This is a genomic window from Alterotamlana spongicola (genome assembly GCF_035818475.1).
In the GTDB taxonomy this organism is placed as follows: domain Bacteria; phylum Bacteroidota; class Bacteroidia; order Flavobacteriales; family Flavobacteriaceae; genus Cognatitamlana.
Window position 1 is genome coordinate 998896 of sequence record NZ_JAYMGV010000001.1, and the last position, 115343, is coordinate 1114238.

The 115343-nt window shown below is 33.5% G+C and carries 101 protein-coding genes and 1 tRNA gene (2 of these 102 only partly in view); 87 read left to right on the forward strand and 15 right to left on the reverse strand.

Annotated elements, in window-relative coordinates; all coding sequences use genetic code 11:
* From VOI54_RS04410 to VOI54_RS04470, 13 genes are all read left to right on the forward strand, one after another.
* Positions 1-702: the end of a helix-turn-helix and ligand-binding sensor domain-containing protein gene (locus VOI54_RS04410; protein ID WP_326281506.1), read on the forward strand. The gene continues 2106 nt to the left of window position 1, outside the view; 702 of the gene's 2808 nt are visible here — the last part of the coding sequence; the start codon falls outside the window, past its left edge; it ends in the stop codon at positions 700-702.
* 229 nt (positions 703-931) lie between these two features.
* Entirely contained in the window at positions 932-3934 is a 3003-nt protein-coding gene (locus VOI54_RS04415; RefSeq protein ID WP_326281507.1) for a SusC/RagA family TonB-linked outer membrane protein, read from the forward strand.
* A gap of 13 nt (positions 3935-3947) precedes the next feature.
* Positions 3948-5432 carry a RagB/SusD family nutrient uptake outer membrane protein gene (locus VOI54_RS04420; RefSeq protein ID WP_326281508.1) on the forward strand — a complete coding sequence of 495 codons (1485 nt, stop codon included), beginning with the start codon at positions 3948-3950 and terminating at the stop codon, positions 5430-5432.
* Between the two features lie 11 nt (positions 5433-5443).
* Complete coding sequence (locus VOI54_RS04425) at positions 5444-7510, forward strand: hypothetical protein (protein WP_326281509.1); 2067 nt, start codon at positions 5444-5446, stop codon at positions 7508-7510.
* Positions 7511-7522: 12 nt separating this feature from the next.
* The gene (locus tag VOI54_RS04430; RefSeq protein WP_326281510.1) at positions 7523-9163 is read left to right on the forward strand and encodes a family 16 glycosylhydrolase; all 1641 of its coding nucleotides are present in this window, start codon (positions 7523-7525) and stop codon (positions 9161-9163) included.
* 310 nt (positions 9164-9473) lie between these two features.
* Positions 9474-12932 (forward strand): 1,3-beta-D-glucan phosphorylase, GH149 family, encoded by a 3459-nt coding sequence (locus VOI54_RS04435; protein WP_326281511.1) that lies wholly within the window; start codon positions 9474-9476, stop codon positions 12930-12932.
* A gap of 9 nt (positions 12933-12941) precedes the next feature.
* Entirely contained in the window at positions 12942-14204 is a 1263-nt protein-coding gene (locus tag VOI54_RS04440; protein ID WP_442809355.1) for a glycoside hydrolase family 17 protein, read from the forward strand.
* Positions 14205-14217: 13 nt separating this feature from the next.
* Entirely contained in the window at positions 14218-15228 is a 1011-nt protein-coding gene (locus VOI54_RS04445; RefSeq protein WP_326281512.1) for a glycoside hydrolase family 2 TIM barrel-domain containing protein, read from the forward strand.
* Positions 15229-15265: 37 nt separating this feature from the next.
* Positions 15266-16726 (forward strand): glycoside hydrolase family 30 protein, encoded by a 1461-nt coding sequence (locus tag VOI54_RS04450; protein ID WP_326283137.1) that lies wholly within the window; start codon positions 15266-15268, stop codon positions 16724-16726.
* Between the two features lie 27 nt (positions 16727-16753).
* Positions 16754-18316: an MFS transporter gene (locus tag VOI54_RS04455; protein ID WP_326281513.1), complete on the forward strand. Its 1563-nt coding sequence runs from the start codon at positions 16754-16756 to the stop codon at positions 18314-18316.
* 24 nt (positions 18317-18340) lie between these two features.
* The gene (locus VOI54_RS04460) at positions 18341-19273 is read left to right on the forward strand and encodes a glycoside hydrolase family 17 protein (protein ID WP_326281514.1); all 933 of its coding nucleotides are present in this window, start codon (positions 18341-18343) and stop codon (positions 19271-19273) included.
* A gap of 576 nt (positions 19274-19849) precedes the next feature.
* The gene (locus VOI54_RS04465) at positions 19850-21430 is read left to right on the forward strand and encodes a T9SS type A sorting domain-containing protein (protein WP_326281515.1); all 1581 of its coding nucleotides are present in this window, start codon (positions 19850-19852) and stop codon (positions 21428-21430) included.
* Between the two features lie 132 nt (positions 21431-21562).
* Complete coding sequence (locus VOI54_RS04470) at positions 21563-22243, forward strand: LysE family translocator (protein WP_326281516.1); 681 nt, start codon at positions 21563-21565, stop codon at positions 22241-22243.
* Between the two features lie 33 nt (positions 22244-22276).
* On the opposite strand, the gene VOI54_RS04475 is transcribed toward VOI54_RS04470, so the two are convergent.
* From VOI54_RS04475 to VOI54_RS04485, 3 genes are all read right to left on the reverse strand, one after another.
* A tRNA-Cys gene (locus VOI54_RS04475) sits at positions 22277-22347 on the reverse strand.
* Positions 22348-22395: 48 nt separating this feature from the next.
* Positions 22396-22758, reverse strand: coding sequence for a dihydroneopterin aldolase (folB, locus tag VOI54_RS04480; protein ID WP_326281517.1), 363 nt, complete (start codon positions 22756-22758; stop codon positions 22396-22398).
* Positions 22758-22967 (reverse strand): zinc ribbon domain-containing protein, encoded by a 210-nt coding sequence (locus tag VOI54_RS04485; RefSeq protein ID WP_442809356.1) that lies wholly within the window; start codon positions 22965-22967, stop codon positions 22758-22760. The genes folB and VOI54_RS04485 overlap by 1 nt, the downstream gene beginning before the upstream one ends.
* Before the next feature lie 142 nt (positions 22968-23109).
* Between VOI54_RS04485 and VOI54_RS04490 the strand changes: the two genes are divergently transcribed.
* From VOI54_RS04490 to VOI54_RS04500, 3 genes are all read left to right on the forward strand, one after another.
* A complete protein-coding gene (locus VOI54_RS04490; protein ID WP_326281519.1) occupies positions 23110-25110 on the forward strand; it encodes a glutamine--tRNA ligase/YqeY domain fusion protein in 2001 nt (666 codons plus the stop codon).
* 78 nt (positions 25111-25188) lie between these two features.
* A complete protein-coding gene (locus VOI54_RS04495; RefSeq protein WP_326281520.1) occupies positions 25189-25671 on the forward strand; it encodes a DUF1761 domain-containing protein in 483 nt (160 codons plus the stop codon).
* Between the two features lie 67 nt (positions 25672-25738).
* Positions 25739-26893, forward strand: a complete 1155-nt coding sequence (locus VOI54_RS04500; RefSeq protein WP_326281521.1) for a GNAT family N-acetyltransferase — start codon at positions 25739-25741, stop codon at positions 26891-26893.
* Positions 26894-26948: 55 nt separating this feature from the next.
* On the opposite strand, the gene VOI54_RS04505 is transcribed toward VOI54_RS04500, so the two are convergent.
* Positions 26949-27869 (reverse strand): SPFH domain-containing protein, encoded by a 921-nt coding sequence (locus VOI54_RS04505; RefSeq protein ID WP_326281522.1) that lies wholly within the window; start codon positions 27867-27869, stop codon positions 26949-26951.
* A gap of 77 nt (positions 27870-27946) precedes the next feature.
* On the opposite strand from VOI54_RS04505, the gene VOI54_RS04510 reads away from it, so the two are divergent.
* Positions 27947-28624, forward strand: a complete 678-nt coding sequence (locus VOI54_RS04510) for a hypothetical protein (RefSeq protein WP_326281523.1) — start codon at positions 27947-27949, stop codon at positions 28622-28624.
* A 1-nt stretch (position 28625) separates the two neighbouring features.
* Here VOI54_RS04510 and VOI54_RS04515 read toward each other — a convergent pair whose 3' ends face one another.
* The 4 genes from VOI54_RS04515 to gltX form a co-directional block, all read right to left on the reverse strand.
* Positions 28626-29576 (reverse strand): SGNH/GDSL hydrolase family protein, encoded by a 951-nt coding sequence (locus VOI54_RS04515; RefSeq protein ID WP_326281524.1) that lies wholly within the window; start codon positions 29574-29576, stop codon positions 28626-28628.
* A 238-nt stretch (positions 29577-29814) separates the two neighbouring features.
* On the reverse strand, positions 29815-30966 hold the full coding sequence (locus VOI54_RS04520; RefSeq protein ID WP_326281525.1) for a tetratricopeptide repeat protein: 1152 nt from the start codon (positions 30964-30966) through the stop codon (positions 29815-29817).
* A 30-nt stretch (positions 30967-30996) separates the two neighbouring features.
* Entirely contained in the window at positions 30997-31503 is a 507-nt protein-coding gene (locus VOI54_RS04525) for a hypothetical protein (protein ID WP_326281526.1), read from the reverse strand.
* Positions 31504-31680: 177 nt separating this feature from the next.
* Complete coding sequence (gltX, locus tag VOI54_RS04530; protein WP_326281527.1) at positions 31681-33231, reverse strand: glutamate--tRNA ligase; 1551 nt, start codon at positions 33229-33231, stop codon at positions 31681-31683.
* Between the two features lie 222 nt (positions 33232-33453).
* Here gltX and VOI54_RS04535 point away from each other — a divergent pair, with 222 nt between their 5' ends.
* The 8 genes from VOI54_RS04535 (at position 33454) to VOI54_RS04570 (ending at position 45509) form a co-directional block, all read left to right on the forward strand.
* Positions 33454-36885: a DUF4175 family protein gene (locus tag VOI54_RS04535; protein ID WP_326281528.1), complete on the forward strand. Its 3432-nt coding sequence runs from the start codon at positions 33454-33456 to the stop codon at positions 36883-36885.
* Positions 36878-37288 (forward strand): rRNA maturation RNase YbeY, encoded by a 411-nt coding sequence (ybeY, locus tag VOI54_RS04540; RefSeq protein WP_326281529.1) that lies wholly within the window; start codon positions 36878-36880, stop codon positions 37286-37288. Before VOI54_RS04535 ends, ybeY begins: the two co-directional genes overlap by 8 nt.
* A 78-nt stretch (positions 37289-37366) precedes the next feature.
* Complete coding sequence (mnmG, locus tag VOI54_RS04545; RefSeq protein ID WP_326281530.1) at positions 37367-39238, forward strand: tRNA uridine-5-carboxymethylaminomethyl(34) synthesis enzyme MnmG; 1872 nt, start codon at positions 37367-37369, stop codon at positions 39236-39238.
* Positions 39239-39389: 151 nt separating this feature from the next.
* The gene (locus tag VOI54_RS04550; RefSeq protein WP_326281531.1) at positions 39390-40244 is read left to right on the forward strand and encodes a class I SAM-dependent methyltransferase; all 855 of its coding nucleotides are present in this window, start codon (positions 39390-39392) and stop codon (positions 40242-40244) included.
* A gap of 225 nt (positions 40245-40469) precedes the next feature.
* Positions 40470-40988: an OmpH/Skp family outer membrane protein gene (locus VOI54_RS04555; RefSeq protein ID WP_326281532.1), complete on the forward strand. Its 519-nt coding sequence runs from the start codon at positions 40470-40472 to the stop codon at positions 40986-40988.
* A 229-nt stretch (positions 40989-41217) separates the two neighbouring features.
* The gene (locus VOI54_RS04560) at positions 41218-42114 is read left to right on the forward strand and encodes a LytTR family DNA-binding domain-containing protein (RefSeq protein ID WP_326281533.1); all 897 of its coding nucleotides are present in this window, start codon (positions 41218-41220) and stop codon (positions 42112-42114) included.
* Between the two features lie 169 nt (positions 42115-42283).
* Positions 42284-44659 (forward strand): TonB-dependent receptor, encoded by a 2376-nt coding sequence (locus VOI54_RS04565; protein ID WP_326281534.1) that lies wholly within the window; start codon positions 42284-42286, stop codon positions 44657-44659.
* A gap of 4 nt (positions 44660-44663) precedes the next feature.
* A complete protein-coding gene (locus VOI54_RS04570; RefSeq protein WP_326281535.1) occupies positions 44664-45509 on the forward strand; it encodes a DUF4249 domain-containing protein in 846 nt (281 codons plus the stop codon).
* Between the two features lie 116 nt (positions 45510-45625).
* Here VOI54_RS04570 and VOI54_RS04575 read toward each other — a convergent pair whose 3' ends face one another.
* Positions 45626-46780, reverse strand: a complete 1155-nt coding sequence (locus VOI54_RS04575) for a DNA polymerase III subunit (protein ID WP_326281536.1) — start codon at positions 46778-46780, stop codon at positions 45626-45628.
* Between the two features lie 94 nt (positions 46781-46874).
* Between VOI54_RS04575 and VOI54_RS04580 the strand changes: the two genes are divergently transcribed.
* The 4 genes from VOI54_RS04580 (at position 46875) to VOI54_RS04595 (ending at position 51904) form a co-directional block, all read left to right on the forward strand.
* Positions 46875-47942, forward strand: coding sequence for a DUF2652 domain-containing protein (locus tag VOI54_RS04580; protein ID WP_326281537.1), 1068 nt, complete (start codon positions 46875-46877; stop codon positions 47940-47942).
* A gap of 113 nt (positions 47943-48055) precedes the next feature.
* Complete coding sequence (locus VOI54_RS04585; RefSeq protein WP_326281538.1) at positions 48056-49243, forward strand: phosphoglycerate kinase; 1188 nt, start codon at positions 48056-48058, stop codon at positions 49241-49243.
* Between the two features lie 73 nt (positions 49244-49316).
* Positions 49317-50903, forward strand: a complete 1587-nt coding sequence (locus VOI54_RS04590; RefSeq protein ID WP_326281539.1) for a LysM peptidoglycan-binding domain-containing protein — start codon at positions 49317-49319, stop codon at positions 50901-50903.
* 23 nt (positions 50904-50926) lie between these two features.
* Positions 50927-51904 (forward strand): DUF4837 family protein, encoded by a 978-nt coding sequence (locus tag VOI54_RS04595; protein ID WP_326281540.1) that lies wholly within the window; start codon positions 50927-50929, stop codon positions 51902-51904.
* Between the two features lie 69 nt (positions 51905-51973).
* On the opposite strand, the gene tatA is transcribed toward VOI54_RS04595, so the two are convergent.
* Positions 51974-52156: a twin-arginine translocase TatA/TatE family subunit gene (gene tatA, locus VOI54_RS04600; RefSeq protein ID WP_326281541.1), complete on the reverse strand. Its 183-nt coding sequence runs from the start codon at positions 52154-52156 to the stop codon at positions 51974-51976.
* A 151-nt stretch (positions 52157-52307) separates the two neighbouring features.
* Between tatA and VOI54_RS04605 the strand changes: the two genes are divergently transcribed.
* The 32 genes from VOI54_RS04605 (at position 52308) to VOI54_RS04760 (ending at position 87613) form a co-directional block, all read left to right on the forward strand.
* Positions 52308-53177 carry a M23 family metallopeptidase gene (locus VOI54_RS04605; protein WP_326281542.1) on the forward strand — a complete coding sequence of 290 codons (870 nt, stop codon included), beginning with the start codon at positions 52308-52310 and terminating at the stop codon, positions 53175-53177.
* The gene (locus VOI54_RS04610) at positions 53178-54671 is read left to right on the forward strand and encodes a GH3 auxin-responsive promoter family protein (RefSeq protein WP_326281543.1); all 1494 of its coding nucleotides are present in this window, start codon (positions 53178-53180) and stop codon (positions 54669-54671) included. It begins immediately after the preceding gene.
* 38 nt (positions 54672-54709) lie between these two features.
* Positions 54710-56398, forward strand: a complete 1689-nt coding sequence (locus VOI54_RS04615; protein ID WP_326281544.1) for a DUF6909 family protein — start codon at positions 54710-54712, stop codon at positions 56396-56398.
* Between the two features lie 4 nt (positions 56399-56402).
* On the forward strand, positions 56403-57476 hold the full coding sequence (locus VOI54_RS04620) for a hypothetical protein (RefSeq protein WP_326281545.1): 1074 nt from the start codon (positions 56403-56405) through the stop codon (positions 57474-57476).
* 1 nt (position 57477) lies between these two features.
* Positions 57478-58524 (forward strand): dTDP-glucose 4,6-dehydratase, encoded by a 1047-nt coding sequence (gene rfbB / locus VOI54_RS04625; RefSeq protein WP_326281546.1) that lies wholly within the window; start codon positions 57478-57480, stop codon positions 58522-58524.
* A gap of 6 nt (positions 58525-58530) precedes the next feature.
* Positions 58531-59397, forward strand: coding sequence for a glucose-1-phosphate thymidylyltransferase RfbA (rfbA, locus tag VOI54_RS04630; protein ID WP_326281547.1), 867 nt, complete (start codon positions 58531-58533; stop codon positions 59395-59397).
* Positions 59397-59951: a dTDP-4-dehydrorhamnose 3,5-epimerase gene (gene rfbC / locus VOI54_RS04635; protein WP_326281548.1), complete on the forward strand. Its 555-nt coding sequence runs from the start codon at positions 59397-59399 to the stop codon at positions 59949-59951. Before rfbA ends, rfbC begins: the two co-directional genes overlap by 1 nt.
* Complete coding sequence (rfbD, locus tag VOI54_RS04640) at positions 59941-60729, forward strand: dTDP-4-dehydrorhamnose reductase (protein ID WP_326281549.1); 789 nt, start codon at positions 59941-59943, stop codon at positions 60727-60729. The genes rfbC and rfbD overlap by 11 nt, the downstream gene beginning before the upstream one ends.
* Positions 60730-60732: 3 nt before the next feature.
* On the forward strand, positions 60733-61860 hold the full coding sequence (gene wecB, locus VOI54_RS04645; RefSeq protein ID WP_326281550.1) for a non-hydrolyzing UDP-N-acetylglucosamine 2-epimerase: 1128 nt from the start codon (positions 60733-60735) through the stop codon (positions 61858-61860).
* 2 nt (positions 61861-61862) lie between these two features.
* Entirely contained in the window at positions 61863-63083 is a 1221-nt protein-coding gene (gene wecC / locus VOI54_RS04650) for a UDP-N-acetyl-D-mannosamine dehydrogenase (protein WP_326281551.1), read from the forward strand.
* Positions 63080-64195 carry a GDP-mannose 4,6-dehydratase gene (gene gmd / locus VOI54_RS04655; protein WP_326281552.1) on the forward strand — a complete coding sequence of 372 codons (1116 nt, stop codon included), beginning with the start codon at positions 63080-63082 and terminating at the stop codon, positions 64193-64195. Before wecC ends, gmd begins: the two co-directional genes overlap by 4 nt.
* A gap of 3 nt (positions 64196-64198) precedes the next feature.
* Positions 64199-65116, forward strand: coding sequence for a GDP-L-fucose synthase family protein (locus VOI54_RS04660; protein ID WP_326281553.1), 918 nt, complete (start codon positions 64199-64201; stop codon positions 65114-65116).
* Between the two features lie 2 nt (positions 65117-65118).
* Complete coding sequence (locus VOI54_RS04665) at positions 65119-66279, forward strand: DegT/DnrJ/EryC1/StrS family aminotransferase (RefSeq protein ID WP_326281554.1); 1161 nt, start codon at positions 65119-65121, stop codon at positions 66277-66279.
* 17 nt (positions 66280-66296) lie between these two features.
* On the forward strand, positions 66297-67631 hold the full coding sequence (locus VOI54_RS04670) for an oligosaccharide flippase family protein (protein WP_326281555.1): 1335 nt from the start codon (positions 66297-66299) through the stop codon (positions 67629-67631).
* Positions 67624-68526: a glycosyltransferase family 2 protein gene (locus VOI54_RS04675; RefSeq protein ID WP_326281556.1), complete on the forward strand. Its 903-nt coding sequence runs from the start codon at positions 67624-67626 to the stop codon at positions 68524-68526. The genes VOI54_RS04670 and VOI54_RS04675 overlap by 8 nt, the downstream gene beginning before the upstream one ends.
* Complete coding sequence (locus VOI54_RS04680; protein WP_326281557.1) at positions 68523-69710, forward strand: hypothetical protein; 1188 nt, start codon at positions 68523-68525, stop codon at positions 69708-69710. The genes VOI54_RS04675 and VOI54_RS04680 overlap by 4 nt, the downstream gene beginning before the upstream one ends.
* Positions 69698-70705 carry a hypothetical protein gene (locus VOI54_RS04685; protein WP_326281558.1) on the forward strand — a complete coding sequence of 336 codons (1008 nt, stop codon included), beginning with the start codon at positions 69698-69700 and terminating at the stop codon, positions 70703-70705. The genes VOI54_RS04680 and VOI54_RS04685 overlap by 13 nt, the downstream gene beginning before the upstream one ends.
* Before the next feature lie 15 nt (positions 70706-70720).
* Positions 70721-71938 (forward strand): O-antigen ligase family protein, encoded by a 1218-nt coding sequence (locus VOI54_RS04690; RefSeq protein ID WP_326281559.1) that lies wholly within the window; start codon positions 70721-70723, stop codon positions 71936-71938.
* 54 nt (positions 71939-71992) lie between these two features.
* Positions 71993-72436: a serine O-acetyltransferase gene (locus VOI54_RS04695; RefSeq protein ID WP_326281560.1), complete on the forward strand. Its 444-nt coding sequence runs from the start codon at positions 71993-71995 to the stop codon at positions 72434-72436.
* Positions 72437-72454: 18 nt separating this feature from the next.
* Positions 72455-73906, forward strand: a complete 1452-nt coding sequence (locus VOI54_RS04700) for an MBOAT family O-acyltransferase (RefSeq protein WP_326281561.1) — start codon at positions 72455-72457, stop codon at positions 73904-73906.
* A gap of 4 nt (positions 73907-73910) precedes the next feature.
* Positions 73911-74753, forward strand: a complete 843-nt coding sequence (locus tag VOI54_RS04705; protein ID WP_326281562.1) for a hypothetical protein — start codon at positions 73911-73913, stop codon at positions 74751-74753.
* A gap of 175 nt (positions 74754-74928) precedes the next feature.
* Complete coding sequence (locus tag VOI54_RS04710; protein ID WP_326281563.1) at positions 74929-75441, forward strand: phage head spike fiber domain-containing protein; 513 nt, start codon at positions 74929-74931, stop codon at positions 75439-75441.
* Positions 75442-75447: 6 nt separating this feature from the next.
* The gene (locus VOI54_RS04715; RefSeq protein WP_326281564.1) at positions 75448-76491 is read left to right on the forward strand and encodes a glycosyltransferase; all 1044 of its coding nucleotides are present in this window, start codon (positions 75448-75450) and stop codon (positions 76489-76491) included.
* On the forward strand, positions 76492-77526 hold the full coding sequence (locus VOI54_RS04720; RefSeq protein WP_326281565.1) for a CapA family protein: 1035 nt from the start codon (positions 76492-76494) through the stop codon (positions 77524-77526).
* A gap of 10 nt (positions 77527-77536) precedes the next feature.
* Entirely contained in the window at positions 77537-78877 is a 1341-nt protein-coding gene (locus VOI54_RS04725; protein WP_326281566.1) for a phenylacetate--CoA ligase family protein, read from the forward strand.
* A 302-nt stretch (positions 78878-79179) separates the two neighbouring features.
* Entirely contained in the window at positions 79180-80571 is a 1392-nt protein-coding gene (locus VOI54_RS04730) for a heparinase II/III domain-containing protein (RefSeq protein ID WP_326281567.1), read from the forward strand.
* The gene (locus tag VOI54_RS04735; RefSeq protein ID WP_326281568.1) at positions 80568-81767 is read left to right on the forward strand and encodes a glycosyltransferase family 4 protein; all 1200 of its coding nucleotides are present in this window, start codon (positions 80568-80570) and stop codon (positions 81765-81767) included. Before VOI54_RS04730 ends, VOI54_RS04735 begins: the two co-directional genes overlap by 4 nt.
* A 167-nt stretch (positions 81768-81934) precedes the next feature.
* Positions 81935-82984, forward strand: a complete 1050-nt coding sequence (locus VOI54_RS04740; protein ID WP_326281569.1) for an MraY family glycosyltransferase — start codon at positions 81935-81937, stop codon at positions 82982-82984.
* Positions 82985-83003: 19 nt separating this feature from the next.
* Positions 83004-84404 (forward strand): UDP-glucose 6-dehydrogenase, encoded by a 1401-nt coding sequence (locus VOI54_RS04745; RefSeq protein WP_326281570.1) that lies wholly within the window; start codon positions 83004-83006, stop codon positions 84402-84404.
* A gap of 6 nt (positions 84405-84410) precedes the next feature.
* Positions 84411-85397, forward strand: a complete 987-nt coding sequence (locus tag VOI54_RS04750) for a UDP-glucuronic acid decarboxylase family protein (RefSeq protein WP_326281571.1) — start codon at positions 84411-84413, stop codon at positions 85395-85397.
* A gap of 7 nt (positions 85398-85404) precedes the next feature.
* Positions 85405-86814, forward strand: coding sequence for an exopolysaccharide biosynthesis polyprenyl glycosylphosphotransferase (locus VOI54_RS04755; RefSeq protein WP_326281572.1), 1410 nt, complete (start codon positions 85405-85407; stop codon positions 86812-86814).
* Positions 86798-87613, forward strand: a complete 816-nt coding sequence (locus VOI54_RS04760; protein ID WP_326281573.1) for a glycosyltransferase family 2 protein — start codon at positions 86798-86800, stop codon at positions 87611-87613. Before VOI54_RS04755 ends, VOI54_RS04760 begins: the two co-directional genes overlap by 17 nt.
* On the opposite strand, the gene VOI54_RS04765 is transcribed toward VOI54_RS04760, so the two are convergent.
* Positions 87594-88904, reverse strand: coding sequence for a phenylacetate--CoA ligase family protein (locus VOI54_RS04765; RefSeq protein WP_326281574.1), 1311 nt, complete (start codon positions 88902-88904; stop codon positions 87594-87596). The two genes, VOI54_RS04760 and VOI54_RS04765, sit on opposite strands and share 20 nt — an antisense overlap.
* Before the next feature lie 145 nt (positions 88905-89049).
* Between VOI54_RS04765 and purD the strand changes: the two genes are divergently transcribed.
* Positions 89050-90321: a phosphoribosylamine--glycine ligase gene (purD, locus tag VOI54_RS04770; protein ID WP_326281575.1), complete on the forward strand. Its 1272-nt coding sequence runs from the start codon at positions 89050-89052 to the stop codon at positions 90319-90321.
* Here purD and VOI54_RS04775 read toward each other — a convergent pair.
* Entirely contained in the window at positions 90316-90540 is a 225-nt protein-coding gene (locus VOI54_RS04775) for a DUF6341 family protein (protein WP_326281576.1), read from the reverse strand. The two genes, purD and VOI54_RS04775, sit on opposite strands and share 6 nt — an antisense overlap.
* 73 nt (positions 90541-90613) lie before the next feature.
* On the opposite strand from VOI54_RS04775, the gene VOI54_RS04780 reads away from it, so the two are divergent.
* Positions 90614-91537 carry a DUF6427 family protein gene (locus tag VOI54_RS04780; protein WP_326281577.1) on the forward strand — a complete coding sequence of 308 codons (924 nt, stop codon included), beginning with the start codon at positions 90614-90616 and terminating at the stop codon, positions 91535-91537.
* Here the strand turns inward: VOI54_RS04780 and upp are convergent.
* On the reverse strand, positions 91526-92185 hold the full coding sequence (gene upp, locus VOI54_RS04785; RefSeq protein WP_326281578.1) for a uracil phosphoribosyltransferase: 660 nt from the start codon (positions 92183-92185) through the stop codon (positions 91526-91528). The two genes, VOI54_RS04780 and upp, sit on opposite strands and share 12 nt — an antisense overlap.
* A gap of 71 nt (positions 92186-92256) precedes the next feature.
* Here upp and VOI54_RS04790 point away from each other — a divergent pair, with 71 nt between their 5' ends.
* Together VOI54_RS04790 and VOI54_RS04795 are read left to right on the forward strand one after the other, a co-directional pair.
* Entirely contained in the window at positions 92257-92862 is a 606-nt protein-coding gene (locus VOI54_RS04790; RefSeq protein WP_326281579.1) for a DUF4254 domain-containing protein, read from the forward strand.
* Between the two features lie 48 nt (positions 92863-92910).
* Complete coding sequence (locus tag VOI54_RS04795) at positions 92911-93930, forward strand: glycosyltransferase family 9 protein (RefSeq protein WP_326281580.1); 1020 nt, start codon at positions 92911-92913, stop codon at positions 93928-93930.
* Positions 93931-94164: 234 nt separating this feature from the next.
* Here VOI54_RS04795 and VOI54_RS04800 read toward each other — a convergent pair whose 3' ends face one another.
* The gene (locus VOI54_RS04800; protein WP_326281581.1) at positions 94165-95220 is read right to left on the reverse strand and encodes a 2Fe-2S iron-sulfur cluster-binding protein; all 1056 of its coding nucleotides are present in this window, start codon (positions 95218-95220) and stop codon (positions 94165-94167) included.
* 113 nt (positions 95221-95333) lie between these two features.
* On the opposite strand from VOI54_RS04800, the gene VOI54_RS04805 reads away from it, so the two are divergent.
* The 22 genes from VOI54_RS04805 (at position 95334) to VOI54_RS04910 (ending at position 114797) form a co-directional block, all read left to right on the forward strand.
* Positions 95334-95672 carry a PadR family transcriptional regulator gene (locus tag VOI54_RS04805; protein WP_326281582.1) on the forward strand — a complete coding sequence of 113 codons (339 nt, stop codon included), beginning with the start codon at positions 95334-95336 and terminating at the stop codon, positions 95670-95672.
* Positions 95673-95788: 116 nt separating this feature from the next.
* A complete protein-coding gene (locus VOI54_RS04810; RefSeq protein ID WP_326281583.1) occupies positions 95789-96196 on the forward strand; it encodes a DUF2059 domain-containing protein in 408 nt (135 codons plus the stop codon).
* Positions 96197-96275: 79 nt separating this feature from the next.
* On the forward strand, positions 96276-97754 hold the full coding sequence (locus VOI54_RS04815; RefSeq protein ID WP_326281584.1) for a DUF5687 family protein: 1479 nt from the start codon (positions 96276-96278) through the stop codon (positions 97752-97754).
* 6 nt (positions 97755-97760) lie between these two features.
* Positions 97761-98456, forward strand: coding sequence for an ABC transporter ATP-binding protein (locus VOI54_RS04820; protein ID WP_326281585.1), 696 nt, complete (start codon positions 97761-97763; stop codon positions 98454-98456).
* Positions 98457-98639: 183 nt separating this feature from the next.
* Complete coding sequence (gene porW, locus VOI54_RS04825; RefSeq protein ID WP_326281586.1) at positions 98640-101198, forward strand: type IX secretion system periplasmic lipoprotein PorW/SprE; 2559 nt, start codon at positions 98640-98642, stop codon at positions 101196-101198.
* A gap of 15 nt (positions 101199-101213) precedes the next feature.
* Entirely contained in the window at positions 101214-101633 is a 420-nt protein-coding gene (locus VOI54_RS04830; protein WP_326281587.1) for a bactofilin family protein, read from the forward strand.
* Entirely contained in the window at positions 101590-101826 is a 237-nt protein-coding gene (locus VOI54_RS04835; protein ID WP_326281588.1) for an AtpZ/AtpI family protein, read from the forward strand. The genes VOI54_RS04830 and VOI54_RS04835 overlap by 44 nt, the downstream gene beginning before the upstream one ends.
* Complete coding sequence (locus VOI54_RS04840) at positions 101819-102211, forward strand: DUF6168 family protein (RefSeq protein WP_326281589.1); 393 nt, start codon at positions 101819-101821, stop codon at positions 102209-102211. Before VOI54_RS04835 ends, VOI54_RS04840 begins: the two co-directional genes overlap by 8 nt.
* A gap of 89 nt (positions 102212-102300) precedes the next feature.
* Entirely contained in the window at positions 102301-103428 is a 1128-nt protein-coding gene (gene atpB / locus VOI54_RS04845; RefSeq protein ID WP_326281590.1) for a F0F1 ATP synthase subunit A, read from the forward strand.
* A 35-nt stretch (positions 103429-103463) separates the two neighbouring features.
* Positions 103464-103658, forward strand: coding sequence for an ATP synthase F0 subunit C (gene atpE, locus VOI54_RS04850; RefSeq protein WP_042240059.1), 195 nt, complete (start codon positions 103464-103466; stop codon positions 103656-103658).
* 89 nt (positions 103659-103747) lie between these two features.
* Entirely contained in the window at positions 103748-104248 is a 501-nt protein-coding gene (locus VOI54_RS04855; protein WP_326281591.1) for a F0F1 ATP synthase subunit B, read from the forward strand.
* 6 nt (positions 104249-104254) lie between these two features.
* On the forward strand, positions 104255-104791 hold the full coding sequence (atpH, locus tag VOI54_RS04860) for an ATP synthase F1 subunit delta (RefSeq protein ID WP_326281592.1): 537 nt from the start codon (positions 104255-104257) through the stop codon (positions 104789-104791).
* A gap of 29 nt (positions 104792-104820) precedes the next feature.
* Positions 104821-106401 carry a F0F1 ATP synthase subunit alpha gene (gene atpA / locus VOI54_RS04865; RefSeq protein ID WP_326281593.1) on the forward strand — a complete coding sequence of 527 codons (1581 nt, stop codon included), beginning with the start codon at positions 104821-104823 and terminating at the stop codon, positions 106399-106401.
* Positions 106402-106462: 61 nt separating this feature from the next.
* Positions 106463-107323, forward strand: a complete 861-nt coding sequence (atpG, locus tag VOI54_RS04870) for an ATP synthase F1 subunit gamma (RefSeq protein ID WP_326281594.1) — start codon at positions 106463-106465, stop codon at positions 107321-107323.
* Between the two features lie 187 nt (positions 107324-107510).
* Positions 107511-107903, forward strand: a complete 393-nt coding sequence (locus tag VOI54_RS04875) for a hypothetical protein (protein ID WP_326281595.1) — start codon at positions 107511-107513, stop codon at positions 107901-107903.
* 81 nt (positions 107904-107984) lie between these two features.
* Entirely contained in the window at positions 107985-109457 is a 1473-nt protein-coding gene (locus VOI54_RS04880; RefSeq protein ID WP_326281596.1) for an oligosaccharide flippase family protein, read from the forward strand.
* Complete coding sequence (gene dut / locus VOI54_RS04885) at positions 109447-109881, forward strand: dUTP diphosphatase (RefSeq protein WP_326281597.1); 435 nt, start codon at positions 109447-109449, stop codon at positions 109879-109881. The genes VOI54_RS04880 and dut overlap by 11 nt, the downstream gene beginning before the upstream one ends.
* Before the next feature lie 106 nt (positions 109882-109987).
* Entirely contained in the window at positions 109988-111007 is a 1020-nt protein-coding gene (locus tag VOI54_RS04890; protein ID WP_326281598.1) for a sugar nucleotidyltransferase, read from the forward strand.
* A 125-nt stretch (positions 111008-111132) separates the two neighbouring features.
* Positions 111133-111435, forward strand: a complete 303-nt coding sequence (locus VOI54_RS04895; protein ID WP_326281599.1) for an antibiotic biosynthesis monooxygenase family protein — start codon at positions 111133-111135, stop codon at positions 111433-111435.
* Positions 111436-111439: 4 nt separating this feature from the next.
* Positions 111440-112801, forward strand: coding sequence for a tetratricopeptide repeat protein (locus VOI54_RS04900; RefSeq protein WP_326281600.1), 1362 nt, complete (start codon positions 111440-111442; stop codon positions 112799-112801).
* The gene (lolB1, locus tag VOI54_RS04905) at positions 112801-113568 is read left to right on the forward strand and encodes a lipoprotein insertase outer membrane protein LolB1 (RefSeq protein ID WP_326281601.1); all 768 of its coding nucleotides are present in this window, start codon (positions 112801-112803) and stop codon (positions 113566-113568) included. Before VOI54_RS04900 ends, lolB1 begins: the two co-directional genes overlap by 1 nt.
* Positions 113568-114797 (forward strand): murein hydrolase activator EnvC family protein, encoded by a 1230-nt coding sequence (locus VOI54_RS04910; protein ID WP_326281602.1) that lies wholly within the window; start codon positions 113568-113570, stop codon positions 114795-114797. Before lolB1 ends, VOI54_RS04910 begins: the two co-directional genes overlap by 1 nt.
* A gap of 163 nt (positions 114798-114960) precedes the next feature.
* Here VOI54_RS04910 and VOI54_RS04915 read toward each other — a convergent pair whose 3' ends face one another.
* Positions 114961-115343 carry the 3' portion of an acyl-CoA thioesterase gene (locus tag VOI54_RS04915; protein WP_326281603.1) on the reverse strand. 127 nt of this gene lie beyond the right edge of the window, so 383 of the gene's 510 nt are visible here — the last part of the coding sequence; the start codon falls outside the window, past its right edge; the stop codon is at positions 114961-114963.

Sequence of the window (115343 nt, forward strand, 5' to 3'; positions counted from 1 at the left end):
GGAAATTATACGTTTAGGGTTAGGGCACGCGTTGGAAATGTGATTACTGAAAATACAGAGTCCTATACTTTTTATATTGATAAGCCCTGGTATTTAACCAATATAGCCATAGCTATTTATGCTATAGTCATTCTTTTATTCTCATTATTTATGCATAATATCTATAAGCGTTATTATAGAAAGCAACAAGAAGTATTATTACAAAGAACAGCACGTGAATTAGAGTTAAAAGAGTTAGAAAATAAACAACAATTCATGAGATTTAATAATGAAAAACTAAGACAGGATATAGACAATAAAAATCGTGAACTTGGTATTTCTACTATGAGTTTGATAAAAAAGAATGAATTTTTAAATACAATCAAAAAGGAATTGCTTAATGTTGAAGAAGGTAAAAGCATAAAGCATGTTATTAAAATAATAGATAGAAACTTAAATAATACTGATGATTGGAATGTGTTTGAAGAAGCTTTTAATAATGCAGATAAAGATTTTCTAAAAAAGATAAAATCACTTCACCCGGAACTTACATCAAATGATTTAAGGTTATGTGCCTATTTAAGGCTTAATTTATCTTCTAAAGAAATAGCCCCACTGCTTAATATTTCACCTCGTAGTGTTGAAGTTAAACGTTACAGATTGAGGAAAAAGATGGATTTGAAGCACGAATCTAACTTAACAGATTATATTTTAGAAATATAGTACACTACAAAACTAATTTCCACCTATACAAGACCACAACATTGTATTAAAACAGGTATTTTAGATAAGGTTGAGTAAACTCCTAAAACATTAATAAAATAAGGTGTTTGTTAAGGTTTCATTAATAAAACGTATGTTTTTTTGAGATGTATGTTTTTTGTAGCGGTGATATTTATTAATTCCTTAACATCATTTTATAGTTTTACTAAAAACAAAAACTAACAATTTTATGAGACACACGCTATTTAAAATTTTAACCCTATTCTTTATAGCATATTCCAGTGCACAAGAAATTGATGTATCTGGTAATGTTCAGGATGAAACCGGTTTTCCAATACCGGGAGCAAATGTTATTGTAAACGGTACCAGTAAAGGAACAACTACAGACTTTGATGGTAACTTTACTCTAGAAGAGGTTGAAATAGGTTCAACAATTTCTATAAGTTATATAGGATATATAACAAAGGAAATAATAATTTCAGATAATTCTGAATTAACCATTCAATTACAAGAAGACCTGGCACAGCTTGATGAAGTAGTAGTAATTGGTTATGGTTCTCAAAAGAAAAAAGATGTTACAGGAGCAGTAGCTATTGTAGATTCCAAAACCATTGAAGACTTAAAACCTGTTGATGCTGCTCAGGCATTACAAGGTACATCAGCTGGGGTTGCAGTTACGGCGCCTTCAGGCTCTCCGGGTGGTGGATTCAACATCTTAATTAGAGGGGTTAGTTCAAATAGAGATAATGGCCCTCTTGTTATCATAGATGGATATAAAGGAGATTTAAACACGATAAACCCAAGTGATATTGAATCCTTTTCAATACTTAAAGATGCGCAGGCAGCCATTTATGGTATTGAGGGTGCAAATGGTGTGGTTTTGGTAACTACAAAAAGTGGTAAGAAAAATGCAGCATTAAAAATCAGTTATAATGGATTCACAGGGGTTCAGCAAACATCACGTAAACTACCTTATTTAAATGCAACAGAGTATGCACTTATTTTAAATGAAAGTCATGCAGCAAATGGTGAAGATTTACCTTTTCCGGATGTTAGCGGTTTAGGTGTTGGGATCAATTGGCAAGATGAGGTATTTGGTACGGCACCAATTATGAATCACAATTTAAGTGCTTCAGGTGGTGGTGAAAAAAGCACCTATTATGTTGGAGCATCTTATGTAGATCAGGAAGGTATTGTAGCTCCTGAAAAATCAAATTTTAGAAGAGCTAATGTTAAGATCAAATTAGGATTTGACATCGGTGAGAAATTAAAATTTACAACCTCTGCCAATTATTTTAATTCAAACAGACAAAGTATCGGAGAGAATGCTTTAGGAACGCCTTTATTTAATGCACTTAATTATGCACCAACCTATAGTTTGGATCAGGAAGACGAGACCGGGTTTTTAGGAAATGAGGTTATCAATCCACTTTCACAATTAGCCAATACTTACAATGATTATACCGGGAACGCCATTGAAGGCACATTCCAGTTGGTGTATACACCACTTGAAGGTTTGTCCTTTACGTCACGTATTGGTATAAGATCTTTTAATGATAAAGGAAAAACCTTTGCACCCATAGTAGAATATGGTTCTGGTAAGGTCTTTAACAACCCGCGTAGTAGTGTAAACCAGTACAGAAATACTTATAATTCATATACCTGGGAAACGTTTGCAAATTACAAAAGAACCTTAGGTGAGAATCATAATACTGAGTTTACATTTGGTACCAGTACCATTAGAGACTGGAGTGATGGATTAAACGGAACGGGATTTGATGTTCCAAACAACTCCTGGGAATTTGCTGAAATTGATTTAGCTGATGGGATTAATGAGACAAAAAATACAGGGTCTTATGTTAGAGACAGCAGATTATCATCCTATTTTGGAAGAGTACAATATGACTATAAAGGAAAGTATTTGCTTTCTGCTATGATACGTCGGGATGGTTCTTCTGATTTCTCTCCTGAAAATAGAATAGACTACTTTTCTTCGGTTACGGCCGGATGGAAAATTTCTGATGAAGCTTTCTTAGAGGACTCAAACACTATTAACTTCTTAAAGTTAAGAGGTAGTTACGGTACCTTAGGTAACAATGAGGGTGCAGATTTATACAGATCGCTTTTAAGCGGTGAAGCCACCTATGTTTTAGATGGAGCAATAACCAATGGAAGAGCAAGTGGTAGAATACCAAACCCGGATGCACAATGGGAAACAGCCAAAAAGTTTGATGTTGGTCTGGATTTAAATATGTTTGACAATAAGTTAACTTTTGTTGCCGATTATTTTATTGAAGATCGGGAAGATTTATTAATTGGAGCTTTCCCTGTTTCGGGAATCCTTGGCGGATTTGCTCCGGGAGCCGGTTTACCAACAGTTAATGCAGGTACTACAAGAAATACCGGTATTGAATTAGCAGTAGGTTATAAACATCAATTCTCAGATGATGCCTCTTTTGGAATAAACTATAATGTCACTAAGATTGAGGGAGAAGTTTTAGAGGTTAGAGGAGGTATTCCACCAAGAGGAGGTAACTTTAGTGTGGGGCAACCTTTTATAGCTATTATGGAACCTGGTCAGCCTATAGGTTACTTTTTGGGTTATAAAACAGATGGGCTTTTTCAAAATCAGGCAGAGGTAGATGCTTCAGCACAGGCAGGAAATGCTGCTCCCGGTGATATTCGTTTTGTAGATGTTGATAATGACGGAGAGATTACCGATGATGATAGAACCTATCTTGGGAAACCTCAACCAGATTATATTATGGGACTCAATTTAAGTTTTGATTATAAGAATTGGGATTTTGGAGCCTATATGTATGCCGAGCTTGGAAAAGAAACCGTTAGAAATTATGAGCGTGACCAATCTAATGTTAATAGATTAAAGCTTTATTTAAATAGATGGACCGGAGAAGGTACCAGTAATTCGGTTCCAAGAGTAACAAACGGAGGAACAACAAATAGATTGTTTTCAGATTTTTATGTTGAAGATTCATCGTTCTTAAGAATTCAAAATATTCAGCTAGGATATTCATTATCTGATGAGGTTATTGAAAAGTTAGGGATCCATAAATTAAGATTATACACTTTAATCAATAACCCGTTTACTTTCACAAAATACAATGGTTATGACCCGGCTGCAACAAACGGAGCTGCTATTGGAGGTGGTATTGATTACGGATTTTATCCGGTTGCAAGACAATTTATCATTGGTTTAAATCTATCAATCTAAAAAAATGAACAAGATGAAAACATATATAAACAAAATAACAAAAGCTTTATTAGTAACGCTGGTTGCGTTTGGAGCTCATTCTTGTGGCGATGCTTACTTAGAAGATGTACAGGTATATACCATTGATTCAGAAAATTATTTTAACTCAGAATCAGATTATTATGATGCCTTAGTGGGCGCATATGATTTATTACAGGCAACATACTTAAATGCTATACTTGGTGAAATAGCATCAGATAACACCCTTTGTGGAGGAGAAAGTGCAACAGATGTTATAGGGTGGCAACAAATTGATGATATGATTCACACACCTGTGAATGACAATCTAAGAGATTTGTGGAACTGGATGTATGCCGGTGTAAGTAGAACCAATTTTATCATGGAATTCCAGGATAAAATAGATTTTGATGGAAGAGAAGCCATTATAGCGGAAACCAGGTTTTTAAGAGCATATTATTACTTTGAATTAGTAAAATGGTTTGGGCCTATTCCTTTAAAAGAATCCCGTTTTGAAATTGGAGATGAAACCAGTATTCCACGTTCGCCGGTATCAGCTGTATATGCTTTAATTGAAGCAGATTTACAATATGCTATTAACAACTTAACCTATATGGCACCTCAGGTAGGTAGAGCAACTAAAGGATCTGCACAAGCACTTTTAGGAAAAGCCTATTTATATCAGGAAAAGTATGGTGAAGCCACAGCAGTTTTAGATAACTTAATCAATAACGGACCCTATGATCTGGTTGAAGATTATGATATGCTATGGGAAGCTGAAGGTGAAAATAGTGTTGAATCCATATTTGAAGTACAATATACAGATGTTGAAGGCGCAGGATTTGACTGCTTACAATGTAGTGAAGGTAATGTAGCTGTTGGTTTTAGCGGTATTAGAAATTATACAGGCCCATTATTTTCTTCAGGGTTTAGTTTTAATGTACCAACTCAGGAATCCTATGACGCATTTGAAGATAGTGATTTACGTAAAGACATCGCTATTTTAGATATAGATGCCTGGGCAGCACAGGAAGGAGCAACTTTTAGTACAGGGTATGAACATACAGGGTTCTTTAATAGAAAATATATTCCCAGAAAAAGAAGCTCTGAAGCCGCAGGTGATTTAAACTTGACAAATCCGGCTAATTACAGAGCCATTCGTTTTGCAGATGTACTATTATTAGCTGCCGAAGCCTATAACAGAGGGGGAATTGACGATACTAAGGCTCAGGAATACCTTAACAGAGTAAGAAGACGTGCCTATGGAGTTGATGATGATTCTGTAGATAGTGGCAATACAGGAAGTAACCTAACAGCCGATATTGCCAGAGAAAGACGTTTAGAGCTTATGGGAGAAGGGCATCGTTTCTTTGATTTAGTAAGAACAGGTGAAGGCTCTAGAATTCCAGGGTTTCAGGAAGGAAAACATAACCTATTTCCTATTCCAATAGAAGAAATCCAGTTTGCAAACGGAAATTGGGAACAAAACCCTAACTATTAAAAAGAAAAACTATGAAAACAATAAAATATATAACCAGTTTTTGTTTTATCGCATTGCTAATGGTTTTTAGCTGTGAAGAAGATGAAAATGTAGATTTTGTGAATGATGTTGTTGCGCCTACAAATATATCAGCAGGTGTTAATGTTATTCCTGATAATACAGGGCTTACTCAAATTACACCAACAGGTGAAGGTGTGGCGAGTTACATTGTAGATTTTGGTGATGGTTCTGAACCGTCGGAATTATTAAAACCGGGAGAATTTGCTGAACATATTTATGCAGAAGGTACCTATGAAGCTACAATAACAGCAACAGGTATTAATGGTAAAACAGCAACAGGAACACAAACCGTAAATGTGTCGTTTAGAGCACCGGAAAACATTGAAATAACTACAGCTATAGACGGATCAAATCCGTTTATTCTTAATGTATCTGCCTCAGCAGACTATGCAGCAGGGTTTTTGGTATTCTTTGATACAACAAATCCGGATGAAGAAGGAACGCCACTAGAATTAGATGGTACCGTGAGTTTTGAATATCCTGGAGTGGGAGATTATTCCATTAAAGTAGTTGCTTTAAGCGGAGGAACGGAAACGAGTGAACTAACTCAGGTTATCACTATTTCGGCACCTGTAGAATTACCAATAGACTTTGAAATATTTGATACATCTGCATTCATAGGGTTTGGAGGCGCTTCAAATGAAGTGATTGATAACCCTGACACTAACGGAAATACATCGGCAACAGTTGGAAAAATTGTTAAGGATGCTCCTGAAGTATGGGCAGGTAATGTAATTACTTTATCTACACCTATTGATTTCAGTCTTAAAAAAGTTATGAAAATGAAGGTTTGGTCGCCAAGAGCTGGAGGTAAACTTTTAATGAAACTTGAAAATTTAGATGATAATAGCATTTTCATTGAAAAAGAAGTTACCCTGCAAGGTAATAGTACCTGGGAAGAGGTGTTGATTGATTTTACTGATATAGATGATACACAAGACTTTCAGAAAATTGTACTCTTCTTTGATTTTGGAAGTGTAGGTGATGGTAGTGCCAACTGGACATTCTATATAGATGATATTGATCAAACCGTACCATCAAGTGGTCAAACAGGATTACCTGGTACATGGGTCATGGCTCCGGAAGCAGGTGCTTTAGGTGTTGGGCCAAGTGTTGGTGATACCAGCTGGTGGAATTGTGATGCTACCTGTGTAACAGATAGAGCATGTTACTATGACGATTTATACACCTTTGGAGCAGATGGTTCATTTAGTAATGATTTAGGTGCAGATAGCTGGATTGAAGGCTGGCAAGGTGGCGGAGACGCTTGTGGAGCTCCGGTAGCACCTCATGACGGGTCAAACCCAGCAACATACGTTTATGATAAAAATGCAGGGACAGTAACACTAAATGGTGTAGGTGCATTTATTGGTTTACCTAAGGCTACTAATTCTGGAGAATTAACCAGCCCTGGTGGTGCACCGGCGTCAGTGACCTATAACCTTGAGTTTCTTGATAATGATACTATAAGTGTACATATAGATGTAGGAGGCGGCGTGTTCTGGCAATTTAGATTGATTAGAACCGGTGTAGTTGGAACACCATTAACAGGAACATGGCAACTGGCTCAGGAAGCAGGCGCTTTAGGAGTTGGTCCAAGTGTAGGAGATACCAGCTGGTGGAATTGTGATGCTTCTTGTGTAAGCGGCAGAGGATGCTACTATGACGATTTATACACCTTTGGTGCAGATGGCTCATTTAAGAATGAATTAGGATCAGACACATGGATTGAAGGCTGGCAAGGTGGCGGAGACGCTTGTGGAACACCGGTAGCACCTCATGATGGATCAAACCCAGCAACATATACTTATGATAGCGGGTCGGGAACATTTACACTTAATGGTGTAGGAGCTTATGTAGGATTACCAAAAGCGGTTAATGGCAGTGAACTTGCAAACCCCGGTGATGCACCGGCATCTGTAACGTATAATGTTCAGTTTATAGATAGCAATACCATTTCAGTATATATTGATGCAGGGTCAGGAGTCTTTTGGCAATATAAGCTAGTAAAAATTTAAAAAAATCAAATTATGAAAAACTTGAAATTTAAGCATAGCATAGGGTTACTCCTTGCAATCCTATTAGTTTTTACAGGATGTCAAGATGACGATGCATCCTTTGGAGATATAAAGATTCCAACAAATATTACACTATCTGCCGAAGTGATTTGTGAAGGTTGTACTGATGTAGATGGTGACGGAAGTGGATTAGTAAATCTTGAAGCGACTTCCAGTGGAGCATTGGCCTATAAGTTTGATTTTGGAGATGGGTTTACCGAAACCAATCAAACAGGAAAGTTAACACACCGTTTTACAAGTGTAGGTGTTAACACGTATACCGTTGTAGTAAATGCTGTGGGAACGGGAGGTGTACAGTCCAGTACATCATTAAATGTTACTGTGCGTAGTGACTTTGAAGACCCTGAAGCTAAAGACTTTTTAAGTGGAGGTCTTGGAAACAGTAAAACCTGGTATTGGGCAGCAGATAAACCAGGAAATATAGGTTTGGGACCTGATGAAAAGCAAGCAGATGGATCACATACCTTTGCAGCCTGGTTCTCTTCAGATCCATTCCATCCGGATAAACTTTGTATGTATGATGCCGAACTTGTATTTACACAAGATGCTGAAGGTAATTTAATATTTCAGCAAACTGCTGGTCAGGCGTATATTCCGGGAACCTATTCTGGTAACCTCGGTGTTGACGGTGATACATGTCACGGACAAGATGTAGTACCATCTCTAGGTATGGTAAGTAATGTAGCCTTGATACCATCATCATCTATAGCTACAGAAGATGGTAAAGATCCAGAATATAGAGGGACTACCATTCAATTTTCTGATGATGGATTTATGAGCTGGTATATAGGTAGTAGTACTTTTGAAATTATTACCATTACCAATAGCACATTAAGAGTAAGAGTTACCGAACCTGGTTTTGCGTGGTATTGTAGTTTTCAAACACAAAACCCAAACGATTCGGGAGATTTTGAAACCTTGGTTTGGTCTGATGAGTTTGATACCGATGGAGCTCCTAATGCCTCAAACTGGGGTTATGACCTAGGTGCTGGAGGCTGGGGTAATGGAGAATTACAAACCTATACAAACAATGCTGAGAATGTAATAGTTGAAGGTGGACTTCTAAAAATTCACGCTCTTGCTGATGGTAACGGCGGGTATACCTCTGCCAGATTAAAATCAGAAGGCCTTCAGGCGTTTACATACGGAAAATATGAAATACGAGCTAAATTACCAGCTGCACAAGGCACATGGCCCGCTATATGGATGCTAGGTGCTAATTTTAGCCAGGTAGGATGGCCAAATTGTGGAGAGATTGATATCATGGAACAAACCGGTCAGGATAAAACCAAAACGTCCGGGGCGTTACATTTCCCAGGAAATTCCGGAGGTGATGCGATAGTTGAAGAAACCCCGGTTGCTAATACCAGTACAGAATTTCATGTGTATGCCGTAGAATGGACAGAAGAATCAATTAAAATGTCAGTTGATGGTGAGTTTTTTTTCTCTTATGAGAACAATGAGAATATACCTTACAATGCAGATTTCTTTATGATCCTGAATATTGCCATGGGAGGTACACTTGGTGGTACGGTAGACCCTGGGTTTACTCAGGATACTATGGAAATTGATTACGTAAGAGTTTATCAATAATAATTATATAAAAAGCGGCTGTCTAATAAGTGCTTTGTTTTGTCATTCAAAGCAAAACGAGGAATCTCTTGGGGTTGAAAATAAAACATTATAGCTTCAACAGATTCCCAGCCACAACATAAACAAGGTTCATTACATTCAGAATGATACTTATTAGACAGCCCCTTTAAAACAACTTGGAAATAAGACTTATTACTAACACTGTTTTTACAGGTTAGTACAATAGTAGACCATTATAGATGTGTGCCGTATAAAATCTAATACAGTTCCGGCAAAGCATATCTTTTAGGGCTTAATAACAATATATTAAATGAATTCTAACACTATTCAGGTACAAGAAGACAAGCTTTCAAACTGTGGTAAAAGTATTAAGGGTGAATTGGTAACCTTTGATAAGGAAACCTATTATAAGATTTCTAATAGTGATACCATGCGGCCATTTTTTATGAGCATAGTCAGTGATTCTAATCACTGGATGTTTATATCAAGTAATGGCGGTTTAACAGCAGGACGAAAAAATGCCGAATACGCATTGTTCCCATACTATACTGATGATAAAATTACAGAGCTAGCTGATACCACTGGTAGCAAAACTATTTTTCAGGTAAAAATTGATGGTAAAACGCATATTTGGGAACCGTTTTCAATACGGCAAAAAGGGATTTATAAAACAGAAACAAACCTTTATAAAAGTATTTACGGAAATAAGGTCGTGTTTGAAGAAGTTAATCTTGATTTAGGCCTGACATTCAGATATCACTGGAATTCTGGCAATCAATTTGGATTTATAAAAAAGTCAACTTTAATAAACAATACAGATACAAAACTGGACATTACGGTTTTAGATGGTTTACAAAATATTTTACCAAGCAGTGTAACCTCAGATCTGCAAAACAGCAGAAGTAATCTGGTGGATGCTTACAAAAAGAGTGAATTGCAGTCAGACACAGGTTTAGGGGTATATGCTTTAAGTGCTGTAATAGTTGATAAAGCAGAACCTAGCGAAGCATTAAAAGCAAATATTGTTTGGTCCGCAGGGCTTAATAATATAACATATTTAATGTCGTCATTACAGCTTGACCATTTTAGAAGCGGACAAAAGGTTACGGAAGAGGTTGATATAAAAGCAGAAAAAGGTGCCTATTTTATTTCAGCTAATATAGAATTGAATCCACAAACAGAGCAGGACTGGATATTTGTGGCAAACGTAAATCAATCCATATCAGATATTGTTCAGGTTTCAAAAATCATTAGAAACGAAGCGGATTTGTTTAAACTGGTTCAAAAAGATATTGACCAGGGAACAAAAAATTTAATTGATTTAACAGGAGCTTCAGATGGATTACAGCTTACTGCAGATACGCTCACAAATACAAGGCATTTTTCAAATACACTCTTTAACATTATGCGAGGTGGTATTTTTGATGATGGCTATACTATTGAAAAAGATGATTTTGTAAAGTATATAAGTAAAGCTAATAAAGTGTTTTTTAACCAAAAGGAAAAACAACTACAGCATCTACCGGAATCATTTGATCTGAATTATTTAAAAAGCCTTGCCGAAAAGGATATTAATAAAGATTTTCAGCGTTTGTGCTTTGAATACTTACCACTAAAATTTAGCAGAAGGCATGGAGACCCCAGTAGGCCTTGGAATAAATTTTCTATTAATACCAGAAGTGAAGTTGACGGATCTAAAATTTTGGATTATGAAGGCAATTGGCGTGATATTTTCCAAAACTGGGAAGCCTTGGCTCACGCCTATCCTGAGTATATAGAGGGGATGATCCATAAGTTTTTAAATGCAACAACTTTTGAAGGATATAATCCATACCGTGTTACTAAAGATGGTTTTGACTGGGAAATTATTGAGGAAAATGACCCCTGGTCTTATATAGGATATTGGGGAGATCATCAAATTATCTACCTTTTAAAATTCCTGGAATTTATTGAAAATCATTATCCGGGAGCTTTAGAAAAACGATTTGATCAGGATGTATTTGTATATGCTAACATACCCTATAAGATAAAAAGTTATGCGGATACATTAAAGAACCCTAAAGATACTATTGATTTTGATCACAAATTAGATCATGAAATACATCAAAAAAGAACCTTATTAGGAGCCGATGGTGCTTTATTGGAAGATCAGCACTCAAATATCTATAGAGTCAATTTAATTGAAAAATTACTGGCTACAGTATTAGCAAAAGTTTCAAATTTTATTCCTGAAGGTGGTATTTGGCTAAATACGCAGCGACCGGAATGGAATGATGCCAATAATGCCCTGGTAGGTAATGGTGTTTCTATGGTAACCCTGTATTATTTGTATAGGTTCCTGAATTTCTTTGAAAAAATAGTTGAGAAAGCAGAAACTCAAGAAGTTCAAATATCGCAGGAATTGGTTGTATGTTTTAATGGTATAATAGAAACGTTTCAGGCACATACCGGTGTTCTGTCAAAAAGTATATCCGATAAGGACAGAAAAACAATATTGGATGGTTTAGGTAAGGCAGGAAGTGATTACCGGGAGACTATTTATAATAACGGATTTTTAAACAAAAAAGTAGCTTTAAGCCTTGAGGACGTTTCAGATTTTATCAAGATTACAAAGTTATTTTTAGAGCACAGTATTAATGCTAATAAGCGTGATGATAATATGTACCATGCTTATAATTTGATGACTGTTGAGAATGATGAGGAAATATCTATTGCTTATCTCTCAGAAATGCTGGAAGGCCAGGTAGCCGCTTTAAGTTCGGGTTACCTCTCCCCTATCCAGGCCTTGGAATTACTGGATGGATTAAAAAATAGTGCTTTGTTTAGAGAAGACCAGTACAGTTATATACTTTACCCTAACAAGGAACTCCCCAGGTTTGATAAAAAGAACAATATTCCTTCAGATAAAGTGGAACAGTCTACATTGTTCAAACAATTGATATCCAGTGGTAATAGACAAATTATAGAGCAGGATATACTTGGAAACTTTCATTTCAATGGAAATTTTAACAATGCAAAAAGTTTAGAACAGGCATTAGCAGATTTAGATAAAGCATATCAACCTCTGGTAGAACAAGAGCAAAAGCAATTGCTTCAGGTTTTTGAAGATATTTTTGATCATAAATCGTTTACTGGCAGATCAGGAACATTTTTTGGTTATGAAGGCTTAGGTTCAATTTACTGGCACATGGTTTCAAAGCTATTATTGGCAGTTCAGGAAAACGCTTTATTGGCCGTTAAAAACAAAGAAAATGAAGCGGTGATAGGAAAAATATTGGATCATTATTATGAGATCAATGCCGGTATTGGGGTTCATAAATCACCGGAATTGTATGGCGCCTTCCCTACAGATCCATATTCTCATACACCGGAAACAAAAGGAGCACAACAACCGGGAATGACCGGGCAAGTTAAGGAGGATGTATTAAGCAGAATTGGAGAGCTTGGTGTTTTTGTAAAAGCCGGACAAATTGAATTTAATCCACGTTTGTTGCAAAGAAAAGAGTTTTTAAACAACCCGTCTGTTTTTCAGTTTACCAATATTAATAAAGAACAACAGACCATAGAGCTGGAAACTAATTCATTATGTTTTACATATTGCCAGGTTCCAATCATTTATAAGCTTACAGATGAAGAAAGCTTGCAAATCATTTTTAATAATGGCAGGCGTATTATCTCAAAGGAACAGACATTGGATTTGGTAACCTCAAAATCAATATTTGAAAGAAGAGGAGAAGTTAATCAGATTATAGTTTCAAATAAAAAATAGAAGCTTAACATGTTAAAGCTTAAAAAATATATAACACTTTCAATATTAGTCATAATGCTAGGATGTAATGATAAACTAAAAACAGAAAAGCAATTAACGGCAGCCGATATTTTAGGAAACCCTAATTATTTAGCCATGTCTTACGGAGGTTATCGTCAAAAAACCCGTGATGTCCAACCTACTATAAGTCAGTTGAAAGAAGATATGAAGATCTTATCGGCTATGGGAGTTAAAATATTGCGGACCTATAATGTACAATTACAACAGGCACCAAATTTACTTAGGGCTATTAGTGAATTGAAAGCCGAAGACTCAAATTTTGAAATGTATGTGATGCTAGGAGCCTGGATTGATTGTAAAAATGCCTGGACAGATATAGCTCCTGATCATGAAGTGGAAAGCGAACAAAATGCCGGAGAAATTGAAAGAGCAGTAGCCTTAGCGAAACAATATCCGGATATAGTTAAGGTTATAGCCGTTGGCAATGAAGCCATGGTGAATTGGGCAACAAGTTATTTTGTACGTCCTAATGTGATTTTAAAATGGGTAAATCATTTACAGGGGTTGAAGAAAGCAAGCGAACTGTCAAAAGATTTATGGATTACCAGTTCAGATGATTTTTCGTCCTGGGGAGGTGGAGATCCCGGCTATCATACAGAAGGTTTAAATAAACTAATCAAGGCAGTAGATTATATTTCTATGCACACCTACCCTATGCATAACTCTCACTATAATCCTGCCTTTTGGTTAGTGACAGAGCAAGAGGCTGATGCTTCAGATTTAGAAAAAATAGAATCTGCTATGCAACGTGCCTTAACATTTGCCCAAAAGCAATATGATAGTGTGACTAATTATATGAAAAGTCTCGGTTTAAACAAACCTGTACACATTGGAGAAACCGGTTGGGCTACTATTTCAAATGGACATTATGGTTCTAAAGGGTCAAAGGCTGCAGATGAATATAAATCAGGACGCTATTATCAACTTATAAGAGACTGGACCCAGAAAGAAAATATCTCTTGTTTCTATTTTGAAGCCTTTGATGAACAATGGAAAGATGCTAAAAACAGTAAAGGTTCTGAGAATCATTTTGGCTTAATAAACTTAAAAGGAGAAGCAAAATTTGCTATTTGGAATTTAGTAGATCAAGGTGTTTTTAAGGGGTTAACAAGAGACGGTCAGGCAATTACAAAAAGCTATAATGGAGACAAAGGTACTTTAATGAATGACGTGCTGGTTCCCCCGGCTGAATATGTAATAGCACATCACTAATGAAACTCAATTTATGATTTTAAATAAAACGGTCATTTTAATTTTTACAGGACTATTACTTTCCTGTAATCCTTTTAATAAAGCAAATATCGTTAAGGTTTCAGAGCGTAACCTATTAGTAAATGATAGCGCTTATATAATCAAAGGTATATGCTATCATCCTGTAGCTAAAGGAGCGACAGAAAGAGGTTTTGACAGTTTAACACAAGATTTGGAATTAATGAAAGAGGCTGGAATAAACACCATAAGAGTGTATGCCCCCATTGATGACATAGCCGTTTTAGATGAGATAGATAAAGCCGGTATTAAGGTCATTATTGGTTTTGGGTATAATCAAAATGGGGTATTTGATATCAAGTCAGGGTCATTTATTGATTACGTTAACACCTATAAAAACCATCCGGCCATACTCATGTGGGAACTGGGCAACGAGTATAATTATCACCCGCAATGGTTTGAAGGCGATTTAGCTAATTGGTACAAAGCTATGAACCAAGCTGCTTATCAAATACATCAAGTAGACCGTAAACATCCTACTACCACTGCACATGGGGAATTACCAGACGAAATAGCACTTAAATCCTGTCCGGAGATTGATGTTTGGGGTATGAATGTATACCGCTGGGATAGCCCCGGAAATATTTTTGATGAGTGGAAGAAAATAAGCAATAAGCCCATGTACTTATCTGAGGCAGGAGGCGATAGTTATATGACTATAAGTAAAAATGGTTTTGTTCAGGGTATAAACGAAAGTGCCCAGGCCCAGGCTAATGCCAATATTCTCAAAGAGGTTTTTGAAAATCTGGATGTGTGTTCAGGAGTTGCTATGTTTTCTTTTACAGATGGGTGGTGGAAAGCTGGTAACCCGGAGACACAGGATGTTGGAGGATGGGCACCCAATAGTACAGGTGTGCCTTATGATGGTACACCAAATGAAGAATACTGGGGGATAGTGGATATAGACAGAAATAAGAAAGAAACATTTGAAATTATCAAATCTAAGTACAGGCAAATACACAATTAAGATGAATAAAAACAATTACATAGTAATTATTATGATCATGCTTTTACTGGCAGGATGTAATAAAAAGACAGATAATAAAATGAGTTTTGAAGTATTTGAAACATCAGCAAAAGGAAACAAACTTAGTAAGCTAACAGAGTTTCAAAAGACAGATGAAAAGGTGTCTATAACATTGGTTCCGGAACAAACCTTTCAGACCATTATAGGGTTTGGGGGAGCCTTTACAGAATCTTCGGCTTACTTGCTAAACAAGCTTAGTCAAAAAAATAGAGATCGTATTTTAAAGGCTTATTTCGCAAAAGACGGAGCAAGATATTCATTAACAAGAACCCATATGAACTCTTGTGATTTTTCTTTAACCAATTATTCTTATACACCTATTGAAGATGATAAGGATTTAGAACATTTTAGTATTGAAGAAGATATGGATAATCTTATTCCGATGATTAAGGATGCCATGACCATATCCGAAGATGGGTTCAAAATATTTGCTTCTCCCTGGACAGCAGCGCCCTGGATGAAAGATAATAATGATTGGGTTGGCGGGAAACTGCTTCCAAAATACTATGATACCTGGGCTCTGTTCTTTTCAAAATATGTAGATGCTTATAAAGCTGAAGGTATTGATATTTGGGGGTTTACAGTTGAAAATGAACCGCATGGTAATGGAAATAATTGGGAGAGCATGCATTTTACCCCAAAAGAAATGACCGATTTTGTAGAATTTCATTTGGGGCCAAAACTGGAGGCCGATGGAAAAGGAGACAAGATCATTTTAGGGTATGACCAGAATAGAGGGGGTTTAGAAGAATGGGTTGATGAAATGTACAGGGATGAAGCGTCTTCAAAATATTTTGATGGAACAGCTATTCACTGGTATGAAAGCACCTATGATTATTTTCCTGAAGCACTACAGTATGCCCATAATAAAGCACCGGATAAATATTTAATAGAAACAGAAGGTTGTATAGATGCTGAGATACCAAGGTGGCAGGATGATGACTGGTATTGGAGAAAAGAAGCAACAGATTGGGGATGGGACTGGGCACCGGAAGAAGACAAGCATTTGCACCCAAAATACTCGCCGGTATTCAGGTATGCCAGAGACATCATAGGTTGCTTAAATAACTGGGTTGATGGCTGGGTAGATTGGAATATGGTATTGGATAAACAAGGTGGCCCTAACTGGTTTGAAAACTGGTGCGTGGCACCTGTAATAGTTGATCCGGAAGCCGATGAGGTTTACTTTACTCCGTTGTACTATACCATGGCGCATTTTAGTAAATATATAAGACCCGAAGCTAAGATAATTGGTGTTGAAAACTCAGATGATAAGCTTATGGTAACCGCAGCTCAAAATCCCGATGGGAGTATTATAGCTGTAGTATTTAACGAAACAGAAACGCCTAAATCTATTACCCTTTCATTAAACACTAAAACTATGGATTTTGCTATTGATGCCAAAGCTATCCAAACTATAATTGTTCCTAAAAACTAATTTGTTAACGAGCTAAACTAATAAGATATGCCAAACATAAAAACCGCCGCAAGAGATAGAGTACCATTAGGCCAGAAAGCAGCTTTTGGAGCAGGTCATTTTGTCCTTAATTTATTACCAGGTGCCCTAGGATTTTTTATGTTTTTCTTATTGACTGCTTTTGGAATGGATCCACTTTATGCAGGGCTACTGGGAGCATTGCCAAGACTTTTTGATGCACTTTCAGATCCAATAATGGGCTTTATTTCAGATAATACTAAGTCAAAATGGGGGCGTAGAAGACCGTATATTTTTATTGGCGCTATTTTGAGTGGGATATTATTTGCCTTATCATGGCAGATGAATCCAGAGAATTCACAAATGTATAATTTCTGGTATTTCCTCATTTTATCCATACTGTTTTTGGCTGGAAATACCATGTATGCCACACCATTAGTAGGTTTAGGCTATGAAATGACATCGGATTATAATGAGCGAACCCGCTTAATGGCATTTTCAAATACTATGGGGCAAATAGCCTGGATGATTGTGCCTTGGTTTTGGGTGATAATTGCCGATCCACAAGTATATGAATCTCAAGCTGTAGGCGTTAGGCATTTATCAATTATTGTAGGTTCAATTTGTATTGTTTTAGGCATACTACCCGCTATTTTCTGTAGAGGAATTGATTCTGCCAATATGGAAAACAGAAAAGAAATAACTTTTAAGACTTTGGCATCCAATCTAAAGGATTTATGGTATGGCATTGTTCAAGTGTCTAAAAATAGACCGTTCACAAAGTTATGTGGAGCAACATTTTTGGTGTTTAATGGCTTTCAAATGGTAGCCGCTTTTAGTGTTTATATCATTGTGTTCTATATGTATAATGGGAGCTATGCTAATGCAGGCACATGGCCGGCATGGTTTTCTACTATTACAGCAGTAACAACTGCTTTTTTAGTTATTCCTATCATTTCTAAGATGGCTAATAAATGGGGAAAACGTAAAGCGTTTATTATTTCTACAGTCATATCTATAATAGGCTATATCCTTAAATGGTGGGGATTTGATAATGAATTAAATAAGAGTTTTAACAACACCGGTTTCGGACAATCATTAAATGAAGGTGTAAATGTTGTATTTGAGTTTTTAAATCCACTATTGGAAAGCTTAGGAATGTCTTGGTTTAGTATAGATACAAGTCAAGGGTCGCCTTGGTTAATCTTTATGCCAATACCATTTATTGCCTTTGGTTTAGGAGGTCTGTTTACATTAATGATGAGTATGACTGCCGATGTTTGCGACCTGGATGAATTAGAAAACGGAATGCCACGTAAAGAAGGGACCTTTGGTGCCATTTATTGGTGGATGGTGAAGATTGGGCAGTCTATAGCATTGTTTTTAGGAGGGTTGGTCCTTAAATTGGTAGGATTTATTTCTGATGCTGAAACACAAACTGCAGAGACTATGCATAGTTTAAGAATTGCAGATATATTAATTCCTTCTATCACAGCTGGAATTGCTATTTGGGTTATGTGGAAGTATAGTTTAAGTGAATCCAGAGCACGCGAGATAAAAAGACTATTAGTAGAACGAAGAGGAGAATTATAATAGTAATTAATAAAAAGAAATATTATGTCATACAGAAAAGAAAAGTTTATGGCATTATCAGGAGGGCATCTTGATAACAAAACAACAAAGGGATTAGCAAATCTATTTAATAGAGTGCTTAAAAATGGAATGCATGGCTTATGCTTTAGTCCATATGAGGAAGGTCAGGCGCCCGGTGACCAGATTACTGAAGCTCAGATTCGACGTAGAATGAAGATCATCAGACCTTATACTAAGTGGATACGGTCTTTTTCTTGTACAGACGGTAATGAGATGATTCCTTTAATAGCCAAAGAATATGGTATTAAAACACTGGTTGGAGCCTGGTTAGGTGATGATCCAGAAATAAATAAAAAAGAAATAGCCGGACTTATAAAATTAGCTAAAGACGGTTATGTTGACATTGCTGCCGTTGGAAATGAAGTGATGTATAGAGGTGATCTAACAGAAGAAGAACTTCTGGATTTTATGCATCAGGTAAAAGAAGCTATTCCTGATATTCCAATGGGCTATGTAGATGCCTATTATGAGTTTAATGACCGCCCAAAAATAACAGAAGCCTGTGATGTCATTTTAGCAAACTGTTACCCCTATTGGGAAGGGTGCTCTTTAGAGTATTCATTGATTTATATGAAGGACATGTTTAATCAGGCTGTTAAAGCCGCTAATGGCAAAAAGGTCATAATAACAGAAACAGGTTGGCCAAGTCAGGGAGAAGGGTTAAATGGTGCTTTACCATCCTATGAAAACGCTATCAAATATTTTATTAATACCCAACAGTGGTCCGGAGAAGATGATATTAAGGTATTCTACTTCTCTTCATTTGATGAATCGTGGAAAGTTGGAGCCGAAGGAGATGTAGGAGCTTATTGGGGTTTATGGGATAAAAATGAAAAGCTTAAGTTTTATAGTAGCAATAACCCTTTAAGGTTTAAAAGCAGAAAGCTTTTTGTGTAGCAGCTGAAAAGGTATAAAATACTGCTTAATCATAAGTAAGTATTGCAAGTTTAAAAAAGGTCCAAATTCTTATTATTTATAAGGGTTTGGGCTTTTTGTGTTAAAGACAGACCTAAAACTTAGCACGATCAAAGTCATTTTATAAATCAAGCTTACAACTATCACCTAACCATGATGTAAATAATTGGCTTTTAAAACAAAGGTTTTAATTGAGTTATTCGGTTTCAAATTGTCCTAATTAATTACTATTCAAACAGGTATAAGCATTAATTATTTTAAGCCTGGTATGAAATTAACATAATGCTCAATAAATCAATGCAATACAAAGGTTTTATACACCACAACATTACCACAACATTATATATTTAGATGAGATGTTAGAGATATCAAAACGAACGCTTAGACTCATAAATCATCAATAAACACAAGGGGTTTTTATAAAATTGACAACAGAATGTAATTTTTATTGCGATGTATGTTTTTTGTAGGGGTTAAGAATAAGGATTTATCGGTATTTCATAATAAGTTTGAAAGACAACTAAATTCGAAAACGGCATTTAATTAAAACTTCTTATTATGAAAAAAATTACGTTATTACTTTTTTTACTTACAGCATATTTAGGATATGCGCAGCCAACTACAGACCCTACAACACCACCGGTACGTGATGCAGGAGATGTTATCTCAATATTTTGTGGAGAATATACAGGTGTTGCAGGATCAGATTATAATCCTAATTGGAGCCAGAGTGGTTTTGGAACTGCAAATACAGCTTATGATACAGGTTCAGGTAACTTAGTTCTGGCTTATCCCAATTTTAATTATCAGGGTGTTCAGTATGGAAGTACTCAAAATATTGCAGCCATGGAGTTTTTGCATGTAGATATTTATATTGGTGGATCATTCAATCCAAATGTTTATGTTATTAGTTCGGGAGCAGAAATTGCACATCCAATTACAAATACAGGGGCAAATACGTGGATAAGTGTAGATATCGCTGTTTCTGGAATTACAGGAGATACTTCAAGTGCGATACAATTTAAATTTGATGGCGGTAATGGTACTACCGATGCAATCTATGTAGACAATTTATATTTTTGGAAAACGCCTGCAGATCCGGCAAAGGATGCGACACTTAGTGACTTAAAAGTAGCCGGTACTACAATTCAAGGGTTTGGATCAGGAACAACATCTTATACGTATGAGTTAACCAATGGAACCACAACGGCTCCTTCAATTTCTGCTACCACAACAAATGCCGGAGCATCAGCAGTAATTACACAGGCTCCTGGCGTACCTGGAAGTGCAACGGTTGAGGTGACTTCACAAGATGCTTCAACAATGGAAACCTATACGGTATCATTTGTTGCAACTTTACCAGGCTCGGCTCCAAACCCGTCAACACCTAATGGAGAAGTTTTAAGCATTTATGGAGATACAGGAGGGTTTACTAATATATGGACACCAGATTATTCATTTGGAGCATATGAAAAAGAAATAGACCTTGGATCGGGTTCTGTAAATAATGCCATTAAAATGGACTTTTCTAATCAAGGTTATGGTCAGGGTACTAATAGTCCAGTTGATATTTCAGCTTATAACTGGGTGCATTTTGATTACTATGCTCCAAATCTTGCCGCTGGAGTTAATGGACATGAAGTGAAATTTATACTTATAGGTGATGGGCAAGGAGAAAAGGATTATGTGCTAAAGACTGATGTGTCAGGAGATGGGGTACTTACCTTTGATGCTTGGCAAAGTGTTGATATCCCGCTATCTCATTTTACAGCTCTGGGACTAACAAAAGATAAGTATTTACAGTATAAACTTGGAACGACCTCAGATCTAAACACCACAATTGTATATTTTGACAACATTTATTTTTCAGTTAATCAGGGAACATTAGGATTAGATGATAGAAAAATTGAGAGTTTTAGCACTTACCCCAACCCTACTCAGAGTATTTGGACTGTTAAAACTCAAAATATTAAAATTGAGACTATTAGTCTATTTGATATATTAGGTAAGCGTGTATTATCAATGACCCCTAATACTAACACCGTACAAATTGATGGATCAAACTTAATATCAGGTTTGTATTTTGCTCAAGTAAAAACAGAATCAGGTATCAGTAGTATAAAACTGATTAAGAAATAGGTTAGTTTATTTAGTTATAGGTTTGTAAGGAGTGGGGTTTTTAATCCCACTCTTTTTTGCATTAAAATCTGGCTATTAAGCAAGTAAATTGGTTAAAATATTTCTTTACTTTGTGTAAAGCTTCACTAGTTTATGATTGATGATATTTTAACAGCCATTCCTTTTGGGATTATATTGGCCTTTACTATCGGCCCTGTATTTTTTGTGCTTTTGGAAACGAGCGCTACAAAAGGGTTTAGAAGCGCTTTAATATTTGATCTGGGCGTTATTTTTGCTGATATTATTTTTATTGTCATAGCATTTTACAGTACCAATAACTTAAGAGGAAAGATTGGTAATGATCCAAATTTTTTAATATTTGGAGGCGTATTATTGATTGTTTATGGGGTTATTTCTTTTATAAAAACTTCAAAATCATTTAGAGCTATAGTGAAAGAATACCATAAAGTAGAAATACAAAAAGATTATGGGAAGCTTTTTATTAAAGGATTTTTGCTCAATTTTATAAATATTGGCGTTTTACTGGGGTGGTTGGGTTTTATAGTTTTAGGAGACTCTTTAACAACATCAGAAAATGGTGATATTATTTTTATTGCTGCGATGTTATCATCCTATTTTATTTCAGACGTATTTAAAATATTAATAGCAAAAAGACTAAAGGCAAAATTAACTCCAAGATTGATCTTTAAGACCAAAAAAATTATTGCAATGGTCATATTAGGTTTTGGGGTATTATTACTCGTTCAAGGTTTATTTCCAGATACTTATGAGAAGAACAGGGAGAAACTGGAACAAATAAGTCCGATAAAATAAAAAAGCTTTCAGAAATAAACTGAAAGCTTTTTGAGGCGTCGAGCGGATTCGAACCGCTGTAGAAGGTTTTGCAGACCTCTGCCTAGCCACTCGGCCACGACGCCATTTATGCTGCAAATGTAAAAAAAAAAGTCAGTTTACTTACAATAAAATTATTTTTTACGCCTATCAGTCATTTTTATGGTGACCATTTCCACATCACCCCCAATAGGCGGGTTTAATTTGCTCACCCAAACCGTAGCTTTTTTAACCAATTTATCTTCTTTAAATATGCGGTTTAGTATGCGTCTTGCTACAGTTTCTAGCAATGCAGAAGGAATACTCATTTCTTCTTTAATGATATTGTTTAAGAACACATAGTCGACAGTATCGTTAAGACTATCAGTTTTAGCCGAAGTTTGTAAATCTGCTTTAACTTCCAAATCTACTCGATAATCACTACCAATTTTGGTTTCTTCTTTTAAACAGCCGTGATGTGCAAATACACGAATGTTTTCTACTTTTATTATTCCCATTAGTTTGTAAAAAAATCAAAAATATTACTTAAAGCGCTGGTTTTAGCTTTGTAAAACTCTGTATAGGTACAGCGGTTACAGGTCACAGCAGAAAATTTTTGATTTTGAATATCAAAAATTTTTGAAAAGGTTCCTCCCGTGGCACGCATTTGTCCTAAGGTATAAGAGGTGTTATTGCATTTTGGGCATGTATAATTCAGGTTTTCCATAGTCATAGTCCATTAAGTGTAATAGTGTTTAAAATATTAGTATAATGAAATATATGTTTGTTACGCTTATTAGATATAATTGGGCTAAAATAACTTGAATTTCCGTAATTTTGACCCTTATTTAGTTGAAATATATCAGAACATGTCTGAAGAAAGAAGATCACTCAATTTTATTGAGCAAATTATAGAAGAGGATTTAACAAATGGAATGCCCAAAGACGACTTACGTTTTCGTTTTCCACCGGAACCAAACGGATATTTGCATATAGGGCATACAAAGGCTATTGGGATTAGCTTTGGTTTGGGAGAATATTACAATGCTCCTGTAAATCTTAGATTTGATGATACTAATCCTGCAAAAGAAGAGCAAGAGTATGTGGATGCCATTAAAAAAGATGTAGCCTGGTTAGGGTATCAATGGGATAAGGCGTTATTTTCTTCAGATTATTTTCAGCAGCTATATGACTGGGCTATTCTTTTAATCAAAGAAGGAAAAGCCTATGTAGATTCGCAATCAAGTGAGGCTATGGCTGAGCAAAAGGGAACTCCAACACAACCTGGGGTTAGTGGGCCATACAGAGATAGGAGTGTCGCTGAAAATTTAGACTTGTTTGAGCGCATGAAAAATGGTGAGTTTAATGAAGGAGAACACATTTTGCGTGCAAAAATAGATATGCAGCACCCCAATATGTTGATGCGTGACCCTATTATGTACCGCATTTTAAAAAAGCATCACCATAGAACGGCTAATGATTGGTGTATATACCCCATGTACGATTGGACTCATGGTGAAAGTGATTATATTGAACAAATATCACATTCGCTATGTTCGCTTGAATTTAAGCCCCACAGAGAGCTTTATGATTGGTTTTTAGACCAAGTTGTTGATGCAAGTCAGTTAAGGCCTAAACAACGGGAATTTGCACGTTTAAACTTAAGCTATACCATAATGAGTAAGCGCAAGCTGCTTAAACTGGTAGAAGATGGTATTGTAAGTGGATGGGATGACCCAAGGATGCCTACCATATCAGGATTAAGACGTAGAGGATATACGCCTGAATCCATAAGGAAGTTTGTAGAAACCGTTGGTGTTGCAAAGCGTGAAAATGTTATTGATGTTTCGCTTTTAGAATTTTGTATACGTGAAGATCTAAATAAAACAGCGCCACGTGTTATGGCTGTTTTAGATCCTGTTAAATTAGTGATTACCAACTATCCGGAGGATAAAGTAGAATGGCTGGAAGCTGAGAACAATCAGGAAGATGAAAAAGCAGGGTTTAGAAAAATACCGTTTTCTCGTGAGCTATATATTGAAAGAGAAGATTTTAAAGAAGAAGCAGGGAATAAATTTTTTAGATTGAAATTGGGTGGGGAAGTACGGCTTAAAAATGCTTATATCATAAAAGCCGAAAGTGTAGTAAAGGATGATGCAGGCCGTATTTTGGAAATCCGTTGTACATACTCTGAAGACACAACCAGAAGAGTAAAAGGTACTTTGCATTGGGTATCTATAGAGCATGCGATAAAAGCTGAGGTTAGAGAGTATGACAGATTGTTTAATGACGAGGCTCCTGATAGCCATCAGGATAAAGGCTTTATGGAATTTATTAATCCGAATTCTTTAAAAACAATTCAGGCGTTTGTTGAACCCGGTTTAAAAACCGCCAAATCCGGTGATAGGTTTCAATTCCAGCGTATCGGTTATTTTAATGTTGATGATGATTCGTCTTCAGAAAAACTGGTGTTTAATAAAACGGTAGGTTTACGTGATTCTTGGGCAAAAGCTAAACCAAAACAACCACAACAAGTAAACCAAAACCAAGCTCAAAAGCAGCAAAAACCTCAACGTAAAGCCATTGATGTTATTCAGCAATTGGGAAAAAAATATACTAATCTTCCTGAAGCAAAACAGCAAAAGGTTAGGGCTGAAATTTTGGAGTTGGCTAAAAATGTAAACTATGAAGAGTTAGAGCCACTGTTTAATACCGCAGTTAAGAAGGTGGGAACCCGTATTGCTGTGACCTTGGTTTTGAGTGTTTTATTAAAAAGCAGGCAGTCTAAAAATGATGAAATCAATGCTTTTATCTCTAAAGCTATTGATGATAAAAATGAGTTATTAGTGACTGAGGCTAAATTATTATAGAACCATCAGGTTTTTAAAAAGAACACAACCTATGATATTTTTGGTTATATTTAAGTTCTAACTAAAAATATAATAATCATGGAAATGAATTTTTTAGCAATTGTGGTTGCGGCTGTTTCTGCACTTGTTGTCGGGTTTATTTGGTATAACCCAAAAGTATTTGGAAATGCTTGGATGCAAGCAGCAGACATGACTGAAGACAAAATGAAAGGCGCTAATATGGCAAAAATCTTTATTTTGGCTTTTATTTTCGCAATTTTATTAGCCATGTCTATTATGCCAATGGTAATTCATCAAATGGGAGCATTTAGTTTAACGGGTGGAGATGTGGCAAATGCGCTTCCTTCTTATGAAGCATTTATGAATGATTATCAAGATGCATTTAGAACCTATAAACATGGCGCATTTCATGGTGTATTGGCGGGAGTTTTTATTGCACTTCCTATTTTAGGAACTAATGCGTTATTTGAGCGAAAAAGTGCTAAATATATTCTTATTAATAGCGGATATTGGATTGTAACAATGGGTATAATGGGCGCTATTATTTGCGGATGGAAATAATAATTTTGTAAATTTTTAACATATATAAAGGCTGAGAATTGTAATTTTCAGCCTTTTCTATTTTCTATTGAAAACATATCAAATTTATTATTCTAGTGATGCACTCCCAAAATCATGGGATTATATTGTACAACATGATATTTTTCTACAATCAAAATATTTAAATGCCTTACAGGAAGGGGCGCCGTCTAATATTGAGCTTTTTTATATAGGGGTATTTGAAAATGATAATCTTGTTGGTGTTGCAATAGTTCAACGTGTCAGGTTATATTTAAAAGACATGTTTAGAAAAACCCAGGTGTCATGTTTGAAAGAGTTTTTACAGAATTTAGTTTCAAAGGTTTTAAAAGGAAATATACTAGTAGTTGGTAATTTGACACATACCGGCCAGCATGGCCTTTATTTTGATGAAAAAAGAATATCTTATACAGCATACTTAAATCAGGTTTTTAGTGCCATAAATGAGCTTAAAAAGGATATTAAAAGCAGGCAGGGCAAAACCATTCGATTGATATTGGTCAAAGATTTCTTTGAACAGGATACGAAGTACAATCATAAATTAAATTTTGATAAGCAGGATTTACATAAAATTGTAGTACAGCCCAATATGATCATGGAGGTACGCTCCAATTGGTTAAGTACGGATAATTATATTTCAGATTTAACCAAAAAATACAGGAGCCGCTACAAAAGAGCCCAAAAAAAATTGGGCACAATACGATGTGAAGAACTGGATACACCTGCTGTTAAAGCTTATGAACATAAACTACACAAGCTCTATTTAAACGTTTCCAATAACGCTAAGTTTAATACGTTTATTTTACCTGAAAATCATTTCTTTATAATGAAGCAAAAACTAGGTGAAGACTTTAAGGTTTTTGGCTATTTTTTAGAGGATATTCTGGTTGGCTTCTATACTTTAATTTTAAATAGAAAACAATTAGAAACGTATTTTCTAGGGTATGATAAAGCACATCAATATGTTAACCAGTTATACTTAAATATGCTTTATGATATGCTTAAGTTTGGTGTGGATTATCAATTTGCATCAATTGTCTATGCTAGAACAGCTATGGCTATTAAGAGTTCAGTAGGAGCAAAGCCAAAACCTATGGTGATGTATATGAAGCATACCAATAGCTTTTGGAATAGACTTTTAAAGCTTGTGTTTAGGTTTATGAACCCTAAACAGAACTGGGAGGAGAGACACCCTTTTAAATAAAAAAACCTTGAAAAGTATAAGTTTTCAAGGTTTTTTTATTTGACTACAATTTGAACTATTCCTTCTTTTTCTTAGCTTCTTTCATAGCTTCACCAATTTGATTGCTAGCCGCAAAACTGGCTACCATATCATTCAACATGTTACTGCCTGCTTGTGGGGCATTGGGTAATAATATAAGGTTGCTATTGGTCTCTTCTCCTAAAGATTGTAGTGTATCATAATGTTGCGTAACTACTATTAAGGCAGACGCTTCCTGACTGTTTATACCAACTCGGTTTAATACTTCAACAGACTCTTCTAAACCACGTGCAATTTCTCTTCGCTGATCAGCAATACCTTGTCCTTGCAAGCGCTTACTTTCGGCTTCAGCTTTTGCTTTTTCAACAATTAAAATACGTTGTGCATCACCCTCAAATTGCGCAGCTATTTTTTCACGTTCAGAAGCATTAATTCTATTCATAGCTTCTTTTACTTGCCCATCAGGGTCAATATCCGTTACCAGTGTTTTAATAATATCATAACCGTATTCAATCATGGCGTCATTTAGTTCTGATTTAACAGCAATGGCAATATCATCTTTTTTAACAAATACATCATCCAGCTTCATTTTTGGAACTTCGGCACGAACTACATCAAATACATAAGATGTAATTTGATCATGAGGGTAATCCAGCTTATAAAAAGCGTCATACACTTTATCGCGAATCACTTTATACTGAACAGAAACTTTTAACTTAACAAATACATCATCAAGCGTTTTAGTTTCAATAATAACATCTAATTGCTGAATTTTTAAACTTAGTTTACCGGCAATTCTATCCACTAAAGGAATTTTTAGTTGTAAGCCGGAATGACGAATACTTTGATATTTACCAAAGCGCTCTATAATAGCAGCGGTCTGTTGCTTAACAATGAAGAACGAGGAAATTAAAATAAATAACCCAATGACCAGAAAAGGAATGAAAGTAAAGCTCATAATAGTGTGTTAAAATGGTTAGAAAAATTTGAATGACTAAATTAAGTTATATTTGCGCACTTAACCTTAAAAATAAGATGAAAAACAAACAACTTTACTTATTAGTAGTAATAATATCATGTTTTGTTACAAAAAGTTTTTCGCAACGTTATAAAATCCAGAATGGCTTTGGAATTTCAGGTGGTATCACCCAGTTTAATATTGAAACCAATAATTTCACAACCAAATCTTCTAATGGGTTTATGGGAGGGTTAAGCGCTACAGTTGATATTCCTGTGAGGTGGTATAATATTAGTTTTGGTATGCAGTTGTCTGAGAGTCCTATTGAAATTTTAGGTAGGCCAACTGCAATAAGTAATGAAGAAGTATACTTAAAGTACAAAATGTTTGCAGCACAGGCAGCTATGCTTTTGCATATAAAAGCTATTCCGCAACATGTTACTATTGATGTTGGCCCCATGTTGCAGTACAATAGTAAGTTGGAATTTAAGGATAAGGGCCAGGAGGGTTTTTATGTAAACCGGTATGATAATTTAACAGCCAAAGATATAACAGACATCTCTCAGTTTAATTTTAATGGAGTAGTAGGAGCGTCTGTTGGGATAAAGAACTTTAAACTTAAGGCACAATATATCTATGGGTTTACCAATATTTTAAAGAGGCTTGAAAATAAAGAATTAGACACTACAGGGGGCAGTGCTCGATTTAAAGGAAACCAAACCATGTTGGTTTTTGGTGGAATGGTATCTTTTTAGTCTAGTGTAACAACTCACGTATTTTAATATCCAATGTGTTGACTTCTGTGATAGTTGGTGCAATATCATTAGATTTTACAACTTTTCCTCTGGAATACCCTATATAATTTCTCCAACCATCAGATCGTATTTGCCTGCGCTTACTTACCAATACAAACAGGGAATCCTTTTTTAAAGAGTTGATCTCAGAAGTAGGATCGGTAATGATAATTTCAGGATATAGGTCTTGTAATACTTTTTTAGCCATATAAAAATGACCAGATTGATCAGGGTGAACAGCATCTGGTATAAAGGTGGAATCCGGGTATTTAGTTTTCAAAGCTTCCAGTTTAGTACTTAAATAACTATGAAGGTCAATGGTTTTAGTACCATTTAAACCAGTTAGCCAATCTGCATAGCCTTTTAACACTTGATTATAATTATAATAAGGGCGCTTATAAGATTGCGGTTCATTGTCTTTAGCTACTCTGTGTTTTACAGGGTCTGGGTCAAAAGGGGTAGGAGTTAGTAAAATCAGTTTGGCTCCGGTATTTTCTACTTTGGTTTTTAGATCTTTAATTCCTTTTTTATAGTTATTGAATCGGGCATCACCTTTAGCAGAAAAAATACCATCATTCATACCATAGCAAGCCAGGACCAGGTCAGGAGTTGTTGCTGTTAAGGCATCATCTAAACGGGTATGAATACATGGCCTTGGAAAGGGGTGGTCTTGTTCGGAATCCCCGGAAACCGTTTCACTGGAAAGGCCTATACTAATGATGTCTAAGGCCTGTTCCGGGTAGTGTTTTCTTAAATAGTATTCCATAAAATCAACATATTGTCCATTTTGAGTGATGCTATTACCAAGAATTAAAACCTTTTTATTGTGTAGCGGAAGCTGTTGTGATGTTTTTGTACAGGATATAGTTAAGATAGAAAGAACTGTAAAAAAAGCGATTATAGTATGCTTCATATGATGTATGACTGAAATTTTTATGAAGATACTAAATTGATTTGAAGGTGCCGTTTGAAATGGGTTTAATTGGGGTGGGTTTATTTAACGGTATTGTAAAAAGAGTCAGTAACGGAAAAATGCGGGAGTATTTTCCGTTAACACGCCTAATTTAGCAAAACGAATTGAGTTTTTGGCAGAAAACTCAGCCGTTATTGCGCTTCCATGCTGTTGGCAATAGTATTTTTTTTCTTTTAACTTAATCTTCTTTTTCGTTAAAAAACTTTTTTTCTTTTAGTTCAGATATCTTATAATCTACTTGATTCCGGAATTTACTATTTGGAAATTTCTTTTTAAATTTCTCAAAAAGTTTAATTCTTGCATCTATATCTTTGTAATAACTATCTTTTGTAAGTAGTAAAATGTAATTAGCTTCTTGATTTAGATGATTTTCACTAACAGCACGTTTTAATGCACCTATAGCCTCCTTTTTCTTTTTTTGATGATTATAGATTACTCCTAATTTTATATACTGCTCATCTAAAGGAGTATCTTGAATCATCAAAGATTCTTTTATATATTTTTCAGCTTTTTCAAAATCGTGTAAACCACTGTAAAGCAAACCTAATAAGTATAAGTTTTCTGCATTTTTTGTATCAAATTCCAAAGCCTTTTTTTGATGGATAATTGCTTTTTGATAATCAGACAATCTTTTATAGCAAAAGCTTAATTTTTCATGGATAAATTGTGTTGACTCACCTAATTCAATTAATTTTTCAAACCATTTTGACGCATCTTTGTGTTTTTTTTGCAAGAAAAAGTTTTGTGCTTTAATGTTAATTAGTGATTTGTTATTTGCAAAAGATTTTAATCCAATATCTACAAAACGATTTGCTGTTTTATGTTTCCGTTTAATCATATGAAACTTAGCAATTTTATAAATAGCTTTTTGATGTGTACTATCTAATCTAAAAGCTTTTTTAAAGCTAATCTGTGCTGTAGAGTCTTTTTGATGCTCTAATATCAATCCCAAATTGTAATGATAATTAGGGTTTTCATTATCTATTGATATTAAATTATTGAAAATGTTAGAAGCTTGATTATAGTTTTTCGTTAATATTAGTAATTTTCCAAACTCATACTTAATTAAAGCATTTTCTGTATGTGAATCTATACTTTTTTGATAATACTTTAAAGATTTATCATAATTGCCCAAAGATTTATATGCATTTGCTATTTTATGATAAACAATGATTTGATGTTCAATTTCACTATATTTTTCAATTGCTTTTGTGAAATTTCCTTGAGCAAATAAACTATCTCCAATTTGTAAAGGTGAAGATTGAGCCCCAACTTTAGTTATAAATAATATTATCAAAATATTCGTTACTATGTTTATTTTACTTGGCATTTTTTGAGAAGCTGAATTAAAAGTTATACTTTAATAGTTCACATATTTTATTTTTCCGCATTGTGCATACCTCTCATTTCTATATAAGTCTATTTTGACATTTTCACAAAATTTTTGAAGCACTTTTTCGTATTCAGTACGTTTTTCAGTACTAACAGATTGGTTTCTAATTTTGAATGTGTAGAAGTCCACAGTTCCATCTTTACTGAAATAAATTCGATTCATTACTGTAATTGTTGAATCTGGAACTTCCCATTTAAAGTTTTCCGATTTTATAAAATCTGATACATTTTTATGAAATTCTGTCCAAGATTTTCCAACTTTTTGATATTCAGCTTCTGTTACATTTCTTGGGTCGAGCAGATTGAGATAAATGCTATCCAAATTCAGCTTCTTTATCTCATTAAAAGCTAACTCATTGTCTCCATTCACTACTTTTGGTTCAACGTTCAGATTGTTTTTAGTTTCAGATGACTTTTGCTTACAGCTTATTATTCCAACAATCAGAAGAATCCAAAGTGTTTTTTTTAATCTCATAAGGTTTGGTTTATATTATTGCAATGGAAAGATAAAGTTCTGTTTCAATGAACTTTATCGGTTGTTAAACGAAGGTAGTTGAAAATTTTTACAAAATCAAGATGCAATATAACACGAACAAAAAAGACCTGACAGGTTTTTAAAACCTGACAGGTCTAGGTACGCTTAAAAAGATTTTTACAAGATATTTAAAACAGCATCAATCCGTTTAATACTTTCAGCTTTTCCTATCATAAACATGATATCAAACACATCAGGCCCTTGTAAAGCGCCCACCAATGCCAAACGTAAAGGCATCATAACTTTACCAAAGCCTATCTCTTGTTCTGTTATCCAGCCTTTAATACTGGTTTGAAGGCTTTCTACTGTAAAATCTTCTGTATTTTCTACCAATGTTAGTATCTGGCTTAAAATAGCTTTAGTATCCTCTTTAAATGCTTTTTTAGAGGCTTTTTCATCATAAGAAATTGGTGCCGTAAAAAAGAAATGACTGAGATTCCAGAAGTCAGAAATAAAAGTAGCGCGTTCTTTTATTAAGCCAATAACCAGAGCTATATAATTTACGTCAATATCATTAGAAAGAGATGACCCGGTTTCATTAGCTATGTCATTTAGTTTTGCGTCAACAACAGGCTTAAATAATTCCGCTAATGCATCATTGCTTTGTTCCTGCATATAATGATGATTAAACCATTTGGTTTTATCGGGGTCAAAACGCGCACCGGATTTATTGACACGTTCCAGTTCAAATGCATTTATCAATGCTTCCATGTTAAAAATTTCCTGTTCAGTTCCCGGGTTCCACCCTAAAAAGGCTAAGAAGTTTACCATAGCTTCAGGGAAATAACCATCTTCTTTATAACCTCTGGAAACATCATTGGTTTTGGGGTCAGTCCACTGTAAAGGAAAAACAGGGAACCCTAATTTGTCACCATCACGCTTACTTAATTTTCCTTTTCCCGTAGGTTTTAGTATCAATGGTAAATGTGCAAATTCCGGAGCTTTCCACCCAAAAGCCTGATACAATTGATAGTGTAAGGCTAATGAAGGCAACCATTCTTCCCCGCGAATAACATGTGTGATCTCCATTAAGTGGTCATCAACAATATTAGCTAAATGGTAGGTTGGCATACCATCACTTTTAAACAACACTTTGTCGTCTAATATATTGGTATCAATCTTTATATCACCACGAATACTATCTTTAAGGTGTAAGGTTTCATCTTGCGGTGATTTGAACCGTATCACATAATCTTCGCCGGCATCAATTTTAGCCTGAACGTCTTCATCACTAAGTGACAGAGAGTTGCTCAATTTTAACCTGTTATGCCAATTGTAGATAAAAGTTTTACCTTTTGCTTCATGGTCTTTTCTATGAAAATCTAATGTTTCGGCTGTGTCAAAAGCATAGTAAGCATTACCGGAAGCAATGAGCTCATCAGCATATTGTTTATATAAGTGCTTGCGTTCACTTTGTCTGTAAGGCCCATAGTTACCTTCTTTTCCAACGCCTTCGTCAAATGGCATTCCACACCAATTTAAAGCATCAATAATATATTGTTCAGCACCTTCAACATACCTGTTTTGATCAGTGTCTTCAATCCTTAGAATAAAATCGCCTTTATGTTTTTTGGCAAACAAATAATTAAATAATGCGGTTCTTACGCCACCAATATGTAAGGGTCCGGTGGGACTAGGTGCAAATCGTACACGAACGTTTTGAGTCATAATCTATAATCAAAAAATAATTCTTAAAATATTTAGATTTACGTTTCTATATGAAACATTTGTCCTGAAGGTGTCACTTTAAATGACATGGTTGTAACTTATTAAAATGACGACTCAAGAATTGTGGCAAAGATACAATTAACAGGTAATTAAGACCCTTGTAAAAAATAAAATTGTAGTTTAGTAAGTTAATAGTTAGTTACTAAGTGTTTTTCCCAAATCATGAAGAATTTTAAGGCCATACAAAACAAATTAGAAAAATTTATTAGACGCTATTACCTTAATCAATTGCTTAAGGGCGGTATTTTGTTTTTTGCTATTGGCTTACTTTATTTTTTGTTTACACTATTTCTTGAACATGTTTTATGGTTGAATACTACATTACGAACGGTTCTTTTTTGGTTGTTTATTAGTGTAGAGTTTGGCTTGTTAACAAGGTTTATATTTATTCCATTGGCTAAATTATTTAAGCTTCAAAAGGGTATAGATTATGAAGCCGCTTCAAAAATAATTGGCCAACATTTTCCTGAAGTAAATGATAAACTTTTAAATGTACTTCAGCTACATAAAACAAAGGAAGATTCAGAATTGTTGCTGGCGGGTATAGATCAAAAGTCTTTAGAACTTAAACCCGTTCCGTTTAGGTTAGCTGTAAATTTTAAACACAATGTAGGGTACTTAAAATATGCTGCAGTTCCGGTTATTATTATTCTCTTAATTTTTTTTACCGGGAATTTTGATTGGTTTAGTAATAGTTATAAACGTGTTGTGGATTATAAGACAGCTTATGAACCACCAGCTCCGTTTCAATTTTTTGTATTGAATGACACCTTGAAAACAATTGAAGGTATAGACTATAAACTAATTGTTAAAACAGCAGGGGAGGTGATGCCCGAAAGTGTTCAGATCTATTATAATGATGAGGCTTATTTTTTGCAGCAAAAAGATATAGGTGAGTTTGAATATGTGTTTTCAAAGCCAACGGAATCAACGCAATTTCAATTAACTGCTAACGGCGTGACTTCTAAGCCCTATACTTTAGATATTATAGAAACGCCCTCTTTGTTGAGTTTTGAAATGATTTTAGATTATCCTTCTTACACCAATAAAAAAGATGAAGCCTTAAATAGTACCGGTAATGCTGTAGTACCTGAAGGCACTAAGGTTAAGTGGAAACTTAATACTAAATCTACAGAAGAAGTATTTCTTTACGCACATGATACTTTAGCATTAAGTTCAGATAAAACCGGACAGTTTGAGATTTCAAAACAAATATTCAAAAACTATGATTATACGTTGAGTACAAGCAACAATAATCTAAAGGATTATGAAAAGCTGAACTTTAGGATTGATGTGATTAAAGATGAATATCCTGAAATGAATTTAAAAGTAGAAAAAGACAGCCTGGATTTGCAGACCCTTTATTTCTATGGACAAGTCAGTGATGATTATGGATTTACTAAACTCCAACTTGTATATTATCCTTCTGATAATGAGGAAGATAAGAAGTTTGAGGCTATACCTGTATCAGATTCAAATGTTGCTGAATTTATTAGTGCTTTTCCTAATAATTTAAATATTGAACCAGGCATTTCATATGAATTATTTTTTCAAGTATTTGATAATGATGTAGTTAATCATTATAAAAGTATAAAAAGTAATGTTTTTACTTATAGAAAACGAACAAAAGAAGAAGAACAGCAAAAACAACTAAAAGAGCAGAGTGAAACGATTACAAACTTGAACAAGTCGCTGGAAAAATTTAATGAACAAGAAAAGCAGTTAGAAGAGTTAACAAAAACACAAAAAGAAAAGACAAGTTTAAATTTTAATGACAAAAAGAAATTAGAATCATTTTTTAAAAGGCAAAAACAGCAGGATGAAATGATGAAAAATTTTAATAAAAAATTGAATGATAATCTTCAGGAGTTTCAAAAAGAGAGGGATGATAAGGATGAGTTTAAAGAAGATTTAAAAGAACGTTTAAAAGAGAATGAAGAAAAGCTAGAAAAGGATGAAAAACTATTAAAAGAAATTGAAAAGCTCCAGGAAAAGATTAGCAGAGAAGAGTTGGTAAAGAAATTGGATGAGCTTGCTAAGCAAAATAAAAATAAGAAACGTAGTTTGGAGCAGTTACTGGAGTTGACCAAACGTTTTTATGTTGAAAAGAAACTAGAAACGCTTAGAGATGATCTGGAAAAACTTGGAGAAGTTCAAGAAAAGCTATCTAATGAAACTGAAGAGAAAAACACTAAGGAAAAGCAAGAGGAATTAAACAAAGCATTTCAGGAATATAAAAAGCAAATTGAAGCGCTTGAGAAAGATAATAAAGCGTTAAAAAAACCGATAGAAATTCCAAGAGATAAATTAGACGAGCGAGAGGTAGAAAATGATCAGAAGAATGCATCAGATGAATTGGAAAAGAATGAGCAAGAAAAGCCATCAGATCAAGACCAGGAAGATTCAAATAAAAATCAAAAGCAGAATTTAAAGAATGCACAAAAGAGCCAAAAGAAGGCCGCTAAAAAGATGAAAGAAATGAGCCGGCAAATGCAAAGTGCTATGCAATCTGCTGGAGGCGATCAAGTGCAAGAAGATATGGAAATGTTACGTCAGGTTTTAGATAATCTGGTTTTATTTTCTTTTGACCAGGAAGTGCTGATGAATGAGTTTAAGTCTATTGAGGTTAACCATAATAAATTTGCTACATATCTAAAAAAACAAAACAATTTGCGTGAGCATTTTGAGCATATTGATGATAGCTTGTTTGCATTATCATTACGTCAGCCTAAAGTTTCAGAGCAGGTTAATAAAGAAATAACTGAAGTGTATTATAATATTGATAAGGCACTTGAATTGTTAGCAGAAAACCAATTGTATCAAGGTATTTCCAATCAGCAATTTACCATAACGGCAGCAAATAATTTGGCTGATTTTTTAAGTGATATGTTAGATAATATGCAGGAAAGTATGAATATGTCTGCAGGACAGGGTGGACAGGGAGAGATGCAGTTGCCGGATATTATTATGAGCCAGGAAGAGCTTAACAAGATGATGGAGGAAGGCATGAAAAAAGGAGAAAAGGATGGTTCTAAAAGTGGAGTAGGACAAAAGGAAGGTGAAGGAGATAAAGAAGGAGAGCAAGGTAATAAGGGAAAAAATGGAAAGGGTAAAGGCAATAACGAAGGCCAGGAGAATGGTGGAGAACAAACCGGTGGAAATGGGGAAGGGGCTGATGATGGACAAGAAGAATTATTATATCAAATATACCAGGAACAGCAACAATTGCGACAGGCTTTAGAAGATAAGTTAGCTAAGGATGGTATAAAAGGAAATGGAAGTGCTTTGGTTAGGCAAATGGAACACATAGAGATGGAATTGCTCAATAAAGGTTTCACAAATCAAACATTGCAAAAAATGATTAATCTAAAGCATCAATTATTGAAATTAGAGAATGCAACATTCCAACAAGGCGAAGATGATGAGCGTGAATCTAATACCAATAAAACAGGGTTTGATAATAACGGCATAAACCAAATACCAACAGCAAAACAATATTTCAAAACTACAGAAATATTAAACCGACAAGCTTTACCTTTGCAGCAAACTTATAAGAAAAAAGTACAAGAGTATTTTAAAGAAAAGAATGATTAGTTTTAATTCCGAAACCGATTTTCATTTAGCTAATGAAGATGCCATTTCTAAATGGATTTCTGAAACCATAGTTGCAGAAAATTATAAGCTAGAAGAGATTAGTTATGTGTTCTGTGATGATGAATATTTACATAAATTAAATGTTGAATTTTTAGGTCACGATACGTTAACAGATATTATCAGCTTTGACTATTCAGTGGGAAAAATTATACATGGAGAAATATTTATTTCTACTGAGAGAGTGGCAGATAATGCTAAAGACTATCAGGTATCTTTTGAAGAAGAATTAAATAGAGTCATCATTCATGGCGTACTTCATTATTGTGGGTATAAGGACAAGACAGAAAGCGAAGCCAAGGTTATGCGTGCCAAGGAGAATCATTACTTGAGCCTGATCACATAATTAAAGAATTCAGCGTATATTTGCAAACTTAAATTGTTTGTGTTCCACGTGGAACATATCTATTGAAATCAAGAAATCATGTTTAACGAAGTTTATGATGTAATTGTTGTTGGAGGAGGGCATGCCGGAAGCGAAGCTGCTGCTGCTGCTGCCAATATGGGAAGTAAGACACTATTAGTGACCATGAATTTGCAAAACATTGCACAAATGTCTTGTAATCCTGCCATGGGTGGAATTGCAAAAGGACAAATTGTACGGGAGATCGATGCGCTTGGTGGTTATAGTGGTATCGTGTCTGATACTTCAGCCATACAATTTAAAATGCTTAATAAATCTAAAGGGCCTGCTATGTGGAGTCCCAGAGTGCAAAGTGATAGAATGCGCTTTGCTGAAGACTGGCGAATGCTTCTAGAAGGTACACCAAACCTTGATTTTTATCAGGAGATGGTATCAGCATTGTCAATAGATAAAGGAAAAGTAGTTGGAGTAAAAACATCACTAGGGATTGAAATAAAAGCGAAATCGGTAGTGCTAACCAACGGTACTTTTTTAAATGGATTAATTCATATTGGCGATAAAAATTTTGGAGGAGGAAGAGCAGGTGAGCGAGCAGCAACCGGAATAACCGAGCAGCTTGTTGATTTAGGTTTTGATTCCGGGAGAATGAAAACAGGAACACCTCCAAGGGTAGACGGAAGGTCTTTGGATTATTCAAAAATGATAGAGCAACCCGGAGATGATAATCCTGAAAAGTTCTCTTATCTGGATACGACTAGGCCGCTACAAAAACAGCGTTCTTGCCATATGACTTATACCAGTGAATTGGTTCATGATTTACTTCGGGAAGGGTTTGACAGGTCGCCCATGTTTAACGGAAGAATTAAAAGTTTGGGGCCAAGATATTGCCCGTCTATAGAAGATAAGATAAATCGTTTTGCTGATAAAGACAGACATCAACTTTTTATTGAACCGGAAGGGTGGAACACCTGTGAGGTTTATGTGAATGGGTTCTCAACATCTTTACCAGAGGATGTTCAGTTTAAAGCATTACGATCTGTAGTTGGTTTTGAGAATGTGAAGTTTTTCAGACCAGGTTATGCTATTGAATATGATTATTTCCCACCAACACAATTGAAGCATACTTTAGAAACTAAATTGGTAGAGGGGTTGTATTTTGCCGGACAAATTAATGGAACAACAGGATATGAAGAAGCGGCATCGCAAGGCCTTATGGCGGGTGTAAATGCAAGCCTGAAAATTCATGAAAAAGGCCCATTTATTTTAAAACGGGATGAAGCTTATATAGGCGTTTTGATAGATGATTTAATTACAAAAGGCACAGAAGAACCCTATAGGATGTTTACTTCAAGGGCTGAATATAGAACCTTGTTACGTCAGGATAACGCCGATTTAAGATTAACGCCAAAAGGATATGATTTGGGATTGGCCTCAATAAAGCGTTTAAAACGCATGGAGGAGAAACATCAATCGGCTGAAAAGTTTGTTAAATTTTTTGAGGATACAAGTGTAAAACCTGAAGAGATTAATCCAATATTAGAAGACAAAAAATCATCGCCTGTTAAACAATCCGGTAAGCTTTTTAAGATATTTGCGCGACCAAATATAGAGATGGAGGATGTTAGAAAAGTAGATAGTGTTGAAGCATATATTCAAGAAAATAAATTAGACAGAGAGGTTATTGAGCAGGCCGAAATACAAGTTAAGTATTCTGGATATATAGCTAAAGAAAAAAATAATGCAGACAAACTTAGTAGATTGGAGTATGTCAAAATTCCAGAAAGTTTTGATTATAGTCAGATTAAATCCATGAGTTTTGAGGCGCGGGAAAAACTTAAAAAAATTCAGCCCACAACAGTATCTCAGGCATCAAGAATTAGTGGCGTTTCGCCAAATGATATCTCTGTATTGTTGGTTTATATGGGCAGATGATTTTAGATATTTTTAAAAAACGTTCCACGTGGAACATAAAGTTTGATGTTCTTTGTTGTATGCTTTTTAAGCATATTTTAATTAATATTTAATATGGTCTTAGACGTAGCTAAAAGGTCTTTTTTATAATAAAGTTTCTATTCAATTACTTGTGACTAATAATAATCAGATACATTTAAGAGTAAAAGATTACTCTGTTTCGGGAGAAGAATTTGACTTAATTGAAAACAAAGAGTTTGGTTTTTTAGAGACCATGCCTCAACCGCTTTCAAATAAACTTCAGGAGTATTATCAAAGTGAAGATTATATTTCGCATACAGATTCAAAACGAAATCTGTTTGAGAAAGTGTATCATGTAGTAAGAGGTATTGCTCTTAAAAGTAAATTGAATTTAATTAATTCATTTCAGGGAGAGGAGAAAAAACTTTTAGATGTTGGATGTGGAACAGGAGATTTTTTGCAAACCGCCCAGAACAATAATTGGAAGGTTTTTGGAATAGAACCAAATGAACAGGCTAGAAAAATTGCAAATACAAAAACTAATAACTCTGTTTTTGAAATAGAAGAACTTTTGAAGTTTGAAGATCATAGTTTTGATGTGATAACACTTTGGCATGTTTTAGAACACCTTCCGGATTTAGAAAACCATATTAAAGTTTTTAGAAAACTTTTAAAACCTAATGGCTTTTTAATTATTGCTGTACCTAATTATAAAAGTTATGATGCAAAATATTATAAACAGTTTTGGGCAGCTTATGATGTTCCCAGACACTTTTGGCATTTTAACCAGGAATCTATTTTAAAATTGACAAGAAAATATAGGTTAGAACTTAAAAAAGTAAAACCTATGTGGTTTGATGCATTTTATGTGAGTATGCTTTCTGAAAAATATAAGACAGGAAAAATGAATCCTATAAAAGGAATTTGCATAGGACTACTTTCAAACATTAAAGCGGTTCTGTCAAAAGAAGCTTCTTCTTTAATTTATGTCATTAAAAAAAGCTAAAACGCAATTTAAAGATTGTTTTTAAGCTTAAAACCTTAAAAAAGTATAAATACTAGTGGTTTTTTCAAAGAGGGCTTAAAAGGCTTTATTTGAATTTGTTTTCAATAAGCATTAGTTATTATATGTTTTTTTACTATAACTATATCTTATAAGTTAATTTCAAACCAATTCTCATCCTGTTTTTAAGATACTTTGTTACATTTGTGCCGATTAAAAAATAAAGAAATGAAAAATATATTTTATGTTGCATTAATAGCAATAGCTTTTACATCTTGCCAACAACAAAAAATTGGTTATGTAGATAATAGTACTGTGATTAATGATTTTCAAAAAAAGAAAGATATTGAGGCAAAGTTTCAAACCAAAGAACAAGCCTTTAGAAAGAAAGCAGATAGCATTGGTAAAGCCTTTGAACTAGAAGTTCAGGAAACTCAAATTACAGCTAGAAAATCATCTCAGACTAAGGCTCAGGAATTAATGGCCGGGTTACAACAAAAGCAACAATTACTACAACAACAAATGCAATTTGAGCAACAGCAACTTACACAAGCATTTCAATCTGAAATAGATTCTATAATTATTAATGTAAAAGATTTTGTTAAAGGTTACGGAAAATCTAATGGGTATACATATATCTTAGGAACAAGTGACGCGGCAGCATCTGTACTTTATGGAACAGATGAAAACGATTTAACACAGACTATTTTAAAAGCTCTGAATGCTGATTATGAAAAGGCTGAATAATATATATTTTAGTAAATAGAAAATTGATAAAGCCAGCTTATTTAGCTGGCTTTATTTTTTTATACAAACTGTTAAATAATTATGAATACAATGTAATTTATTGATAATCAGTTATTTGTGATTTGTTTTTAATTAATTTCACTCCAAATGCCTGATTATCAATTAAATTATAAATTTGTAATGTTGAACTCACATGAGCTTAATTCGTTTTACCTTGTAAATTTTTTAGATGAAGATTGATACTTTTCTAAATCTACCCTTTAATTTTTTTGATTCTAATAAAAATAAATGGATCTATGTAATAGTGTCAACCATATTTCCTCTTATTTTTTTGGCTTTATTTTTACCCTATGGCCTTTCTGAAGAGATTGAAAACCCGGTAAACCCTTTTATAAACATAGTGCTTTTCTTTTTGTCAATAGGCCTTAGTACTTTTATAGCTCTTTCTTTTTCTCAATTTTTTGCCAGAAAACTGTTTGGCTTTGAACATGTAACCATAAAGAAGTATATGGGATGGTTCTTATTGGAACCGTTAGGCTTAATTTTAGTTTATTTTGGTTTTTCATTTGTTATTCCCGATTTAGGAAATGATTTTGAAAAAGAATTAAACATAGTTTTTCAGATTAAAAACTATTTTAGAGCAACTCTTATTTTACTATTCCCTTTTTTTGGATGTATTATTTATATAGTTATTAAAAACCTCAATGATGAACTTAAAGAATTGGGAGAACAGCTAAAACGTTATAAAAGTAAATTTAGTAAAAGCCAAAAAACTGAGCTCCTCCATATTAAAGATGAAAATGATAACCTTGATTTATCGTTAGAACTAAAAGACTTTCTTTTTGCTGAATCCAGTAATCAATATGTTTTAATTCACTATTTAAAAGAAGGAAGAATAAAGAAACATATCACTAGAAATAGATTGAAAAGCTTCTTAAATCAAACAAAAAATTTGCCCATAAAACAGTGTCATAGATCTTACGCTACTAACCTTTTAAACGTTGAGCATAAAGTTAAAAGCCAGGGTAAAGACTTTTTGGTTATTAGTAATACAGAACATGCTAAAGTGCCTATATCTAAGTCGTATTTAGACCAAATCAATAGAGAACTCGCTCTTAAAAATTAAATATAATTCTTATTCCACTCCAAAAATACCTGTTTCACTCCAAACCTTGTTTTTTAGGATAATAACAGTAAATATTCAAATTTTCTTTGCGTTTTAGTTTTCAATGCAACCTTATCAAACTTGGGTTGTCTATGAATTAGTCATCTAATTATAAAAACAGAAAGTTAAAATGAGAAACATTGTATTAGTGTTGTGTCTGGTATTAGTCACAACTTTAACTGCTCAAAATACTTATAGTATAAGAGGTGTAGTTAAAGATTTTAAAAACGGAGAAACCTTATTAGGAGCCACAGTGCTAATTAAGGGGACCAGTAATGGAGCCATAACAAACGCTTATGGATTTTATTCTTTAACGGCTCAAGAAGGCCATTATACACTTGTTGTCTCTTATATGGGGTATAAAGAGGTTGAAAAAGAGATTATTTTAAGTAAGGATCAGGTTATTGATTTTGAAATTGAAGAGCTTTCAGAACAATTGGATGAAATTGTTATCATTGCCGAAGAGGCAGAACATGTAAATATTGCTAAACCACAAATGGGAGTCTCTAAAATAAAGGCTGCAACCATAAAGCAAATGCCGGCTGTTTTAGGTGAGGTAGATGTGATCAAATCTATTCAAATGCTCCCCGGTGTTACTAATAATGGCGAAGGTACTGCAGGCTTTAATGTAAGGGGAGGTGCTGTAGATCAAAACCTGGTCTTGCTTGATGAAGCCATAATTTATAACACCTCTCATTTTTTTGGATTCTTTTCCGTTTTTAATACAGATGTTATTAAAGATGTTAAACTTTATAAAGGAGATATCCCCGCTAAATTTGGGGGACGCGTATCATCCGTTTTGGATGTGCATCAAAAAGATGGTAACAGTAAAAAATTCACGGCTACAGGAGGTGTTGGGTTGATTTCCAGTAGGTTAGCTATAGAGGCACCTTTGTTTGAAGATAAAGGCTCATTTTTAATAGCAGGAAGGTCATCTTATGCACACCTGTTTATGAAAACTATAGAAGACCTTAAAGATGATAAAGTATCTTTCTATGATTTAAACCTTAAAGCTAACTACGCCATAAATAAAAATAACCGCATATATCTTTCAGGATACTTTGGAAGAGATAAGTTTGATTTATCAAATATCGTTGAAAATGAATATGGTAATGCTTCCGGAAATTTAAGGTGGAATCACGTTTTTAATGATAAGCTTTTTTCTAATCTATCATTAATTTACAGTAAATATGATTACAGGTTTGTGTTGAGTTTTGCAGAATTAGATTGGATTGCAGATATTAAGAATTATAATTTAAAATACGATTTTGGATACTATGTAAATGATAAATTGAAAATAGATTTTGGTGTTAGTGGAATCTTTCACAATTTGAATCCGGGAGAGGTGAAACCAACATCAGAAACATCGCCAATTAACTATTTAAAATTAGATCAGAAACGAGCTTTTGAAAGCGGGTTATATGCAAGCGCTGAGCATAAGCTAACCAATAAATTAACAGCTTCATATGGATTGCGTTATAGTAGGTTTAATAGGCTGGGCGGACAGTATGTTACAGACTATTTAGATGATAAGCCTGTTGTTTATAATAGTACTTTAGGAATTTATGAGAGAGGAGAAGCTATTGGTGAAACATTTTACAAGAAAAATGAAAGTATAAAAACCTTTAATAACCTGGAACCAAGGTTGGGGCTGTCTTATCAATTAAATTCATCAGAATCCATTAAAGCAAACTATACCAGATCTTCACAATATATGCATTTGTTATCCAATACATCTGCGGTAACTCCGGTAGATGTATGGACTCCTAGTGGAAAGTATATTAAACCGCAGTTATCCAATCAATATGCATTAGGATATTATAAGAATTTTAAAGACAATATATTTTCAATAGAACTGGAATCTTATTATAAAACAATAGACAATAGAATTGATTATATAGATGGTTCAGACCTGATAGGAACCAACACTATTGAAACAGAGATATTAAATGGTGAAGCCAGAGCTTATGGGGTGGAGCTTTTGCTAAGAAAAAACAAAGGAAGGTTTACAGGCTGGTTTGGATATACCTGGTCTAAATCAGAACAAAGAACACTTGGTGGCGATGCCGGAGGGCCGGGAATTAATAATGGAAAATGGTATAACACGCCTTATGATAGAACACACGATTTTTCAGTAACAGGAAGCTATAAACTAAACAATAAATGGCGCTTTAGTGCTAACGCTGTATATCAAACAGGTAGACCCGTAACATATCCAGACGGACAGTATGAATATGAAGGCTTATCAATAGCTAGCTATTCTGATAGGAATGAAAGCAGGCTACCGGCATATCATAGATTAGATCTTTCTGCCACTTTTAAACCCAATAATAAACCAAGTAGAAGATGGAAAGGCGAATGGGTTTTTGGTATCTATAATGTTTATAACCGTAAAAATGCAGCATCAATTACTTTTGAGGAAAACCAAGATACCGGTCAAAACGAAGCTACCAGAACAGCCATTTTTGGCATTATTCCTTCAATAACCTATAATTTTAAATTTTAATACCATGAGATCATATATAAAATCATTATTAATATTAGTGGTAGCCGGAATTACATCTTGCCAGGATGTCATAGATGTTTCAGTGCCTACTGCCAAACCAAGATTAGTTGTTGAAGCATCTTTAGATTGGGAAAAGGGTACCACAGGTAACAATCAAACCATTCGATTAAGCACTTCCGCGCCTTATTTTGATGCTAATAAAAGCCAGCCCGTTACAGGTGCTCAGGTGAAAATTACAAACACAGACACTAGTGCAGAATACATTTTCACTGACATGAATAACGGATCCTATAATATTTCAAGCTTTGTTCCGGTGATTAATGATAGGTATACGCTTGAAATTATTTATAATAACGAAATGTATATAGCAACCGAAACATTAAAACCTGTTTCACCAATTAAAAGGGTAGAGCAAACTTTGGAAGGTGGTTTTTATGATGATGTTTTGGCTGTTTATATGTTTTGGGATGATCCGGAAGAAGAAGAGAATTATTATTTGTTAAAGTTTATTGAAGAAGGCGATTTATTTCATGAATTGGAAGACTATTCAGATGAGTTTGTAAACGGAAATGAATTAGATAGTTTTTTTGAAAAAGAAAGAGATGACAATGATGACCAGGCAGAATTTAATCCGGGAGATGTCGTAGATCTTTCATTGTATGGTGTTTCTGAAGCCTATTATAACTATATCAAAATACTAATTGAACAATATGATAGCGGAGGAGATCCGTTTAGTGCAGTTCCTGTACAACTTAAAGGTAACTGTATAAATATAACAACACCAGATAACTATGCCTTAGGCTATTTTAGGCTTTCTGAATTTGATACGGTGAATTATACATTTCAATAAAAAGTTATGTCATTTCGACTGAGCGAAGTATGAGCGACGAGAAATCGCATTAGTTTTGAGGTTTCTCGTCTATTTTATAAAGATTTTCAAATTATCTAGCTAAGGGAATGTTGAGATTACCCCTCTTTTTTATGTAATAACCGGGTAAGTTTTATAGATAAATCCGTTAATATGATTTTAGAGTTCCCGTTACGTTCTATATGATAAATGGCGTCTTGTAGCTCGTTACTAATATCCATAATATTATTGCCATGAACAAAAGGCGCAAAATTTTCAAGCTTAAATTTTTCGGTTTTAGGCTCTAAAAACACTAAATCTGTAGCGTTATAGTTCAATAACAAAGCCTGACGGAAAAAATCTAAACAGAAATTAAGAAACTGTTTTTGTGTTTCTCGCCCTGTTTTAGCAATATCTTCACTCCAGGAAATAAGATCATGAATAGCCGCTTTATTACCTTTAGCTTTAAAAGCACTGCGTATCCAGAAAACAAACCAGGTTTCAAACTGAATATCTTCAGAGTCATGATAGACCAGATCACAGGCCTTGTTATAATTTCCGTTTGATTGGTGTGCTATTTTTGTAGCTACAGACAATTCCAGGTTATACTGTTTTACCAAAGCTTCCTTAATAACATCTTCAGCCAGAGGAGGAAAATGCAATATCTGACAGCGTGATCTTATGGTGCTGATAATCTGCTCTTCATCTTCAGCAATTAAAAGAAATATCGTGCTATTAGGAGGTTCTTCAATCAGCTTTAAAAGTTTATTGGCACAGGCAATATTCATTTTTTCAGCCATCCAAATCAGCATCACTTTATATCCGCCTTCATAAGACTTTAAAGTAAGTGATTTTACAATCTCATGCGCTTCATCAACACCAATCTGCCCTTGTTTATTGTCAACACCAAGTAATTTATACCAATCAAAGAGGTTACCATAGGGTTGCTCATTTAATAATTGACGCCATTCTTCTAGGTAAAAACTAGACACCGGTTTGCTTTTTACCTTATCACTTGTAGTAACGGGAAACGCAAAGTGTAAATCCGGATGTGAAAAGTTTTTAAATTTTAAATTGCAGGATTCGTTTCCGGTAGTATTTTCCCCTCCTGAATTAGAGCATAAAATATATTGGGCATAAGCCAGAGCCATAGGTAAGGTTCCGGAACCCTCATTACCTACAAATAACTGAGCATGTGGAATTCTGCCGTTGTCTACACTTTGAGTTAAGTGCTTCTTTATATGTTCCTGGCCTAAAATATCTTCAAAAAGCATAAAACAAACCTACACATTTTTAACATTATCTTGTAACAAATTAAAGATTAATCGACTTATTTTTATAGTGTAAATGAATGCCTATAGATAAAAAATGACTCAAAACGCTATTCTTTTTATTCCTGATATTTCCGGATTTACTGAATTTGTACACCATACAGATATCAATCATAGTCGGCATATAATTTCTGAGCTTTTGGAATTATTGATAGACAGCAACACTATGGCATTGCAATTGGCAGAAATTGAAGGTGATGCCCTGTTTTTGTATAAACTTGTGGAAGAAGTGGATGTTTCTGCTTTAGAGCATCAAATTGAGTCTATGTATTTAGCGTTTCACACGCATTTAAAACGTTATGAATATCAACGTATTTGTAATTGTGGAGCATGTTCTTCAGCGTATAATTTAAAGTTGAAGTTTGTAGTACACTACGGTGAAATAGAATTTATTACAGTAAAAGATTCTAAAAAACCTTATGGAAGCAATGTTATAAAAGTCCATAGATTACTAAAAAATGAGGTGCCTATTGATGAATATGCTGTTTTTACTGAAGATGTATGTCCTGTAGAAAACAATAAAAAGATCACAACAACTTATGATTTTGGAACGATAACATTTAGCTATAAGGCGCTCAAGCCTTTAAAAGAACAGTTACCTGAAGTAAAGCCTATCCCCGAAGATGTTCCTAAACACAAATTATTTGATGAATCTGAAATCATAAAAATGCCCGCTAATGATCTATATGAAGTTATTAGCAATTTTGATTACAGGTTACTTTGGGTAAAAGGTGTGGATAAAATGGAATATGATAAAAACAGAGTCAATAGAATTGGTGAAAAGCACAAATGTTTATTTCAAAAAAATGGTAATATAGAGCAAACAACAGTTACAAAAGCCGTTGAAAAAAACCAATTGGTATATGGTGAAACGACTACTAAAATTCCTTTCACAAAGCGCTTTAATAATTATTTTGTATTAGAAGAAACCGAAGAAGGTTATACTAAAATGAACATTCAGGTTTTTGCAGACTTTAAACCCTTTGGGATTATAATGAAACCCCTTATGAAGAAGAACATGAAAAAGGTAATTTCTGAAAACATAAAAGAACTTGTTTTACTAATTGATTCCGGATTTAGTTTGGATCAAGCCCATACAGACTAGTTTTATAAAAATCTTTTTGACTTCAAACGTTTTCGTGAAAAAACGCATTTTTTTGCTTTCTATAATTAGTTACATTTGCGAATCAAACAGTTAAAAGACAAAAACATATCACAATGAAGACTCTTAATGAATTTAATTTCGAAAATAAAAAAGCACTTATCCGTGTAGATTTTAATGTGCCTTTGAATGACAATTTTGAAGTTACTGATGCCACAAGAATTATATCAGCTAAGCCAACAATTATAAAAATTTTAGAAGATGGCGGAAGTTGTATTTTGATGTCACATTTAGGACGTCCTAAAGGGTTTGAAGAGGCGTTTTCATTAAAACATATTGTGGCTAAAGTAGAAGATATTTTAGGTGTTGGGGTTAAGTTTGTGCCGGACTGTATTGGAGCTGATGTTGAAGCTGCGGTGGCGAGCTTAGAGCCGGGAGAGATTTTATTATTGGAAAACCTGCGTTATTATAAAGAAGAAACCGCCGGAGATACTGAGTTTGCAGAGAAGTTATCAAAATTAGGAGACATTTACGTGAATGATGCTTTTGGTACAGCACACAGAGCTCATGCTTCAACCACTATTGTAGCCCAGTTCTTTGAAGGGAGAAAATGTTTTGGGAACTTATTAGCTCAGGAAATAGAAAGTATTAAAAAAGTAATGGAAACAGGTGAAAAACCGGTACTGGCAATATTAGGTGGAGCTAAAGTGTCTTCAAAGATCACCATTATAGAAAATATTCTTGATAAAGTAGATCATTTGATTATTGGAGGAGGTATGGCCTTTACTTTTGTAAAAGCTCAAGGCGGAAAAATAGGAAATTCTATTTGTGAAGATGATAAAATGGCCTTGGCTTTAGACATATTAGAGCAGGCCAAAGCTAAAAATGTACAGGTACATATTCCAGTTGATACAATTGCTGCCGATGCTTTTAGTAATGATGCCAATACACAAATTGTTGATATTGATGTGATTCCTGATGGTTGGGAAGGTGTTGATGCCGGACCAAAATCCAGAGAACAATTTCATGATGTAGTTATGGCTTGTAAAACTATTCTTTGGAATGGGCCTCTGGGGGTTTTTGAAATGGAAAAATTTGCAAACGGAACCATTGAATTAGGAAATTCAATTGCAGAAGCTACTAAAAATGGAGCATTCTCATTAGTAGGTGGCGGTGATTCCGTCGCTGCAGTTAAGCAATTTGGTTTTGAAAATAAAGTGAGTTATGTAAGTACCGGTGGAGGTGCTATGTTAGAAAGCTTAGAAGGTAAAACACTTCCGGGAATAGCTGCTATTTTGGAATAATAAACATTTAAGCTTTCAAATTAGCTTAAAAAATACGATTTTAGCCGTAATATCGTTCTTTAGAATAGATTTTATGGCTTTTCGTTTTTTTACAACCCTACTACTACTCAATATAAGTACTTGTTTTTCGCAAGTACAAGATTCTGTTTTATCAAAAAAAGATAAGATTAAGAATACTGTTATTGTTCCAGACCTTCAAAATAAAGACTCCATATTTGATGGAGCTTCTCAAAATATTAAAGCTATAGGCGTTGAAACAGATAGCCTTTCCGTAAAAAAACTGAAAGATATGGAATTGGCTGCCAAATATGATGAAAAATGGCACCAGGAATTATATAGTAATGCCCTGTTTGATACCATTTACAAATCGGTTACCGAATTAAATTTTGAACCTGTTGAATATCAGGAACTACCAACAGACACATTAAAAAAAAGATTGAAAGAGTTGGATGCCAAAACCCCTTTCAATGTAGCGTATAATCCATCTTTAGAAAGTGTCATAAAATCGTACTTAAAGAACAGAAGAAAACTGTTGCAAAAGCTAATGACTTTAAGTGCATTTTATTTTCCAATGTTTGAATCAGAATTAGACAAACACAATATCCCCTTAGAAATAAAATATTTAGCCATTGTTGAATCGGCATTAAAACCAAGAGCAAAATCCAGAGTAGGTGCAACAGGTTTATGGCAATTTATGTTTAGTACTGGTAAAATGTATGGGCTTGATGTCAGTAGCTATGTTGATGAGCGTAGTGACCCTATAATGTCTACAGAAGCCGCTGCTAAATATCTGGCTAAGCTTTATGAGATTTTTGGCGATTGGGATTTAGCACTGGCAGCATACAATTCAGGCCCGGGGAATGTAACCAAAGCTATTAGGCGTTCCGGAGGATATCAGAACTACTGGAATATCAGGCATAACCTGCCACGTGAAACTGCAGGGTATTTACCGGCCTTTTTAGCCAATATGTATATTTTTGAATATGCCGAGGAACATGGATTTGTCAAATCTAAACCGGAATTTGCATATTTTGAAACAGATACAGTAAAGGTTAAGCAAATGATTACACTTGATCAGGTATCGGAGGTGACGGGAACACCAATAGAAGAACTTCAGTTTTTAAATCCATCATATAAGCTGGATATTATTCCGTTTATAAAAGAGGAAAATTACGTGCTGAGATTACCCGTTAATGTGATTGGCGAATTTGTAAATAATGAAGACAAAATATATGCCTTTGCCAAAGAGGAGTTTGATAAGCGTGAAAAGCCATTACCCCAGTTTTTCAAGGCTAACGACAGAATAAGATATACTGTTAGATCAGGAGATTATTTAGGGAAAATCTCAAGACGATATGGTGTTAGAGTAAGTGATATTAAACGGTGGAATGGCTTGAGGAATAATAATTTAAGAATAGGTCAGCGCTTAACCATTTACCCTAGAAAACCTTATATAGCCTCTTCAAAGTCTACACAAAAAACAACAAAAACAAAGCCTATATCCGGCGATGCTATTACCTATACGGTAAAGAATGGAGATTCATTATGGAGTATTTCTCAAAAATTTCCTGGAGTTTCTGTGCAAAATATTAAAGATTGGAATGGTATTAGTGGTACTAAGTTAAAACCGGGAATGAGGCTTAAAATTTCTAAAGGCTAAGTTCCTAAAAACGAAAACATATTATGCGATATATTCTTTTATCAGTATTGTCCTTAATTTTATTAACGTCTTGTGGAGACAAGAAAAAACCCAAAGATAAGTTCCTTCCTGATGCCTCTGGAGCCATTAACAATGTATCTGTGGTCACTGAGAATGAACTGTGGAATGGTAGCGTTGGCGAAGCGATTAGAGGGGTCTTGGCAAAACCTGTTTATGGATTGCCACAAGATGAACCTACGTTTACAATTAGCCAAATTCCTCCGGCAGTATTTTCAGGGTTTGTCACAAAAAACAGGACCGTTTTAAAAATTGAAACCAGCAAAGAAGCTCACATTAAAATTTTGGATGATGTCTATGCCAAACCGCAAAAAGTTATTGTGGTTTCTGGTAAAAGTAAACAGGAAATTATAGGTGTTATTGTTAAAAATGAAGCTAAGATTGTGGAGACCTTTAAAAACATGGAGTTGGCAGAAAGACAGAGACAAATGGCAAAATCACCTCATAGTTTTGAATCTATCAAAGAAAAATTAGGACTAACCATTCAGTTTGCTTCTATTTATAGAATAGCTAAAGAGACTGATAATTTTTTCTGGATTAGAAAGAATATCACAACCGGAACAAATAACTTGATGATTTATGAACTGCCTTTGGATGCTATAAAAAGAAATGATAGTGTGGTAGGTCAAATTATTAAAATTAGAGACTCTATTGGCAAAACATATGTGGAAGGCCCTGTTGAAAACTCATATATGTCTACACAAAATGCCTATACACCTTTTATAGACGAAACTATTTTAGACAATAAACCAACTTTTGAAACCAAGGGTGTTTGGAGAGTCAAGAATGCTTTTATGGGCGGGCCGTTTATTAATTATGCCATTGAGGATAAAATTAATAACCGTTGGATAGTTATTGAAGGTTTTGCCTTTGCGCCTTCAGTTGAAAAAAGAAACTATATGTTGGAATTGGAGTCTATTATTAAATCAGTAAAAATAGAATGATAAAAAAATTAAGGGTAATAAAAAAGACCAACATAATTGTTGGTCTTTTTTTATAAATAAATCTCGATGTTATTCTTTTTTATCCTCTGCATTATCTTCTTCTTTACTGGCATCTTTAAACTCTTTGATACCACTTCCTAATCCACGCATTAATTCAGGTATTTTTTTACCTCCAAATAATAATAAAACAACAACAACAATTAATGCAATTTGCCAGGGTCCTATGGCTAAGGGTAACATATATAAGCTCATAATAATGATTTAAAAAAACAAAGTTAATAATTAAAGTTTAATAAAAACCGTTTTATGTATAACTTTAGTGATTGGCAGTTAGATTTTATACTGTCAGACTTTAATTAAAGAACCTCACTTTTTAATAAATTCTATTTATTTTTGTTTTCACATGGCAGAGAAGAAAAAGAAACCCAAAAAAATAAGACGAAAATTACTGGATAAGTATCGTTTGGTCATACTTAATGAAAATACATTTGAAGAGCGTCTTACCTTTAAATTAACACGCTTAAATGTATTTGTAATGGCTTCTCTGATAGCTGTATTCTTTATCTTGTTAACGTATTTATTGATTGCTTTCACTCCACTCAGAGAGTATATTCCCGGCTATTCTTCAACAGCTTTAAAAAAGAAAGCTACAGAACTGAGCTTTAAAACAGATTCTCTGCAGCAGGTTATTTTTATGAATGACAGATATTATCAGTCTATTCGAAAAGTATTGACCGGTGATGTAAGCGCAGTAGGTTTTAATAAAGATTCTATTGTTGAAGCCGCAAAACTTGAAGCCAGTGAGGTGAATTTAGCTCCTATTGCAGAAGATTCACTTTTACGGGAAAAAGTAGATAAAGAGGATAAGTATAATTTATTTGAATCAGCTACATCAGCTACAAACTTTGTGTTATTTCCACCTGTGAGTGGCGAAATAAGCGAACCATACAATGCTAAAGAAAAACACTATGCTGTAGATATAGTTGTGGCTAAAGACACCCCAATTAAGGCAACAGCCGATGGCGTTGTTATTTTTGCAGAATGGACAGCCAGTACAGGTTATGTCATTATTATAGAACACAGCTATGGCTTAATTTCTGTGTATAAGCACAATGCCTCGCTAACCAAAGAGCAAGGGGATCTGGTTAAGGCAGGAGAAGTTATTGCCACAGCTGGAAGCACAGGGGAGCTATCTACCGGGCCGCATTTACATTTTGAACTTTGGAATGATGGTTATCCAATCAATCCAACAAACTTTATAGATTTTAAATAAATGATTTCACTAAAACCGGCTTTAGCAAAACCATTTGCAAAACGTATCTATAAGAAAATTCAAAAATGGGCCAATACTCCCATTAAAACCCAAAAAGCCGTTTTTCAGGAGCTTATTGCACAAGCTGCAGGAACTGAATTTGGCCAGGACCATGACTTTGTAAGTATAAATAATCATGAAGATTTTGTAAAACGTGTACCCATTAGGGATTATGAAGCACTTAAGCCCTATGTGGATAAAGTTGTAGCAGGAAAAGAGAATATACTTTGGAAGGGAAAACCTATTTATTTTGCAAAAACATCAGGGACCACTTCAGGATCAAAGTATATCCCCATTACTAAAGACAGTATGCCCAGTCATGTTGAGGCCGCCAGAAACGCTATTTTAATGTATATTCATGAAACAGGCAAAAGTCAGTTTGTAAATGGTAAGATGATCTTTTTACAGGGCAGCCCGATTCTTAAAGAACAAAACGGAGTTCAATTAGGGAGATTATCAGGCATTGTAGCTCATTATGTACCAAAATACCTCCAAAAAAACAGGTTGCCTTCATGGAACACCAATTGTATTGAAGATTGGGAGACAAAGGTTGATGCTATAGTAGAAGAGACTTTACCGGAGAATATGACAGTCATTTCAGGAATTCCATCATGGGTGCAAATGTATTTTGAAAAGCTTCAGCAAAGAACAGGTGAAAAAGTAGGCGACATCTTTAAAAACTTTAATTTATTCATTTTTGGAGGCGTTAATTACGAACCGTATCGCGCTAAATTTGAGAATTTAATAGGCCGTAAAGTGGATAGTATAGAACTCTATCCTGCCAGTGAGGGTTTTTTTGCATTTCAAGACAAACAGAACGAGAAAGGAATGCTGTTGCAACTAAACTCAGGCATTTTTTATGAGTTTATTAAAGCTGATGAGTTTTTTAATGAAAATCCAAAACGCATCACTATTGCAGATGTTGAGGTAGGTGTAAATTATGTAATGATCATTTCTACAAATGCAGGCCTTTGGGCATACAATATAGGGGATACCGTAGAATTTACATCAATAAAGCCATACAAGGTTGTAGTCTCCGGAAGAATTAAGCATTTTATTTCAGCATTTGGAGAACATGTTATAGGAAAAGAGGTAGAGCAAGCCATGCAGGAATCAACGCTAAATACAGATATAAGAGTTTCGGAATTTACTGTAGCACCACAGATCAACCCCCAAGAGGGGTTGCCTTACCACGAGTGGTTTATAGAGTTTGAGAACGGGCCCGAAGATCTGTCTGGATTAGCAACAAGGATAGATGAGTCCTTACAAAGACAAAACACCTATTACTTTGATTTAATTCAAGGTAAAGTGCTACAGCCCCTTAAAATAAGTAAAGTTAAAAAAGGAGGGTTTCAGGGCTATATGAAATCCGTTGGAAAATTGGGCGGGCAAAACAAGCTCCCCAGATTGTCAAACGACAGAAAAATTGTCGACCATTTTTCCAGTGCAGATTGATATAAATAATAGTATCTTTGGCAAGAATTTAAGGACACATGAGTAACAAGAAACATCACGTAAGAACAAGAGCTCAGGAGAGCTCAAACGCTATTGAGCGGATGTATATTACCATGCGTCATTTATTCAACAGGGGCTTTTATAAACCTATGGGGATTTCCGGTGAAACCTTAAGGCAAGCCTTATTACTTTTAAGGCCGGAAATTTATGGTTCGGTAGGAGAAGAAAAAGCAGAGCTTGAAGGCCTGTTGTATGTTATAGACCGATTACCTCAAGGTATTGAAGAGTGTACTTTTATTAACCTCACCAGTGATGAAGGCTATTCAAATTCTCATTTTAAACCCATTATCCCGGAAAAACGTCGTCGGAATTGCTATAGGATAGATGATGAACAGATGAATATTGAGATTACTAGAGGGCGATCTGAAATCTATGATATTTTAACGCATTTAACCTTTCTGTTTATTGAATCTCATAAAATAGGTAATCGTGTTTTAATTAATGAAGAAGGCGCTACCACCAGAGATTGGATGAAGCTTGAGAAAGTGGTGTTATCAAAAAAGAAACTCACTTTACAAGAACGGGAAATAGCTTTAACACATGCCGCTAATATTTTAGGGAGAACCTTTGATGAACTTAATGGTATTTATGAATCGTTTGCTTTAAAAACGCAGTCGGAAAGGTTTCTGCATATTATTTACTGGTTGGGTAAATTAGCCATAGAAGAATTGGTTAATAATAATAAGAGAACTGTAACCTTTAGCCCGGTTTTAAGAGAGCGCATAGGGCATCATATTCATGGCGAAATATGGGCCGATACCATTAAAGAAACATTATATAAAGCAGATCTACTTGAACGGCCAATTCATATAATAAGTGCCAATATGCACAGTGTGATGAATACGCTGTTTGCTGTTAAAACCTTGAAATCAAAAACCCAAAAAAAGGATATTTTTGCCATTTATGAATCATTAAGCCAAAAAGAAAATGAGAGTTTAAGAAAAAAAGTGGAAAAAGAAGCGCTACAAAATGGTATGATTTATATTAAAGACGCTTCGCGGGCCAATATAGATGTTCAAATTTTTGATACTTCTAAAATGGATATATCCAAATTGGACATTCGTATTTCAGAGTCCGTCTTAAGTCAGGAAAAACCGGTGATATTGGTTATGGATTATGCTTTTGGTGAGCAGGCTTACGAAACCATTGATGAGCTTATGAAGCCCTATAAAGTAAATGGCAATGAAATTTACTTAAATGTTGAATCTGTTTCTATTATGGGTAAAGCAGGTATTCTGGAAGGCGGCAAGGGTGACATTATGATACCGTCAGCACATATTTTTGAAGGGACTGCTGATAATTACCCGTTTAACAATGAGCTTAAAAAAGAAGATTTGGAAGGTCAGGGGGTTGCGGTTTATGAAGGAGCTATGATAACCGTTTTAGGGACCTCATTACAAAATAAGGATATACTAAAGTTCTTTTACAATTCAACATGGCAGGTTATAGGCCTGGAGATGGAAGGAGCACATTATCAAAAGGCTATTCAGGCCGCATCAAAAGTCAGGGGAAGTATACGAAGTGATGTCAAGGTAAGATACGCCTATTATGCCAGTGATAATCCTTTAGAAACCGGAGCGACTTTAGCATCTGGTGGTCTTGGGACATCAGGAGTAAGACCTACTTATTTAATAACAAGAACCATATTAGAACAAATACTTAATTAATATTATGAGTGAAAATTCAAAACAGCCACAACAATCTGAAGAGGTGGATTTAGGACAATTGTTTAAACTTATAGGCAATGCTTTTGAAAGGTTATTCAAGTTTATTGGCCATATTTTTTATAGCTTATTTTTAGCTTTTGTATGGTTTGTGTTTTTTGTAAAGAAGCACGTTATAAAACTGATTGTTGCAGGAGTTTTAGGGATAGGTTTGGGCACCGTTTTAGAAAAAACCTCAGAACCGGTTTACAAATCGTATATCACCATTAAGCAGAATTATGATACAGGAGAAAATCTGTATAATGCAATTAGTTATTATAATGACTTAGTCAGACAAAAGGATATAAATACCTTACAACAAGTATTAGAAATTGAATCAGAAGAAGCGGCTTCCATTTCAGATTTTGAAATAAAGTCTATTATTAGTGAAAATGAAAAGCTTAAGGAGTTTGATGAGTATCTTCAAACGTTGGATACCACGGTAGCAAAAACAGTAGAATATGAAAATTTTTTAGAAAACTTAAAGGATTACAAACACCGATATCAACAGATAACTATTAAAGCTAAAGAGCGCAATAATTTTAAAACTGTTTTTGATAAGATTATTGATAATGTGAATTCCAATACTTATTTTAAGCGGGAGCAAAGTAAAGATTTAAATGAGCTAAAAGAACGCGCTTCTGCAATTCATAGGTCATTAGTTAAGTCAGATACTTTGTTGGCGGTTTACCAAAAGGCTATAGTCAAAGCGGCAGAAAACAATACGGATTTTCAGGCCAAAATCACTATTGAGAATAAGGACACTGGAAGCTCTACTAAGGAGTTTGAATTGCATACCAAAGATTTGGAGCTGAGACAAGAATTGGTTGAGATAGAAAGAGGAATGGTTGATAAAGAGCATATTGTTGAAATTACATCCAGTAAACAAGATAGTGGTACCATAGATGACAAAAAGGAGTTTCTAGGAGTGAAGCTGAGCCCAAAGCTCTATTTTGCGATTATATTAACTATACTCACATTTATAGGACTATTAGGGCTACATTTTGTTAAATTTTTAGAACGTTATAAAGACAAGGTTTAGCATGAACATTTTAATAACCGGAGGAGCGGGGTTTATTGGATCTCATGTGGTAAGATTATTTGTTAAGAAATATTCCGGTTATCATATATTTAATTTAGATGCACTGACCTATGCAGGGAATCTGGAAAATTTAAAAGATCTTGAAAATAGGCCCAATTATACCTTTATAAAAGGAGATATAACTGATGAAAACCATATAAATACACTATTTAATAAGTATAGGTTTGATGGGGTTATTCATTTGGCGGCAGAATCGCACGTAGATCGATCTATAAAAGACCCTTTGGCTTTTGTAAAAACAAATGTTATTGGCACCATTAATCTTTTAAATGCGTTTAAAAATATCTGGAATGAAGACTATAAGGGTAAGCTGTTTTACCATATCAGTACAGATGAGGTTTACGGTACTTTAGGGGAAACCGGCCTGTTTACGGAAACCTCGTCCTATGATCCAAATTCTCCTTATTCGGCTTCTAAAGCAAGTTCGGATCACTTTGTAAGAGCGTATGGGGAAACTTATAAATTACCTTATGTTATTAGCAATTGTTCCAATAATTATGGGCCCAATCAATTTCCGGAGAAATTAATTCCGTTATTTATAAATAACATTATGAATAGCAAGCCACTTCCGGTTTATGGTGACGGAAACTATACCAGGGATTGGTTGTATGTAAAAGATCATGCTAAGGCAGTTGATTTAGTATTTCATAAGGCAGAACATGGAGAGACCTACAACATAGGAGGCTTCAATGAATGGAAAAATATTGATTTAGTCAGGTTGTTATGTCAGAAAATGGATGATAAATTGGAAAGGCATGAAGGAACATCTGAAAAATTAATAACCTATGTAAAAGACCGTCCCGGACACGATTTAAGGTATGCTATTGACGCGTCTAAGATTAAAGAAGAACTCGGTTGGGAACCATCAGTGACCTTTGAGGAAGGCCTGGAAAAAACCATAGATTGGTATTTGAATAATAAAGATTGGTTGGATCATGTAACTAGTGGCGAATATCAAGCCTATTATGATAAGCAATATGCTAAATAAGCAGAAATGAAAGGAATTATACTAGCAGGAGGGTCAGGAACAAGGTTATACCCATTAACCTTGTCAATAAGTAAACAATTGATGCCTATTTATGATAAACCTATGATCTATTACCCCTTATCTACATTGATGTATGCTGGTATAAACGAGATCTTAATTATAGCGACTCCTAAAGATTTGCCTTTATTTAAAGATTTATTGGGAGATGGTAAGACCTATGGGTGCAGGTTTGAATATGCTGAACAACTTCAGCCTAATGGCCTGGCAGAAGCTTTTATAATTGGAGAAAATTTCATAGGTGATGATAAAGTTGCCCTGATTTTAGGCGATAATATTTTTTATGGAACAGGCCTGGCAAAACGCTTACAGGCTAATAACGATCCTGAGGGAGGCATTATTTATGCCTATAGAGTGCATGACCCGGAACGTTATGGTGTTGTAGAGTTTGATAGTGATGGAAAAGCAATTTCAATAGAGGAAAAGCCTAAAGATCCTAAATCTAATTATGCGGTTCCGGGCATTTATTTCTATGATAATTCGGTGATTGAGATTGCCAAAAATATAACCCCAAGCAACAGGGGTGAACTTGAAATAACGGATGTAAATCAGACCTATCTTGAACAGGGAATGTTGAATGTGTCTATATTGGATAGGGGTACGGCTTGGTTAGATACAGGAACGTTCCAGTCATTAATGCAGGCCTCTCAATTTGTTGAAGTTATTGAGGAGCGACAAGGTTTAAAAATAGGATCTATTGAGGCAGCGGCTTATGAGATGGGGTATATAGATACCAATCAGTTTAAAGCGATAGCAGAATCCCTGCTTAAAAGTGGATATGGTAAAAAGTTGTTAGGGCTATTGAAAAATAAATAATGACATTAACAGAAACATTTTTAGAAGGTTGTTTTGTTATAGAACCTCAGATTTTTGAGGATAAAAGAGGGGGCTTTTTTGAAGCATTTAATAAAAAAGTATTTGAAAGCAAAACCGGTATTGCAACCCATTTTGTACAGGATAATATTTCTGTCTCAAAAAAAGGTGTTTTAAGAGGATTACATTTTCAAAAGGGGGACTTTGCCCAGGCTAAATTAGTAAGTGTGCTTAAAGGAAAGGTATTGGATGTTTGTGTAGATATAAGGAAAACCTCTCCAACCTTTGGAGAACATTTTTCAATCATTTTAGATGAGGAAAACCGTAAGCAAGTGTATATCCCAAAGGGATTTGCCCACGGGTTTTTAGCTTTGGCAGATAACACCATTTTTTCCTATAAATGTGATAACTATTATAATAAAGGTTCTGAATCGGGAATTCTATACAACGATGAAGCCTTGAATATCGATTGGGAGTTGCCTACTTCAGATTTGATACTATCCGAAAAAGATCAGGAACTAAAGCCGTTTAAAATAGTGACCAATAATGAAGACTAAGATTCTAGTAACCGGGGCAGGAGGACAGTTAGGAAAGACCATTGAAGAACTTTATAAGGATAATGACCAAGACCTGGGTTTTGTTTTCACCAACAAAACTATTTTAGATATCGCAAATAAAGTAGCTTTAGAAGAGTTTTTTTTAAACAATAAATTTGATTACTGTATAAACTGTGCCGCCTATACCGATGTAGAGCAGGCCGAAAAAACACCGAAAATAGCTTTTAAAGTAAATGCGGAAGGGGTGAAAAATTTAGCAGAGGCATGTAAAGACTCTAAAACGGTCTTAATTCATATATCGACTGATTATGTATTTGATGGCGAAAAAGAAGCCCCCTATACAATAGATGATATACCAAATCCGATTAATGAATATGGAAAATCGAAATTATTGGGAGAACACTATATTCAAGATATTTTAGATCAATATTTTATAGTAAGAACGTCATGGTTATATAGTAAAATCTATGGCCATAATTTTTATAGAACCATTTTAAAAAAGGCCAAAACAGAACAAGAACTTTTTATTGCTGCAGATCAAATAGGCTGCCCTACTAATACTGTTAACTTGAGTAATTTTATTATTAGTTTGATTCAAAATAAACAAGCCGAGTTTGGGCTGCATCACTTTTGTGATGATGACGTAATGACCTGGTATGATTTTGCAAAAAAAATAATTGATGAGAATGGGTTAATAAGTAAGATAAAGCTCCATAAAACCAAGAAATATGTTACTTTTGCAGTCAGACCTAAATATAGTGTTTTGGCCAAATCTTAATAAATGAAGAAAAAGAACTTAATTGTTTTTGGAACCAGACCAGAAGCCATAAAAATGGCGCCTTTGGTAAAGGAGTTTTTTAAACATCAAGATCGTTTTGAAACAAAAGTTTGTATAACGGCTCAACATAGAGAAATGTTAGATCAGGTTCTCAGTTTTTTTGAAATTAAGCCGGATTATGATTTGAATTTAATGAAGCCCGATCAAAATTTATACTCATTAACGGCAGATATTATTACGAATCTAAAACCGGTTTTAGAAGATTTTAAACCGGATTATGTATATGTCCACGGCGATACCACCACCACCATGGCCACAAGTATAGCTGCTTTTTATTCTGGTGCTAAGGTATGCCATGTAGAAGCAGGGCTGAGGACCTTTAATAAACTATCACCATTTCCTGAGGAAATAAACAGAAGTGTTACCGGGAGAATTTGTGATTTTCACTTTTCACCTACGTCTACTTCAAAGGATAATTTAGTACGAGAAAATATTAGTGATAAAAGCATATTGATTACTGGAAATACGGTAATTGATGCCTTACAATTTAGTACTCAAAAAGTTGAATCTCCTGATTTTAAAGACGCAGAAATCGAAGATTTAAAAAAAGCTTTGGATAATTCAAAAAGATTGATTTTAGTAACAGGGCATAGAAGAGAAAATCATGGGCAAGGTTTTATAAACATTTGTAAAGCTCTTCAGGTTGTAGCAATTAAGAACCCCAATGTTCAAATTATTTATCCGGTACATTTAAACCCTAACGTTCAAAAACCGGTATATGAGCTTTTGAGTGAAGTTGAAAATATTAGATTGATTTCGCCCCTATCATATCCTGCTTTTGTATGGCTAATGAATCAATCGTATTTAATTATCACGGATAGTGGAGGCGTACAGGAGGAAGCCCCTAGTTTGGGCAAACCTGTTCTAGTTATGCGTGACACAACTGAAAGGCCTGAAGCTGTAGATACAGGTACAGTGATTTTAGTAGGAACAAATAAGGAGCGTATAATTTCAGAAGCAGAAAAACTCTTAAAAGATGAAGAGGCTTATCAGGGTATGAGTAAGTTACATAACCCTTATGGAGATGGAAAAGCTTGTGAACGTATTGTAGAATATATTTCAAGAAATTAGGAATGGAAAATAAACCTAGTGTTATAATGATTGGTTTAGGGTACATAGGCCTCCCAACCGCCGCTTTAATTGCACAAAACAAAACTCATGTTCATGGGGTTGATATAAATCCCAAGGTGGTTCAAACAATAAATGAAGGAAAGGTCCATATTGTTGAACCGGAGCTGGATGAAGCTGTTGCAAATGCGGTTAAACAAGGTTATTTAAAAGCCGATACAGAACCAGTTGAGGCTAACACCTATTTAATTGTGGTTCCGACGCCTTTTAAAGGTAAAAACGAACCGGATATTTCTTTTGTAGAAGCTGCTACAAAGGCGATCATTCCGTTGTTAAAAGAAGACGATCTTTATATTATTGAATCTACTTCTCCGATAGGAACTACAGAAAAAATGATGAGTCTTATATACTCTGAGCGCCCTGAATTAAAAGGAAAACTTAATATTGCCTATTGTCCGGAACGTGTATTACCCGGTAATGTGATGTATGAGTTGGTTCATAATGATAGAGTAATAGGTGGGATTGATTCACCGTCGACTGATAAAGCAGTTGATTTTTATCGTCAATTTATAAAAGGAGATTTGCATAAAACAAATGCACGTACAGCTGAGATGTGTAAACTGGTGGAAAACTCTTCCAGAGATGTGCAAATTGCTTTTGCAAATGAACTCTCTTTAATTTGCAATAAAGCAGACATCAACGTTTGGGAACTAATAAACCTTGCTAATAAACACCCAAGAGTAAATATTTTACAGCCCGGATGTGGTGTAGGAGGGCATTGTATTGCGGTAGACCCCTATTTTATAGTAGCCGATTATCCAATGGAATCCCAAATCATAGGTAAAGCCAGAGAAATTAATAATTATAAATCGTTTTGGTGTGCTGAGAAGATTAAGGCAGCAAAATTGGAATTTGAGCTTGTAAATGGAAGAAAGCCAAGCATTGCCCTTATGGGGTTAGCTTTTAAACCTAATATTGACGATTTAAGGGAATCTCCCGCCAAGTATATTGTTCAGAAAGTTCTGCAAAATGCAAATAACGAAGAGTACTACATTGTTGAGCCAAATATAGATTCCCATAAAGTTTTTAAACTGACAAATTATAAGGAAGCGGTTGAAAAATCTGATATTGTGGTGTTTTTGGTAGCTCATAGAGAGTTTAGAGAACTTGAATTATTAAATAACAAAGTTGTGCTGGATTTTTGTGGAATAAATAAAAAATTATGAAAAAAGTAGCTTTAATAACAGGGGTAACAGGTCAGGACGGTGCTTACTTAAGTGAGTTTTTATTAAAAAAGGGATATCAAGTTCATGGTATAAAAAGAAGGTCATCGTTGTTTAATACGGATAGAATTGATCATATTTATGAAGACCCCCATGTAGAAAACCAGAATTTCCATCTGCATTATGGAGATATGACAGACGGCAGTAATTTAACTCGCCTGATTAAGGAGGTTCAACCAGATGAAGTTTACAACTTGGCTGCTATGAGCCACGTGCGCGTTTCATTTGAGATTCCTGAATACACTGCTAATGCTGATGGTTTAGGAACTCTAAGGATTTTGGATGCTGTACGTTTTTTGGGTTTGGAAAAAAAAACCAAAATTTATCAAGCATCCACTTCTGAACTTTACGGTAAGGTACAAGAAGTTCCACAATCGGAAACTACTCCTTTTTATCCAAGAAGTCCGTATGCTGTGGCAAAGATGTATGCGTATTGGATTACCGTTAACTATAGAGAGGCATATGGAATGTTTGCTTGTAACGGCATTTTGTTTAATCACGAATCTCCCATAAGAGGCGAGACCTTTGTAACTAGGAAAATTACAAGGGCGGTTTCAAGAATAGCCTTAGGGCTACAGGAAAAGTTTTATCTTGGAAATTTGGAAGCTCAGCGTGATTGGGGGCATGCCAAGGACTATGTGCGCATGATGTGGATGGTGTTACAGGCAGAAACGGCAGAAGATTGGGTGATCGCTACCGGTAAAACGACAACGGTAAGGGATTTTGTTAAAATGAGTTTTAATCAAGTAGGGATAGAATTAGAGTTTAAGGGAGCTGGAAAAGAAGAAAAGGGATTTATAAAATCATGTAGCAACCCAAATTATCGGGTAGGAATAGGTCAAGAAATACTTTCAATAGATCCAAGGTATTTTAGACCAACCGAAGTTGATTTATTAATTGGTGATGCTTCTAAAGCAAAGAACAAGTTGGGTTGGGTTCCTGAATATGAATTAGAGGATTTGGTAAAAGATATGATGACGAGTGATTTAAAGTTGATGAAAAAGGATCAATACTTAAAAGATGGAGGCTATGGGATTAAAAATTATTTTGAGTAAAGAATGAGAGTTTTATTGACAGGAGCCAGTGGGATGGTTGGCAGGAATATTTTGGAACACCATTCAATAAATGAGTATACCTTATTAAAACCATCAAGCAGAGAATTAAATTTGTTGGATTTTAGTGAAGTAAATGATTATTTAAAAATCAACAAACCTGAATTTATTATACATGCGGCTGGGTTAGTTGGGGGGATTCAAGCGAATATGGCTGATCCAGTAGGGTTTTTGGTAAAAAACTTGGATATGGGAAGAAATTTGATTCTTGGAGCCAAAGAAAACAACATTTATAATTTGATGAATATCTCAAGTTCCTGTATGTATCCCCGGAATGGAATTAATCCTTTAAAGGAAGAACTTATTTTAACAGGTCAATTAGAACCCACAAATGAGGGCTATGCTTTAGCTAAAATCGTATCTACTAAATTATGTGAATATATTAGCTCAACAGATAGCAGGTTTAATTATAAAACGGTTATTCCTTGTAATTTATTTGGCCGGTATGATAAATTTTCCCCACAGAACTCACATATGTTACCTGCTGTAATTAGGAAGATACATGAAGCAAAATTTAACGGGAATAGAAGCGTGAGTATTTGGGGAAATGGTAAATCTCGAAGGGAGTTTATGTATGCTGGTGATATTGCAGACTTTATTTGGTATGCCATTAAAAACTTTAAAAATATGCCTCAAAACGTTAATGTTGGACTGGGGTATGATTATTCAATAGATGATTACTATTCCATAATTGCAAAGGTAATTGGGTATGATGTTGATTTCGAATATGATTTAACGAAGCCCTCTGGAATGAAACAAAAAGTAGTTAATATTTCTAAGCTTGAAGCTTTTGGTTGGACTAGCCAAGTAAGTTTGGAAGAAGGAATAAAAAAAACATATGAATTCTTTAAATCGCAAAATTAATTATGAAATACCCATTAGCATCTTCAACTTGGGATGATAAAGAACTAAAAGCTATTCAGTCCGTTATTGATACAGATATGTATACAATGGGAGAAAAGGTATTAGAATTTGAGCAAAGCTTCTCTTCTTTTTTGGGCTCTAACTATTGTGTTATGGTCAATTCCGGTTCATCCGCAAATTTATTGGCTATCGCGGCATTATTTTATACTAAAGAACCAAAACTTTCTAAGGGAGACGAGGTCATTGTTCCTGCCGTATCTTGGTCAACTACCTATTTTCCCTTATATCAATATGGATTGAAACTTAAATTCGTTGATATTGATTTAAATACATTGAATTACAATGTTAAGGATTTGGAAGCTGCTGTTACTTCCAATACTAAAATGATTTTGGCTGTTAATTTACTAGGGAACCCGAATGATTTTGATGCAATAAATAAAATTATAGAAGGTAAAAACATTTTAGTATTGGAAGATAATTGTGAATCCATGGGTGCTGAGTACAAAGGAAAACAAGCTGGAACCTTTGGTGTAATGGGAACTTTTTCTACTTTTTTTTCTCACCATATGGCTACTATGGAGGGAGGTTTTATTTCGACAAATGATAGAGAGTTATACCATATTCTCCTTTCATTAAGATCTCATGGTTGGACAAGGCATCTTCCCAAAGAAAATGAAGTCTCTAACAAAAGTGAAGATTGGTTTACAGAATCATTTCGTTTTGTTTTGCCAGGTTATAATCTAAGACCGGTTGAAATGAGTGGAGCTATTGGAGTTGAACAACTTAAAAAGCTCTCAGGGTTTTTAAAAAACAGGAGAGATAATGCCGTGTATTTCCGAAGCTTGTTTCAAGACCATAAAGATTTTTTAATTCAAAAGGATCAAGATAATAGTAGTTGGTTTGGCTTTAGCTTAATTATACGTCCGGAATCTGATTTAAAAAGGAAAGATGTGATTGAGATACTCCAAAAAAACCATATTGATTCCAGACCCATTGTAACGGGAGATTTTACGAAAAATGAAGTTTTAAGGTATTTTGATTATGAAATTTTTGGAGATTTAAAGAATGCGAAATATCTGGATGCTAACGGTCTTTTTGTTGGAAATCATCAAATTCCTTTAAAAGATGAGATCAAATATTTATTTGATGTATTAAGCATTTAGATTTTGACTTGATTAAAATGACTTGGAGAGACATAAATTTTATTAGAGAGGTTAAATCTTCATTGGTATTTAAATTTTTATCAGTACTTATTTCCTTCTTATTGGTAAGATTGTTACTCAAATATTTGGGAGCCAGTAATTATGGGCTGTGGTCTGTAATATTGACGTTTTTAAATTGGGTTATTTTTTTTGATTTAGGGATTACAAATGGCGTAAAGAATAAATTATCGGAGAGTTTGAGTAAATCAAATAAAACCCTAGGAAAAAAATATATTTCAACTGGATATATAGCTACTTTTTCATTTTCTATAATATCGTATTTGATAATTCTAATATTTTCTTTCCTTATAGATTGGCAATCGGTATTTAATGAATACAATTTTAGCAATGATTATTTAAGAGAACTTGTTTTAATAATTCTGTTTTTTACTTTGTTAAACTTTTCTCTTTCTATGATTAATGCCGTTTTTAATGCTGTACAAAAAGCGTCTTTAATTACGGTAAATCAATTTTTAACCCAAGTTTTTACACTTACCTCCCTATTTATACTAATAAGATTCACTCAATCTGATTTGCATACTTTGGCTTTATTATATGGGTGCTCAATGCTCATAAGTAACATTTTACTGTCTATTTGGTTTTATTCTAAGAATAAGGAACTTTTACCTGAATTTAAAGCATATGATAAAACGTTATTAAAACCTATATTATCTTTGGGTTTACGCTTTTTCATACTACAGACAACCATGATGGTTATACTTACAACTGATAGATTTATTATTGTGCACTTAACAAATGCAGAAGAAGTAGCTAAATATGATGTTATTAATAGGTATTTTAACATATTGCTTATTATCCATACTTTGATTAATACGCCATTATGGCCTATGTATACGGAAGCCTATCACAAAGGAGATTATAATTGGTTGGAACGTATTATGAGGAAAATGTTTTATCTGGGCTTAATATATGTAATGGCCATTTTAATTATGATTTTTGTTGGAGAATTTGTATTAGAAATTTGGCTAGGAGAAAATGTTTTAGAAGTACTGAAATCTAATTTTGCTTTTATGGGTGTTTTAGTGTTTTTTAATATATGTCATTCAATACTTGCATATTTTACTAATGGTATTGGTAAAACATCTATACAGTTAATCACTTCTTTATTAGGGGCGATATTGAACATCCCAATATCTATTTTTTTGGTTAATTATTTTAATTTAGGAATTAACGGGGTCATGATTGCTACAATAATTTGTTTATCATTTTTTTGTATTATTGGTCCTTTTCAGGTAATAAAGGAAATTAGAATTTTAAAAACCAATTATCTTAATGCACAGAAAAATGAATAAAGCTTTAACCATCCTAATTCCGGTTTTCAATGAACTTTTTTTTACAAAACAGTGCTTGAACAACCTTAAAGAAGCTCTGTTATTTTATAAAAGTGAAATTAAAGATACATTTGATATTAAAATAATTTTGATTGACGATGGTTCTACAGATGGAACTTCCCATTGGGTAAGTGAAAATTACCCTGAAGTAAAGATTCTAAAAGGAGATGGTTCATTATTTTGGTCAGCAGCTATTAATATGGGAATTGAATATGCCTTGAAAATTCCAAATATTTCCCATGTATTGTTTTGGAATAAAGACTTATATATCGAAAAGGATTATTTGATACAATTGCATGAACATATTTTAAAAGTTGATGAAAACGTGATTTTGGCATCAAAATTAATGAGAAAGAATGAGCCAGATACATTATTTTCTTTCGGAGGGACCTATGACCCAAAAACAGATAAGAAAATAAATATTGGAAGCGGGAAAAAAGATGGTAAAGAATTTAGTGAAAGAAAACAGGTTGATTGGTGTGGAGGAATGGCTGTTGTCATGCCTAAAGAAGTTTTTGTTATTATTGGATTGTGTGACAGTAAAAATTTTCCTCAATATGATGGTGATTGTGACTTTTTTTTAAGAGCAAAAAAAGCAAATTTTAATTTACATATAATACCAAATCTAAAGGCTTGGAACATTCATGAGAACACAGGTAGAAAAGAAGGATATAATTTTAAAAATTATTTATGGTATTTAAATGATGTCAGGTCATTTATTAATGTTAAAATAAGCTATAAGTTTCTTAAAAAGCATTCTTCGGGTTATTTGCCGTTCGTTTATTTTACCCTACGTTATACCAAATTCACTTTTAATTATATAAGGAAAGGGGTAATATCAATGTTTAAAGTATGAAATTAAGTAAGCTTTATAACGATTTAGAAATGCTAATGATTGGCTTTGCCGTTGTTATCTTTACTCTCGGCTATACTTCGTTTAGTTTAATCACAGCTCTTTATTGTTTTCTAAAATTTAGAACTATTAAATGGCCATATCTAGTAGTAATCTTATTTTTTTCGATTTTAATACCGGGTACGATTCTAACACTGTGGAATATTTTTATTTCAAAATATGATAGTATTTATACTGTAGGCATGTTATACAGAACGCGTTTCTTTTGGATACGAGTAATTTTTGCCTCTGGAATTTTTGTTTATCTCTACTCTTTAAATTACAAAGAAATTTTGAAATTTGTTTATTACATGTCTATACCTTGCACTGTAATAGGCTTACTTCAATTAGTTTCTAATCCAGTTAAAAGAGTAACTATGTTGGCTTATGAGGCCAGTGCAGCAGGCATGTATTATCTTTTTATGGTTCCTTTGTTATTAGAATATTATAAAGTAAACAGAAGACATAAATTTTGGGTTTTTTTATTCATTTTTACAGGGCTTTTTATTAGGTCTAAAGCACAAATTTTAGTTTTACCCTTAATGTTATTATATTTTATTTTCACTTCTGATAATAGGAAACTAAAAGGAGGCGTGATTATAATTATTGTGATTGGTTTATTATCATTACCATTTATCCTGCAAATGGATCAGCTTAAAGGGCTTAATCATTTCATGACAGTTTTAAATAAGGAAGGGATTACAGGGTTAACTGAAAAAAATCAAGTATGGTCAACTTTTACTTTTCGCTTTAGTTCGTTTTTAGTTGCTTTGCAGTTATTAGGAGATAATTTATTTGGCTCAGGATTTGGAGCTTTTCATCCAGAATATATTGAGATAATGATTTCAGATGAATTTTTATCAAAGATGACTGGAGTGGAAATTAAAGGAGCTTTAGAAAATAAATATTATGCATCACCTAAGTCCATATTTTTTGATTACTTAGTAAGTTCAGGGTTATTTTTTTTAGTTCCTATAACTCTAATAGTAATCAAATTTTTTAAAAGTAATACCTCAATATTGATTAAAGCCTCTTTATATAGCTTCCTTCTTGTTTCATTGATGGTTGAGTTATCTCCCTTTTTAGTTTTTTTGGTTATTAGTTTAGCCTTATTTTACAAGTCAAAAGAAATAATATGCAAGATTTAGTATTTTATTCAAAGTTTAAAAGAGTTTTAAATGAAGCCACTACTTTATACGTTAATATTATTAGTGAATCAATTAGCCCAAATAGTAATTGGCGTATTACGAATAAGGTTTCCGATATCGAAAAAAATAGCATAGTAATTACCATAACATGTATTGATTTTCTTAATGTAAAATTACGTCACCCATTTATTAAATGCTTTAATTGGTTTCAAGGTGTTATACCTGAAGAATCTTTAATGGAAAAGAAACAAAAACATAAGTATTATATTCTATCTATGTTTGAGTATTTAACTTTAAAATTCTCACATTTCAATTTTTTTGTTTCTAAAAAAATGTACAAGCACTATAAAAAAAAGTATAATTATAATGGAAATAATTTTTTTATAATGCCATGTTTTAATTTAGAAATTTCTAAAGAAATTAAAAATAAGTCTTTTAATAAAAGCTTGGTATATGCCGGATCAATGGCTCCTTGGCAAAAGGTTGAGTCTATTTTAACAACCTATAAAGAATTAAGAGAGATAGATGCTGATTTTAATTTAACCATATTGACTATGGATTTGGATGAAGCAAAAAAAATGATATTTAATGCCAATCTTGAAGATAAAGTCGAGTGCAAGTGTGTTGAACTTTCGTATTTACAAGAAGAGCTGTTAAAATATAAATATGGATTTTTACTTCGGGATGATCATGTTGTTAATAATGTTGCATGTCCGACTAAAATGAATTCTTACATGGCCAGCGGTGTTATTCCAATTTATTCTGAGACCATTGGAGACTTTTTTGAAATGTTTGAAAAAATGAAATTTTCAATATCAATAAAAGAATCATATAATTATCATAAGATAGCTTCATTAATTCATGAATTTGAATGCAATAGGTTTAATGGAGAAGATTTAGAGATAGAATATCAATCTTTCTTTGAAAATTATTATAACCAACACAGTTATATTAAGACTATAAGAGAGCTTTTATCATTGCAAATTATTAATTAGGGTTGTCTAAGTTTTATGAAAAAAATATTGACAAATGTATCATTTGATAAGATGTATATATGGGTACTTGCATTGTTTGCTTTTTCAATTCCCTATAAGAACAATTTTAGTAATATTGCTTTAATTAGTTTAGTGTTTTTTAGTATTTGTTGTGTAAATAGAAGAAGTCTAAAAAAAAGAGTTAGGGATTATGCTTGGATATTATTATTGATAAATGGATTGGTTTTTTTTCTTGGGTGTTTTTTTATAAACAAAGAGATTTCATTTAATGGGTTTAATAAGATAGGAAAGGTTGTTTTATTGCTGTTGATGCCCGTACTCCTGCATAAGTATAGAACTCTGAAAGAGGAAAATATTATTTTTCTTGCTTTTGGTTGTGGAGTGGTTATTGGGTTAGTTTTATGTTGGACTGCTTTTTTTTTAAATTCTACCAATATAATTAATTATTCAAATTTTACTGCTCCGATGGGAGGTATTCACCCAGTATACTTCTCCCAATTTGTAGTAATGGCATTTTTTATTTTTTTGGAAAATTTATTACGCTCAATTAAACTAGAGTATAAAATAATATTAATAGTTCTATTAATATTTTTATCTATTTCTTTATTTTATATTCAAGCGAGAACTCCTGTGGTAGCTTTTATTTTATGCTTGTTTGTTTTTGCTTTTTATAAAATTTTGATTCAAAACGATATTAAAAACCTTAAATATCTGATTCTGGTAATTTTTTTAGGAGCGCTGATATTTTTTATTGCTATTAATGATATTGATTACTTATTAATTAAAGATAGAATGATTAATAATTTCAATGAAGGGTTAACAATAAGACTCCATTCATGGAGATGTGCTTGGAATGTATTTATAGAGAACCCAAAACTTTTAGGAGTTGGGTTTAGTAATACGCAATATTATTTGGACGAATGTTATAAAAGTAGTTATTTAGCTCGACCTTATTTTGAACATTATAATTCGCATAACCAATATTTGCAAATTTTGGTGTCATCTGGAGTTATAGGGATTATTTCATGGTTGTTTATGGTAGGATATGCCTTTTATAGGACAATAATTAATAATAACTTATTGGGCTTAATTTTTTTGATTCTATTTTCTATTTGTTGTATTACTGAAGTTTACCTAGTAAGGATTTGGGGGGTGTTGTTTTATGCCTTGTTTTATTCTTTATTAGTATTTCGAACTAAAAAAGAAAAAATGTCTGATAATTTAAAAGAATAATTATTTTGACAAAAGGGTTTTTGTTTCTATCTAAAATTTTAAAATTAATAAAAAATGCAACTACTATTAAAATTACATAGGCTTAGCCATAAACTACACAAAAGAAAAGTACCAATATTACCAAAAATGATATATTATTTAAATTATTTGCTATTTAATTCTAGCGTCCCCCCCGAAGTTGTTATAGGGAGAAATACCATTTTTGCATATGGAGGAATAGGGGTAGTAATTCACAAAAGAGCTATTATTGGTGATAATTGCAATATTGGTCAAGGAATAACTATAGGAGGTAGGTCAAAATATTTCGATGTGCCCAAAATTAGGAATAATGTATATATAGGTGCCGGAGCTAGGGTTTTAGGCCCTATTACGGTAGGAAATGAAACCATAATAGCACCAAATTCAGTTGTCCTAAAAAATATCCCTGATAATTGTATGGTAGCTGGTGTTCCAGCAATGATAAAGAAAGAAAATATAAAAGTTTCAGATTTTGTTTAAATTATTCTTCTTAACTAAATGCTTTTTAACTCAATTGATTTTGCATTATTCTTACCAATAATTTTTTTATTTTACTGGTTTGTAACAAATAAGAGCTTAAAACTTCAAAATTTTTTATTAGTAGTTGCAAGTTATATATTTTATGGTTGGTGGGACTGGAGGTTTTTATCATTAATACTTTTTAGTACTGTTGTTGACTATACAATAGGATATAAATTAAAGAGCGAGGAGAATCAATTAAAACGACAAATTCTCCTTTGGACAAGTATAGTTGTTAACCTTGGGTTTTTAGGGTTTTTCAAATATTACAATTTCTTTTTGGATAATTTTATTAGTGTTTTCTCTTTTTTTGGAACGAAGCTTTCTGCTAATGCGCTAAATATTATTTTACCAGTAGGAATTAGTTTTTATACGTTTCAAACGTTAAGTTACACTATTGACGTCTATAAGAGGAAATTAGATCCGACATCAGATTTTATAGCATTTGCAGCTTTCGTTTCTTTTTTCCCGCAATTAGTTGCTGGGCCCATAGAAAGAGCAACAAATTTACTGCCTCAATTTTATAAGAAAAGACAGTTTGATTATAATAAAGCTGTTGACGGTATGAGGCAGATATTATGGGGGTTATTTAAAAAAATTGTCATTGCAGATAACTGTGCAGAGCACGCTAATCTTATTTTTAGTAATTCCGAAGATTTAAATGGCAGTACTTTATTTTTAGGAGCTTTATTCTTTACTTTTCAAATTTATGGAGATTTCTCGGGATACTCAGATATAGCAATTGGGGTTTCTCGGTTATTTGGGTTTAACTTAAAACAAAATTTCGCTTTTCCATATTTTTCAAGAGATATTGCTGAATTTTGGAGACGTTGGCATATTTCTTTAAACACATGGTTTAGAGATTATCTCTATATTCCCTTGGGGGGTAGTCGGGGAAGCAAGTGGATAAAGGTTAGAAATACCTTTATAATTTTTACAGTAAGTGGGTTTTGGCATGGAGCAAACTGGACATTTATTATTTGGGGAATTTTAAATGCACTGTTTTTTTTGCCTATTATGTTAAGTAATAATAATCGTAAAAATATAAGCATAGTTGCTCAAGGAAGAACGTTTCCTGGTTTCAAAGATTTCATTGGTATGATTGTTACTTTTTTGTTGACCGTTTTTGCCTGGGTTTTTTTTAGGGCTGAAAATATTGAACAAGCCATCGAAGTTGTATCGGAGATGGTTTCAGCTTCTTTTTTTGAACTCCCAAGATTTGTTCAAAATAGAAGAGGTGCGATTATAACAATAGTTTTAGTTTGTTTATTCGTTTTAATAGAATGGAACGGTAGAGAAAGTCAATATGCGATAGCTAATTCTTTATTAAAAAAAAGAAGAATTATGAGGTGGGGATATTATTTAATAATCATATTTTTGATATTTTGGTTTAGGGGAGAAAACCAAGATTTTATATATTTTCAATTTTAAATAAATGATGAAAACCTTTCTCAGAAATTGTGCTTTATTCTTGGTTTTGACTGTATTATTTATAGAGGGAATTACAGCTTTTTTGAAATATTCAGGGCTCTTTCTAAAGTACTACCCAGGAAAAGAGATTTATTATGCTATAGAAAAAAGTAAGCTGAGTAATGATTCAAAGATATTACTTTTGGGCGATAGTGTAGGTCGTCAACTTTTTGATAATACAATAAATAATAAACAGATAAACTCCTTAGCTTGTAATCAAGCTGTTGGTATGCCAGGTCAATATTTTTTATTGAATAATTATTTAAATTCTGAAAATGAAGTAGATCAAGTAATTATGCTTTTCAATCCGTTATCATTCCAAAACAATTTAGATCAAATCTATACTTACCATTATTTTCTAAAACCATTTTATAATTCAGAATATACAGATTTGTTTAGTGAGAATGTAAATCGACAAATTAGTAAAATTCCGTATCACTATTTTGCTCAAGTACCTCATATTTACATAACATCATGGGCTCCTGAATTTAGGTCACTTGATAAAATAGATTACACATTTTTGTCTCCTATTTCCATAGAATATTTAATAAAAATTAAAGAACTGTCTTCAAAGTATAGTTTTAAGTTAAATATTTTACCAACACCCGTCAGCATAGAGAGCAAAGCTTTTATTGAAGCAATCGATAAAACAGAATTTCAAAAATGTAATCTTGATAGCGAGTTTAGAAATTATTTTGAAAAGATTGTCTACTTGGATAGTGCAAATTTTGAAGATGGGATACATTTGACTCAACCAGAAAGATATATTGAGGAATACAAAAAGGAAATTTTATTACAGAGCAATTAAATAAAAAGTTGTTTAGAAATTATGTAAAATGACTTGAATTATAATCCTATTAGAATTTTCAAATTAGTATTTTTGATTGATATTTTCAAATCCTGCTATGAAATACGTTTTTTTAAGCCTATTTTTTTTGATTTTGATTTTTTCTTGTAATAAGGAGAAAAAGGAAAAAGTAAAAATGAAATATTTTACCGAAGCTAATCAAATCAACCTTCTTCATTATACAGAAGATTTTTCAGATATGTCTTGGACTAAAGAATATGTTATAGTTAAAGATAATAAAGCTATATCGCCTAAAAAACGACCTTCGGCTGATTTAATTGATTTAACTAATAAAGCAGATTCGCGGATTTATCAAATGGTACCGACTCTTAGTGAAGGATCGTATGCGTTTACAGTTTATTTAAAGGCTTTTGAAGGAGAGTCAGGTTTATTTCCTATTACGGCTTTTTGCAAAGGGAAAAATGGGAAGTATGTTAATGCTCTAGTAGATATTAATAGTGAAAATTGGACCAGGGCTACTATTAAAGTGAGTCAAGATAGTGTTGGAGATATACTGGTGTATCCTGGTAATTTAAGGGTAAAAGATTATACTTTGACTAAGGCTTATGTGTGGGGGGGACAGCTAGAGAAACTGAACACGATTTTGGATACTCCAAAACCCTACGTTGGGAATGATATTATTGAATAGTTTTGAATGGAAAAAAAGTACTTGATTTTAGGAGCAATACCTATAGAGGGTAAGCCTGAAACTTTTGGAGGAACTACTGTTTTAATGAAGTCTCTTTTAGATTTTGTAGAAAAAGAAAAGTACAATTACTCGTTTGTTCAGTTAAACAAATATTCGGGTAAATTATCTGCAGTTAGAAATTATATTTATGTACTTTTTGTTTTTTTTATCAAAGTATATAGGAACGATATTATTATACTAAACGTAGCAAGAAAAGGCGCTTTTCTGTTAAGCCCTGTAATTTTTGTTTTTTCAAAACTTTTTTTCAAAAAAGTTGTTTTCAGAATTTTTGGAGGGAATTTTCAGGATTTATTTGAAAACAAATATTCTTATCTTAAATTATTAGCCAAAAGTACTTTTCTAAAATCTGATTTATTGGTTTTTGAGACAAAACAAAATATTAATTTTTTAAAATCGATGGGATATGAAAATTTTTTTCATTTGCCAAACGTTAGAAGTAAACCAAATTTTGAGTACTTAAGAACACTACACGATTATCGAAGGAGATTTGTTTTTATTGGACATGTTAAGAAACAAAAAGGAATATTAGATATTATAGAAGCTTCAAGAAATTTACCAGATAGTTTCAAGATTGATATCTATGGACCGATTAAAGAACAAGAAATAATCAGTAGGGTTGATAAAAGTTCAATAGTCAATTATAAAGGAGTTTTAAAACCAAATAACGTAATTAAAACTTTAGCGGAATATGATGTTATATTACTTCCTAGTTATCACGAAGGAGAAGGGCATCCTGGAATACTTATAGAGGGTATGTCTATTGGTTTGCCTGCAATATCAACTAATTGGAAAGCTATTCCTGAAGTTATTAAAGAAGGCTATAATGGCTTGCTTATACCTGTAAAAAACCCTAAACTTTTACAAAAAGCTATGTTAGAAATCAATGATGAAAATTACATTTCATTTTCTAAAAATGCGTTAAAAAAATTTGATTTTTTTAATGACAAAAATATATATACCAATTTTTTTAACCACTTAAATTTTCTTTAAATGATTTTTCTGGGAGATATAGCATTACCTTACATAGGAGCAATTAATTACCATATTCCAGATTTTTTTTCAGAGAAGCATGTTATAGCAAATTTAGAGGGTGCTCTGGTAACTGATACCACCAAATTCTTAAAACACAATTTGGTGGTCAATGATTTTCATTCTATAGAAAACTTAAATAGGGAGTTGGACATACATTTTTCATTAAATAATAACCATATCTTAGATAATGGGAATTTTCAAGAGACCGAAAATAATGCTAGACTTCTAAAACTATCTACATTTGGCGCAGGCTCAGACATTAATAAGGCTTCTGAACCTCTAATTATATCAAGTGAAAAATCGATTATTCTTAATTTTGGATGGAATACTATAGAATGCATTTATGCAAGAAAAAATAAAGCTGGTGTTAATCCTTTAGAAGAAAATTATGTTTTATCAGAATACGAAAAGTATAGAAATTTATACCCAGATTATAAAATCATTTGTTTTTTTCATTGGGATTACGAATTGGAAAAATACCCTATGCCCTCACAAAGAGATTTGTCTTTTAGACTAATTGATAAGGATTGCGATGCCATTATAGGATGTCACCCACATAGGATTCAGGGTTATGAGACTTACAGGAATAAACCAATAATATATAGTTTAGGAAATTGGTTATTTGCTCAAGGAGTTTACAGAAATGGTAATCTGAAATTTCCAGACTTTTGTAATTTGGAATTAGCTTTTGAGTATAAAGACTCTGGAAACCATTTATGTCATTTTTTTAAATATAATAAAGACAGGCAAGAATTAAGCTTTTACAAAACTGAACCACTGCATGAATCAAAGATTTTAGGTGACCTGACGCCATTTAAAAATATGACTTCCATAGAATATGAAAAATGGTTTAAGGTAAATAGATTTCATAAAAAAGCGATTCCTATATATAAAAGTAGTGATGGTCTATTTGAAAGAAAAATGAAAAACCTCTATAATACTTTTAGAACGGCCTTAATTAATTTTTTAGTCAGTTTCAATCTTAAAAAATAAAATAGGGATCATGAGTTTAAAAAAGAAAATTTATGATAGCTCACCAATATTCTTACAAAATATACTGGTGTCTATCAAAGGATATAAAAAGTTTAAAATTCGATATAGAAATGAACTTAAAAACGAAATTATAAAGGAAAGTCAAAATAATAGTGAGACTTTAAAAAAACTCCAAACCCAAAAACTTAAATCTTACCTTGAAGAAGCAAAGAATAATTCTGATTATTGGAAAGATATCATTTCACAGGAGTTCATTGATGACTTTAAATTAGAAAATTTGAAAACGCTTCCCATAATTACAAAAAATGATATAATTCAGAATAAGTCCTTTTTTGTTAATAAAGAAACTAACTCGTGTAATAATCTAATCTTAAGTACAAGTGGAACTTCGGGAGCAGGGTTTAATTTCCTGATTTCAAAAAAGGCAGTGTCTATAGGTTTTACTCTGTTTTGGCAAGATTGTTATCACCAAAACCGTTTTGGAGACAAATACGCTACTTTTAATGGAAATATAATAGTTTCGTTAAAACAAAAAAACAAACCGTTTTGGCGTTTTAATAGGGCTTTCAATCAAACAATATTTTCAGTTTTTCACATGAACGACAAAAATTTACTAAGCTATTATGCGAAACTTAAGAAGGGTAACTATATGTTTGTGAATGGCTATCCATCTGCTATTTATCATTTAGCTGAGTTTATTTTAAATAAAAATTTACCACCGTTGAAGGTCAAGGCAATATATACTTCATCTGAAAGCCTATATATATGGCAAAGAATTACAATAGAGAAGGCCTTTTCTTCTAAAATTTACGATTTATATTCTAATGCCGAGCAGACAGTTTTGGCTTATCAGGGTGAAGATTCAAAATATAAGGTTTCTCCTCTTTTTTCATATGTATGGTTTAAAGAAACAGATGTAATGATAGAGAATGAAAAGGCTTATAAAGTTATTGGTACTAATTTTAACAATGACGCTATGTTTTTTATTAACTATGATACAAATGATTTGGTATTGCTAGATAAAAAAGGTGAGATAAAGAAAGTAATAGGTAGACAAGAAGATGTAATTGTTCTTGTTGATGGGACAAAAATAGGTAGGCTAGATCATTTATTTAAAGAAGCTGAAGATGTCAAAGCAGCACAAATTATACAAAATGATTACGATAATATTATAATTCGAGTTGTACTTAGGGAAGAGGTTTTTAAATCTAAGGAGGGTATAATAAAACAAATACGAAATCGAATATCCAAAGAAATGAAAATTAGTTTCGAAATTGTTGAAAGGATTGAGAAAAACCAAAACGGAAAATATAAATTTGTAATATCGAATTTAAAGAATAAAGAAATTTAAAAGGAAGTTTTCAGACGGGGTCAAATAGGAAATACTGATAATATTAATTCGAAATAATAATTTAATCAATTTGAAAATGTCGCTGAAAAGTAAATTATAAAATTTAGATGGAGTAAATGAGTGGGAATAAATTTTACCTTTTTTTAAATACTATAAAATTTCTAAAACCAAAACAAGTATATTATCAGGTTTTTTATAAGGTTAGAAACAAATTTTTTAAAATTGAGTCTTCGAAGCCTCATATAAAAGATATTAAGCCCTTAAACTTTAATGATTCTTTTTATTACAAGAATTCATTTAGTATGAATAATGCATTTACTTTTCTTAATAGATTACATGTTTTTAAAAATTGCATTGATTGGAACTATGGAAAATATGGTAAGCTTTGGACTTATAATTTAAACTATTTTGATTTTTTGAATCAAAAAAAGATAACAAAAGAGCTAGGGCTAAAATTAATTGAAGATTATATTATTCAGGATAAAAACCTAAAGGATGGCAAAGAACCATACCCTATTTCCCTACGGAGCATAAACTGGATTAAGTTTGTATCAAGACATAAAATATCTAACGTTAATATTGATAAAATTTTATACAATGATTTTCAAATTTTGCTCAAAAATATAGAATATCATTTAATGGGTAATCACCTTTTAGAAAATGGTTTTGCTTTATTTTTTGGAGGATACTACTTTAGAGATGAAAAGTTATATAAATTGGCAAAAAAAATTCTTAAAAAAGAATTGAATGAGCAAATCTTACAGGATGGAGCTCATTTTGAACTCTCTCCCATGTATCATCAAATCCTGTTAAATCGTTTACTAGACTGTATTAATCTAATAAGAAATAACCTTTGGGTACAAGACGAGTTGCTTCATGTTTTAAATGAAAAAGGAGGAAAAATGCTTTCTTGGTTGCAAACAGTAACTTATAAATGTGGGACAATTCCGATGGTTAATGATAGTGCTTATGGAATAGCTCCTAATTCAAAAGACATCTTTAGGTATGCTAGAGAGTTAGAAATAAAATGGGATAAAATTAATCTATTTGACTCTGGATATAGAAAAAAAGATAATGATTTTTATGAGCTATTTTTTGATGTTGGTAACATTGGACCAAAATATCAACCAGGTCATGCACATTCAGATACTTTTAACTTCGAATTGTATGTCCAAGGAAAACCAGTTATTGTTGATTTAGGGACAAGCACTTATGAGAAAAATGAAAAAAGGCAATTAGAACGTTCTACTCATTCTCATAATACCGTGCAAGTAGGGAGTCTAGAGCAATCAGAAATATGGGGAGGTTTTAGAGTTGGTAGAAGAGCGGAAATAATTGAGCTTAAAGAACAAGGGAATAGTGTGGTAGCTACTCATAATGGCTATAAGAGATTAAATGTTTTCCATACTCGAGAGTTTAAAACTTTCCCAGAAGAAATTCAAATAATAGATAGTTTAAGCGGAACGATTTCTTTGCCTAATAGGGCGTATTTTCATTTATATCCTGATGTAAAAAACCTATTAGTTAACGGTAATATGGTCAAGTTAGATGAAAATATAGCTATTGAGTTTATAGGCTCTGAGAAAATTAAGGTAGAGAATTATGAATATGCTCTTGGGTTTAATAAAACCAAAAAAGCTAAAAGGATTGTTGTTAATTTTAAGAAAGAACTAACTACTAAAATCAATTTATGAAGCTCCTATTCATTACAGATAATTTTGTGCCAGAACTAAATGCGCCAGCAACAAGAACCTATGAGCACTGTAAAGAGTGGGTAAAATCTGGGGTGGATGTAACAGTTATAACTTGCGTCCCAAATTTCCCAAAAGGAAAAGTTTTCAATGGATATAAAAATAAATTGTATCAAAAGGAGATAATTGATGGTATTAAGGTAATAAGGGTGTGGACTTTTATTGCGGCTAATAAAGGGTTTGTTAAAAGAATATTAGATTATACAAGTTTTATGGTATCATCATTTTTAGCAGGATTGTTTGTTAAAACTGATGTAATCGTTGCTACTTCTCCACAGTTTTTTACGGCTATTTCTGGTAGATGGTTAGGGTTTTGGAAACGAAAAAAATGGATTATGGAGGTTAGAGACTTATGGCCAGAATCAATAAAGGCAGTTGGTGCTATGCAAGGAGGCTTAGTAATTCGTTTTTTTGAGTATTTGGAAAAGAGTATGTATCAAAAAGCTAATAAGATAGTTGTTGTTACGGATTCTTTTAAGAAAATATTGATTGAAAAACACCATATACCTAACAATAAAATAGAAGTTATAAAAAATGGTATAAATAGTGAATTATTCAACCCATTACCAAAAAATAAAGTTTTACTTAAGAGACTAAATTTAGAGAATAAAATAATTATAGGGTACATGGGAACTCACGGCATGGCTCATGGTTTAGACTTTATTATGAAATCTGCTAAAAATATTAAAAATAATAATCTTCATTTTCTCTTTTTGGGGGATGGGGCTAAAAAAGACGAGTTGTTGGCTTTAAAGGATTTTCTTAAGCTTGAAAATGTTTCTATGCTTCCTTCGGTCAATAAATCCGAGGTTGCAAATTATATTTCAATATTGGACATTGCTTTGGTAAACCTAAGAAAGTCTGATACATTTAAAAGTGTTATTCCTTCTAAAATTTTTGAATTGAGTGCTATGCATAAACCAATCCTATTAGGTGTAGAGGGAGAAGCTAAACAAATTGTTGAAAGTTATAAGATTGGAGAAGCTTTTGAGCCAGAAAATGAAAAAGAATTTGTAAAGAAGATAGAAAATATTTTACAAGAAAAAAATGATTACAAATCTGGTCACGACAGGCTTATTAAAGATTTTGAAAGGTCTAAACTTGCATTAAAAATGTTAGACTTTATAAGTAATAACTAGAAGTATTTACCCAGTCACTATAATAATTTAGTATTTTTGAAAAATTATTATCTATAGACACGAAGATTTTGCCTTTATTTTATTTTTTTTTATTTTTTTTAGGGGCTTATTTAATTACTTTTTTAACCATCCCAAAAATTATTGGCTTGGTTGAGTATAAAAACCTCATGGATAACCCCAATAGCAGGAGTTCGCATTTAAGAAGAACACCTACATTAGGTGGTGTAGCTTTTTTTTATACCTTAATATTGGCTCTGTTTTTTGCAAATAGCTGGTGCGATTATAATGAAGCCATATATATAATCCCGGGCTTAACCATTTTATTTATTGTTGGGCTTAAAGATGATCTGGTGGTTTTGTCTCCATATACAAAACTTGGTGCTCAGCTTATTGCTGTCCTTTTTATATTAAGTAATGATAGTTTTACAATTCTTTCTCTAAATGGATTTTTAGATATATATGAGATTCCTGTTTATCTATATTATATTATTGGGGCTTTTATTATGGTCACCATAATTAACGCCTATAATTTAATTGATGGTATAGATGGTTTGGCTGCAATGGTTGGTATTGTGATACTTATTATATACACTACCATTTTTTACATGACCAAAGAATATTTTTTTCTTTTGATCAGCTTAACTTTAAACGGATGCTTGATAGCTTTTTTAAAATATAACCTGTCGTCAACATCAGAAAAAATATTTATGGGAGACACAGGGTCTTTGATCGTGGGTTTTGTAATTAGTATTCTTACGCTTAAGTTTTTAGCATTATCTCCCGAAGAATATGATAGTTTACCTTTTTTGATAGAGAATATTCCCTTAATTGCAATTAGTATATTAATTGTGCCCTTATTTGACACTGCCCGGGTTTTTACAATTAGGTTAGTGCGTAAAAGAAGCCCGTTTTCTCCCGATAGAAATCACACCCATCATATTCTAATAGATTATTTTAAAATCTCTCATCGAAAAGCAAGTTTGATAATTGGTGGTTTTAATTTAATTTTTGTATACCTTATCATTATATTGGGTAGTGCCTCTTATAATTTTTGGATGGTTACTGCCCTGGTTATTACGGTTGTTTTACTGGGCTATTTTTTTTATCGGTTTGATTATAGTTTTTCAAATATTAGAAGGAAAATTCGTTTTAGAAAAAAGGTAGATACCGTTAAAGAAAAAGGAAAAAAAATAATTAAACCCCCTAAGGACAATTAAAAATAAAAATATTGTTTAAATGAAAATAGAAAGTATTTGCTGTATTGGAGCTGGTTATGTTGGAGGTCCTACCATGGTCGTTATAGCTAAACAGTGCCCACACATAAAGGTAACCGTTGTTGATATAAACCAAGCCAGAATTGATGACTGGAATTCTAATGATTGTGGTGAATTACCTATTTTTGAACCGGGTTTGGCTGAGATTGTTAAAGAAACCAGGGGAAGAAATTTATTCTTTTCAACAAACATAGATAAAGCCATTGATGAGGCTGATATGATTTTCATTTCGGTGAATACTCCAACAAAAACCTACGGTAAAGGTAAAGGTATGGCCGCTGATTTAAAATATATAGAATTATGTGCAAGGCAAATTGCCAAAGTTTCTAAACAAGATAAAATAGTGGTTGAAAAATCTACACTTCCAGTGAGAACGGCATCTGCTATTAAAAATATTTTAGATCATACAGGTAACGGGGTCCAATTTCAAATCTTATCGAATCCGGAATTTTTAGCCGAAGGAACAGCCGTTCAAGATCTATTAAAACCGGACCGGGTATTAATTGGAGGGGATGCTTCTACTAAAGCAGGGCAAAAAGCCATAGAAGCTTTAGTTGATATTTATGCTAATTGGGTGCCTAATGATAAAATCTTAACGACTAATGTTTGGTCTTCAGAGTTATCCAAGCTTACGGCTAATGCTTTTCTGGCACAACGGGTATCCTCTATAAATGCCATGTCCGAAATTTGTGAAATGACAGGAGCAGATATCAAAGAGGTTTCAAAAGCTATTGGAATGGACTCCAGAATAGGGCCTAAGTTTTTAAACGCTTCGGTCGGTTTTGGAGGGTCTTGTTTTCAAAAAGATATTTTAAACTTGGTGTATATAGCCAAGAGTTATGGCTTAAATGAGGTTGCCGATTATTGGGAACAGGTAGTTTTGATGAACGATCACCAAAAAAATCGTTTTTCAGACAATATAGTAAACACATTGTATAATACTGTGTCTGGTAAAAAAATAGCACTTTTAGGTTGGGCCTTTAAAAAAGACACAAATGATACCAGGGAATCAGCAGCTATTAGGGTAGCAGATAATTTACTAAACGAACAAGCTAATCTTTTTGTTTTTGACCCTAAAGTCACTGAAGAACAAATTTATGCTGATCTTGATTATTTAGGAAACAGATTTCCGGAAGACAACAAGAATTTACTACAGGTATGTAGCACACCTTATGAAGCGATAGAAGGCGCACATGCTATAGCAATCCTTACCGAATGGGACGAGTTTAAGGCATATGACTGGAAAGAAATATATGAACAGATGCAAAAACCGGCTTTTATTTTTGATGGAAGAGCTATTTTAGATAAGAGTAAATTGGAAGACATAGGTTTTGTGTATTATCAAATAGGGAGAGGAAATTAGCAGCTTATGAAGAGCGTTTTAATAACAGGAGCAGCAGGGTTTTTAGGATCGCATTTATGCGATCGGTTTCTACATGAAGGTCATTATGTAATTGGAATGGATAATTTCATTACAGGGGACCAAAAGAATCTTATCCATTTAAAAAACAATCCGAATTTTGAGTTTGTTGAACATGATGTTACAGAATTTATAAACCTTGAAGGTGACCTGGATTACATATTGCATTTTGCGTCACCGGCAAGTCCCATTGATTATTTAAAAATCCCAATACAAACTTTAAAAGTAGGGTCATTGGGTACGCACAATTTATTAGGCTTGGCAAAGACTAAAAACGCCAGAATATTAATTGCTTCTACATCTGAAGTATACGGAGACCCCCTGGTTCATCCACAGACAGAGGAGTATTATGGTAACGTAAATACCATTGGTCCTAGAGGTGTTTATGATGAAGCTAAACGTTTTCAGGAGTCCATTACGATGGCTTATCACAGGTTTCATGGAATTGAAACTCGTATTGTCCGTATCTTTAATACTTATGGCCCCCGTATGCGTCTTAATGATGGTCGTGTCATACCAGCTTTTATGGGGCAGGCTTTACGTGGTGAAGATTTAACAGTTTTTGGAGATGGGGTACAAACACGTTCATTTTGCTATGTGGATGATCAGGTAGAAGGTATATATAGGCTATTACTAAGTGATTATGCCGAACCGGTAAATATTGGTAATCCGCATGAAATCACTATAAAAGATTTTGCTGAAGAGATCATAAAATTGACAGGAACAACACAAAAAATAATATACAAAGATTTACCCGTTAATGACCCTATGCAACGTCAACCGGATATCACTTTGGCTAAAAAACTACTGGATTGGGAGCCAAAAGTAGGAAGGGCAGAGGGTATGAAAATAACCTTTGATTATTTTAAAAGCTTAACGGAGGAAGAACTTTACAAAAGAGATCACAAAGATTTCTCTGACTACATTAACAAATGATTGGTAAATGGAGTATAGACGCGGAAGATATTCATGGCTATTAAGACCTTTTTTAATAGTATTTGATCTTTTAGTAATCAATATTTTTGCGTTATATTCTTTAAACTTCAATGAAGAGGATATTTATTTTTTCTCAAATGACTTTTTTAATGATAAGCACACACTGTATATAATTTATTCAGCTACCGTATGGTTCTTTTCCTCATTTTTATTAAAGTTTTATAAGGTATATAGGTATACGTCATTATTTAAAATTGCATCCCTTTTATTTAAACAGTTCTTTGTTTATGGAATGGCTGTTTATGCATTTATAGGTTTTTTTAGAAGTGTTAATCTGGGAGCTTTTGATGTACTAAAGTATCTTTTATTTGTCTTTGCTGCTATTGGTGCAGTAAAAATATTAAGCTATTTGATTCTAAAGACTATTAGAGCTTACTTAAAAGGAAACCTAAGAAATGTAGTAATTATTGGTAGCGGTTCTGGAATTGCAGAATTAAAAAATATTTTTAATCGACAAAGAGAGCTAGGATATAATATAAAGGCATCATTCAGTGATTCATATGATAATGATACAACGGGTAATATTAATGATAGTTTTAATTTTTTAAAAAACGATAACAGCATTGATGAGCTTTATTGTGCCATAGATGAATTAAGTGAAAAACAAATTAATGAGTATGTAAAATATGCCAATTTAAACCATTGTAATATTAAGTTTGTTCCAAACACTTCAAAACTTTTTACAAAACGGCTTCATACGGACTATTATAACTATCTTCCTGTATTATCGATCAAAGAAGGCAGTTTAAGTAATGATATCAATAAGTTTTTGAAACGCACGTTTGATATTTTATTTTCGTTATTTGTTATAATTTTTGTGCTTTCATGGTTTTCCATAATTTTGTTTATTCTGTTGAAAATGGAGTCTAAGGGCCCTTTGTTTTACAGACACAAAAGAAATGGTATAAATTATAAGGAATTTTACTGTTATAAGTACAGGTCGCTAACTGTAACTAAGGAAACTAAAGGAACTTATGTAAAACAGGATGACCATCGTGTAACCAAAATAGGTAGGTTTTTGCGAAGAACAAGCATAGATGAGCTTCCTCAATTTATAAATGTATTGAAAGGAGAAATGAGTGTTGTAGGGCCAAGACCTCATATGCTATCGTATACTGATGATTATTCAAAAAAAATAGATAAATACAGTTTTATTTTCAGACATCACGTTAAACCAGGTATTACTGGCTTAGCGCAAATAAAAGGTTATAGAGGCGAAGTTGAATCAGATAAGGATATTATTAACCGTATAAAATATGATAATTTTTATATAGAGAATTGGTCTTTACTGCTGGATATAAATATTATTATTCAAACTATATTGAATGTAGTGAAAGGTGATGAAAAAGCGTATTGATAAAACAAATGTTGTGAATCAAAGGTCATTAGTATCCATAGTAACACCCATGTATGATTCAGAGAGCTATATCTCAGAAACCATTAATACTGTAATACACCAAACTTATACAAACTGGGAGCTTTTATTAATTGATGATGGATCAAAAGATAATACACTAAAAGTTATCCAACCTTTTTTAGAGGATTTTCCCAATATAACCCTTCTTAAAAATGATGAAAATTTAGGGGCAGCCCTATCCAGAAACAAAGGGATTAAAGCGGCAAAAGGTGATTATATAGCCTTTTTAGATGCAGACGACCTATGGAAGCCCCATAAACTGGAAACCCAGCTGGCCTTTATGAAAAAGCAAAACTGCGCTATTTGTTTCAGCAGTTATGAACTTATTGATGAAAAGGGGAACGCTTTAAATAAAGAAGTCAGAGCTTTAAAAGAGTTGACCTACAGCAAGCTTTTAAGAAGCAATTATATTGGTAATTTAACAGGAATATACAGTGTTAAAGTCTTAGGAAAGATCACCTTGCCTAATTTGAGAAAACGACAGGATTGGCTGTTATGGTTAGCTGCCATTAAAAAGTCCGGAAAACCGGCTTTAGGTATTCAGGAATCACTGGCTTGGTATAGAGTCAGAAAAGGTTCTATGTCTTCCAATAAACTAAATTTGGTAAAGCACAATTATTGGGTTTATAAAAAGGGTTTAGGCTTTTCTACACTAAAATCAATTTATGTCATGATGGTATTTCTAAAAGAACAGTTTTTAGTAAAGTCCAAACAAACTATCAAGACAGATAAGACTTGAATTGCTTAAGTTTTCCTCGGTTTGCTCTTGATAATTGCTCTTTTCTCTCAAAAAGGACGGTTAAATCAGGCTCCAAATAGGTGTCAATAGCACGTTGTATGGCTTCTGTTTTTTCTTTTGAAAGGCTGATGGTACTGGTATAACTTATTTTAAACGTATCTATTTTGAGCTGCTCTATGATAAATTCTTTTACATGGCCACTATCCTCAATAACAGTTTTAGTAACATAGTAAAAGGTTAAACCAGCCGCTTTTTTTCCACTAGGTAACATGACAATATCATCAGAGCGTCCGGCTAAGGATTCTAAAATGGGAATTTTTAAGGTGCTGTGTTTAGAAAGCTTTCCAATATCTCCCAAATCATACCTGATAAAAGGATTCGCCTTATTATAAAGCGATGTGATAACAACTCGCCCTTCCTCTCCATAGGGTAAAACATGATTATTATCATCCAGAATTTCAATAAACAAGTCTTCACTATTTACCAGCCAAGTAAAATCTTTATTTTGAAAGGCTATCAATCCTAATTCGGCAGCACCATATTCATTAATAACCGGTACTCCAAACTGGGTCTCCATGCATGTTTTGTCCGCTTCAAACAACATTTCTGAAGTTACAATACAAGCTTTTAATGACGGGCAAATAGTTTTAAGTATGATATCCTGGCGTTGTAAATATTTCGCAAATAGAACAATAGCACTAGTGTAGCCGTTTATATAATCAAATTTTGAAGCTTTAAATGTTTCAACGTTGCGTTTTAGTTGCGTATCGCTCAGATCAAAAACAGAGAAGCGATAGCGTTTGCTTAAAGCATCTTTTATACGCTCTTTGTAATATCCTTTTTTGTTTAATGGGATGCCATAAAATCGAGCTTGCCTGGAATGGTTTAAATCTAGGTTGAACCATTTATAACGGTCTATAAAAATGGACCAGGTCAAGGCATGGCAAAATTTATCTTTTGCAAAAATAAAGGGTATTCCGGAAGATCCTGATGTTTTATGAATATGTACATTTTTGCTTGTAAAACCTTCTGATAACCTATGGCTTAAGGGTTGTTGTAAATGCCGTTTGGTCATGACCGGAACACTGTTCCAATCAGAAGTATTTACATCTTTTGCAAAGTCCTTATAAAAGGGGTTATGTTTTAAGTGGTAATTTACAATCTCTTGTTTTTTTGCTTCAAGATAGACATTGAACTCTTGTTCATTTTTATTTTGAATAGCTTTTAACTGACGTTTGGCCCTTTTAATAGGAAAGCCGTTTAGTTGTAAAGAAAGATCAAATAGATTCAATTGAAGACAGAATTTGTACGATGCAAAAAACAAATCTAAATATAAATACTGTTTTACGGGCTGATGAGCTAAAAAAATAAAGACATTATTCATGTCTAATTACAAAAACACGTTATTTTTGCAGCTCATATAAACGTTTCAACACATGAATATCTTAATTCTAGGTTCTGGTGGGAGAGAACATACTTTTGCATGGAAAATAGCTCAAAGTCCAAAATGTAAACAATTATTTGTAGCTCCCGGTAACTCAGGGACAGCTGAAATAGCAACCAATGTTAATATTGGTGTTACGGACTTTTCGGCTATTAAAGAATTGGTTTTAGATAAGCAAATTGATATGGTGGTTGTAGGGCCTGAAGATCCTTTAGTACAGGGGGTACATGACTACTTTGTAAGCGATGAAGCGTTAAAACATGTAGCAGTTATTGGTCCCAAAAAGAGGGCTGCGGAGCTGGAAGGAAGCAAAGAGTTTGCCAAGGAGTTTTTATACCGTCATAATATCCCAACAGCGGCCTATGAGAGTTTTACAAAGGATACTGTTGAAAAGGGCTATGCCTTTTTAGAGACCTTAAATCCGCCCTACGTTTTAAAAGCAGATGGGTTGGCAGCAGGTAAAGGAGTCGTTATTTTAAAAGACTTGAACGACGCTAAAGCCGAGTTAAAAAGTATGCTGGTAGATGCTAAATTTGGTCAGGCCAGTACCAAAGTTGTTATTGAGGAGTTTTTAGATGGTATAGAGTTAAGTTGTTTTGTGTTAACTGATGGCGAAAACTATAAAATATTACCAACAGCTAAAGATTATAAACGTATTGGAGAAGGTGATACCGGTTTAAATACCGGAGGTATGGGAGCAGTGTCTCCGGTGCCTTTTGCAACAGATGAATTTTTGAGCAAAATTGAAGAACGTATTGTAAAACCTACAATCAATGGGTTTAAGAAAGACAATTTACCTTACGTAGGTTTTGTATTTATTGGATTGATAAAAGTTGGAGATGATCCAAAAGTCATTGAGTACAATGTAAGAATGGGAGACCCGGAAACTGAGGTTGTTTTTCCAAGACTTAAGAATGATTTAGTTGAGGTACTTCAGGCTATGGCTAATGGAACTTTAGATAAAATCAATATTGAAATTGATGAACGGGCAGCAACCACAATTATGTTGGTGTCCGGTGGTTACCCTGAAGCTTATGAGAAAGGTAAAGAAATTACCGGAGTTGAAACTATTGAGGGATCAATCCCTTTTCATGCAGGGGCCATATTAAAAGAAGGAAAAATTGTGACTTCAGGTGGGCGTGTTATGGCTATAACATCTTATGGCAATACGTATCAGGAGGCCATAAAAAAATCTTATCAAAATATAGAAAAGCTACATTTTGATAAGATGAATTATCGTAAGGATATAGGTTTCGATTTATAAAAACGAGTGCGAAGAAATGCTTTTATCTTCTTCGTTGTTGTCATTAAAGCCTTTTAGCTGTATCATCCAGTAAACCATAGCTACAAAGCCAATGATCATAAAAAACCATGAAATAAAGTTAGCTCCAAACCAACTTTCAAGCTCTAAAGCTCTTAAGGCATCTAAAGGAGCAAAAAGAATATCAAATAAATTCTGTATACCGTAAAAGAAATCTTTCATTTTGCGTTTATTTATTATTTACCAACCGTTTTATAGTTAGTATATTTACAAGGCAAAAATACAAAAACACTTAATGTTAACAAGCTTTTTTAATAAATCTAAACCAATAAATTTTATTATTGTTTTTTTTATTACGCTTTTGGCTTTTTTAATAGCCAGAATACGTTTAATAAATGAAGGTGTAACTATTGAATTTTTAATAAAACTATTGGCTTTGCTCTTTATAGGGTATGCCTCAATTTTGCTATTAAATTTTATTGCGAATAAAAATAGCCTAACCAATAAAAATAATTTTGAAATTTTACTATTCAGCCTGTTCTTGTTGTTTATTACTGAAACAACAGGTCATTCAAATGTATTGATCTCTAATTTTTTTGTGTTGCTAGGGCTTAGAAGAATTATAAGCTTACGATCCCGGAAAGCAGTAAAAAAAAAGCTTTTTGATGCTGCCTTTTGGGTAGGAATAGCAACCCTATTTTATTTTTGGTCTATCCTGTTTTTTGTATTGATAATATTATCATTGGTTTTATATACCGATAAAAAACTAAGACATTGGATTGTCCCTTTTTTAGGTATTTCAACTGTTTTTGTAATAGGTGCTGCCGTTTCAATAGTGGTACACGATAGTTTTTTTGAAATTTTTAATTTGTCGCCCAAGGTAAGTTATGACTTCAGTAATTATAATTCAATGAGGTATTTAGTGGCCATTACAGTGCTGTTATCTTTTGGGGTTTGGTCCTCTATATTTTATCTGCAAAACATAAAGAAGCAGAAAAAAGGGTATAGGGGATCGTTTAAAACCATTATTTTGGCGGCTTTAATTGGCTTTGCAATAGTGCTTCAGGCCCCTGAAAAGAATGGGAGCGAGTTTCTCTTTTTATTTGCACCAATATCTATAATTATTGCAAACTATCTAGAAGTCATTCAAGAGAAATGGTTTAAAGAGGTATTTTTGTTAATTCTTATAATAGTGCCTTTTATTTTATTATTGCTGTAGTTTTTCGCCAAAAGCTAAATCACCCGCGTCTCCAAGGCCGGGCACTATATATCCTTTTTCATTAAGTGTTTCATCTATGGCAGCTATCCATAAATGTGTATTGCTGTCAAAATTATTCTTGACAAAATCAACACCCTCTTGGGCTCCAATTACACTTATTAAATGAACTGCTTTAGGTGTTCCAAATGGTTTTAAGGCTTCAAAAGTTGCCACCATAGATTGGCCGGTAGCCAGCATGGGGTCTGCCAGTATGAGGGTCTTATTCTCTAAATTAGGGCAGGCGAGGTATTCCACTATAATTTCAAAACTATCCGGGTTATGTTTGTGATGCCTGTAAGCCGATATAAAAGCGTTTTCTGCTTTGTCAAAATAGTTTAACAGGCCATTATGTAATGGTACCCCGGCTCTTAATACTGAGCATAAAACAATATCATTTGTTACTAAATTAATTGGACTATTACCTAGTGGTGTTTCAATAGTTTTTGATTTATAGTTTAAGATCTTACTCATCTCATATCCTAAAATCTCACCAATACGTTCAATATTCCTTCTAAAACGCATAGAATCTTTTTGAATGTTTATGTCTCTCATTTCAGAAAGAAAATGATTGAGGATAGAGTTTTGCTGAGAAATATTGTGAATATGCATAAATTGTAATTGATTTTTCAATAGTAAAGTTAACCAAATAAGAAGTATCTTTGCGTTTTAAATTTTATACTATGTTTACTACTAAAGCTAATAAGATATTTCAGGATGTTATTGAAAAATATCACATCATCAATACAGTAGATCAACCTTTTGAAAATGCCTACCCGGAAAATGATTTAATAGAGCATTTATTATATAGAAAATGCTGGATTGATACGGTGCAGTGGCATTATGAAGATATTATTCGTGACCCACAAATAGACCCAGTAGCAGCACTAACGTTAAAACGCCAAATTGATGCTTCAAACCAGGACAGAACAGATATGGTGGAGTATATTGACAGTTATTTTTTAGAAAAATATAAGGATGTAACAGCAAAAGACGATGCTGCTATTAATACAGAAAGCCCGGCATGGGGTATAGACAGGTTGTCTATTTTGGCCTTAAAGGTTTATCATATGAATGAAGAGGCCACTAGAGCAGATGCTTCTGATTCCCATAAAGCGGCTTGTCAAAAAAAGTTAGACGTTTTGTTAGAACAACGTGTAGATCTGTCAACGGCTATAGACACCCTTTTAAGTGATATTGAGAAAGGCGATAAATACATGAAAGTCTACAAGCAAATGAAAATGTATAATGATGATGAGTTAAACCCTGTACTTCGCTCTCAGAAATAATAATTTATCACCTTGAACTCATTTTAGGGTTTTAGCCTAAGCGTTGAGATGCCCAAAGAATCAAAGCATATTTTAGTCATTCGTCTCTCAGCTATGGGAGACGTTGCAATGACTGTTCCTATTTTAAGGGCACTTTTACAACAACATCCCAAGGTTAAAATAACGGTTTTAACCCGTACTTTTTTTGCTCCGTTTTTTAGAGATTTAGTCGGTGTAACGGTCTATTCAGCTGAGGTTAAAGGCAAACACAAAGGCGTTTTTGGTTTATTTAAATTGGCTCAGGAACTTAATAAAAATAAGTTTTATGCTATTGCCGATTTGCATAATGTTTTGAGGAGTAAAATTTTAAAGCGGTTTTTAAAGTGCAAACAATTTGTTTCAATTTATAAAGGCAGAAATGAAAAGCATGAATTAACTTCCGGAAAAAAATTTGAGCAACTAAAAACTACACATCAAAGGTATGCTGATGTTTTTGAAACATTAGGGTTTAAAATTGATTTGTCAAACCCCAATTTTCCTGAGAAAGTTATTTTAAATGATAAACTTCAGTCGTTTTTAGGTAGCCCTACCAGAAAAGCTATTGGTATAGCACCTTTTGCAGCTCATGAAGGGAAAATGTACCCGCTGGACTTAATGGAAAAGGTTATTAAAGTTCTTTCAAAAGATTATACCGTTATTTTGTTTGGTGGAGGGCATAATGAGATAGCAATTTTAAATGATTTTGAAAGCACTTTTGAGTATGTTGTTAGCGTTGCTGGGAAATTAGATTTGAATGAAGAAATGGATCTTATTTCTAATCTGGATGTGATGTTGTCTATGGATTCGGGAAATGCACATATAGCTGCTATGTTAGGGATTAAAGTTATTACTATTTGGGGAGTGACTCACCCTTATGCCGGTTTTATGCCTTTTAATCAGGATAAAGATAATGCACTACTTTCAGATAGAAATCAATTTCCTTTGATACCCACATCTGTTTATGGTAATAAATATCCCGAGAATTATAAAAACGTTTCAGGAAGTATTCTCCCTAGTCAGGTTATTGAAAAAGTGAAAAGCATGCTTTAATTATTTATTTTAAAAAGGTCATGATAACTGTTTAAACCCATTATTATTGAAATCCTGATTTAGGATGCTATTTATTGGTGACTATTGAGCTTGATTTTCAAAGGACTGGAAAGTAAATGTATTATCATCTCCATTAATGAATACCCCAGACCTAAACTCGTTGATCTTATAATTCAAAGCACGTTTAATACCGGGTAGTGATAAGTTTTTTCTAGTAAAAAGCTCAAATAAAGTTTAAACATCGTCAAAATCTATAGAAATTGTAGGTGTGGTAGGGTGTGCCTGGCATGTTAAAATTAAACCTTCAGCAATTTCATTTTCTGTTAAAATATTATTTTGCCTCATGGTAGCTTCTCCTTCTGTAATGCGAGCAAGGCAACTACTGCAAATGCCCCCCTGGCAAGAATACGGAGCATCTAAATCTTCATCTAAAGCGGCTTCAAGTATGGTTTGTTTTTGAGACATTTCAAATGTTGTCGTTTCATCATCAACAGTTACGGTAATGTTTGTGTTTCCAAATGCTACATTGTCATCTTTGACTTCCGCTGGTTTTGCAGCTTTAAAAAGCTCAAAATGAATTCTATCTTCTAGGATATTGTGTTCTGTTAATACGTCCTTAACAGTATGAATCATAGCTTCCGGTCCACAAAGGTAATAGGCATCAACCTCAACATGTTTGTGCTCGTTTTTCATCACATAGTTAACAGTGCTTTTTTCAATTCTTCCAAAGATAGCATCGTCTTCATCCTGTTGACTAAACACAAATTGAATGGAAAAACGATCTTTATATTGATGCTGAAGTTCTAAAAGCTCATTTAAAAACATAGTGTCTTTAGTTGTTTTGTTACCGTACACCAAAATGACTTTACTGTAAACTTCTTCTTCTAAAGCACATTTTATAATGCTTAAAATAGGTGTGATACCACTACCCGCAGCAAAAAGCGCTATATTTTTTGTTTTGGAATCATTGGGTTCAAAAATAAATCGACCTTTTGGAGGAGCAACCTCAAGGCTATCTCCAACTTTTAAAGTATTATTGGCATAGGCTGAGAAAGTACCGTCTTTAACTTCTTTTATAGCTACTTTTAATTCTCCGCTTTTTGGGGATACACAAAGGGAGTAATCTCTGCGCACTTCATTGCCATCTATTTCGGTTTTTAAAGTGATGTATTGTCCTGCCTGGAAATTAAATATATCTTTTAAGTTTTCAGGAACATTGAAAGAAATACTAATAGCCTTTTCAGTTTCTCTTTTTATGTTTTTTACTGAAAGCGTATGAAATGATGACATATAAAATTGTTTTGGGCAAAAATAGTGAAGCCGTTAGTAAATTGAACATTTTTTTATAAAAAATGGATACATAAATTTCTGATGCATAAAAAACTTATGTATATTTAACCCATATGAATAAAACCAATTTATATAAGGGTAGTCTGGCAACTATTATTTTAAAGCTCTTAAATGAGTATGATAAAATGTATGGATATGAGATTGCTCAAAAAGTAAGAGAAATTACTAAAGGAGATTTGAAATTAACCGAAGGGGCACTATATCCATTATTACATAAGTTGAAAGTACAAGGTTTATTGGACGTTGAAGTTGTTAAAATTGGAGGCAGGGTTAGGAAGTATTATAAATTAACCGAAGCAGGAACAAAGGAAACTGTAAATAAGCTCGCTGAATTAGAACGTTATATTAAAAATATGAGAGCTTTGGTCAACCCAAGGTCTCGAGACTCATAATTTTTAATATTTTTGAAAAACAGAATTTAATACGATACTATGTGTAACAAATTCAATAGAAACAGTACTAACACATAGAATTTAAAAATTCAATAACACCACTAATATTTTTAAAAATGAAAAAAGTTGTACTAGTATGCTTATTTATGGTAGCAGTAGCTACTCAATCATATGCTCAGGATAATACCGAATTTAAAAAAGAAACGGTTGAGTTTATAAAATTAACCGGGGCAGGGGCAGCTTTTGAAAATGCCATTGCACAAATAGGAGCAATGGTTCCTGATGCAAACAAAGCTGCTTATACAAAGGAAGCTAATGGCACCTTAGATGGGTTGTATGATAAGATAGCTGAACTTTATATGGCAGAATTTACTAAAGAAGAAATATCCCAGTTGGTGTCTTTTTATAATACAGATTTAGGCAAAAAACTTGCTAAAACACAATTAGGCTTAACTCAGAAAGCTATGGCATTTGGTCAGTCATGGGGTATGGAAGTACAAGCTATTGCGCAAAAGCACCAGTAGTTTAAATCACAGTTTACGCTTCTTAAATAACAACTTCATTTAGGACAGATAAATTCTGTCTGATTAAAAAGCTATAATAATGATAAAGCATTTTTTAAGTTTAGAATGGAAGGCTTTTTTTAGATCTGCAAGTTTTGGAAAAAGTTTAGGCATAAAGATATTTATGGGCTTTTGGGCACTTTATTTTATTGCCATGTTTTTAGGGATGGGTATTTTAATGTATCCTGGGTTAAAAGAGGCATTTCCTGATAAAGACCCTCTTCTTATTGTTAATAGTTATTTGTTTTACTGGATATTAGGAGATTTGGTGCTTAGGTTTTTCTTCCAGAAATTACCGGTAATGGTTGTTAAACCCTTATTGACCTTATCAATAAAACGAAGCAAAATTGTAAATTATGTTTTAGGGAAGTCGGTAGTGTCTTTCTTCAATTTTTTACCACTTTTTGCTATTATTCCATTTGGTATTACATTGCTTTTTAAGGGTTATCCAGCTACTTCTGTTGTAATATGGATGTTGGCACTTATATTAGTGACATTGATAATTAACTTTTTTAATTTTATTATTGAAAGTTATTCTGCTGAAAAAGAGTTATCCTTTCTTCCAATTGTTCTCTTAGTGGGTGGGTTGTATGCCTTAGATTATTTTAACCTTATTTCATTTGCAGAAATTGTAAGTAAAGGGTTTATAACTATTTATGAAACTCCCGTTTTTATTGTTGTTCCAATATTCATTCTTTACGGCTTTTATGTTTTTAATTTTAAGTTGTTAAAGCAAAAACTATTCTTAGATAGTGGACTAAAAACAAAAATTAAAGAGGTCAGTACGGCTAATATGGAATGGACCAAAAACTTTGGGGATATTGCACCATTTCTGCAGCTTGATTTAAAGTTGATTTGGCGTAATAAGCGAACAAAATCCTCAGTTTTTATGGTCTTAATTGGTTTGTTCTATGGCCTGTTTTTTTACCCACAGCCAACGTATCAGAACATGCCCTGGTTTTTTGTGTTCATAGGGGTGTTTTCTACAGGTATTTTCCTTATTAATTTTGGACAATTCATTCCAGCCTGGGATAGTGGATATTATAAGCTTTTAATGAGCCAGAATATAAAATATGAACAGTATTTAAAGTCTAAGTTCACTTTAATGGCTATAAGTGTAGTTGTGCTTTTTGTTCTTGGTATACCTTATGTGTTCTTTGGATGGAAAATATTATTAGCACACTTTGCGGCCGCTATTTATAACATTGGCGTTAATACGCATGTTATACTCTATGGAGGCTCTTTTAATAGAAAGCAAATTAACCTTAATCAAAAAGCAGCCTTTAACTATCAAGGTACAGGGGCAGTACAATGGTTAATAGGTATTCCTTTATTGCTATTACCTATGGGGTTATTTGCCTTATGTTACTTTTTAATTGGATTTGAAATGGCCTGTTTGGTTTTAGCCATTCTTGGGGTAATAGGAGTTGTACTTCATCAAAAACTGATGAAAATAATTACGCTTAAATATTTACAATCAAAATATAAAATGATTGATGCTTTCAATCAAAATGACTAGTTTATTATGATAACAACATCAAATTTATCAAAAAAATACGCCGGAAATCAAGTTTTAAACATTGATTCTTTAGATATTCCTAAAGGTCAAAGCTTTGGCCTGGTTGGAAACAACGGAGCAGGAAAAACAACATATTTCAGTCTATTATTAGACTTAATTCAACCTACAACAGGCTATATAAAAAACAATAATATTAAGGTTAATGAAAGTGAAGATTGGAAACCTTTTACATCAGCATTTATAGATGAAAGTTTTTTAATTGGGTATTTAACACCCGAGGAGTATTTTTACTTTATTGGGGAACTAAGAGGGCAAAATAAAGCAGATGTAGATAATATAGTAGCTCAGTTTAAAGATTTTTTTCATGGCGAAATATTAGGACAAAAAAAATATTTAAGAGATTTAAGTAAGGGAAACCAAAAAAAAGCAGGAATAGTTGCAGTACTTATTGGAAATCCGGAAGTTATTATTTTAGATGAACCTTTTGCTAATTTAGATCCCACGACTCAAATCAGGCTTAAGGGTATTATTAAAGATTTAGCCGAAAAACAAGGTGTTACGGTTTTAATCTCCAGCCATGATTTAATGCATGTAACAGATGTTTGTGAGCGTATAGTAGTTTTAGAAAAAGGCGAAATTGTAAAAGACTTAGCTACAAGTGAAGCGACTTTAAAAGAATTGGAAGTGCATTTTGCTAATTAAACAACTATCTCAACTTAAAAACAAAAACAGAATTTCATAATCCCAATATAATACGTTGGAAAAGACATTCTAACGGGTAATTTCTTCATATAAACACCAATAATTCAAAAAGATGCTTATTTTTACCCCTATATATAATAATTACAAGAGTTTGTAGTTATTGTTTTTACTAAAATGCCAGCATTGAAAACATCGTATAAAGTCATATTAACTGTTACGTTATGTGCTTTTTTTGCAATAAGTTGCTCCAGAAAAAAGGACAAATTTATTAACAGAAACTTTCATGCAGTTACTGCAGAATTTAACACCCTGTTTAATGGTCACAATGCTTTAGAGCAAGGTAGAACAAGCCTGAACGAATCCTATTTTGATAATTATTGGGAGGTTTTACCTGTTGAACGCATGGAAATTTTTGAAGATATAATGCTGCCGGGGCAATCAAAGAACGAAAACTTTACCAGAGCCGAGGAAAAAGCTATTAAGGCTATTCAAAAGCATGGTATGAATATAGAGGGAAAAGAAAAGAACCCTCAAATTGATGAAGCTTACTTACTTTTAGGAAAGGCAAGGTATTTTGATCAGCGTTTTATTCCGGCCTTGGAAGCCTTTAACTATATTCTATATAAGTATCCAGCTAGTGATAAGATTAATCAGGCTAAAGTATGGCGGGAAAAATCTAATATTAGGTTAGATAATAATGAACTGGCTATTAAAAATTTAAAGCGTTTATTAAAGCAGGAAGAAATAAAAGGACAAGATTTAGCTGATGCTACGTCTATACTGGCCCAAGCTTATATAAATAAAAAATATGCCGACACTGCAATAACACAATTAGAAATAGCATCAAATGCTACAAAAAGTCATGATGAACGTGGGCGGTATCGATTTATTCAGGGACAATTATATAATCAATTAGGATATAAGGATAGTGCAAATCTTGCGTTTGATAAAGTTATTGAGCTCAACAGAAAGACACCCAGAATCTATATGATTACGGCGCATCTTGAAAAGGTTAAAAACTTTGATTACCAAAACGGAAACAGGCTTGAGGCTGCAGAATTACTTAGTGAGTTAGAAGAAAACAGGGAAAACCGTCCGTTTTTAGATAAGATATATCATCAAATAGGAACATTTTATTTAAATACCAATTCAGATTCTCTGGCCGTTGCTTACTACAATAAGTCATTACGCTCGCAATCAAGAGATAAGTTATTAAAGGCTAAGAATTATGAAATTCTTGGTGATATGAATTTTGATGCATCGCTTTATGCAGAGGCAGGAGAGTACTATGATAGTACTATGACTAATATGGTATTTAACTCTAAACCGTATCGTATTATAAAGAGGAAACGCGATAATTTAAAAGATGTCATTTATTATGAATCTATAGCAAGAGTAAATGATAGCGTTTTACACCTTGTTAATTTACCGGAAGCAGAACGGGTAACCTATTTTGAAACGTTTATTGAAAAATTAAAAATAAAAGCAGAAGAGGAAAAGGAGCAAGCCGAATCGGCAGAACACAATAGTGGATTGGTAACAGTAAACAACCAAATTGGAGGCCCGCCAGGAAGTAGAGGTGTTTCTAATCAAGCTACACTATTCTATTTTTATAACCCTACTACAGCAGCCTATGGTAAAAATGAGTTTGTTAAGGTTTGGGGAGACAGACCATTGGAGGATAACTGGAGATGGTCCAGTAAAATATTGTCAGAAAACGTTAATACCAACTTACCTGATGACTCAGTAGTCTCGGCTTCAGATGACGAGCGGTTTGATCCACAATTTTATATTTCAAAGATACCTGCTGAATCTAAAGAAATTGATAGTATTTCTAAAGAGCGGAATTATGCCTATTATCAATTAGGCCTAATCTACAAAGAGAAGTTTCAGGAATTTGAATTGGCTAAAGAGAAATTTCAAGATTTGTTAAAAAGTAATCCGGAAGAACGGTTAATACTGCCATCAAAATATAACCTGTATAAGATCTATGAAGCTTTAGGTCAAAATGACGAAGCTGATATCGCTAAAGGGGATATAATAACAACCTATCCGGACTCAAGATATGCTACTATCTTGCAAAACCCTGATCTGGTTTCAGCAGAGGACGAAAATAGCCCTGAGAATATTTACGAGGCACTATATGTTCAGCATGAAAATCAAGAATATGCTGAGGTCATTGCAAAAAGTGAAAATTATATTAATAGATTTGATGGTGATGCCATTGTTCCAAAGTTTGAATTACTAAAAGCTACAGCAACCGGTAGATTATATGGCTTTGAGGCTTACAAAAAAGCGATAAACCATGTTGCTGTAACCTATGCCAATACCCTGGAAGGTAAAGAGGCTAAAGATATTGAATCTAATGTATTGCCAAAAATTGCCAATAAAGAATTTATTGAAACCAATGATAGAGCTTTAAAGCATTACAAAGTTATTTTTCCATTTAAAGAACAAAAACCAGAAGCTGTGACCGCTTTTAAGGCAACCTTGGATACAGTTTTAAAGAATATAAAATATTATAGGCTTAAGTCTACAATAGATGTTTATGATACCACTACAGCATTTGTGGTAGTTCATGGCCTGCATTCAGAGCAGGTAGCTAAAACCTTTGATCAGATATTGGCTAAAGACGATAAGAAAAAAATAAAAACCCCCTATTTTGTAGTATCATCTACAAATTATCAAATAGTGCAAATTCACAAAAATCTGGATACCTATTTGAATCTCTACAATAATTAACTTAACACATGTATTATGTTCACTGAAAACAAAAAAGACAGACAAATGACTGAAGGAGCATCAAGTCAAAATATAATTGCTCAAGGCACAAAAATTGTTGGCGACTTTAAAAGCGAAGGCGATTTTAGAATAGATGGAGTTGTAGAAGGCAATATTAAAACTACCGGAAAGGTTGTTGTTGGTAAAGCAGGATTTATTAAAGGAGCTTTAGACGGTACCGATGCGTATTTTGAAGGTAAATTTTCTGGTAAATTAGGATTGTCAGGTACTTTGACTTTAAAATCTTCTGCTCATGTTGAAGGTGAAGTGGTAGCAGGAAAGCTTGCGGTAGAGCCGGGCGCTACTTTTAATGTAACCTGTGCCATGAAAGGAGCTGTAAAAGATTTGAACAATGGTCAACAAAAACGAAAACAAGAATCAGAAAAAACAGCTTAATCCTTATATTAGGTTTACTTCAGTAGCCTTTCAAATGGGAGCTACTATTTATTTAGGAAACTTAATTGGTAAATGGTTGGACAATAAATATGACAGAGACTTTTGGGAATCAATAATTACACTTCTAGCAGTTTTTCTGGCCATTTATCAGGTTATTTCGCAAGTCATAAAAATATCAAAGAACAATGATTAAATCTATTGTTGTTTACAGTCTTTCTTTTGCTGTATTATTTTTCGGATCATTATTGTTGCATCAATTTATTTTAGATTTTCAATTGATATCTGTTAGATTTCAGTTAACGCCTGTTTATATTTTCTTTGCTATTGCTTCTTTTTTGATATGTATTGTTTTTAAAAGCTTTACATTTTTCAAAAAAACTAAAGAACAATTAGGGTTTCTTTATCTTTTTACACTTTTCTTGAAAATTATTGTATTTACCGCTATATTTTATAACTCGATAATTGGATTGCAGGATATTACTAAGATAGAGAGTCTAAACTTGCTTATTCCGTTGTTTGTTTTTTTAGCCTTAGAAGTAGTTTTTATTGCTGCAATTTTGAATCAAAACCCACCGTAAACAATTATCATAAAAAAACAATTGTTATTTAGTTTATTTCCTTACTTTTGCACGGAATTTAAAAATGCATTTTTTTTGATTTTATGACAATGAAGGCAATCCAACACACTTTTAAATTTTTAGTCTTAGTATCAGCTTTATTTATAGGAACGTTTGCATTTGCACAACACCATGAAGAAAAGCACAAAAATGATGGTGGTGAGATTAATACAGATCAAGAAGTAAAAGATTATATTTTACACCATATTAAAGATTCTCATGATTTCACTTTGTGGTCATATACAAGTGACACAGGAGAGCGTAAACATGTTGGGTTTCCTTTGCCGGTTATCCTTTGGACAAGTAAAGGTCTAGTGACTTTCATGTCTTCAGAGTTTCATCATAATGATGACGGTCATGTTGTTGTGGAGAAAAATGGTCAAAAATTCGCGAAAATTCATTCTAAAATATATGAACTAGAAGCTGGGGCTTCATCAGTAAGTTTTGATGAAGATCATCATGCTACAAACGCTCACAAACTTTTAGATTTTTCTATTACCAAGAGTGTTTTTGGTATTTTATTAGTAGGTCTGCTAATGATACTTGCTTTTTCAAGTCTTGCAAGGCAATATCGTAAAAAAGCTATTCCAACTGGGTTTGCTCGTGTTCTGGAGCCACTTGTGCTTTATGTTAGAGATGAAATTGCACGACCAAATATTGGAGATAAACATTACAGGAGATTTACAGGTTACCTGTTAACAGTGTTCTTTTTTATTTGGATATTAAATTTATTAGGTTTAACACCTCTTGGTTTTAATGTTACAGGGCAAATTGCCGTAACTGCTGCATTGGCAATTTTTACTTTAATAATTTACACATTTAGTGGAAACAAAGGATATTGGGGGCACATGCTATGGATGCCCGGTGTTCCTGTTTTAATCCGTCCGGTTTTAGCAATTATAGAATTGGCTGGAGCGTTTTTAATTAAGCCATTCTCATTATTGGTGCGTTTGTTTGCAAATATAAGTGCAGGACATATTGTAGTAATGAGTTTAATTGGTATTATGGTGGTAATGCAAAAGGAAATGACACCGGTTGGGTCAACATTATTGTCCTTTGTATTATCTATGTTTATTACGTTAATAGAGGTGTTAGTGGCCTTCTTACAAGCATATATTTTTACAATGTTATCGGCATTGTTTATTGGTATGGCTGTAGCTGATCACGATCATCATTAATATAAAAAGTTTGTTTAATTTTTAAATTGATTGTTATGACAATTCCAAATTTAGTAGGTGCAGGTTTAATTGTAATCGGAGCTGGTATTGGTTTAGGTAAAATCGGTGGAAGTGCAATGGAAGGTATTGCTCGTCAACCAGAAGCTACTGGTAAAATCCAAACAGCAATGATTATTATCGCTGCCCTTTTAGAAGGTTTAGCATTTGGTGCTTTATTCTTAGGAAAATAAGAAACCAAATCAAAACTTAAAATACTATCCTGCAACGGTTGGTTGCAGGACGTATTTTTCAAAATTAGACGACAACAAAACAAAAAAAAATGGAAACATTATTAAACGATTTTTCTCCTGGATTATTTGCAATGCAAACACTAATACTATTGGTGTTAATATTTATTTTGGTGAAGTTTGCATGGAAACCTATTCTTAACTCTTTAAATGACAGGGAAGAAGGTATCCAAAATGCTTTAGATGCTGCAGAAAAGGCAAAATTAGAAATGCAAAACCTTCAGGCAGATAACCAAAAGCTATTAAAAGAAGCAAGAGCAGAGCGAGAGGAAATGCTTAAGGAAGCACGCGACATGAAAAATAAAATGATTGAAGATGCTAAAACTGAAGCTAGTGAAAGCGCTGCTAAATTAATTGCTCAAGCACAGGCCGCTATTGAGAGCGAAAAGAAAGCTGCAATGGCTGAACTTAAAAGTCATGTAGCAGGATTGTCTTTAGATATTGCTGAAAAAGTAGTACGCACTGAATTATCTAACAAAAACAAGCAACTGGAATTAGTTGAATCTATGTTAGGTGAAAAAATATTAAACTAAGTTATAATGGCAGGAGCAAGAGCAGCAATTCGTTATGCAAAAGCAGTATTGAGCTTAGCATCAGATCAAAAAGCAGCAGATGCTGTGAATAAAGATATGAAGTTAATAGCAAAAACTATTGCAGATAGTAAAGAGCTAAGTAGCATGCTTCAAAGCCCTGTGGTTCCTTCTTTAGATAAAAAGGAAGTTTTATTACAAGTTTTTAAAGGCTCTAATAAAACTACTTTAGGCTTAATAGATATTTTAGATACCAATAACAGAATAGATATTTTAGGTCATGTGGCTACAAAATATAATGTGTTATTTGATGAATCAAAAGGTATTCAATTGGCAACTGTTACTACAGCAGTGGCTTTAACGGCAGATTTAGAGAAGAAAGTTTTAGCAAAAGCTAAAGAACTTACAGGTAAAAATGTTGAAGTAGAAAATATTATTGATGAAAGCATTTTAGGTGGTTTCATTTTACGTGTAGGTGATGTGCAATACAACGCAAGTGTTGCAAATCAGTTAAACAAATTAAAAAAAGAATTTACATTAAACTAAGATATTTATATATCTAAATAAATAATAAGATGGCAGAAGTAAAACCAGCTGAAATATCAGCAATCTTAAAAAAACAACTTTCAGGTTTTGAGGCTAGTGCTTCATTGGATGAAGTAGGAACAGTATTAACTGTAGGTGATGGTATTGTACGTGCTTACGGATTATCAAACGCTCAATATGGTGAGTTAGTAGAATTCGAAGGTGGATTAGAAGGTATTGTACTTAACCTTGAGGAAGATAATGTTGGTATTGTATTATTAGGAGATTCAAAGGATGTAAAAGAAGGATCAACAGTAAAACGTACCGATAGAATTGCTTCTATTAATGTTGGAGAAGGTATAGTTGGTCGTGTTGTTGACACTTTAGGTAATCCAATTGATGGAAAAGGGCCTATTACAGGAGATACTTACCAAATGCCTTTAGAGCGTAAAGCACCAGGTGTTGTTTTCCGTGAGCCGGTAACTGAGCCATTACAAACAGGTATCAAATCTATTGATGCTATGATTCCTGTGGGTCGTGGTCAACGTGAGTTGGTTATTGGTGACCGTCAAACAGGTAAGACTACCGTTTGTATTGATACCATCTTAAATCAAAAAGAATTTTATGATGCAGGAGAGCCTGTATATTGTATATATGTAGCAGTAGGTCAAAAAGCATCTACAGTTGCAAACATTGCTAAAGTATTAGAAGAAAGAGGCGCCTTAGCCTATACTACTATTGTAGCGGCTAATGCATCAGATCCTGCTCCAATGCAGGTATATGCTCCTATGGCAGGTGCTGCAATTGGAGAGTATTTTAGAGATACTGGTCGCCCGGCTTTAATCATTTATGATGATTTATCTAAGCAGGCAGTAGCTTACCGTGAGGTATCTTTATTATTACGTCGTCCACCAGGACGTGAGGCTTACCCGGGTGATGTATTCTACTTACACTCGCGTTTATTAGAGCGTTCAGCTAAGGTCATCAATGATGATTCTATTGCTAAAGACATGAATGATTTACCAGAATCATTAAAACCATTAGTAAAAGGAGGCGGATCTTTAACAGCTTTACCAATTATTGAAACGCAAGCGGGAGATGTTTCTGCATATATTCCAACAAACGTAATTTCTATTACAGATGGACAAATCTTCTTAGATGGTGATTTATTTAACTCCGGTGTACGTCCTGCAATTAACGTAGGTATTTCAGTATCTCGTGTTGGAGGTAATGCACAGATTAAATCTATGAAAAAGGTATCTGGTACATTAAAGTTAGATCAAGCACAGTTCCGTGAATTAGAAGCGTTTGCTAAGTTTGGTTCAGACCTTGATGCGGTTACTTTAAATGTAATTGAAAAAGGAAAACGTAATGTTGAGATTTTAAAACAAGCTCAGAACGACCCGTTTACTGTTGAAGATCAAGTTGCAATTATTTATGCAGGATCTAAAAACTTATTAAAAGATGTGCCTGTTGAAAAAGTAAAAGAATTTGAGAGAGATTTCATAGAATTCTTGAATGCTAAACACAGAGGTGTTTTAGATACTTTAAAAGCAGGGAAATTAACTGATGAAGTTACAGATACATTAACCGCTGTAGCAAAAGATTTATCAGGAAAATATGTAGCTTAATTGTCACTCTGAGCTCAGTCGAAGAGTCTTTTGAATATTAACATTCGAATAAAACAATAGAATGGCGAATCTTAAAGAAATACGTAACAGAATATCATCAGTGTCTTCAACGATGCAGATCACCAGTGCCATGAAAATGGTGTCGGCTGCAAAGTTAAAAAAGGCACAAGATGCTATTACTGCAATGCGTCCTTATGCAGATAAGTTAACTGAACTTTTACAAAGTTTAAGTGCTACTTTAGATGCAGATTCTGGAAGCAAGTTTTCAACTCAGCGTGAAGTAAATAATGTTTTAGTTGTTCCTATTACCTCCAATAGAGGTTTGTGTGGTGCTTTTAACTCTAACATTATTAAGCAAACACAACACTTAATTGATAATGTTTACGCTGATAAAAATGTATCCGTATTTGCAATAGGTAAGAAATCTAATGATGCATTTGCAAAAAAGGATATTGTTATAGCAAATAAAAGTGAAGTTTTTGATGATTTAACCTTTGATAATGTAGCTGAAATTGCAGAAGAGTTAATGAATAAGTTTGTTGAAGGTGAATTTGATAAAATAGAAATTATTTACAACAAGTTTAAAAATGCTGCCACTCAAATAGTAATGACAGAGCAATTTTTACCAATTGTTCCTATGGAAGGTGAAGCAAACAATAATGCAGATTATATTTTTGAACCATCAAAAATAGAGATTGTTGAACAGTTAATACCTAAATCCTTAAAGACTCAATTGTATAAAGGTATTAGAGATTCTTTTGCTAGTGAGCATGGCGCACGTATGACTGCAATGCATAAAGCAACAGATAATGCTACTGAACTTAGAGATCAGCTTAAATTAACTTATAATAAAGCGCGTCAAGCAGCTATTACCAATGAAATCCTTGAGATTGTTGGTGGTGCTGAAGCATTAAACAATTAGACAAAGCATCAATAAGCCAAATGTTTTAAATAAATATAAAACCTCACTTTTTGTGAGGTTTTTTTATGGCATTAATTTTGAATTATTAATTTTAAACCATTCAATGTTCAAAAAAATGAGGATATTAAAAAATATAATAGTTGTATGGATCTCAATAGTTTTTTTTCAATGTGCAAGCACTAAAAAAATGGATAATACAATAATACCATTAGAAATAGGAGAGGTTTATTATCAGGATTGGTCTGAAGGCGATAAGGATATCAATTCAGGAATTAAAATAGTCATCCCCGTTATTTCAAATATCAATAATATAATGCTCAATGCTGTTTACTTCAGAGGGCAACATGCCATATTGATTCCTGATAATGATTCATATGTAGGGAAATTTGAACCACTGCTTAATAAAAAACAAGATTTCATTATGAGTAATGAGCCCTATGCTGAATTTGGAAACAAAGTGCCGAAATTACCTAAAGAAGCTCCATTTGAATTAAACGATAATGAATGTGCGGTTAGTTATAAAATAGGAGAGACAATTAAATATTTTAAGGTGTCCAATATTATTAAGAAAGGATTATAATGCCATCTTCTAATACACAATAATTTATCTTTGGTTCACGTTTGCTAAAACCGTATTTTTAGCCATACAAATAGCCTTTCATTGAGCGGACTTAAAACATTATTTAAGCAAACATTTATTTATGGTCTAGCAACTGTTTTACCAAGAATGTTAAATGTCTTGTTGGTCAGATTGCATACCGATGAAAACGTATTGAAGTCTGTTGCTGATTACGGAGACGTATCTCTTATATTTTCCTATTTTGTACTGTTTAATGTTATTTTGGCCTATGGTATGGAAACGGCCTTTTTCAGATTTTTTAATCGGGAAGCAGATAAGGCTAAAGTTGTAGGAACATCATCAGTTTCTTTGATGGTGAGCTCAGCCATTTTTTTTGGTTTTGCAATGCTATTTCAAGAGCAGATAGCAAACATTACAAACATTAAAGCAGAATACATAAACCTGGTGATTTGGATCTTATTATTGGATGCTTTGGTCATTATACCATTTGCGTGGTTAAGAGCCAGGTCAAAACCTGTAAAATATGCTGTTATAAAAATTATAAACGTAGTTATTAACCTAGGGTTAAATTTATTTTTACTCCTGTGGTTAAAAGGCTTGGCAGATCAATGGTCTTTCTTTGATACCCTATATAGGCCAGATTTTGAAATAAATTACATTTTTATAGCTAATCTGGTAGCAAGTTTGGTAACCTTACTATTAATGCTGCCTTTTTATTTTAAGGTAACATATACCTTTGATAGGAAGCTTTGGAAGCAAATGATAAAGTATGCCTATCCAATACTCATTGCAGGCGTTGCATTTTCAATTAATGAAACATTTGATCGGATATTACTTGAAAGGCTTTTGCCGGCAGACATAGCAAAATCAGAAATAGGCATGTATTCAGCATGTTATAAGTTAGCGCTTTTCATGACTTTATTTGCCACGGCATACCGATTAGGAATTGAGCCTTTTTTCTTTAGTCATGCCAAATCAGAAAACCCGGAAAATAATTACGCAAGAATCCTGGAGTATTTTGTCATTTTTGGTTCGGTAATTTTACTGGCAGTAGTAGTGTTTGCAGATGTTTTAAAAGTCCTATTCATAGGAGATGAAGCTTATTGGGAGGCTATGTGGATAGTTCCGTTTATCTTACTGGCCAATTTTTGCCTAGGCATTTATCATAACCTGTCCGTTTGGTATAAAATTACCGATAGAACTAAATTTGGGGCCTATATATCCGTTTTTGGGGCATTATTAACCTTAAGCTTGAATTTATGGTTAATACCAATCATGAGCTATAAAGGTTCGGCAATTGCTACGTTAACAGCTTATGCAACTATGATGTTTTTATCCTTTTATTTTGGGCGAAAATATTACCCAATTCCATACAACCTTAAAAAGATTGGATTGTATCTAACCGTCTCTATTGCACTTTCAGCATTGTCTTTTTATCAATTTAGAGCCAATTATATAGTTGGAATATCTATGTTAGTTGTATTTTTGGGGATCGTTTATTATGCCGAACAGAACATATTAAAACAACTTTTAAAAAGAAAACATGCAAATTAAAATTATAAACAAATCCGGTCATGCCTTGCCGCATTATGAAACCATAGCATCTGCAGGAATGGATTTAAGGGCAAATCTATCAGAGTCAAGAGTTTTAAAGCCTCTAGGACGCAGTATTGTGGGCACAGGGCTCTTTATAGAACTTCCGGTAGGTTTAGAGGCTCAAGTGCGCCCAAGAAGTGGTCTGGCTGCTAAAAAAGGGATTACAGTACTCAATGCCCCGGGCACCATTGATGCCGATTATAGAGGAGAAATAGGTGTGATTTTGGTAAACCTGTCCAATGAGGACTTCACGGTTCAAAACGGAGAACGCATTGCCCAATTGGTTATTGCTAAACATGAGCGTGCAGAATGGCTTGAAGTAGGAGAACTTTCAGAAACCGATAGAGGCAAAGGTGGCTTTGGAAGTACAGGAACTAAATGATTAAGGCATTGATATTAGTAGTTTTAGATTTCAGAATACATTAAATATTTTTTATCTAAAGCAAACGTAATTAACAACTTAACAAAAAACGAATCAACTTTAAAAAATGAAAATAATAGTCCCAATGGCCGGGCGTGGTTCACGTTTACGCCCGCATAGTTTAACAGTACCAAAACCCTTAATTCCGGTTGCAGGTCAACCTATAGTGCATAGGTTGGTAAAAGATATAGCAAAAGTCTTAAAGCAACCCATTGATGAAATTGCTTTTGTTTTGGGAGATCCAGCATGGTTTGGAGATGATGTGGTAGCCAGTTTAGAAGATTTAGCATCAGGTTTAGGAGCTAAAGCATCTATTTACCGTCAAGATCAGCCACTAGGAACAGGTCATGCTATTATGTGTGCTAAGCCATCATTATCCGGACCGGCAGTTATTGCTTATGCTGATACGCTAATTAGAGCAGAATTTGATTTGGATCCGGTTGCAGATAGTGTTATTTGGACCAAACAGGTTGATAACCCAGAAGCGTATGGTGTGGTTAAATTAAATGCCAATAGTGAAATAGTTGAGCTAGTTGAAAAGCCGGAAACATTTGTAAGTGATCAAGCAGTAATAGGCATCTATTACTTTAAAGATGTAGCTGTTTTAAAAGAAAAATTACAAGAAATTCTTGATGAAAACGTTATGAATGGTGGAGAATATCAAATAAATGATGGTATTAAACGTATGATGGCGGAGGGCAAAGTTTTTAAAACAGGTACTGTTGATGAGTGGATGGATTGCGGAAATAAAGCCATTACCATTGAAACCAATCAGCGTATGTTAAGGTTTTTAAAAGCAGATGGAGATGAAGAACTGGTTTCCTCTTCAGCAAAGCTTGAAAATTCTAATATTATTGAACCCTGTTTTATAGGTGAAAATGTAGTGCTTAAAAATAGTACCATTGGACCACATGTGTCCATTGGAAAAGATAGTGTTATTGATAGCTCAACTGTTAAAAATAGTTTAATTCAAACCAATACCAGTATTAAAAATGCTAATTTAGATCATGCCATGATTGGCAATCATGTAAAATATAATGGTGAGTTTACCAGTATTAGTATTGGTGATTATTCTGTTTTGGAATAAGTTTTGACCTGTCATTCTGAACGATAATTTCAAAACCTTACAAATTTAGAATATTAGTTAATTGCTATTTTACACGACTGATAATATGAAACACCCCGCAACCTGATAAGATTTGTTAGTTGAGAATGTATATAGTACTATATAGCTTTGTTGTAAAATCTAATAGAGAAAAAGAGTTTGTTCAATCCTGGAAAGCATTAACAGAATTAATATATAAACATGAGGGGAGTTTAGGTTCAAGGTTACATAAGGAAGCTGACCAGCATTATATAGCATACGCACAGTGGCCTGATAAAAGTAAGTTTGAGAATTCAGGACATAATCTGCCAGATGAAGCTGAATTTTTTAGAAAATTAATGAGGGAATCTTGTAAAAAGATTGAAATAGTAAAGAAGCTGGAAGTCGTAGACGATAAATTAAGAGGATAATAGAATGATTAGAAAACATATTTGGTTTGTAGTTTTTTCTTTGGGACTGTTATTCCCACAGATAGATTATGCCCAGGTAGATTTTAATAAAAAACCGGATGATGACCTAGGGAATAATGAAGACGAGTTTCAAGAACTTTTTTATGAGGCTTTAAAGCAAAAAGGCATTGAAAATTATGATAGAACAGTAGAAGCTTTACAAAAATGTATTGCGTTAAATAAGACAGTTCCTGTCCTTTATTTTGAATTAGGGAAAAGTTATAATAAGCTTAAAAATTTTGGTTCTGCTGAAAATGCCTTAAAAAAAGCGGTTGATTTAGATCCTGATAATGAATGGTTTTTAGATGAGTTGTACGGGTTTTATGTTTCTCAAAATGAACATGGAAAAGCACTAAAAGCGGTTAAACAACTTGTTAAATACCATCCGGATTATAAAGAAGATTTGGCATCACTATATGTAAGAATGGAGCAGTATGACAATGCGTTAAAGCTTTTGGATGAATTAGATGCAGAGTTTGGTATTTCTGTTTCCCGGGATATTTTGCGCAATAAGGTTTATAAAATCACAGGAAGAACAAAAGATCAAATAAAGAATTTAGAAGAGCGTGTAGAAAATAACCCTGAGAAAGAGTCAAATTATCTGGCACTTATTTTCCGCTATAGCGAAAACAACGAAAAAGAAAAGGCTTTTGAAACAGCAAAAGAGCTGTTAAAGGTAAACCCTGATTCGCACTTGGTTCATTTGGCTTTATACAAGTTTTATTTAGATGATAATACCCCTGAAAAAGCTATAGAGTCAATGAAAATTGTGGTTAAAAGCCAGAAGATAAAGCCAGAGGCCAAACTAAAAGTATTAGCAGACTTTGTAGACTTTGTAGGTAAAAATCCTGAATATGAAGCAGATTTGGTTGAGGCTACCTCTGCAGTTGGAAATGTCAAGGATGGCAAAACAATTATAGAGTTAGGACAATATTATTTAGCTAAAAATGATAAAGCTAAAGCCTTAGAGTATTTTGAATCAGCTTTAAAATTAGAACCTAATAATTTTGGAATTTTACGAAACACCATGCTGTTGTATATAGATTTAGAAAAATTTGATTTAGCACAAAAGAAAAGCAATAATGCTCTTGAAAAGTATCCCTCGCAACCGCTATTTTATTTAGTGAACGGTGTCGCCCAAAATAAATTAAATCAGCCTAAAGGGGCTATTGAAGTTTTAGAAATGGGCTTAGATTATATCATTGATGATGCTAAAATGGAAGCCGATTTTTATTTGCAATTAAGTAAAGCATATGCATTGTTAAACAATACGGCAAAAGCAAAATCGTTTAGTGATAAGGCAAAACAAATACAAACCCCCAATTGATGCGTAAAAACACATATATATTTTTAAGCCTTGCAATGCTATTAATGTTTAATTGCAAGTCTGTAAAAACAGTTAAAGAAGGAGAAGCCAATTATAACTTATCTACCAGGCAATTAATCAAAGCAAATGCACAAAAAGAGGCTAATTTTAAAACATTGCAATCCAGATTAAAAATCACCTTTTCTCAAAACGGGAAGTCTCAAACACACTCTGTTAACTTTAGAGCTAAGAAGGACGAAGCATTATGGATAAATGCATCCTTTTCTGTAATTAGAGCTTTGGTAACACCTGAAAAAGTTAGTTTTTATAATAAACTGGATAACACTTACTTTGACGGGGATTATAAATATTTAAGCGAATTATTAGGTACAGAATTAGACTTTAATAAAGTTCAAAACCTGCTTATAGGAGAAACATTGTTCAACTTAAAATCAAGCGACTATACCGCTTCAGTAGATGAAGCCTCATATATTGTTCAACCTAAAGCGCAGCGCGAATTATTTGAAATATTTTTTTTACTGAACCCATCTAATTTCAAAGTGAAGTCACAGCGAATTTCACAACCATTAAAGCTCAGACATTTGCAAATTGATTATATAACATATCAGGAAATTAACGAACAAATTTTGCCTGAACAGATTAAAGTTATTGCAGTTGAAGCTAATGAAGAAACTATAATTAATTTGGAGTTTAAAGGGGTGTCTTTAAATGAAGATTTAAGATTTCCGTTTAAAATACCTTCAGGTTTTGAAAAAATAGAACTTTAATGTGCACTAACAAACATTTATATAAAGTTATATGTATTTCAGTTTTTCTGTTATGTGGGGTATTGGGCTTTTCACAAAGCACTAAGCAAAAACAATTAGAGTCCAGGCGCCAGGAATTGCGCAGAGAAATTCAAAAAATTAATGCCTTAAGAGCTGAAAATAAATCCAAAGAAAAATCAGAACTCTCTTTAATTGAAGATTTTAATTATAAAATCAATGTGTTGTCTAATTTGATAAAGGTAACTAACCAGCAGGCTAATTTACTCACTCGCGAAATTAATTCTAACCAAAAAAAAATAACTAGCTTAAGAGAAGAATTGGTGCAATTAAAGGAAGCTTATGCAGCAATGATAGTAAAATCTTATAAAAGTAAGAACCAGCAAAGCAGGATTATGTTTTTATTATCGTCTGAAGACTTTAAACAAGCCTATAAACGCCTGCAATACTTAAAACAATACTCGGACTATCAAAAGGAACAAGGACGAATTATAAAGGCTAAAACAGTTGAATTACAGGAAACAAATATGAGCTTGTTAAAACAAAAAGAAGAAAAAAATAAGCTCATTGCCGAAAATAAAGTCGTTCAAAAGTCATTGGAGTCTGAGCGTAAGCATCATGAAACATTAATGACAACCATTAAAAGGAATTTGTCGTTATACGCCTCTCAAATTAAACAAAAGCAACGTGAAGCAGATAGAATTGACAGAGAAATTGACCGTATTATAAAAGCGGCCATAGCAAAATCCAATAAGGCAGCAGGGAAAAAATCGAGTTCAAAAAGTTTTGCATTGACTGCAGAAGAAAAAGTTTTGGCCTCAAACTTTATAGCTAATAAAGGTAAATTGCCCTGGCCTGTAGAGCGAGGCGTTGTAAGATTAGGATATGGTACACAAAGACACCCTATAGATAGGTCATTAACTATTAAAAGTAACGGCGTTAGAATAGCAACAACAAAGGGAGCAAAGGTAAGAGCCGTATTTAACGGAGAGGTAAGCGAAATATTAAAAATGAAAAATGTGAATCCTATTGTGATGATTCGCCATGGTAATTACCTGACCATTTATAAAAACCTGTCGTCAGTTTATGTTAAAAAAGGAGATAAAGTAACCACCAAACAAGAGATAGGAGAGGTCTTTACCAATCCCAGCAATGGAGAAACTATCTTAAGTTTTACTATATCTAAAGGATTTACTACTGAAAATCCTAATGGTTGGATTTATAAAATGTAATACCTAATATTACGTCTTAAAAGGTTTAATTAGAGGATGTTTGCCTTTTTCAATGTGGCTTAGTATCCTATCATTCAGAGGGAGGTTATGACCGAAGAATCTGGATTTAGATAAGAGCCATTAAAAAAGGATGAGTTTAAACTGTTATCAAGCACCTCTTTAATTACTCAAACAGCGCCTTTAACTCACTGGCTTGTTCAGGCTTTATTTTCCCTGCCAGAAGCAAACTAAGTTGTTTTCTTCGTAAAGCCGCATCAAAACGTTCTTTTTCCAAATCTGTTTCAGGGATAACTTCAGGAACAGCTATAGGGCGTCCAGTTTCATCAACAGCTACAAAGGTATAAATAGCTTCATTGGCTTTGGTGCGTTCTCCGGACTCCCGATCTTCAATCCAAACATCAAGAAACACCTCCATAGAGGTTTTAAATGCGCGAGATACTTTGGCTTCTACAGTAACCACACTTCCCAGAGGAACAGCCCTGTTAAACGCTACATGATTTACTGATGCCGTAACTACAATGCGTCTTGAATGACGTCTCGCAGCAA

Excerpts from the sequence above, each read along its gene's own strand:
- VOI54_RS04430 (WP_326281510.1), top strand. The coding sequence starts at position 7,523 with ATGAAAAACTTGAAATTTAAGCATAGCATAGGGTTACTCCTTGCAATC.
- VOI54_RS04605 (WP_326281542.1), top strand. The coding sequence starts at position 52,308 with ATGGCAGAGAAGAAAAAGAAACCCAAAAAAATAAGACGAAAATTACTG.
- rfbD (WP_326281549.1), top strand. The coding sequence starts at position 59,941 with ATGAAGACTAAGATTCTAGTAACCGGGGCAGGAGGACAGTTAGGAAAG.
- VOI54_RS04560 (WP_326281533.1), top strand. The coding sequence starts at position 41,218 with ATGAAGATTGATACTTTTCTAAATCTACCCTTTAATTTTTTTGATTCT.
- VOI54_RS04820 (WP_326281585.1), top strand. The coding sequence starts at position 97,761 with ATGATAACAACATCAAATTTATCAAAAAAATACGCCGGAAATCAAGTT.
- VOI54_RS04720 (WP_326281565.1), top strand. The coding sequence starts at position 76,492 with ATGATTTTTCTGGGAGATATAGCATTACCTTACATAGGAGCAATTAAT.
- atpA (WP_326281593.1), top strand. The coding sequence starts at position 104,821 with ATGGCAGAAGTAAAACCAGCTGAAATATCAGCAATCTTAAAAAAACAA.
- VOI54_RS04690 (WP_326281559.1), top strand. The coding sequence starts at position 70,721 with ATGAAAAAAATATTGACAAATGTATCATTTGATAAGATGTATATATGG.
- VOI54_RS04520 (WP_326281525.1), bottom strand. The coding sequence starts at position 30,966 with ATGCCAAGTAAAATAAACATAGTAACGAATATTTTGATAATATTATTT.
- mnmG (WP_326281530.1), top strand. The coding sequence starts at position 37,367 with ATGTTTAACGAAGTTTATGATGTAATTGTTGTTGGAGGAGGGCATGCC.
- tatA (WP_326281541.1), bottom strand. The coding sequence starts at position 52,156 with ATGAGCTTATATATGTTACCCTTAGCCATAGGACCCTGGCAAATTGCA.
- VOI54_RS04490 (WP_326281519.1), top strand. The coding sequence starts at position 23,110 with ATGTCTGAAGAAAGAAGATCACTCAATTTTATTGAGCAAATTATAGAA.
- VOI54_RS04805 (WP_326281582.1), top strand. The coding sequence starts at position 95,334 with ATGAATAAAACCAATTTATATAAGGGTAGTCTGGCAACTATTATTTTA.
- purD (WP_326281575.1), top strand. The coding sequence starts at position 89,050 with ATGAATATCTTAATTCTAGGTTCTGGTGGGAGAGAACATACTTTTGCA.
- VOI54_RS04595 (WP_326281540.1), top strand. The coding sequence starts at position 50,927 with ATGCGATATATTCTTTTATCAGTATTGTCCTTAATTTTATTAACGTCT.
- wecC (WP_326281551.1), top strand. The coding sequence starts at position 61,863 with ATGGAAAATAAACCTAGTGTTATAATGATTGGTTTAGGGTACATAGGC.
- VOI54_RS04670 (WP_326281555.1), top strand. The coding sequence starts at position 66,297 with ATGACTTGGAGAGACATAAATTTTATTAGAGAGGTTAAATCTTCATTG.
- VOI54_RS04675 (WP_326281556.1), top strand. The coding sequence starts at position 67,624 with ATGAATAAAGCTTTAACCATCCTAATTCCGGTTTTCAATGAACTTTTT.
- VOI54_RS04415 (WP_326281507.1), top strand. The coding sequence starts at position 932 with ATGAGACACACGCTATTTAAAATTTTAACCCTATTCTTTATAGCATAT.
- VOI54_RS04755 (WP_326281572.1), top strand. The coding sequence starts at position 85,405 with ATGGAGTATAGACGCGGAAGATATTCATGGCTATTAAGACCTTTTTTA.
- VOI54_RS04715 (WP_326281564.1), top strand. The coding sequence starts at position 75,448 with ATGGAAAAAAAGTACTTGATTTTAGGAGCAATACCTATAGAGGGTAAG.
- VOI54_RS04725 (WP_326281566.1), top strand. The coding sequence starts at position 77,537 with ATGAGTTTAAAAAAGAAAATTTATGATAGCTCACCAATATTCTTACAA.
- atpH (WP_326281592.1), top strand. The coding sequence starts at position 104,255 with ATGGCAGGAGCAAGAGCAGCAATTCGTTATGCAAAAGCAGTATTGAGC.
- VOI54_RS04565 (WP_326281534.1), top strand. The coding sequence starts at position 42,284 with ATGAGAAACATTGTATTAGTGTTGTGTCTGGTATTAGTCACAACTTTA.
- VOI54_RS04660 (WP_326281553.1), top strand. The coding sequence starts at position 64,199 with ATGAGAGTTTTATTGACAGGAGCCAGTGGGATGGTTGGCAGGAATATT.
- VOI54_RS04775 (WP_326281576.1), bottom strand. The coding sequence starts at position 90,540 with ATGAAAGATTTCTTTTACGGTATACAGAATTTATTTGATATTCTTTTT.
- VOI54_RS04735 (WP_326281568.1), top strand. The coding sequence starts at position 80,568 with ATGAAGCTCCTATTCATTACAGATAATTTTGTGCCAGAACTAAATGCG.
- VOI54_RS04580 (WP_326281537.1), top strand. The coding sequence starts at position 46,875 with ATGACTCAAAACGCTATTCTTTTTATTCCTGATATTTCCGGATTTACT.
- VOI54_RS04425 (WP_326281509.1), top strand. The coding sequence starts at position 5,444 with ATGAAAACAATAAAATATATAACCAGTTTTTGTTTTATCGCATTGCTA.
- VOI54_RS04875 (WP_326281595.1), top strand. The coding sequence starts at position 107,511 with ATGGATAATACAATAATACCATTAGAAATAGGAGAGGTTTATTATCAG.
- VOI54_RS04505 (WP_326281522.1), bottom strand. The coding sequence starts at position 27,869 with ATGAGCTTTACTTTCATTCCTTTTCTGGTCATTGGGTTATTTATTTTA.
- VOI54_RS04515 (WP_326281524.1), bottom strand. The coding sequence starts at position 29,576 with ATGAAGCATACTATAATCGCTTTTTTTACAGTTCTTTCTATCTTAACT.
- dut (WP_326281597.1), top strand. The coding sequence starts at position 109,447 with ATGCAAATTAAAATTATAAACAAATCCGGTCATGCCTTGCCGCATTAT.
- lolB1 (WP_326281601.1), top strand. The coding sequence starts at position 112,801 with ATGCGTAAAAACACATATATATTTTTAAGCCTTGCAATGCTATTAATG.
- VOI54_RS04900 (WP_326281600.1), top strand. The coding sequence starts at position 111,440 with ATGATTAGAAAACATATTTGGTTTGTAGTTTTTTCTTTGGGACTGTTA.
- rfbC (WP_326281548.1), top strand. The coding sequence starts at position 59,397 with ATGACATTAACAGAAACATTTTTAGAAGGTTGTTTTGTTATAGAACCT.
- VOI54_RS04585 (WP_326281538.1), top strand. The coding sequence starts at position 48,056 with ATGAAGACTCTTAATGAATTTAATTTCGAAAATAAAAAAGCACTTATC.
- VOI54_RS04435 (WP_326281511.1), top strand. The coding sequence starts at position 9,474 with ATGAATTCTAACACTATTCAGGTACAAGAAGACAAGCTTTCAAACTGT.
- VOI54_RS04685 (WP_326281558.1), top strand. The coding sequence starts at position 69,698 with ATGCAAGATTTAGTATTTTATTCAAAGTTTAAAAGAGTTTTAAATGAA.
- atpG (WP_326281594.1), top strand. The coding sequence starts at position 106,463 with ATGGCGAATCTTAAAGAAATACGTAACAGAATATCATCAGTGTCTTCA.
- VOI54_RS04830 (WP_326281587.1), top strand. The coding sequence starts at position 101,214 with ATGTTCACTGAAAACAAAAAAGACAGACAAATGACTGAAGGAGCATCA.
- VOI54_RS04620 (WP_326281545.1), top strand. The coding sequence starts at position 56,403 with ATGAGTGAAAATTCAAAACAGCCACAACAATCTGAAGAGGTGGATTTA.
- VOI54_RS04525 (WP_326281526.1), bottom strand. The coding sequence starts at position 31,503 with ATGAGATTAAAAAAAACACTTTGGATTCTTCTGATTGTTGGAATAATA.
- VOI54_RS04450 (WP_326283137.1), top strand. The coding sequence starts at position 15,266 with ATGCTTTTACTGGCAGGATGTAATAAAAAGACAGATAATAAAATGAGT.
- VOI54_RS04420 (WP_326281508.1), top strand. The coding sequence starts at position 3,948 with ATGAAAACATATATAAACAAAATAACAAAAGCTTTATTAGTAACGCTG.
- VOI54_RS04445 (WP_326281512.1), top strand. The coding sequence starts at position 14,218 with ATGATTTTAAATAAAACGGTCATTTTAATTTTTACAGGACTATTACTT.
- upp (WP_326281578.1), bottom strand. The coding sequence starts at position 92,185 with ATGCATATTCACAATATTTCTCAGCAAAACTCTATCCTCAATCATTTT.
- gltX (WP_326281527.1), bottom strand. The coding sequence starts at position 33,231 with ATGACTCAAAACGTTCGTGTACGATTTGCACCTAGTCCCACCGGACCC.
- VOI54_RS04465 (WP_326281515.1), top strand. The coding sequence starts at position 19,850 with ATGAAAAAAATTACGTTATTACTTTTTTTACTTACAGCATATTTAGGA.
- folB (WP_326281517.1), bottom strand. The coding sequence starts at position 22,758 with ATGGGAATAATAAAAGTAGAAAACATTCGTGTATTTGCACATCACGGC.
- VOI54_RS04495 (WP_326281520.1), top strand. The coding sequence starts at position 25,189 with ATGGAAATGAATTTTTTAGCAATTGTGGTTGCGGCTGTTTCTGCACTT.
- VOI54_RS04910 (WP_326281602.1), top strand. The coding sequence starts at position 113,568 with ATGTGCACTAACAAACATTTATATAAAGTTATATGTATTTCAGTTTTT.
- VOI54_RS04470 (WP_326281516.1), top strand. The coding sequence starts at position 21,563 with ATGATTGATGATATTTTAACAGCCATTCCTTTTGGGATTATATTGGCC.
- VOI54_RS04535 (WP_326281528.1), top strand. The coding sequence starts at position 33,454 with ATGAAGAATTTTAAGGCCATACAAAACAAATTAGAAAAATTTATTAGA.
- VOI54_RS04750 (WP_326281571.1), top strand. The coding sequence starts at position 84,411 with ATGAAGAGCGTTTTAATAACAGGAGCAGCAGGGTTTTTAGGATCGCAT.
- VOI54_RS04780 (WP_326281577.1), top strand. The coding sequence starts at position 90,614 with ATGTTAACAAGCTTTTTTAATAAATCTAAACCAATAAATTTTATTATT.
- ybeY (WP_326281529.1), top strand. The coding sequence starts at position 36,878 with ATGATTAGTTTTAATTCCGAAACCGATTTTCATTTAGCTAATGAAGAT.
- VOI54_RS04835 (WP_326281588.1), top strand. The coding sequence starts at position 101,590 with ATGGTCAACAAAAACGAAAACAAGAATCAGAAAAAACAGCTTAATCCT.
- VOI54_RS04745 (WP_326281570.1), top strand. The coding sequence starts at position 83,004 with ATGAAAATAGAAAGTATTTGCTGTATTGGAGCTGGTTATGTTGGAGGT.
- gmd (WP_326281552.1), top strand. The coding sequence starts at position 63,080 with ATGAAAAAAGTAGCTTTAATAACAGGGGTAACAGGTCAGGACGGTGCT.
- VOI54_RS04460 (WP_326281514.1), top strand. The coding sequence starts at position 18,341 with ATGTCATACAGAAAAGAAAAGTTTATGGCATTATCAGGAGGGCATCTT.
- VOI54_RS04680 (WP_326281557.1), top strand. The coding sequence starts at position 68,523 with ATGAAATTAAGTAAGCTTTATAACGATTTAGAAATGCTAATGATTGGC.
- VOI54_RS04730 (WP_326281567.1), top strand. The coding sequence starts at position 79,180 with ATGAATAATGCATTTACTTTTCTTAATAGATTACATGTTTTTAAAAAT.
- VOI54_RS04710 (WP_326281563.1), top strand. The coding sequence starts at position 74,929 with ATGAAATATTTTACCGAAGCTAATCAAATCAACCTTCTTCATTATACA.
- atpE (WP_042240059.1), top strand. The coding sequence starts at position 103,464 with ATGACAATTCCAAATTTAGTAGGTGCAGGTTTAATTGTAATCGGAGCT.
- VOI54_RS04815 (WP_326281584.1), top strand. The coding sequence starts at position 96,276 with ATGATAAAGCATTTTTTAAGTTTAGAATGGAAGGCTTTTTTTAGATCT.
- VOI54_RS04740 (WP_326281569.1), top strand. The coding sequence starts at position 81,935 with ATGGATAACCCCAATAGCAGGAGTTCGCATTTAAGAAGAACACCTACA.
- rfbA (WP_326281547.1), top strand. The coding sequence starts at position 58,531 with ATGAAAGGAATTATACTAGCAGGAGGGTCAGGAACAAGGTTATACCCA.
- VOI54_RS04855 (WP_326281591.1), top strand. The coding sequence starts at position 103,748 with ATGGAAACATTATTAAACGATTTTTCTCCTGGATTATTTGCAATGCAA.
- VOI54_RS04570 (WP_326281535.1), top strand. The coding sequence starts at position 44,664 with ATGAGATCATATATAAAATCATTATTAATATTAGTGGTAGCCGGAATT.
- VOI54_RS04485 (WP_442809356.1), bottom strand. The coding sequence starts at position 22,967 with ATGGAAAACCTGAATTATACATGCCCAAAATGCAATAACACCTCTTAT.
- VOI54_RS04810 (WP_326281583.1), top strand. The coding sequence starts at position 95,789 with ATGAAAAAAGTTGTACTAGTATGCTTATTTATGGTAGCAGTAGCTACT.
- atpB (WP_326281590.1), top strand. The coding sequence starts at position 102,301 with ATGAAGGCAATCCAACACACTTTTAAATTTTTAGTCTTAGTATCAGCT.
- VOI54_RS04575 (WP_326281536.1), bottom strand. The coding sequence starts at position 46,780 with ATGCTTTTTGAAGATATTTTAGGCCAGGAACATATAAAGAAGCACTTA.
- VOI54_RS04555 (WP_326281532.1), top strand. The coding sequence starts at position 40,470 with ATGAAAAATATATTTTATGTTGCATTAATAGCAATAGCTTTTACATCT.
- VOI54_RS04840 (WP_326281589.1), top strand. The coding sequence starts at position 101,819 with ATGATTAAATCTATTGTTGTTTACAGTCTTTCTTTTGCTGTATTATTT.
- rfbB (WP_326281546.1), top strand. The coding sequence starts at position 57,478 with ATGAACATTTTAATAACCGGAGGAGCGGGGTTTATTGGATCTCATGTG.
- VOI54_RS04665 (WP_326281554.1), top strand. The coding sequence starts at position 65,119 with ATGAAATACCCATTAGCATCTTCAACTTGGGATGATAAAGAACTAAAA.
- VOI54_RS04440 (WP_442809355.1), top strand. The coding sequence starts at position 12,942 with ATGTTAAAGCTTAAAAAATATATAACACTTTCAATATTAGTCATAATG.
- VOI54_RS04895 (WP_326281599.1), top strand. The coding sequence starts at position 111,133 with ATGTATATAGTACTATATAGCTTTGTTGTAAAATCTAATAGAGAAAAA.
- VOI54_RS04795 (WP_326281580.1), top strand. The coding sequence starts at position 92,911 with ATGCCCAAAGAATCAAAGCATATTTTAGTCATTCGTCTCTCAGCTATG.
- VOI54_RS04455 (WP_326281513.1), top strand. The coding sequence starts at position 16,754 with ATGCCAAACATAAAAACCGCCGCAAGAGATAGAGTACCATTAGGCCAG.
- VOI54_RS04705 (WP_326281562.1), top strand. The coding sequence starts at position 73,911 with ATGATGAAAACCTTTCTCAGAAATTGTGCTTTATTCTTGGTTTTGACT.
- VOI54_RS04590 (WP_326281539.1), top strand. The coding sequence starts at position 49,317 with ATGGCTTTTCGTTTTTTTACAACCCTACTACTACTCAATATAAGTACT.
- VOI54_RS04890 (WP_326281598.1), top strand. The coding sequence starts at position 109,988 with ATGAAAATAATAGTCCCAATGGCCGGGCGTGGTTCACGTTTACGCCCG.
- VOI54_RS04760 (WP_326281573.1), top strand. The coding sequence starts at position 86,798 with ATGAAAAAGCGTATTGATAAAACAAATGTTGTGAATCAAAGGTCATTA.
- VOI54_RS04610 (WP_326281543.1), top strand. The coding sequence starts at position 53,178 with ATGATTTCACTAAAACCGGCTTTAGCAAAACCATTTGCAAAACGTATC.
- wecB (WP_326281550.1), top strand. The coding sequence starts at position 60,733 with ATGAAGAAAAAGAACTTAATTGTTTTTGGAACCAGACCAGAAGCCATA.
- VOI54_RS04510 (WP_326281523.1), top strand. The coding sequence starts at position 27,947 with ATGAAAAACAAACAACTTTACTTATTAGTAGTAATAATATCATGTTTT.
- VOI54_RS04790 (WP_326281579.1), top strand. The coding sequence starts at position 92,257 with ATGTTTACTACTAAAGCTAATAAGATATTTCAGGATGTTATTGAAAAA.
- VOI54_RS04695 (WP_326281560.1), top strand. The coding sequence starts at position 71,993 with ATGCAACTACTATTAAAATTACATAGGCTTAGCCATAAACTACACAAA.
- VOI54_RS04800 (WP_326281581.1), bottom strand. The coding sequence starts at position 95,220 with ATGTCATCATTTCATACGCTTTCAGTAAAAAACATAAAAAGAGAAACT.
- VOI54_RS04615 (WP_326281544.1), top strand. The coding sequence starts at position 54,710 with ATGAGTAACAAGAAACATCACGTAAGAACAAGAGCTCAGGAGAGCTCA.
- VOI54_RS04700 (WP_326281561.1), top strand. The coding sequence starts at position 72,455 with ATGCTTTTTAACTCAATTGATTTTGCATTATTCTTACCAATAATTTTT.